Source organism: Streptomyces sp. NPDC029159, assembly GCF_055564055.1.
In genome coordinates this window covers 283246-394449 of the sequence record NZ_JBVHWT010000004.1, presented here as the reverse complement: position 1 = coordinate 394449, position 111204 = coordinate 283246, and the positions used below count along the sequence as shown (strand labels likewise).

The window sequence follows — 111204 nt, the reverse complement described above, 5'->3', positions numbered from 1 at the left end:
AGGCCCCGGCCAACCCCGGACCCCGTCAGACCAAGATTGAGACTCGTCCCTGACAGCAACAATTGTCGGGGCAACCCCCGAAGGTGGGATTGACGACAGTGCTCGACGTCAACTTCTTCGACGAGCTGCGGATCGGCCTCGCCACCGCTGACGACATCCGTCAGTGGTCGCACGGTGAGGTCAAGAAGCCGGAGACCATCAACTACCGCACCCTCAAGCCCGAAAAGGACGGACTCTTCTGCGAGAAGATCTTCGGTCCGACCCGGGACTGGGAGTGCTACTGCGGTAAGTACAAGCGCGTCCGCTTCAAGGGCATCATCTGCGAGCGCTGCGGCGTCGAGGTCACTCGCGCCAAGGTGCGTCGTGAGCGGATGGGCCACATCGAGCTGGCCGCTCCCGTGACCCACATCTGGTACTTCAAGGGCGTGCCGAGCCGGCTGGGCTACCTGCTGGACCTCGCGCCGAAGGACCTGGAGAAGGTCATCTACTTCGCCGCCTACATGATCACCTGGGTGGACGAGGAGCGCCGTACGCGCGACCTGCCCTCGCTGGAGGCGCACGTCTCCGTCGAGCGTCAGCAGATCGAGCAGCGCCGCGACTCCGACCTGGAGGCCCGCGCCAAGAAGCTCGAGACCGACCTGGCCGAGCTGGAGGCCGAGGGCGCCAAGGCCGATGTGCGCCGCAAGGTGCGCGAGGGTGCCGAGCGCGAGATGAAGCAGCTGCGCGACCGTGCGCAGCGCGAGATCGACCGTCTCGACGAGGTCTGGAACCGCTTCAAGAACCTCAAGGTCCAGGACCTGGAGGGCGACGAGCTGCTCTACCGCGAGCTGCGTGACCGCTTCGGCACGTACTTCGACGGGTCCATGGGCGCCGCCTCGCTGCAGAAGCGCCTGGAGACCTTCGACCTCGACGAGGAGGCCGAGCGCCTCCGCGAGATCATCCGTACCGGTAAGGGCCAGAAGAAGACCCGTGCGCTCAAGCGCCTCAAGGTCGTCTCCGCCTTCCTGCAGACCCGCAACAGCCCCAAGGGCATGGTGCTGGACTGCATCCCGGTCATCCCGCCGGACCTGCGTCCGATGGTGCAGCTGGACGGTGGCCGCTTCGCGACCTCCGACCTGAACGACCTGTACCGCCGCGTGATCAACCGCAACAACCGCCTGAAGCGGCTTCTCGACCTCGGCGCGCCCGAGATCATCGTGAACAACGAGAAGCGCATGCTCCAGGAGGCCGTCGACGCGCTCTTCGACAACGGCCGTCGTGGTCGCCCGGTCACGGGCCCCGGCAACCGTCCGCTGAAGTCGCTGTCCGACATGCTCAAGGGCAAGCAGGGCCGCTTCCGTCAGAACCTGCTCGGTAAGCGGGTCGACTACTCGGCGCGTTCCGTCATCGTCGTCGGCCCGCAGCTCAAGCTGCACCAGTGCGGTCTGCCGAAGGCCATGGCGCTGGAGCTCTTCAAGCCGTTCGTGATGAAGCGCCTGGTCGACCTGAACCACGCGCAGAACATCAAGTCGGCGAAGCGGATGGTCGAGCGCGGCCGCACGGTCGTGTACGACGTCCTCGAAGAGGTCATCGCCGAGCACCCGGTGCTGCTGAACCGTGCGCCCACCCTGCACCGCCTCGGCATCCAGGCCTTCGAGCCGCAGCTGGTCGAGGGCAAGGCCATTCAGATTCACCCGCTCGTCTGCACCGCGTTCAACGCGGACTTCGACGGTGACCAGATGGCCGTCCACCTGCCGCTCTCCGCGGAGGCGCAGGCCGAGGCCCGCATCCTGATGCTGTCCTCGAACAACATTCTCAAGCCGGCCGACGGCCGTCCGGTCACCATGCCGACCCAGGACATGGTGCTGGGTCTGTTCTTCCTCACCACCGACGAGGAGGAGCGCAAGGTCATCGGTGAGGGCCGCGCGTTCGGTTCGGTCGCCGAGGCGATCATGGCGTTCGACGCCAAGGAGCTGTCGCTCCAGGCGAAGGTCGACATCCGCTTCCCGATCGGCACGATCCCGCCGCGGGGCTTCGTCCCGCCGGTCGCCGAAGAGGGCGAGCCGGAGTGGCAGCAGGGTGACTCGTTCCGTCTGCGGACGACCCTGGGTCGTGCGCTCTTCAACGAGCTGCTGCCCGAGGACTACCCGTTCGTCGACTACTCGGTGGGCAAGAAGCAGCTCTCCGCGATCGTCAACGACCTCGCCGAGCGCTACCCCAAGGTCATCGTGGCGGCGACGCTCGACAACCTGAAGGCGGCCGGTTTCCACTGGGCGACCCGTTCCGGCGTCACCGTCGCCGTCTCGGACATCGTCGTCCCGGAGGCCAAGAAGGGCATCGTCGCGGGCTACGAGGCCCAGGACGAGAAGGTCCAGAAGCAGTACGAGCGCGGTCTGATCACCAAGGACGAGCGCACTCAGGAACTGATCAACATCTGGACCAAGGCGACCAACGAGGTCGCCGAGGCGATGAACGAGAACTTCCCCAAGACGAACCCCATCTTCATGATGGTTGACTCGGGTGCCCGAGGAAACATGATGCAGATGCGGCAGATCGCCGGTATGCGTGGTCTGGTGTCGAACGCGAAGAACGAGACCATCCCGCGTCCGATCAAGGCATCGTTCCGCGAGGGCCTCTCCGTGCTGGAGTACTTCATCTCCACGCACGGTGCCCGTAAGGGTCTGGCGGACACCGCCCTGCGTACCGCCGACTCGGGTTACCTGACCCGTCGTCTGGTGGACGTCTCGCAGGACGTGATCATCCGCGAGGAGGACTGCGGCACCGAGCGCGGCCTCAAGCTGAAGATCGCGACCCGCAGCGCCGACGGCTCTCTGCGCAAGACGGACGACGTCGAGTCGAGCGTCTACGCCCGGATGCTGGCCGAGGACGTCGTCGTCGACGGCAAGGTCATCGCCTCCGCCAACGTCGACCTCGGCGACGTGCTCATCGACCAGCTGGTCGCGCACGGCGTCGAGGAGGTCAAGACCCGCTCGGTCCTGACCTGTGAGTCGGCGGTCGGCACCTGCGCCTACTGCTACGGCCGTTCGCTGGCCACCGGCAAGCTGGTCGACATCGGTGAGGCGGTCGGCATCATCGCCGCCCAGTCCATCGGTGAGCCCGGCACCCAGCTGACGATGCGTACCTTCCACACCGGTGGTGTGGCCGGTGACGACATCACCCTGGGTCTGCCGCGAGTCGTCGAGCTCTTCGAGGCCCGTACGCCCAAGGGCGTCGCCCCGATCTCGGAGGCGGCCGGCCGCGTCCGTATCGAGGAGACCGAGAAGACCAAGAAGGTTGTCGTCACCCCGGACGACGGCAGCGACGAGACGGCGTACGGCGTCTCCAAGCGTGCCCGTCTGCTGGTGGGCGAGGGCGACCACGTCGAGGTCGGCCAGCCGCTGACCCTGGGTGCCATCAACCCGCACGACGTGCTGCGGATCCTCGGCCAGCGTGCCGTCCAGGTCCACCTCGTCGGCGAGGTCCAGAAGGTCTACAACAGCCAGGGCGTGGCGATCCACGACAAGCACATCGAGATCATCATCCGGCAGATGCTGCGCCGCGTGACGATCATCGAGTCCGGCGACGCGGAGCTGCTGCCGGGCGAGCTGGTGGAGCGCTCGAAGTTCGAGGGCGAGAACCGTCGCGTCGTGGCGGAGGGTGGCCACCCGGCCTCCGGCCGTCCGCAGCTGATGGGTATCACCAAGGCCTCGCTGGCGACGGAGTCCTGGCTGTCGGCCGCCTCCTTCCAGGAGACGACCCGAGTCCTGACGGATGCGGCGATCAACGCCAAGTCCGACAGCCTCATCGGCCTCAAGGAGAACGTCATCATCGGTAAGCTCATCCCGGCCGGTACGGGCCTGTCCCGCTACCGCAACATCCGGGTGGAGCCCACCGAGGAGGCCAAGGCCGCGATGTACTCGGCCGTCGGTTACGACGACATCGACTACTCGCCCTTCGGCACCGGCTCCGGCCAGGCGGTCCCGCTGGAGGACTACGACTACGGCCCGTACAACCAGTAAGGGTCCGGTTCGCACGACGCCGTCAGGGCGGTCATCCCGTAAGGGGTGGCCGCCCTGCGGCGTTGTTGACGGATACGCCGCGGGGCACGGAACTCGCGCTCCCATTGCTGCGTCTGTGATGAGAAGATGGGGAACAACTGTCGAGCGGGGGAGGATCGCGTGGCATTCCAGCCCTGGCAGGGTGGGCAACCCGCTCAGCCGCATCAGACACCGGCGATGCGCGCCTCGCACGCCGACCGTGAGCGTACGGTCGACGTGCTGAAGGCCGGGTTCGCCGAGGGGCGGCTCGCGCAGGGGGAGTACGAGCAGCGGATCGGCCGGGCGTATCAGGCGCAGACCCATGCCGAGCTGCAGATGCTGGTGGCGGATCTGCCGACCGGTCCGGTGGCGCAGTCGCAGTTCGAGCCGCGTCCGGTCCCGGCGACGTTCATGCCGGCCGCGCCGATGCCGATGCCGCAGCAGACCAACAGCTCCGCCACCGCCGCGCTGGTCTGCGGCATCCTGATGCCGGTGACGTGGGGGGTGACCGCGATCCCCGCGGTGATCCTGGGCCACAAGGCGCGCGGGGAGATCCGCCGCACCGGTGAGCGCGGTGAGGGCCAGGCGCTGGCCGGGGTGGTCCTGGGCTGGCTGGGGATCGGCGGCTGGGCGCTCTTCGTCCTGATGATGATGGTGGCGGTCGTCTTCCGCCGTTGATCCATCGTGGTGGTCCGTGCGAAGCGCCCGGGTGACGCGCGGGTGACCTCCGTTCGGCCGTCCGGGTGACAGTCTGTGAGCACTCCGTCCGGTTGCGCCCGGCGTGTCGGCCGCGGGGCATTTGTTTTGACCGGAGTCGGTGAGGTAGGTACGCTCAGACCTTGTGCCTGGGGTGTGCCCTGGCTGCCATGCGTGTCTTCAACCGTATGGCGAGCCACTACCGGCCGCGCCGCAATCTGCGCCCGTTTTCCGCCTCGCGGAGAGTGCTGCAGTGTTCGACACACCCGACCTCGTGGGTCGGAGCGTGTTCCAGGTTAGCTTTACCGTGATCGGCACACAGAAACCGGAGAAGTAGTGCCTACGATCCAGCAGCTGGTCCGTAAGGGCCGGCAGGACAAGGTCGAGAAGAACAAGACGCCCGCACTGGAGGGTTCGCCCCAGCGCCGTGGCGTCTGCACGCGTGTGTTCACGACCACCCCGAAGAAGCCGAACTCGGCCCTGCGTAAGGTCGCGCGTGTGCGTCTGACCAGCGGGATCGAGGTCACCGCTTACATTCCGGGTGAGGGCCACAACCTGCAGGAGCACTCGATCGTGCTCGTGCGCGGTGGCCGTGTGAAGGACCTGCCGGGTGTTCGGTACAAGATCATCCGCGGCTCCCTCGACACGCAGGGCGTCAAGAACCGCAAGCAGGCTCGCAGCCGCTACGGCGCCAAGAAGGAGAAGTAAGAATGCCTCGTAAGGGCCCCGCCCCGAAGCGCCCGGTCATCATCGACCCGGTCTACGGCTCTCCTCTGGTGACCTCCCTCATCAACAAGGTTCTGCTGAACGGCAAGCGCTCCACCGCCGAGCGCATCGTTTACGGCGCCATGGAGGGTCTGCGCGAGAAGACCGGTAACGACCCGGTCATCACGCTCAAGCGCGCGCTCGAGAACATCAAGCCGACCCTTGAGGTCAAGTCCCGCCGCGTCGGTGGCGCGACCTACCAGGTCCCGGTCGAGGTCAAGCCCGGCCGCGCCGCCACCCTCTCGCTCCGCTGGCTCGTGGGCTACTCCCGCGCCCGTCGCGAGAAGACCATGACCGAGCGCCTCATGAACGAACTGCTCGACGCCTCCAACGGCCTCGGCGCTTCGGTCAAGAAGCGTGAGGACACGCACAAGATGGCCGAGTCCAACAAGGCCTTCGCGCACTACCGCTGGTAGTCGCAACCCCCATCGAGACCGAGAGAAGACTGAGCCGATATGGCTACCACTTCGCTTGACCTGGCCAAGGTGCGCAACATCGGCATCATGGCCCACATCGACGCGGGCAAGACGACCACCACCGAGCGGATCCTGTTCTACACCGGTGTCTCGTACAAGATCGGTGAGGTCCACGACGGCGCTGCCACGATGGACTGGATGGAGCAGGAGCAGGAGCGTGGTATCACCATCACCTCCGCTGCCACCACCTGTCACTGGCCGCTCGAAAACGTCGACCACACGATCAACATCATCGACACCCCGGGTCACGTCGACTTCACCGTCGAGGTGGAGCGCTCCCTGCGTGTTCTCGACGGTGCTGTGACCGTGTTCGACGGTGTGGCCGGCGTTGAGCCCCAGTCCGAGACCGTTTGGCGTCAGGCGGACCGCTACGGCGTTCCGCGTATCTGCTTCGTCAACAAGCTCGACCGCACCGGCGCCGACTTCCTGCGCTGCGTCGACATGATCGTGAACCGCCTGGGCGCGGTGCCGATCGTGATGCAGCTGCCGATCGGTGCCGAGGCCGACTTCCAGGGCGTCATCGACCTGGTCCGCATGAAGGCCCTGGTCTACTCGGCCGAGGCGGCCAAGGGCGAGATGTACGACGTCCTCGACATCCCCGCCGACAAGCTGGAGCTCGCCGAGGAGTACCGCGGCAAGCTCATCGAGGCCGTCGCGGAGAACGACGAAGAGGTCATGGAGCTGTTCCTGGAGGGCGAGGAGCCCACCGAGGAGCAGCTGTACGCCGCGATCCGTCGCATCACGATCGCCGCCGGCAAGGCCGAGAACACCACCGTCACCCCGGTGTTCTGCGGTACCGCGTTCAAGAACAAGGGCGTCCAGCCCCTGCTCGACGCCGTGGTCCGTTACCTGCCGTCGCCGCTCGACGTCGAGGCCATCGAGGGCCACGCGGTCAACGACCCGGAGACGGTCGTCGCCCGCAAGCCCTCCGAGGACGAGCCGCTCGCGGCGCTGGCGTTCAAGATCGCCAGCGACCCGCACCTGGGCAAGCTCACCTTCATCCGTGTGTACTCGGGCCGCCTTGTGGCCGGCTCGCAGGTGCAGAACTCGGTGAAGGGCAAGAAGGAACGCATCGGCAAGATCTACCGGATGCACGCGAACAAGCGTGAGGAGATCGAGTCGGTGGGTGCCGGTGACATCGTCGCCGTCATGGGTCTGAAGCAGACCACCACCGGTGAGACCCTCTGCGACGCGGGCAGCCCCGTGATCCTGGAGTCGATGGAGTTCCCGGCCCCGGTCATCCAGGTCGCCATCGAGCCCAAGTCCAAGGGCGACCAGGAGAAGCTGGGTGTCGCCATCCAGCGTCTCGCCGAGGAAGACCCCTCGTTCCAGGTGCACACCGACGAGGAGACCGGCCAGACCATCATCGCGGGTATGGGCGAGCTGCACCTCGACGTGCTGGTCGACCGTATGAAGCGTGAGTTCCGCGTCGAGGCCAACGTCGGCAAGCCGCAGGTCGCGTACCGCGAGACGCTGCGCAAGCCGGTGGAGCGTCTGGACTACACGCACAAGAAGCAGACCGGTGGTTCCGGTCAGTTCGCGAAGGTCCAGATCGCCATCGAGCCGCTCGACGGCGACGGCTACGAGTTCGAGAACAAGGTCACCGGTGGCCGCATCCCGCGGGAGTACATCCCGTCCGTGGACGCGGGCTGCCAGGAGGCCATGGAGTTCGGCGTTCTCGCCGGCTACCCGCTGACCGGCGTCAAGGTCACCCTTCTCGACGGTGCCTTCCACGACGTGGACTCGTCCGAGATGGCGTTCAAGATCGCCGGTTCGATGGCCTTCAAGGAGGCCGCCCGCAAGGCCAGCCCGGCCCTGCTGGAGCCGATGATGAAGGTCGAGGTGACGACGCCCGAGGACTACATGGGTGACGTCATCGGCGACATCAACTCGCGTCGCGGTCAGATCCAGTCCATGGAGGACCGCCACGGCGCCAAGCTCGTCACGGGCCTGGTTCCGCTTTCGGAGATGTTCGGCTACGTCGGAGACCTCCGCAGCAAGACCTCGGGTCGCGCAAGCTACTCGATGCAGTTCGACTCCTACGCCGAGGTTCCCCGGAACGTCGCCGAGGAGATCATCGCGAAGGCCAAGGGCGAGTAGCTCCGTTAGCCGGAACACGCTTTAGGCTTGACACCGTCTGCCGGGGGCAATCCCCGCAATCCGTGAGGATTGCCCCGGCGGTCGGCATCCCAGCAAAGATCACCTGGCGCCGATGAGTAAGGCGTACAGAACCACTTCAGGAGGACCCAGTGGCGAAGGCGAAGTTCGAGCGGACTAAGCCGCACGTCAACATCGGCACCATCGGTCACATTGACCACGGTAAGACGACCCTCACGGCCGCCATTACCAAGGTGCTGCACGACGAGTACCCCGACCTGAACGAGGCCTCGGCCTTCGACCAGATCGACAAGGCTCCCGAGGAGCGTCAGCGCGGTATCACGATCTCGATCGCGCACGTCGAGTACCAGACGGAGAACCGTCACTACGCCCACGTCGACTGCCCCGGTCACGCGGACTACATCAAGAACATGATCACGGGTGCGGCGCAGATGGACGGCGCCATCCTCGTGGTTGCCGCCACCGACGGCCCGATGCCGCAGACCAAGGAGCACGTGCTCCTGGCCCGCCAGGTCGGCGTTCCCTACATCGTTGTCGCCCTGAACAAGGCCGACATGGTGGACGACGAGGAGATCCTGGAGCTCGTCGAGCTCGAGGTCCGTGAGCTCCTCTCCGAGTACGAGTTCCCGGGCGACGACGTCCCGGTCGTCAAGGTCTCGGCGCTGAAGGCGCTCGAGGGCGACGCCGAGTGGGGCAAGTCCGTCGTGGACCTGATGAAGGCCGTCGACGAGGCGATCCCCGCCCCGGACCGTGACGTCGACAAGCCGTTCCTGATGCCGATCGAGGACGTCTTCACCATCACCGGCCGTGGCACCGTTGTCACCGGTCGTATCGAGCGTGGTGTCCTCAAGGTCAACGAGACCGTCGACATCATCGGCATCAAGCAGGACAAGACCACCACCACGGTCACCGGCATCGAGATGTTCCGCAAGCTGCTCGACGAGGGCCAGGCCGGTGAGAACGTCGGTCTGCTGCTCCGCGGCATCAAGCGCGAGGACGTCGAGCGCGGCCAGGTCATCATCAAGCCGGGCTCGGTCACGCCGCACACCTCCTTCGAGGCGCAGGCGTACATCCTGTCGAAGGACGAGGGTGGCCGCCACACCCCGTTCTTCAACAACTACCGCCCGCAGTTCTACTTCCGTACCACGGACGTGACCGGCGTCGTGACCCTCCCCGAGGGCACCGAGATGGTCATGCCGGGCGACAACACCGAGATGAGCGTCGAGCTCATCCAGCCCGTCGCCATGGAGGAGGGCCTGAAGTTCGCCATCCGTGAGGGTGGCCGGACCGTCGGCGCCGGCCAGGTCACCAAGATCAACAAGTAAGTGTTGATCGGGGTAACCCGGTAGCTCCTGCGAGCATTCGAGCCTCGGCTCACGGAAGCGCCCGTACGACTTCGGTCGTGCGGGCGCTTTCCGCTGCCCGGAATCGGGTCGGGCAGTGGGAGCCGGAGTCCGGGGTGGCGGCCGGATGACGCGCCGCTCGCGCGGCGACATGTGTAAGTGATCTCCGGGTGGGATAGCCTCTAAGGCTCGATTGGCCTCGGCCCTCGGCCGTATGGCACACTGTCCAGGTTGCTCGGTTGAGTGCCGATGCTGCGCGCCTCCCGCCGGGGGGACCGGAAGCGAGTCCTAGGTATTCGTCGTCTCTTATCAGAGGCGGAAGTACGGGAATCTTCCGGGAAGCGTCAGCGGGGTGCCTCAGCCAGGCGCTCGGTGGGTGTTCCGCCCCCACGTCTCCTTCTCGAAGGATTTCCGTACGGAAATTTCTCCGGTGGGAGTGCGACACGCCCGACCGCGTGGGTCGGGGGCGGGACGCGTACGCACCGAGTCCCAGAGCGTTACGAGAGACAGGACTACGAAGTAGCCATGGCGGGACAGAAGATCCGCATCCGGCTCAAGGCCTACGACCACGAGGTCATCGACAGCTCGGCGAAGAAGATCGTCGAGACGGTGACCCGCACTGGTGCGTCGGTCGCGGGCCCGGTGCCGCTGCCCACTGAGAAGAACGTGTACTGCGTCATCAAGTCGCCGCACAAGTACAAGGACTCGCGCGAGCACTTCGAGATGCGCACGCACAAGCGCCTGATCGACATCCTCGACCCGACGCCCAAGACCGTTGACTCGCTGATGCGCCTGGACCTTCCGGCCGGCGTTGACATCGAGATCAAGCTCTGAGAGGCGCGGAAGAGATGGCTAAGCAGATCAAGGGCATCCTGGGCGAGAAGCTCGGCATGACCCAGGTCTGGGACGACAACAACCGTGTTGTCCCGGTGACCGTGGTGAAGGCCGGCCCCTGTGTCGTTACCCAGGTGCGCACCAATGACCAGGACGGCTACGACTCCGTCCAGATCGCCTTCGGCGAGATCGACCCGCGCAAGGTGAACAAGCCCCTCAAGGGCCACTTCGCGAAGGCCGACGTCACCCCCCGCCGTCACCTCGTCGAGGTCCGTACCACCGACGCCGGTGAGTACACCCTCGGCCAGGAGCTGACCGCTGAGACCTTCGAGTCCGGCGTCAAGGTGGACGTGACCGGCAAGAGCAAGGGCAAGGGCTTCGCCGGCGTCATGAAGCGTCACGGCTTCCACGGCGGCAAGGCTTCCCACGGTGCCCACCGCGTGCACCGTAAGCCGGGCTCCATCGGTGGCTGCGCCACCCCGGGCCGCGTGTTCAAGGGCATGCGGATGGCCGGTCGTATGGGCAACGAGCGGGTCACCACCCAGAACCTGACCGTCCATGCCGTTGACGCGGAGAAGGGTCTGCTGCTCATCAAGGGCGCAGTTCCTGGTCCGAACGGCGGCCTCGTCCTGGTCCGTACCGCGGCCAAGGGGGCCTGAGGTAACCGATGAGCACCATTGACATCCTTTCGCCGGCAGGCGACAAGGCCGGGACCGTCGAGCTCCCCGCGGAGATCTTCGACGCGAAGGTCAGCGTTCCGCTGATCCACCAGGTCGTTGTCGCACAGCTGGCCGCTGCCCGTCAGGGCACGCACAAGACCAAGACTCGCGGCGAGGTCCGCGGCGGTGGCAAGAAGCCGTACCGCCAGAAGGGCACCGGCCGCGCGCGCCAGGGTTCGACCCGTGCGCCGCAGTTCGCCGGCGGTGGCGTCGTGCACGGTCCCGTGCCGCGCGACTACTCGCAGCGCACGCCCAAGAAGATGAAGGCCGCCGCCCTGCGCGGTGCCCTCACCGACCGGGCGCGCAACAGCCGTATCCACGTCGTCTCCGGCGTGGTCGACGGCGCGATCTCCACCAAGGCCGCCAAGGGTCTCCTCGGCAAGGTCAGCGAGCGGAAGAACCTGCTCCTGGTCGCCGAGCGCTCCGACGAGGCCGCGTGGCTGTCCGCCCGCAACCTGCCCCAGGTGCACATCCTGGAGCCGGGCCAGCTGAACACGTACGACGTGCTCGTCTCCGACGACGTGGTCTTCACCACGGCCGCCCTGGAGTCCTTCGTGTCCGGCCGGAACGCTGAGACCGAAGGGAGCGACGCCTGATGACTGAGGCCGTCGTCACCAGCAAGACCTTCTCGGACCCGCGCGACATTCTTGTCAAGCCGGTGGTCTCCGAGAAGAGCTACGCGCTGCTGGACGAGAACAAGTACACGTTCATCGTCGACCCGCGTGCCAACAAGACCCAGATCAAGCAGGCCGTCGAGGCGGTCTTCTCGGTCAAGGTCTCCGGGGTCAACACGATCAACCGCCAGGGCAAGCGCAAGCGCACCCGCACCGGTTTCGGCAAGCGTGCCGACACCAAGCGCGCCATCGTGACCCTCGCCGAGGGCGACCGTATCGACATCTTCGGCGGTCCGACCGCCTAAGGGCGGTCTGGATCGTCCGGAATCGGACGAGGACTGAGAAATGGGTATCCGCAAGTACAAGCCGACGACCCCGGGCCGTCGTGGCTCCAGCGTCGCCGACTTTGTCGAGATCACGCGGTCCACGCCGGAGAAGTCGCTGGTCCGCCCGCTGCACAGCAAGGGCGGCCGTAACAACGCCGGTCGTGTGACCGTTCGCCACCAGGGCGGTGGCCACAAGCGCGCCTACCGAGTGATCGACTTCCGTCGTCACGACAAGGACGGCGTGCCGGCCAAGGTCGCGCACATCGAGTACGACCCCAACCGCACCGCGCGCATCGCGCTGCTGCACTACGCAGACGGCGAGAAGCGCTACATCATCGCGCCCCGTGGCCTGAGCCAGGGTGACCGGATTGAGAACGGCCCCGGCGCCGACATCAAGCCCGGCAACAACCTGCCGCTGCGCCACATCCCCGTGGGTACGACGATCCACGCGATCGAGCTGCGTCCGGGCGGCGGTGCGAAGTTCGCCCGCTCGGCCGGTGCCTCCGTGCAGCTGCTGGCGCGGGAGGGCTCGATGGCCCACCTGCGTATGCCGTCCGGTGAGATCCGCCTGGTCGACGTCCGCTGCCGCGCCACCGTCGGCGAGGTCGGCAACGCCGAGCAGTCGAACATCAACTGGGGCAAGGCCGGCCGTATGCGCTGGAAGGGCGTCCGCCCGACCGTGCGTGGTGTCGTGATGAACCCCGTCGACCACCCGCACGGTGGTGGTGAGGGCAAGACCTCCGGTGGTCGCCACCCGGTCTCGCCGTGGGGTCAGAAGGAGGGTCGTACGCGTTCGCCGAAGAAGGCTTCGAACAAGTACATCGTCCGCCGCCGCAAGACGAACAAGAAGCGCTAGGAGCGGGTTTAGATGCCGCGTAGTCTCAAGAAGGGGCCCTTCGTCGACGACCACCTCTCCAAGAAGGTGGATGTTCAGAACGAAGCCGGCACCAAGAACGTCATCAAGACCTGGTCCCGCCGCTCCATGATCGTCCCGGCCATGCTCGGCCACACGATCGCGGTGCACGACGGCCGCAAGCACGTCCCGGTGTTCGTCACCGAGTCGATGGTTGGCCACAAGCTCGGCGAGTTTGCGCCGACCCGCACCTTCCGCGGCCACGAGAAGGACGACCGCAAGTCGCGGCGTCGTTGATCGGCGGAGTGCGAAGACTATGACTGACACCGAAGGGACAACCATGGAAGCCAGGGCCCAGGCGCGGTACATCCGCGTCACGCCCATGAAGGCCCGCCGCGTGGTGGACCTTATCCGTGGCATGGATGCCACGGAGGCTCAGGCGGTCCTGCGTTTCGCCCCGCAGGCCGCGAGCGTGCCGGTGGGCAAGGTGCTGGACAGCGCCATTGCCAACGCCGCGCACAACTACGACCACACCGACGCCGACAGCCTCTACATCTCCGAGGCATACGTCGACGAAGGCCCGACCCTGAAGCGGTTCCGTCCGCGTGCCCAGGGCCGCGCCTACCGGATCCGCAAGCGGACCAGCCACATCACCGTGGTCGTCAGCAGCAAGGAAGGAACCCGGTAATGGGCCAGAAGGTAAACCCGCACGGGTTCCGGCTCGGCGTCACGACGGACTTCAAGTCCCGCTGGTACGCCGACAAGCTGTACAAGGACTACGTCAAGGAAGACGTCGCCATTCGTCGCATGATGACGAAGGGCATGGAGCGCGCCGGTATCTCCAAGGTGGAGATCGAGCGCACCCGTGAGCGCGTCCGCGTTGACATCCACACCGCTCGTCCGGGCATCGTCATCGGCCGCCGTGGCGCCGAGGCCGACCGCATCCGCGGCGAACTGGAGAAGCTGACCGGCAAGCAGGTCCAGCTGAACATCCTCGAGGTCAAGAACCCCGAGACCGATGCTCAGCTCGTGGCCCAGGCCGTCGCCGAGCAGCTGTCCTCCCGCGTCTCCTTCCGTCGCGCCATGCGTAAGAGCATGCAGTCGACGATGAAGGCCGGCGCCAAGGGCATCAAGATCCAGTGCGGTGGCCGTCTCGGCGGCGCCGAGATGTCCCGCTCGGAGTTCTACCGCGAGGGCCGTGTGCCCCTGCACACCCTCCGGGCCAACGTCGACTACGGCTTCTTCGAGGCCAAGACCACCTTCGGCCGCATCGGCGTGAAGGTCTGGATCTACAAGGGCGACGTCAAGAACATCGCCGAGGTTCGTGCGGAGAACGCTGCCGCCCGTGCGGGTAACCGCCCGGCGCGTGGTGGCGGCAACGACCGCCCGCGCCGCGGTGGCGAGCGTGGCGGCCGCGGCCGCAAGCCGCAGCAGCAGAACGCCGCTGCCGAGGCCCCCAAGGCCGAGGCCGCTGCCGCTGCTCCGGCGGAGACCCCCGGAACGGAGGCCTGACCGACATGCTGATCCCTCGCAGGGTCAAGCACCGCAAGCAGCACCACCCGAAGCGCAACGGCATGGCCAAGGGTGGCACCGAGCTGGCCTTCGGTGAGTACGGCATCCAGGCCGTCACCCCGGCGTACGTGACGAACCGTCAGATCGAGTCGGCTCGTATCGCCATGACCCGTCACATCAAGCGTGGCGGCAAGGTCTGGATCAACATTTACCCGGACCGCCCGCTCACGAAGAAGCCGGCCGAGACCCGCATGGGTTCCGGTAAGGGTTCTCCGGAGTGGTGGGTCGCGAACGTCAAGCCCGGTCGGGTGATGTTCGAGCTGTCCTTCCCGAACGAAAAGGTTGCCAAGGAGGCGCTGACCCGCGCCGCCCACAAGCTTCCGATGAAGTGCCGCATCGTGCGGCGCGAGGCAGGTGAGTCGTGATGGCGGCCGGTACCAAGGCGACCGAGCTGCGCGAGCTGAACAACGAGGACCTCGTTGCCAAGCTTCGTGAGGCCAAGGAGGAGCTGTTCAACCTCCGCTTCCAGGCGGCGACCGGACAGCTTGAGAACCACGGTCGGCTCAAGTCCGTCCGTAAGGACATCGCCCGGATCTACACCCTGATGCGTGAGCGTGAGCTGGGCATCGAGACGGTGGAGAGCGCCTGATGAGCGAGAAGAATGTGACTGAGACGAACGACCGCGGCTTCCGCAAGACCCGTGAGGGTCTCGTCGTCAGCGACAAGATGGACAAGACCGTCGTCGTCGCCGTCGAGGACCGCGTCAAGCACGCGCTGTACGGCAAGGTCATCCGCCGTACCAACAAGCTCAAGGCGCACGACGAGCAGAACGCCGCGGGTGTCGGCGACCGCGTCCTCCTCATGGAGACCCGGCCGCTGTCCGCCTCGAAGCGCTGGCGCATCGTCGAGATCCTCGAGAAGGCCAAGTAGGCAGTTCCCGTAAGGGAACGCCACGTAATACCGCCTGAGGGTTCCCCCTCAGGTCAGTTCCGCCAGGCTCGGCGGGGCCCCGTTTCACCGCGGGGCCCCGCCGGGAACCGGCAGACGATCAGGAGATAGACGTGATCCAGCAGGAGTCTCGGCTTCGCGTCGCCGACAACACGGGTGCGAAGGAAATTCTCACCATCCGTGTTCTCGGTGGCTCGGGCCGGCGCTACGCGGGCATCGGTGACGTCATTGTCGCCACCGTGAAGGACGCGATCCCCGGTGGCAACGTGAAGAAGGGTGACGTCGTCAAGGCCGTCATCGTTCGCACCGTCAAGGAGCGCCGCCGTCCGGACGGCTCGTACATCCGCTTCGACGAGAACGCGGCCGTCATCCTCAAGAACGATGGCGACCCCCGCGGCACCCGTATCTTCGGCCCCGTGGGCCGTGAGCTGCGCGAGAAGAAGTTCATGAAGATCATCTCGCTCGCGCCGGAGGTGCTGTAACCGATGAAGATCAAGAAGGGCGACCTGGTCCAGGTCATCACCGGTAAGGACAAGGGCAAGCAGGGCAAGGTCATCGCGGCCTTCCCCCGTGAGGACCGTGTCCTGGTCGAGGGTGTCAACCGGGTCAAGAAGCACACCAAGGCCGGCCAGACCGCGCGCGGCTCGCAGACCGGCGGCATCGTCACCACCGAGGCCCCGGTGCACGTGAGCAACGTGCAGCTCGTCGTGGAGAAGGACGGCAAGAAGGTCGTCACCCGCGTCGGCTACCGCTTCGACGACGAAGGCAACAAGATCCGCGTTGCCAAGCGGACCGGTGAGGACATCTGATGACTGCCACCACCAACGCGCCGCGTCTCAAGCAGCGCTACCGCGAAGAGATCGCCGGGAAGCTGAAGGACGAGTTCTCGTACGAGAACGTCATGCAGATCCCCGGCCTGACCAAGATCGTGGTCAACATGGGTGTGGGCGACGCCGCCCGCGACTCCAAGCTGATCGACGGTGCCATCAAGGACCTCACCACGATCACCGGCCAGAAGCCGGCCGTCACCAAGGCCCGGAAGTCCATCGCGCAGTTCAAGCTGCGTGAGGGTCAGCCGATCGGTGCCCACGTCACCCTCCGCGGTGACCGCATGTGGGAGTTCCTGGACCGCCTGCTGTCGCTCGCGCTGCCGCGCATCCGCGACTTCCGTGGTCTGTCGCCGAAGCAGTTCGACGGCCGCGGTAACTACACCTTCGGTCTCACGGAGCAGGTCATGTTCCACGAGATCGACCAGGACAAGATCGACCGTACCCGGGGTATGGACATCACCGTGGTCACCACGGCGACCAACGACGACGAGGGCCGCGCCCTTCTGCGTCACCTCGGCTTCCCGTTCAAGGAGGCGTGAGCGAGATGGCGAAGAAGGCTCTGATCGCGAAGGCTGCTCGCAAGCCCAAGTTCGGTGTGCGCGCCTACACCCGCTGCCAGCGCTGTGGCCGCCCGCACTCCGTGTACCGCAAGTTCGGCCTCTGCCGCGTGTGCCTTCGTGAGATGGCTCACCGTGGCGAGCTGCCGGGCGTGACCAAGAGCTCCTGGTAATCCCCCAGTTGGGATGACCCGGAAGCTCTCGGTAAGCATCCGGTCGGCAGGCGCCCCGCCCCTCGTCCCGTAGGGTAGAAGGGTTGGGCGCCCCGCCGCCCGAGACCGACCGCGGGCAACACACCCGCATAACGTCGCTTACTACGCCGTAGGTCCCCGTGCCGCACCCGTCCCGACTCGGATCGGGGAGAGGGATGGCACATATAGGAAACCCCGGCGAGAGAGGCCGAAGGCCAATTCATGACCATGACTGATCCCATCGCAGACATGCTGACCCGTCTGCGGAACGCGAACTCGGCGTACCACGACACCGTCGTGATGCCGCACAGCAAGATCAAGTCTCACATCGCGGAGATCCTCCAGCAGGAGGGCTACATCACCGGCTGGAAGGTTGAGGACGCCGAGGTCGGCAAGAACCTCATCCTCGAGCTGAAGTTCGGCCCGAACCGCGAGCGCTCGATCGCCGGCATCAAGCGCATTTCGAAGCCGGGCCTGCGGGTCTACGCAAAGTCCACCAACCTGCCGAAGGTCCTCGGCGGCCTGGGCGTGGCGATCATCTCCACGTCCCACGGTCTCCTGACCGGCCAGCAGGCCAGCAAGAAGGGCGTGGGTGGGGAAGTCCTCGCCTACGTCTGGTAATCAGGGAACGGAGGAAGAGCTAATGTCGCGCATTGGCAAGCTGCCCATCCAGGTTCCCGCTGGTGTGGACGTCACCATCGATGGCCGCACGGTCAACGTGAAGGGTCCCAAGGGCTCCCTTTCGCACACCGTCGCCGCGCCCATCGAGGTCGCCAAGGGTGAGGACGGCGTCATCAACGTCTCCCGCCCGAACGACGAGCGTCAGAACAAGGCCCTTCACGGCCTGTCCCGCACGCTGGTGGCGAACATGATCACCGGCGTGACCGCGGGCTACAGCAAGGCGCTCGAAATCAGCGGTGTCGGCTACCGCGTCCAGGCCAAGGGCTCCAACCTGGAGTTCTCCCTGGGCTACAGCCACCCGATCCTCGTCGAGGCGCCCGAAGGTATCTCCTTCAAGGTCGAGTCCCCGACGAAGCTCAGCGTCGAGGGCATCGACAAGCAGAAGGTCGGCGAGGTTGCGGCGAACATCCGCAAGCTGCGCAAGCCTGACCCGTACAAGGCCAAGGGCGTCAAGTACGCCGGCGAGGTCATCCGCCGCAAGGTCGGAAAGGCTGGTAAGTAAGCCATGGCATACGGTGTGAAGATCGCGAAGGGCAACGCCCGCAAGGGTGCCGCCCTCAAGCGGCGCCACATCCGCATCCGTAAGCGGATTTCGGGTACGCCGGAGCGTCCGCGTCTGGTCGTGACGCGCTCCAACCGCGGTATCACCGCCCAGGTCATCGACGACATCGCGGGCCACACGCTCGCGTCGGCGTCGCACCTGGACGCGTCGATCCGTGGTGGCGAGGGCAGCAAGGGCGACCAGGCCAAGCAGGTCGGTTCCCTGGTCGCCGAGCGCGCCAAGGCCGCCGGCGTCGAGGCCGTCGTGTTCGACCGCGGTGGCAACCAGTACGCCGGGCGCATTGCCGCTCTGGCGGACGCCGCCCGCGAAGCCGGGCTGAAGTTCTAAGCCCCGGTTCCGGAGCTAGCGGACGTAACAGAGAGAGGTAAATCCAATGGCTGGACCCCAGCGCCGCGGCAGCGGTGCCGGTGGCGGCGAGCGGCGGGACCGGAAGGGTCGCGACGGTGGCGCCGCCGCCGAGAAGACCGCATACGTTGAGCGCGTTGTCGCGATCAACCGTGTCGCCAAGGTTGTCAAGGGTGGTCGTCGTTTCAGCTTCACCGCGCTGGTCGTGGTGGGCGACGGTGACGGCACCGTAGGTGTCGGTTACGGCAAGGCCAAGGAAGTTCCGGCTGCCATCGCCAAGGGCGTGGAAGAGGCCAAGAAGAACTTCTTCAAGGTCCCCCGTATCCAGGGCACCATCCCGCACCCCATCCAGGGCGAGAAGGCTGCAGGCGTCGTCCTGCTCAAGCCGGCTTCCCCCGGTACCGGTGTGATCGCCGGTGGCCCGGTGCGCGCCGTCCTGGAGTGCGCGGGCATCCACGACGTCCTGAGCAAGTCGCTCGGTTCGTCGAACCCGATCAACATCGTGCACGCCACGGTGACCGCGCTTCAGGGCCTTCAGCGCCCCGAGGAGATCGCGGCCCGTCGTGGCCTGCCGCTGGAGGACGTTGCTCCCGCAGCTCTGCTGCGGGCGCGTGCCGGGGTGACTGCGTAATGCGCATCAAGATCACCCAGACCAAGTCCTACATCGGTAGCAAGCAGAACCACCGCGACACGCTGCGCACGCTCGGCCTCAAGCGGCTGAACGACAGCGTCGTCCGGGAGGCCCGCCCCGAGGTCGTCGGCATGGTGCACACCGTCCGTCACCTCGTGACGGTTGAGGAGGTCGACTGACATGGCGGAGCAGAACCCGCTGAAGGTCCACAACCTCCGTCCTGCCCCGGGCGCCAAGACCGCCAAGACCCGTGTGGGTCGTGGTGAGGCGTCCAAGGGTAAGACCGCTGGTCGTGGTACCAAGGGCACCAAGGCCCGTTACCAGGTTCCGGAGCGCTTCGAGGGCGGGCAGATGCCCCTCCACATGCGCCTCCCGAAGCTGAAGGGCTTCAAGAACCCCGCCCACAAGCAGTTCCAGGTCGTGAACCTGGAGAAGCTGGCCGCGCTCTACCCGCAGGGTGGCGAGGTCACGGTGGCCGATCTGGTCGCCAAGGGCGCGGTGCGCAAGAACGAGCTCGTCAAGGTCCTGGGCCAGGGCGAGATCTCCGTGGCGCTGCAGGTGACGGTTGACTCCGTCTCCGGCTCCGCCAAGGAGAAGATTGCCGCTGCCGGCGGCACCGTCACCGAACTCCTCTGAGTTCGTTGGTTCAACTGACCGGGGATGCCCATCGTTTGGGGCATCCCCGGTTGGTCGTTCCACGGGGGTACGGTCGCCGGTAAGGTGGCCTGCCGGTGCAACTTTTTTCACGGGGGACGCACCGGACCCCCGCCGCACGGCTCCGGCTGTGCGGCGTTTCAGGCCGCTTTTATTCGTCGATCCTCAAGACCGTCACCTCTCGCCCGTCCGGCGGGGGGCGCAGGAGGCACCGTGCTCACCGCGTTCGCCCGAGCGTTCAAGACGCCCGACCTGCGCAAAAAGCTGCTGTTCACGTTGGGCATCGTCGTGCTCTACCGGATCGGTGCCCATGTCCCGATCCCCGGGGTGAATTACGCGAACGTCGAGACCTGCATGAAGCAGGCCGGCGGCAACAGCGGATTGTTCGCCCTGGTGAACATGTTCAGCGGTGGTGCGCTGCTGCAGATCACGATCTTCGCGCTGGGGATCATGCCGTACATCACGGCGAGCATCATCCTTCAGCTGCTGACCGTCGTCATTCCCCGGTTGGAAGCCCTCAAGAAGGAGGGGCAGACCGGTCAGGCGAAGATCACCCAGTACACCCGCTATCTGACCGTCGCGCTGGCGATCCTGCAGGGCACCGGCCTGGTGGCCACGGCCCGCAGCGGCGCCCTCTTCAACGGCTGCCCGGTCGCCAGCGAGATCGTGCCCAGCGACTCGATCTTCACCACCATCACCATGGTCATCACGATGACCGCCGGTACCGCGGTGGTCATGTGGCTCGGTGAGCTGGTCACCGACCGCGGCATCGGCAACGGCATGTCGATCCTGATGTTCATCTCGATCGCCGCCGGTTTCCCGGGCGCCCTCTGGCAGATCAAGACCACCGGCAAGCTCGCCGACGGCTGGATCGAGTTCTTCGCGGTGATCGCCGTCGGCCTCGCGATGGTGGCCCTGGTGGTCTTCGTCGAGCAGGCGCAGCGCCGGATTCCGGTGCAGTACGCGAAGCGCATGATCGGGCGCCGTTCTTACGGCGGTACGTCCACGTACATCCCGCTCAAGGTGAATCAGGCGGGTGTGATTCCCGTCATCTTCGCGTCGTCGTTGCTCTACATTCCGGCCCTGATCGCGCAGTTCAGCGGCTCGGACGCGGAGTGGGCCCGGTGGATTTCCACGAACTTCACCAAGGGAAACCACCCGGTTTACATCGTTACGTACTTCTTGTTGATCGTGTTCTTCGCCTTCTTCTACGTGGCGATCTCGTTCAACCCCGAAGAAGTTGCCGACAACATGAAGAAGTATGGTGGCTTCATCCCGGGCATCCGGGCTGGTCGCCCGACGGCCGAGTACCTCAGCTACGTGCTCAACCGGATCACGTGGCCGGGCTCGCTGTACCTGGGGCTGATCGCACTCGTACCAACAGTGGCGTTGGTGCTGTTCAACGCGAACCAGAACTTCCCGTTCGGCGGGACGAGCATCCTGATCATCGTGGGTGTGGGTCTGGAGACCGTGAAGCAGATCGAGAGCCAGCTTCAGCAGCGCAACTACGAAGGGTTCCTCCGCTGATGCGAATCGTCCTCGTCGGACCCCCGGGAGCCGGTAAGGGTACGCAGGCCGCGTACCTCGCCCGGAACCTTGAGATCCCGCACATCTCCACGGGTGACCTGTTCCGCGCCAACATCAGCCAGGGCACGCCCCTCGGCGTCGAGGCCAAGTCCTACATGGACGCCGGCAACCTCGTCCCGGACTCGGTCACCATCCGGATGGCCGAGGACCGCATGGAGCAGGACGACGCGGCCGGGGGCTTCCTGCTGGACGGGTTCCCGCGCAATCTCGGTCAGGCCGAGGCGCTCGACACCTACCTCAAGGGCAAGGGCATCACGCTGGACGCGGTGCTCGACCTGGAGGTCCCCGAGGACGAGGTCGTCAAGCGGATCGCCGGCCGCCGGATCTGCCGGAAGAACTCCGCGCACGTCTTCCACGCCGAGTACAGCAAGCCGAAGACCGAGGGCGTCTGCGACGTCTGCGGCGGCGAGCTCTACCAGCGCGACGACGACCGCGAGGACACGGTGCGCAAGCGCCTGGAGGTCTACCACTCGGAGACCGAGCCGATCATCGACTACTACAAGGCGCAGGAACTCGTCGTGACGATTCCCGCCCTCGGCAAGGTCGAAGAGGTCACGCAGCGGGCGATGTCCGCTCTCGGACGCGGCGAGTAACCTCCGCGTACGCTTCGATACGGCCGCGGTGCCCTGCCCAGGGCGCCGCGGCCGTATCGTATGGAGGGGCGGGCGCGCCCGCGCGGTGGTCGGCCGTGCGAACGACGCGGTTGTCGGCACAGTCGGTTCAGGAAGGCGTTACCCGCCATGGTGGAGATCAAGACCCCTCAGCAGATCGCCAAGATGCGCGAGGCGGGGCTGGTGGTCGCCGCCATCCATGCCGCGACCCGGGAGGCGGCGGTGCCGGGGGCGACCACCCGCGATCTGGACGAGGTGGCCCGTAAGGTCCTCGCCGAGCACGGCGCGAAGTCGAACTTCCTCGGGTACGGCGGGTTCCCCGCGACGATCTGCACGTCGGTGAACGACGTCGTCGTCCACGGCATCCCGGACGATAAAACGGTGCTGCAGGACGGCGACATCATCTCCATCGACTGCGGCGCGATCATCGACGGCTGGCACGGCGACGCCGCGTACACCGCGTTCGTCGGCTCCGGGCACTCCGCGGAGCTGGTCGAGCTGAGCCGGGTGACCGAGGAGTCCATGTGGGCCGGGGTCGCCGCGGTCGCGAAGGGCAACCGGCTGATCGACATCTCCAAGGCGATCGAGGGGTACATCCGCCGCCAGCCGCGTCCGGCGTGCGGGAAGTACGGCATCGTCGAGGAGTACGGCGGCCACGGCATCGGCTCGGAGATGCACATGGACCCGCATCTGCTGAACTACGTCGACCGCAAGCGCGGCCGCGGTCCGAAGCTGGTGCCCGGGTTCTGCATCGCGATCGAGCCGATGGTCAACCTCGGCACGCACAAGACGCACGTCCTGGACGACGAGTGGACGGTCAAGACGAACGACGGCGGCTGGTCCTCGCACTGGGAACACTCGGTGGCGCTGACCGAGGAGGGGCCGCTGGTGCTGACCGCCGTCGACGGCGGCAAGGCGAAGCTGGCCGAGCTGGGTGTCACGGCGGCGCCGGACCCGCTCGCGGGGGCCTGACGGCGGAGTCCGCCTGGAGCCGGTGCGAAGGAACTGCGACGGTCCGCGGGGCGATGGCGTAAGGATCTCCCCGGGTGGGCAATAATCGTGGATTCGTCTTTTCGTGGGCTCTGACGTAGACTGACGCGTCGGCTCTCGTGCATCCGTGTGCCTGCCCTCAAGGTAGGCGTCATTTTTGACCTGCCGCACGGACACTTCGAGAGTTGATCAAGGTAGCCGATTCGAAAGGCGAAGCGTGGCCAAGAAGCAAGGTGCCATCGAGATCGAGGGCACCGTGATCGAGTCTCTGCCGAACGCAATGTTCAAGGTGGAGCTCCAGAACGGTCACAAGGTCCTCGCGCACATCAGCGGCAAGATGCGGATGCACTACATCCGTATCCTCCCGGATGACCGGGTCGTGGTGGAGCTCTCTCCGTACGACCTGACGCGTGGCCGGATCGTCTACCGCTACAAGTAGATCTTGTCGAAGCCCCGCTCCGTCGGGGTGACGGCACTGACCCGGAGAACCTCACACCCATGAAGGTCAAGCCGAGCGTCAAGAAGATCTGCGACAAGTGCAAGGTGATCCGCCGCCACGGCCGGGTCATGGTCATCTGCGACAACCTGCGCCACAAGCAGCGCCAGGGCTGACGCACGACCACTTGCATTTCGCAGTTTTCGCGCGACGCACGTAATTCGTACATACGCAGACACCCGACCCCCGCGTCTTTCGCGTGGGACGAAACCCCCGGCTCGGAGGCCGGGGCCCGGCTCGTAATTCAGCTGAGTCTTACGGGAACGGTGCTGCGGAAGACCTCCGAATAGCCATCAGGAGCCACATCAATGGCACGCCTCGCAGGCGTTGATCTCCCGCGCGAAAAGCGCGTCGAGGTCGCCCTCACCTATGTCTTCGGCATCGGGCGCACGCTGTCGCAGCAGACCCTCGCCGCCACCGGCGTGGACCCCAACACCCGGGTTCGCGACCTGGCCGAGGAAGACCTGATCAAGATCCGCGAGTACGTGGACAACAACCTCAAGACCGAGGGTGACCTCCGTCGCGAGATCCAGGCCGACATCCGCCGCAAGGTCGAGATCGGCTGCTACCAGGGTCTGCGTCACCGCCGCGGCCTTCCGGTCCACGGCCAGCGCACCAGCACGAACGCCCGTACCCGCAAGGGCCCGCGTCGCGCGATCGCCGGCAAGAAGAAGCCGGGCAAGAAGTAGTCCTCAGCAGGACGCACTGCGGTTCCGTTCCCCCGGGCCGCAGAAGTCAGCGGTCTTCGCTGTAGGACCGACCACCTCCATTAGGAGAATTTCATGCCTCCGAAGGGCCGTACGGCCGGCGCCAAGAAGGTGCGCCGCAAGGAGAAGAAGAACGTCGCCCACGGGCACGCTCACATCAAGAGCACGTTCAACAACACGATCGTTTCGATCACCGACCCGACCGGCAACGTGATTTCCTGGGCCTCGGCCGGTCACGTGGGCTTCAAGGGTTCGCGTAAGTCGACTCCGTTCGCCGCGCAGATGGCTGCCGAGTCGGCCGCCCGTCGCGCGCAGGAGCACGGCATGCGCAAGGTCGACGTGTTCGTCAAGGGTCCCGGCTCCGGCCGTGAGACCGCGATCCGCTCCCTCCAGGCCACCGGCCTCGAGGTGGGTTCGATCCAGGACGTCACCCCGACCCCGCACAACGGCTGCCGCCCTCCCAAGCGCCGCCGCGTCTGACCCACTGAAGTAGGAGACAACTAGACAATGGCGCGTTACACCGGGGCCGACTGCAAGCGTTGCCGTCGGGAGAAGCAGAAGCTCTTCCTCAAGGGGAGCAAGTGCGAGAGCGCGAAGTGCCCGATCGAGATCCGTCCTTACCCCCCGGGTGAGCACGGTCGCGGGCGCACCAAGGACAGCGAGTACCTGCTCCAGCTTCGTGAGAAGCAGAAGTGCAGCCGTATCTACGGTGTCCTTGAGAAGCAGTTCGTGAACTACTACAAGGAAGCGAACCAGAAGACCGGCAAGACCGGTGAGAACCTTCTGCGCATCCTTGAGACCCGCCTCGACAACGTGGTCTACCGGGCCGGCTTCGCCAAGTCCCGCGACCACGCCCGTCAGCTGGTGCGTCACGGACACATCAACGTGAACGGCCGCAAGACCGACATTCCGTCGGCCCGCGTCTCCGTGAACGACATCATCGAGGTCCGCGAGGGCTCCCGGAACCTGACCCCCTTCGAGGTGGCCAAGGCCGAGGCCGGCGAGAAGACCGTTCCGGCGTGGCTGGAAGCGATCCCGTCGAACCTCCGGATCCTCGTGCACAGCATGCCCGAGCGCCAGGTGATCGACACCCAGGTGCAGGAGCAGCTGATCGTTGAGCTCTACTCCAAGTAAGTAGGGCGACGGGCTCGGGCGGCACAGGTTCTTCGGAACCGCGTGCCGCCCGTACCCTTGTCAGCAGAGGGCGTCAAATAGCGGGCGCCCACGACTGAAGGAACACACATGCTTATCGCTCAGCGTCCGTCGCTGACCGAAGAGGTCGTCGACGAGTACCGCTCCCGGTTCGTGATCGAGCCCCTGGAGCCGGGCTTCGGTTACACCCTCGGTAACTCCCTCCGCCGTACGCTCCTCTCCTCGATCCCGGGTGCGGCGGTCACGTCGATCCGTATCGACGGTGTCCTGCACGAGTTCACCACCGTGCCGGGCGTCAAGGAGGACGTCACCGACCTCATCCTCAACATCAAGCAGCTGGTCGTCTCCTCGGAGCACGACGAGCCGGTCGTGATGTACCTGCGCAAGCAGGGCCCGGGTCTGGTCACCGCCGCCGACATCGCGCCCCCGGCCGGTGTCGAGGTCCACAACCCGGACCTGGTCCTGGCGACCCTGAACGCCAAGGGCAAGCTGGAGATGGAGCTGACCGTCGAGCGCGGTCGCGGCTACGTCTCCGCGGTGCAGAACAAGCAGGTCGGCCAGGAGATCGGCCGGATCCCGGTCGACTCGATCTACTCGCCGGTCCTCAAGGTCACCTACAAGGTCGAGGCGACCCGTGTCGAGCAGCGCACCGACTTCGACAAGCTGATCGTCGACGTCGAGACCAAGCAGGCCATGCGCCCGCGCGACGCCATGGCGTCGGCCGGTAAGACCCTGGTCGAGCTGTTCGGTCTCGCCCGCGAGCTGAACATCGACGCCGAGGGCATCGACATGGGCCCGTCCCCGACGGACGCCGCCCTCGCCGCCGACCTGGCGCTGCCGATCGAGGAGCTGGAGCTCACCGTTCGGTCGTACAACTGCCTCAAGCGTGAGGGCATCCACTCGGTGGGCGAGCTGGTGGCCCGCTCCGAGGCGGACCTGCTCGACATCCGCAACTTCGGTGCGAAGTCGATCGACGAGGTCAAGGCCAAGCTCGCGGGCATGGGCCTGGCGCTCAAGGACTCGCCCCCCGGGTTCGACCCGACCGCTGCGGCGGACGCGTTCGGCGCGGACGATGACGCGGATGCGGGCTTTGTGGAGACCGAGCAGTACTAAGAGCTCGGTGCTCGCTGCTGGATTTCGGGTGCGGGTGCGCTGTGCTTGATCGCGCAGTTCCCCGCGCCCCTTCCGGATGCGCCCCTCGCGGGGCTCATCCGGATCTCCGACGGGCATCCGCCCGCTCGGATACTGACCTCGGTACCTGATACGGCCGGGGCAGACACCTAGGAGAAACACCATGCCGAAGCCCACCAAGGGTGCCCGTCTGGGCGGTAGCGCGGCGCACGAGCGTCTCATGCTGCGCAACCTGGCCACCGCGCTCTTCGAGCACGGCCGCATCACGACGACCGAGGCCAAGGCCCGCCGTCTGCGTCCGTACGCCGAGCGTCTCGTGACCAAGGCGAAGAAGGGTGACCTGCACAACCGTCGTCAGGTCATGCAGCTGATCTCGGACAAGAGCATCGTGCACACGCTGTTCACCGAGATCGCCCCGCGGTTCGAGAACCGCCCGGGTGGTTACACCCGCATCACCAAGATCGGTGCGCGCCGTGGCGACAACGCCCCCATGGCCGTCATCGAGCTGGTGGAGGCGCTGACCGTGGCCCAGCAGGCCACCGGTGAGGCCGAGGCCGCCACCAAGCGTGCGGTCAAGGAAGACGCGCTGAAGAAGGACGCCGCCGAGGCGACCGAGGCGCCGGCCGAGGAGTCCAAGGACGCCTGAGGCCGCTGAGTCCCGCGAGCGGGCCCGTTCCCTTCGGGGAGCGGGCCCGTTCCGTTTGCCGTGCTCTGAGAGGATCGACGGGTGAGCGATGAGGTGGAGCCCGGGCGTGTCCGGGTGCGGCTGGATCTTTCGTACGACGGGGCGGAGTTCTCCGGCTGGGCGAAGCAGCGCGAGCGGCGCACCGTCCAGGGTGAGGTGGAGGAAGCGCTGCGGACGGTGACCCGTTCCGGCGAGACGTACGAGCTGACCGTGGCCGGGCGGACGGACGCCGGGGTCCATGCGCGCGGGCAGGTGGCGCATGTGGATCTCCCCGCGGAGCTGTGGGCCGAGCACGGGGACCGGCTGCTGCGGCGGCTGGCGGGGCGGCTGCCGAAGGACGTCCGGGTGTGGCGGGCGGTGGAGGCGCCGTACGGCTTCAACGCGCGGTTCTCGGCGATCTGGCGGCGGTACGCGTACCGGGTCACCGACCATCCCGGGGGCGTGGACCCGCTGCTGCGCGGCCATGTGCTGTGGCACGACTGGGCGCTCGACGTGGACGCGATGAACGTGGCGTCGCAGGCGCTGCTGGGGGAGCACGACTTCGCGGCGTACTGCAAGCGGCGCGAGGGGGCGACGACGATCCGTACGCTCCAGGAGCTGAGCTGGGTGCGGGACGCGGAGGGGATCATCACGGCGACGGTGCGGGCGGACGCGTTCTGCCACAACATGGTGCGGTCGCTGGTCGGTGCGCTGCTGTTCGTCGGGGACGGGCACCGGCCGGTCGACTGGCCGGGCAAGGTGCTGGCCGCGGGCGTGCGGGACTCCGCGGTGCATGTGGTGCGGCCGCACGGGCTGACGCTGGAGGAGGTCGGCTACCCGGCCGACGACCGGCTGATGGCGCGGAATCTTGAGGCCCGCAACCGGCGGACGCTGCCGGGCGCCGGGTGCTGCTGAGCGGCGACGGGGCTCGGCGGTGGGCCGGGCGCCGACCGGAATCCGGGGGCTGACCTGCGACGGGGCCGGGGCCGGAAGGCGCCCGGCCCCGCCTCGTCAGCCCTGCTGTTGCTGTTCCTGGGCGGCCTGCGCGGCCTGGTCCTTGCCGCGCTGGATGATGCGGGCGAAGGCGTAGGACTCGCCGTCGCGGCCGATCTGGAGGGCGGGGGCGGACTTCTCCGTGACGCGCTTGCCGTCGAGGTAGCCGGCGATGGTGAAGTACGCGTACCGGCCGGTGGCGTTGGCGGTCATCCGGCAGGCGGTGCCGCGGCAGAACGCCTCGCCGACGTGGCCGCCGGCGAGCGGGGCGAGGTTGCCCTGGGCCTTCGCCTTGACGCGTTCGGCGGCGGCGGGGGAGTCCAGCGCGGCGATGCCGAGGGTGACCGCGACGCCGTCCTTGGCGTAGGTGGCGCGCAGCAGTGCCTCGCAGCCGTTGTGCTTCAGCAGGGAGCCGAGCGCGCCCTGCGTACCGGCGGTGCAGTCCTTCGTCGCGGACTGCGCGGTGCGCGGGTAGGTGTGCTCGCCGACGACCATGGCCTTGTCGGGGAAGAGGGCGGCCGTGGTGAGGGGGGCGCGGTCCTTCGTACGGTCGGTGATGTAGTCCCGCGGGTTGGGCGGCGGGGGGACCGAGACGTCGGAGAAGGACGGGTGCGGTTCGGGGGCGGTGGAGCCGGAGGCGGCGACGTCCTTGGGCGGCTTGTTGTCGGAGCCGCCGGTGAGGACCATGGCCGTCGCGACGATGCCCGCGACGGCGAGGGCGGCCAGCGCCCCGCCGCCGATCATCAGCCAGCGCTTGCGCCGGGCGCCCGCCTCGCTCTGCTCGGCGAGTGCCTCCCAGTCCGGGGTGGACCCGGACCCCCCTGGGCCGTCGAACGGCCCCCCATGCCCAAAGCTCATGCCGCGCATCCTAACGACCTGGGGAGTCCTCGCGGCCACGGCTCCGGCCCGTAATCCGGTTGGGGATTCCGGGGCCGGGCGGCGACAATCCGGTCCATGGGACATGTGGAGGCCGGGCATCTGGAGTACTACCTGCCGGACGGGAGGGTGCTGCTCGGGGACGTCTCGTTCCGGGTCGGCGAGGGCGCCTCGGTGGCGCTGGTGGGGGCCAACGGCGCGGGCAAGACGACGCTGCTGCGGTTGCTCGCCGGGGAGCTGACGCCGCACGGCGGGTCGGTCACGGTCGGTGGCGGCCTCGGGGTGATGCCGCAGTTCGTGGGATCGGTGCGGGACGAGCGCACCGTGCGTGACCTGCTGGTCTCCGTGGCGCCGCCGCGGCTGCGGACGGCCGCGCGGGCGGTGGACGCGGCCGAGGAGGCCGTGATGACGGTCGACGACGAGGCCGCGCAGATGGCGTACGCGCAGGCGCTCAGCGACTGGGCGGAGGCGCGCGGCTACGAGGCCGAGACGGTCTGGGACATGTGCACCACCGCCGCGCTGGGGATGCCGTACGAGAAGGCGCAGTGGCGGCTGGTGCGGACGCTCTCCGGCGGTGAGCAGAAGCGGCTGGTGCTGGAGTCGCTGCTGCGCGGCACCGACGAGGTGCTGCTGCTGGACGAGCCGGACAACTATCTGGACGTGCCGGGCAAGCGGTGGCTGGAGGAGCAGCTGCGGCAGACGAAGAAGACGGTGCTCTTCGTCAGCCACGACCGGGAGCTGCTGGCGCGCGCCGCCGACAAGATCGTCAGCGTGGAGCCGGGGCCCGCCGGGTCGGACGTCTGGGTGCACGGCGGCGGCTTCGCGACGTTCCACGCGGCGCGCAAGGAGCGGTTCGCGCGCTTCGAGGAGCTGCGGCGGCGCTGGGACGAGAAGCACGAGCAGCTGAAGAAGCTGGTGCGGAATCTGCGGCAGGCGGCGGAGAACAGCCACGACATGGCCTCGCGCTACCACGCGGCGCAGACCCGGCTGCGGAAGTTCGAGGAGGCCGGGCCGCCGCCGGAGCCGCCGCGGGAGCAGGAGATCACCATGCGGCTGCGCGGCGGCCGTACCGGCGTCCGTGCCGTGACCTGCACGGACGTGGAGCTGACCGGGCTGATGAAGCCGTTCTCGCTGGAGGTTTTCTACGGCGAGCGGGTCGCGGTGCTGGGCTCGAACGGCTCCGGCAAGTCGCACTTCCTGCGGCTGCTGGCCCAGGACGCGGAGCGCCCGGTCGTCCACACCGGGCAGGTCAAGCTGGGCGCCCGGGTGGTGCCCGGGTACTTCGCGCAGACCCACGCCCATCCGGAGCTGACCGGCCGCACCCTGCTCGACATCCTCTGGACGGAGCACGCCAAGGACCGCGGCGCCGCGATGAGCGCGCTGCGCCGGTACGAGCTGGAGCGTCAGGCGGAGCAGCGGTTCGAGCGGCTGTCGGGCGGGCAGCAGGCGCGGCTGCAGATCCTGCTGCTGGAGCTGGCGGGCGCGACGGCGCTGCTGCTGGACGAGCCGACCGACAACCTCGACCTGGAGAGCGCCGAGGCGCTCCAGGAGGGCCTGGAGGCGTACAGCGGGACGGTGCTGGCGGTGACGCACGACCGCTGGTTCGCCCGCGCCTTCGACCGCTTCCTGGTCTTCGGCGCGGACGGCGTGGTCCGGGAGACGACGGAGCCGGTGTGGGACGAGGGCCGGGTGGCGCGGGAGCGGTGAGGCGGCCGGCCCGTACGGGTGCGGGGGCGGCCGGTCCGTACGGGCCCGGAGGCGGGGTGGGGGAGAGCCGTAGGGGTGCCGGTGCCAGGCCCCCGGTGATGCCCCGGAGTCGTCCACCGGTTCGAGCAGCGTTTTGACCCGGCCGGGGGCGGGCCGGTATTCTGCCAGTTCGTTATGCGTATTGGCTTGCTCTATCTCACGTGAGGGGCCCTTACGCCGGCCACCGGGCCGATGAACCGGCGGCGGACGATCGGGTTGCGTCACCCGTAGCGCCGCAGTGCCGGTCCGATCGACCGAGGTGCCAGTACAGGACCCCGTCTCCTGAGTCTCCTCCGGGAGGCATGGGTGACCCCATCACTGAAGAAGCGAAGGCTACGACCGTGCGTACGTTCAGCCCCAAGCCCGGCGATGTCCAGCGCCAGTGGCACGTCATTGACGCGCAGGACGTTGTCCTGGGCCGTCTGGCCTCTCAGGCCGCGTCCCTTCTGAGGGGCAAGCACAAGCCGGTGTACGCGCCGCACGTTGACACCGGTGACTTCGTCATCATCGTCAACGCCGACAAGGTGCACCTGTCCGGCAACAAGCGCAGCCAGAAGCTGGCCTACCGCCACTCCGGTTTCCCCGGTGGTCTGCGCTCCGTCCGGTACGACGAGCTGCTCGACAAGAACCCCGAGAAGGCTGTCGAGAAGGCCATCAAGGGCATGCTCCCCAAGAACACCCTCGGCCGTCAGATGCTCTCGAAGCTGAAGGTCTACGCGGGCGCCGAGCACCCGCACGCTGCGCAGCAGCCGGTCCCGTTCGAGATCACCCAGGTCGCGCAGTAAGTCCGGCCACCCCCTAAGACGAAGAGAATCTGAGGAGCATCGTGGCCGAGACCACTCCCGAGAACGTCATCGAGAACGAGGACGTCGTCGAGGAATACACCACCGAGACCGAGGTCGTGGAGGGTGAGTACACCTCCGAGTCCCTCGCCTCCCGCTTCGGCGACCCGCAGCCGGCTGCCGGCCTGGGCCGTCGCAAGAACGCCATCGCCCGCGTCCGGATCGTTCCGGGCACCGGTCAGTGGAAGATCAACGGTCGCACCCTTGAGGGCTACTTCCCCAACAAGGTGCACCAGCAGGAAGTCAACGAGCCCTTCAAGGTGCTCGAGCTCGACAACCGCTACGACGTGGTCGCCCGCATCTCCGGCGGCGGCATCTCCGGCCAGGCCGGTGCGCTGCGCCTGGGCGTCGCCCGTGCGCTGAACGAGGCGGACGTCGAGAACAACCGCGGCACCCTGAAGAAGGCCGGGTTCCTCAAGCGTGACGACCGTGCGGTCGAGCGCAAGAAGGCCGGTCTCAAGAAGGCCCGCAAGGCGCCGCAGTACAGCAAGCGCTAATCGCGCGCGCTGCGCTCGCAGCTCTTTCCCGTACGCCCCGGTGGCACTCTCCGTGCAGCCGGGGCGTTCGGCTATCCGGGACCGGTGCGTTACGCAGGCGTCCGAGGGGCGTATACCTGGACGCAATGCCTGGTTCAAGCTCATCTATGCGGAGGACACCAGTGGGACGACTCTTCGGAACGGACGGGGTGCGCGGTGTCGCCAATGCGGATCTGACGGCGGAGCTGGCGCTCGGTCTGTCGGTCGCTGCGGCGCACGTACTCGCAGAGGAGGAGTCGGGGCACGGCCGCGCCCTGGAGGGACGCCGGCCGGTGGCCGTCGTCGGGCGGGACCCGCGGGCCTCGGGTGAGTTCCTGGAGGCGGCGGTCGTCGCCGGGCTGGCGAGCGCCGGGGTGGATGTGCTGCGGGTGGGCGTGCTGCCGACCCCGGCGGTGGCGTATCTGACCGGGGCGCTCGGCGCGGACCTCGGTGTGATGCTCTCCGCGAGCCACAACCCGATGCCCGACAACGGCATCAAGTTCTTCGCCCGCGGCGGCCACAAGCTCGCCGACGAGCTGGAGGACCGCATCGAGCGGACGTACCGGGCGCACGCCTCCGGTGAGCCGTGGGAGCGGCCGACCGGCGCCGGGGTGGGCCGGGTCACCGTCTACGACGAGGGCTTCGACAACTACGTCGCACACCTCGTCGGGGTGCTGCCCAACCGCCTGGACGGCCTGAAGATCGTCATCGACGGGGCGCACGGCGCGGCGGCGCGGGTCTCGCCGGAAGCCTTCGCGCGCGCCGGTGCGGACGTCGTCACCATCGGCGCGGACCCGGACGGCCTCAACATCAACGACGGCTGCGGCTCGACCCACCTGGGGCTGCTGCGCGCCGCGGTGCTGGAGCACGGCGCCGATCTGGGCGTGGCGCACGACGGCGACGCGGACCGCTGCCTGGCCGTGGACCGCGCGGGCAACGAGATCGACGGCGACCAGATCCTCGCCGTCCTCGCGCTCGGGATGCGGGAGGCGGGGACGCTGCGGAAGAACACCGTCGTCGCCACCGTCATGTCCAACCTCGGCTTCAAGCTGGCGATGGAGCGGGCCGGGATCGACATGGTGGCGACCGCCGTCGGTGACCGGTACGTCCTGGAGGAGATGAAGGGCCAGGGCTTCGCGCTGGGCGGGGAGCAGTCCGGGCACGTCATCGTGCTGGACCACGCGACCACCGGTGATGGCACGCTCACCGGTCTGATGCTGGCCGCGCGGGTCGCCGCGACGGGCCGGAGCCTGGCCGAGCTGGCCGCTGTGATGGAGCGGCTGCCGCAGGTGCTGATCAACGTCCCCGACGTCGACAAGTCGAAGGTCGCCACCTCCCCGGCGCTGACCGCGGCGGTGGCCGAGGCCGAGCAGGAGCTGGGCGCGACCGGCCGGGTGCTGCTGCGGCCGTCCGGTACGGAGCCGCTGGTGCGGGTGATGGTCGAGGCGGCCGACATCGAGCAGGCGCGGTCGGTCGCGGAGCGGCTGGCCGACGCGGTGAAGTCGGCGCTGGGCTGAGCCCGGCCCCCGTACGCACACCGTGCCCCCGGTCGCTCACTGCGGCCGGGGGCACGGGTGTTTCGCGAGGGTGTCAGAGGGCCGGGCCGTAGTCGTGGCACTCGGGGGTGAAGTGCGGGTCGGCCGGGCCGAGGGCGTTGACGACGTTCTGGAGGACGGGGCTGTCGAGGAAGAGGCCGGCGTGGCCGGTCCGGTCGTCGGGGCACTGGTCCTGGAGCGTGATGTCGGTGACGCCGGGGCCGTGCAGGAATCCGTTGGTGTACGGGGTGACGACGGTGTCCTCGCGGGTGGCGATGACGACGTAGCGGACGCCGGGCACGGTGTCGCCGTCCTTCCACAGCTCCTGCTGGAAGGCGGAGCCGGCCTCCTGCTGCTTGAGGCCGGTGAGCCCGGTGAGGTCGAGGAGGTTGTTGGCGAAGCCGAGGGCGTTCATCTGTTTGCCGAGGGTGAGGAGCCCGTCGAGGGTGGTGCCGTGGTTGCTGGGCGCGATGCCGACGAGGGTGCGGATCTTCGCGGCGCCGCCCAGCCGCTTGAGGTAGTAGTGCGGCATCATGCCGCCCTGGGAGTGGCCGACGATGTCGGCCTTGGGCGCGCCGGTGGCGGCGAGGACCTTGTCGACGAAGGCGCCCAGCTGGCGCGCCGAGTCGCCGATGTCGGTGAGGCCGCCGACCCGGCCGGCCGACAGATGGTTCATGCCGTAGTTGAACGCGTAGACGCAGTAGCCCTCGTTGGCGAGGGTGGGGGCGAGGGCGACCCAGTTGGTGCCGGCGTTGGCGAGGGTGCCGTGGGCGAGGACGACCGGGTAGGGGTGGGCCGCGGTCGGCTTGCAGTTCCAGTCGTTGGCGCCCGCGACGGCGCCCGGGCTGAAGAGGTAGTTGTGGACGGCGGTGTCGAGACCGCCGATGGGCAGGGCCGCGGCCTTCGCGGGGGCCTTCGGCGCCGGGGCGGGCGTGGCGTGGGCGGGGGCGGCGAGGGCGAGTCCGGCCACGGTGAGGCAGAGCGCGAGGGCGGCCGCGGCCCGGCGGCGCAGCGGGTGGCGGACGGTTCGGCGGGGGGCGGGTGCGCGGGTCATGGGGGCTCCTGGTGAGAGGGCCGACCGGCTCCGGCGGACGGCGGACTGTCAACGAGGGGGAGCACTCAAGGGCATGCCGCGGCGGGCCGGACGGCGTACGGAGGTGGCGTACGGGGGTGGGTACGGAGCCGGATGCGCCGCCGGTTCACACGGTGCGGGACACGGTCCGGAAAGATCCGTGCGCGGACCGTGTTACCTGACGGTAGGGCGGGTGCGGTGGCGGTGACAAGACGTGGGACGTGGTCAACTGCCGTGTGGGTACGAGGGGTTGAGGGGCCGGATGGCGGGCTCGTGGGCCGGGGGCGGCCTCCCGCAAATCGTCCGTGGACGTACAGACCGGGCAGCGGTTCACCGCGGTAAACCGTCAGCGCAGTGCGGGCCGTCCGTGGGCGCCCGGTCAGAGCTTCCGCAGCGACAGCCGCTGCACCTTGTGGTCGGGGCCCTTGCGCAGCACGAGGTTGGCGCGGCCACGGGTGGGGGCGACGTTCTGCTCCAGGTTGGGCTTGTTGACGGTCCGCCAGATCTTCCGGGCGTACTCCAGCGCCTCCTCCTCGGAGACCTGGGTGTACCTGCGGAAGTACGAGGACGGGTCCTGGAACGCGGTCGCCCGCAGCTTCCGGAAGCGGCCGAGGTACCACTTCTCGATGTCCTCGGTCCGCGCGTCGACGTAGACGGAGAAGTCGAAGAAGTCGGCGAGCCCGAGGCGGGTGCGGCCGTCCTTGCCGGGCAGCGCGGGCTGGAGGACGTTGAGGCCCTCCACGATCAGGATGTCGGGGCGGTGCACGGTGAGCCGCTCGCCGGGCACGATGTCGTAGATCAGATGCGAGTAGACCGGCGCGGTGACCTCGGCGCGGCCGGACTTCACATCGGCGACGAAGCGGGTCAGCGCCCGCCGGTCGAACGACTCGGGGAAACCCTTACGGGACATCAGCCCGCGGCGGTGCAGCTCGGCGTTGGGGTGGAGGAAGCCGTCGGTGGTGACCAGCTCGACGCGCGGATGCTCGGGCCAGCGGGCCAGCAGCGCCTGGAGGAGGCGGGCGGTGGTCGACTTGCCGACCGCGACGCTGCCCGCCACGCCTATGACGAACGGGGTGCCCGGCTGCGCGCCGTGGCCGCCGCCGGCGTCGCCGAGGAAGGTGTTGAGCGCACCGCGCAGATTGCTGGTGGCGCCGACGTAGAGATTGAGCAGCCGGGAGAGCGGGAGGTATACGTCGCGGACCTCGTCGAGGTCGATGACGTCCCCCAGACCGCGCAGCCGCTCGACCTCTTCGGCGGTGAGCGGCAGCGGGGTCTTCTCCCGCAGCGCGCTCCACTCCGTACGCGTCAGATCGACGTACGGGGAGCGCTCGGCGCGGCGTCGTTGCTGCGGATCGGTCGTCGGGGCCACGGGTTCATTGTGCGCGGGCGGGTCGCGGCGGCGCCCCCGGGGTCGGCCGGGGCGCCCGGGTGGCCGGAAGTGGACGTGCGCGGTGGGAACGGTTGGCCGCCCGTCGCCGTCTTCGAGCATGGACCGGGATGCCCGGGACGGCGCAGGCCCGCGGTGGGCCGGGGAGGGGTGGTCGGGATGGGTGGACGGCAGGGCAGGGGAGTGCTGCGGCGGCGCCGGGGCGGGGCGGCGGTGGCGGACCGGGAGCGGTTCACCGCGCACATCCACGCGGAGCTGGCCGAGGAACTGCCGGACGTGGACCTGGATCTGCTGGACCTGGACGAGGGCCTCGACGGGTTCCTGGAGCGGTACGAGTCCCCGGCGTGCACCGACGAGGAGGCCGAGGAGGAGTTCCTGGACACGGTCCGGCAGGCGGCGGAGCGGTCGGAGCGCGGGTACTGAGCCCCGGGCGCCGCCGGCGGGGCGCGCCGGTGGGACGGTCGGCGCGCCCGATGCGACCACGCGGCTGCCGGGCGCGGGGGCTCACAGGACCGGCGCGTACGCTGCCCCCATGTGCGGAATCGTGGGTTATGTGGGCGGACAGAGCGCCCTGGACGTCGTGCTCGCCGGACTGCGCCGACTGGAGTACCGCGGGTACGACTCGGCGGGCGTCGCGGTGCTGGCGGACGGCGGGCTGGCGTCGGCGAAGAAGGCCGGCAAGCTCGCCAATCTGGAGAAGGAGCTGGCGGCGCGGCCGCTGCCGGCCGGGACGACCGGCATCGGGCACACCCGGTGGGCCACCCACGGCGGGCCCACGGATGCCAACGCCCATCCCCATCTGGACAACGCCGGGCGGGTCTCCGTCGTCCACAACGGCATCATCGAGAACTTCGCCGCGCTCCGCGCCGAACTGACCGACCGCGGCCATGAACTGACCTCCGAGACGGACACCGAGGCCGTCGCCCATCTGCTGGCCGAGGCGTACTCGTCCTGCGGCGATCTGGCCGAGGCGATGCGGCAGGTGTGCCGCCGTCTGGAGGGCGCGTTCACCCTCGTCGCGGTGCACGCCGATGCGCCGGACGTGGTCGTCGGCGCGCGCCGCAACTCCCCGCTGGTGGTCGGCGTCGGCGAGGACGAGGCGTTCCTCGCCTCCGACGTGGCGGCGTTCATCGCGCACACCCGTGAGGCGATCGAGCTGGGCCAGGACCAGGTCGTCGAGGTGCGCCGGGACGGGGTGACCGTCACCGACTTCGACGGGGCGCCGGCGCAGGTGCGCGCGTACCACGTCGACTGGGACGCCTCCGCCGCCGAGAAGGACGGCTACGACTACTTCATGCTCAAGGAGATCGCCGAGCAGCCGAAGGCGGTCGCCGACACCCTGCTGGGCCGGGTGGACGAGTCCGGTGTGCTGTCGCTGGACGAGGTGCGGATCCCGCCGGAGGTGCTGCGCGAGGTCGACAAGGTCGTCATCGTCGCCTGCGGGACGGCGTACCACGCGGGCATGATCGCCAAGTACGCGATCGAGCACTGGACGCGGATCCCCTGCGAGACCGAGCTGGCCAGCGAGTTCCGCTACCGCGACCCGATCATGGACCCGCGCACGCTGGTCATCGCGATCAGCCAGTCCGGCGAGACGATGGACACCCTGATGGCGCTGCGGCACGCCCGTGAGCAGGGCGCCAAGGTCCTCGCCATCTGCAACACCAACGGCTCGACCATCCCGCGCGAGTCGGACGCGGTGCTCTACACCCACGCCGGTCCCGAGGTCGCGGTCGCCTCCACCAAGGCGTTCCTGACGCAGCTGGTCGCCTGCTACCTGGTGGCGCTCTACCTCGGTCAGGTCCGCGGGACGAAGTGGGGCGACGAGATCCGGGACGTGGTCCGGGAGCTGGCCGCGATCGGCACGCAGGTCGAGCAGGTGCTCGGCACGATGGAGCCGGTGCGGGAGCTGGCCCGGGGCCTGGCCGACAAGAACACCGTGCTGTTCCTGGGGCGGCACGTCGGCTACCCGGTGGCGCTGGAGGGCGCGCTCAAGCTCAAGGAGCTGGCGTACATGCACGCCGAGGGCTTCGCGGCGGGCGAGCTGAAGCACGGTCCGATCGCGCTGATCGAGCAGGACGTGCCGGTCGTGGTGGTCGTCCCGTCGCCGCGCGGCCGCTCCGTGCTGCACGACAAGATCGTCTCCAACATCCAGGAGATCCGGGCCCGCGGCGCCCGCACCATCGTCATCGCGGAGGAGGGCGACGAGGCGGTGGTGCCCTACGCCGACCACCTCGTCCGGATCCCGCGGACCCCGGTGCTGCTCCAGCCGCTGGTCTCGGCCGTCCCGCTCCAGGTCTTCGCCTGCGAGCTGGCCACCGCCCGCGGCAACGAGGTCGACCAGCCGCGCAACCTCGCCAAGTCGGTGACGGTGGAGTGAGCGGCCGTCAGCGCCGTCCGGCGCGCCCCCGGGGCGGGGTGCGCCGGTGATCATCGGGGTGGGGATCGACGTCGCCGAGATCGACAGGTTCGGGGCGGCGCTGGAGCGTACGCCGGAGCTGGCACGGCGGCTGTTCATCGACGCGGAGCTGGTGTTGCCGAGCGGGGAGCGGCGCGGCACCGCCTCGCTGGCGGCCCGCTTCGCCGCCAAGGAGGCCGTCGCCAAGGCGCTCGGCGCGCCCGGCGGGCTGCACTGGACGGACGCCGAGGTGTACGTGGAGGACAGCGGCCAGCCCCGGCTGCGGGTCCGCGGCACCGTCGCCGCCCGCGCCGCCGAACTGGGCGTCCGCGCCTGGCACGTCTCGCTCAGCCATGACGCGGGCGTGGCGTCGGCGGTGGTGGTGGCGGAGGGGTGAGGCCGCGGGGCGGCCCCGCTCCGTCCCCGTGCCGCCGCGGCGCCCCGGTGTGAGACTGACCCCATGAGGACTGCGTACAGCGTGGCGGACGTGCGGGCGGCGGAGCGGGAGTTGATGGCGCGGCTGCCCGAAGGGGCGCTGATGCAGCGGGCCGCGGCCGGGCTCGCGGCGGTCTGCGTACGGCTGCTGAGCGGGGCGCGCGGGGTGTACGGCTCCCGGGTGGTGCTGCTGGCCGGCAGTGGCGACAACGGCGGTGACGCCCTGTACGCCGGGGCGCGGCTGGCGCGCCGGGGCGCCGCGGTCGGCGCGGTTCTGCTGTCGCCGGAGCGGGCGCACGCCGGGGGGCTCGCGGCGCTGCGGGCGGCCGGCGGCACCGTCGTCGCCGACGCGGAGCGCGCCCTGGCCCGCGCCGATCTGGTGGTCGACGGCATCGTCGGCATCGGCGGGCGCGGCGGACTCCGTCCCCGCGCCGCCCAACTCGCCGCCCTGGCCGCCGCGTCGGCCCCGGTCGTCGCCGTCGACCTGCCGAGCGGGGTGGACGCCGACACCGGCGAGGTGGCGGGCGAGGCGGTCCGGGCCGCTGTCACGGTGACGTTCGGGGCGTACAAACCGGGGCTGCTGATCGATCCGGCGCGGGAGCGGGCCGGGGTGGTGCACCACGTCGACATCGGCCTCGCGCCGGCCGCGGAGCCCGCCGCCGAGGCGCTCCAGCACGCGGAGGTGGCGCGGCTGCTGCCGGTGCCGTCGGCGGAGAGCGACAAGTACCGGCGCGGTGTGGTCGGCGTGGTCGCCGGGTCCGCGCGCTATCCGGGGGCGGCGGTGCTCGCGGTCGCCGGTGCGCTGCGCGGCGGCGCGGGCGCCGTCCGGTACGTCGGACCGGCCGCCGACGCGGTCCTCGCGCGCTTCCCGGAGACGCTGGTGCACCCCGGGCCGCCGCACCGCGCGGGCCGGGTCCAGTCCTGGGTGATCGGCCCCGGCATCGGCGACGAGGCGGACGCCATGGACGATGTGCTCGCCGCCGAGGTGCCGGTCCTGGTGGACGCCGACGGGCTGCGGTTCCTGACGCCGGAGCGGGTCCGGGCCCGGACCGCGGGCACCCTGCTCACCCCGCACGCGGGCGAGGCCGCCGCGCTGCTCGGCACCGACCGCGCCGAGGTGGAGGCCGGGCGGCTGCGGGCGGTCCGTGAGCTGGCCGCCCGCTTCGGCGCGACGGCGCTGCTCAAGGGCTCGACGACGCTGGTGGCGGACGGCACGGGTCCCGTACGGGTCAACCCCACCGGGACGGGCTGGCTGGCGACCGCGGGCAGCGGCGATGTGCTGTCGGGCGTGACCGGATCGCTGCTCGCCGCCGGGCTGGAGCCGCGTGACGCGGCGTCGGCGGGCGCCTATCTGCACGGTCTCGCGGCCCGCTTCGCGGCCGGCCTTGACGGTGCGCCGGTCACCGCGACGCAGGTCGCCGGGCGGCTCGCGGCGGCCTGGCGGGACGTCGGACGGGGCACCTCGCGGCAGACCGGAGCGGCGCGCTGAACGGCCGCCGCGGGCCGGGCCCCGCACCCCGCGCGGCCGCCGTCCCCGGGCCGGTCCGCGCCGGTCGGCCGGGCCCCGCGCGCCCCCTCGGACCGGGCGTACCCGGGGCCCGCCGGGCGGCGCCTGAGACACTGAGGGGGATGAACGAGACAGCGAAGCGGGCCCGTGCCGTCATCGACCTCGCCGCCGTGCGGTCGAATGTGCGAGCGTTGCGCGGCCGCGCACCCGGGGCAGAGCTGATGGCCGTGGTCAAGGCCGACGGTTACGGACACGGCGCGGTGCCCTGCGGGCGCGCCGCCCGCGCGGCCGGTGCGAGCTGGCTGGGCACCGCCCTCCCCGAGGAGGCGTTCGCCCTCCGCGCGGCCGGTGACACCGGGCGGCTGATGTGCTGGCTGTGGACGCCGGGCGGCCCCTGGCGCACCGCCGTCGAGCAGGACATCGACGTCTCCGTCAGCGCGCTGTGGGCGCTGCGCGAGGTGACCGAGGCGGCCCGCGCCGCCGGGCGGCCCGCCCGCGTCCAGCTCAAGGCCGACACCGGCCTGGGCCGCAGCGGCTGCCAGCCCGCCGACTGGCCGGAGCTGACCGCCGCCGCCCGCGACGCCGAACGCGCCGGGCTGCTCACCGTCACCGGCATCTGGTCCCACTTCGCCTGCGCCGACGAGCCGGGCCACCCCTCGATCGCCGCGCAGCTGACCGCGTACCGCACGGCGCTGGCCGTCGCCGACGCCGCGGGGCTGCGCCCGGAGGTCCGCCACATCGCCAACACCCCGGCGCTGCTGACCCTCCCCGAGGCCCACTTCGACCTGGTCCGCGCGGGCATCGGCATCTACGGCATCTCGCCCGCCCCCGAGATCGGCACCGCCCGGGAGCTGGGGCTGCGCCCCGCGATGACACTGGAGGCGTCCCTCGCCTCGGTCAAGACCGTCCCGGCCGGCCACGGCATCTCGTACGGCCACCACTACACGACGGCGGACGAGACCACGCTCGCGCTGGTGCCGCTCGGCTACGCGGACGGCATCCCGCGGCACGCCTCCGGCAGCGCTCCTGTGCTCGTCGCCGGGGCGCGGCGGACGATCGCCGGGCGGGTCGCGATGGACCAGTTCGTCGTCGACCTGGACGGCGACACCGCGCTGCCCGGCGACCGCGCGGTGCTCTTCGGCCCCGGCGACGGCGGCGAGCCGACCGCCGAGGACTGGGCGCAGGCCGCCGGCACCATCGCGTACGAGATCGTCACGCGGATCGGCGGCCGGGTGGCGCGGATCCACCACGACAGCGCGCCGGAGCCCACCGTGCCCGCGGCGGCGGGCAGCCGCGAGGTGGGAGGCACCGGATGACGGACGGCCCGGACGCGGTCGAGGCGGCGGCCGGGGCCGCGGGCGGCTGGGCGAAGGCCGGCCGCCACGCGGGTCTGGCGGGCGCCGCCATCGGCATCGTCGCCGCGGGCGCGGCCGCCGGGGTGGCGATGGAGCGGATGACGGTCGGCCGCGGGATGCGCCGCCGCGCCCGCACCGCGCTGGACGCCGTCGGCCCCTACGGCACGTTGCGCGGCACCCCGGGCACCGCCGTCGCCGCGGACGGCACCCCGCTGTACTACGAGATCGACGAAGCCGGGCGCGGCGCCAAGGACGGGGCCGGCGGCGCCGACCGGGCCGCCGCGCAGCAGGCCGCACAGGTCCGCCGGCGCCTCGCCGGGCCGCGCCGCCGCTCGCCCGCGCCCACCGTCGTCTTCTGCCACGGCTACTGCCTCAACCAGGACTCCTGGCACTTCCAGCGCGCCGCACTGCGCGGCGCGGTCCGCACCGTCCACTGGGACCAGCGCAGCCACGGCCGCTCGGGCCGCTCCCGCGCGGTCGGCGACGGCGGCGAGCCGGTCACCATCGACCTGCTGGGCCGCGATCTGAAGACGGTGCTGGACGCGGCGGCGCCCGAGGGCCCGCTGGTGCTGGTCGGGCACTCGATGGGCGGGATGACGGTGATGGCGCTCGCCGACCAGTACCCGGAGTTCGTGGCCGAGCGGGTCGCGGGCGTGGCGCTGATCGGGACGTCCGCCGGGCGGCTGAGCGAGGTGGCGTTCGGGCTGCCGTCGTTCGGCGTCAAGGCGTTCCACCGGCTCGCGCCCGGTCTGCTGAAGGTGCTGGGCGCGCAGAGCGACGTCGTCGAGCGGGGCCGCCGCGCCACCGCCGACCTCTTCGCCGGGATCATCAAGCGGTACTCCTTCGGCACCCCGCAGGACGTCGACCCGGGCGTCGCCCGCTTCGCCGAGCGGCTCATCGAGGCCACCCCCATCGACGTCGTCGCGGAGTTCTACCCGGCCTTCGCCACCCACGACAAGGCGGCGGCGCTGGTGGCGTACGACACGATCGCGTCGCTGGTGCTCGCCGGGGAAGGCGATCTCATCACCCCGGCCGACCACAGCGAGGCCATCGCCGAACTGCTGCCCGCCGCCCGCCTGCTGAAGGTGGCCGGCGCCGGTCATCTGGTGATGCTGGAGCGCCCGGAGCTGGTCACCGAGGAGCTGGTGACCTTGATCGAGCGGGCCGCGGCGGGCGGTCGCCGGGGGCGCTCGGCCGGAGCCTGACCGGCGCGCCCGTACCATTTGCGGCATGAGTGCCACCGCCACACAGACCCGTGTCACCGTCGAAACGCCCGAGCGGATGCAGGAGTTGGGACGCCGGCTCGCCGCGCTGCTGCGCCCCGGCGATCTGGTGCTGCTCACCGGTGAGCTGGGCGCGGGCAAGACGACGCTCACCCGCGGCCTGGGCGAGGGCCTGGGCGTGCGCGGCGCCGTCACCTCCCCGACCTTCGTGATCGCCCGGGTGCACCCGCCGCTGACCGGCGGCCCCGCGCTGGTCCACGTCGACGCCTACCGCCTCGGCGGCGGGCTCGACGAGATGGAGGACCTGGACCTCGATGTGTCGCTGCCGGAGTCGGTGGTCGTCGTGGAGTGGGGCGACGGCAAGGTCGAGGAGCTGTCCGACGACCGGCTGCACGTGGTGATCGAGCGTGCGGTGGGCGCGGACGCCCCGGTGGACGCCGGGTGGGAGAGCGACGCCGCCGACGTCCGCACGGTGACGGTCACCGGGATCGGCGCCCGCTGGGCGGACGCGGGCGTCGCGGAGCTGACCGCGGACTGACCGGACCGACCGGCGGGCGGGTGGTGCCCGGGGCGACGTGCGCCGAGCTTTTCCGACAGGCCGTCGGTAACGTGTTGCATCCGTGGTACCCGCCGTGGTCACATGGGAGGGGAGAAGAAGTTAGGTCTGCCTAACTTCCCCTCTCGACCGCCGCTTGCCCCAGGAGCCCGGGAGGCGACCATGACCGCTCACGAGCCCGCCGCACCCCCCGCCGACGAGGCGTGCGACGCGCCGCCCACCATGCGCCAGCTCCTCGCGTCCTGCGCCGCCGCCAGCGCCGTCTCCACACCCCCCGACGCCCCGGCCGCCCCCGCCGCACCCCCGGCCGAGCCGGACCTCCCGGCACCGTCCACCACGGAACGGGACGCCGCATAGCCCGTACGGGCGAAGACGGACCGGCAGACGACCGGCCGGGCCGCGAGACGCGACCCGGCCGTCACCGTGCGTGCCCCCGTACGGGCAGCGGGGGGAGAAGCGGGTGCCCGAAGAGGTACGGGCACCCGGAAAAGGTCGGCCGCGGCCGTCAGGCGACCACGACCACCTTGGTGCCGTTGATCGCGAAGTCCCACAGCGCGGCGCCGTCGGCGCGCGACTCACGGATACCGCCGGTGCGCTGCGAGGCGTCCGGGTTGGGGGACGAACCGTCGACCGCCGCACTGAAGCCGATGACGACGCCGTCCACGCTCGCGAACCGCACCACGTGCTCGATGGCGATGCCGTCCGACCCGGTCACGCTCACCGACCGGGAGCTGACCGCGTAGGTGCCCATCGGCGGGGAGACCGTGCTCGGCGCGACGGCGAAGGTGCGCGAGGCGGCGCCGTCCGCGCCGACCAGCCAGACCCGCTTGGCGCCGAGCGCGTAGACGATCCGCTTGCCGGTGCCGGACGCCTCGGGGACCTTCGGCGCCGCCGGACGGTGCTCCTTCTTCCCGGCGCCGGGCTGCGCGGGGTGCTTGCCCGCGCTGTCGCCGCTCTTGTGGTGCGGATGCAGATCGGCCGGGGCGGACGCGGACGCCTGGTAGCCCAGGAAACCGACCCCGACCAGGGCCGCCGCGGTGAGCGCGGTGACGATCGTGCTGCTCCTGGCGGGCATCGCTGTGCCACCTTCCGCTGTGCGCGCTCCCGTGGTGCTCGCCCGCCGGGGCGAGTCGGCTCGCGGTCCGATTGACGTACTGGACGCCGACCGTAGCACCGGAAAGGGCACCGTCCGGCGCGCCGTACGCTTGAGGGCGTGCTGCTCCTAGCCCTAGACACCGCCACGCCCGCCGTCACCGTCGCCCTCCACGACGGTGAGCGGGTTCTCGCCGAGTCCCGCCAGGTCGACGCGCGCCGCCACGGCGAGCTGCTGCTGCCCGCCGTCGACCGGGTGCTGGCCGAGGCGGGCGTGAAGCTCGACGCGGTCACCGACCTGGTGGTCGGCGTCGGCCCCGGCCCCTACACCGGCCTGCGCGTCGGCCTGGTCACCGCCGCCTCCTTCGGCGCCGCGCTCGGCATCCCGGTGCACGGCCTGTGCTCCCTGGACGGCCTCGCCCACGCCGCCGGTCTGGACACCCCCTTCGTCGTGGCGACCGACGCCCGCCGCAAGGAGGTCTACTGGGCCCGCTACGACGCCGACGGCCGCCGCCTGACCGAACCCGCCGTCGACCGCCCCGCCGACATCGCCGAGCAGGTCGCGGACGTCCCCGCGGTCGGCGCCGGCGCGCTCCTGTACGACACGGTCTTCACCGGCGTCCGGCGCGACGGCCCCGAGCACCAGTCCGGCGCCGCGCTGGCCTCCGCCGCCGTCGCCCGGCTGGCCGCCGGCGAGGAGCTGCCGGAGCCCCGGCCGCTCTACCTCCGCCGCCCCGACGCCCAGGTCCCGGCCAACTACAAGGTGGTCACACCCCGGTGAGCACGACCGTCCCCGGCCCGGTGGACGCCCCCGTCCTGCGCGAGATGCGCTGGTGGGACCTGGACGCGGTGCTCGACCTGGAGCGGGCGCTCTTCCCGGAGGACGCCTGGTCGGCCGGGATGTTCTGGTCCGAGCTGGCGTACGCCCGCGGCCCGGCCGCCAACCGCCGCTATCTGGTCGCCGAGAGCGGCGGCCGGATCGTCGGCTACGGCGGTCTCGCCGCCGTCGACGGCACCGGCGACATCCAGACCATCGCCACCGCCCGCGAGTGCTGGGGCAGCGGCCTCGGCTCCCGGCTGCTGACCGCGCTGCTGGGCGCCGCCACCGACTTCGAGTGCCACGAGGTGCTGCTGGAGGTCCGCGTCGACAACCTCCGCGCCCAGCGCCTGTACGAACGCTTCGGCTTCGTCCCGCTCGGCTTCCGCCGCGGCTACTACCAGCCCGGCAACGTCGACGCCCTGGTCATGCGGCGCACCGCCACCGACCCGGACGCCGAGGCCCCGGACCCCGATCCGGACGCGGCCCCGTCCGTCCCCACCGCCCCCGCCCCCGACACCTCCCGTCCCAAGGAATCCGATCACCATGGCTGACTCTCGCGGTGGACCGCTGGTCCTCGGCATCGAGACCTCCTGCGACGAGACCGGTGTCGGCATCGTCCAGGGCCACACCCTGCTCGCCGACGCCGTCGCCTCCAGCGTCGACGAACACGCCCGCTTCGGCGGCGTCGTCCCCGAGGTCGCCTCGCGCGCCCATCTGGAGGCGATGGTCCCCACCATCCAGCGCGCCCTGAAGGACGCCGGTGTCGCGGCGAGCGACCTCGACGGCATCGCCGTCACCGCAGGTCCCGGCCTCGCCGGCGCCCTGCTCGTCGGCGTCTCGGCGGCGAAGGCGTACGCCTACGCGCTCGGCAAGCCGCTCTACGGCGTCAACCACCTCGCCTCCCACATCTGCGTCGACCAGCTGGAGCACGGCGCGCTGCCGGAGCCGACGATGGCGCTGCTGGTCTCCGGCGGCCACTCCTCGCTGCTGCTGGCGCCCGACATCACCTCCGACGTCCGGCCGCTCGGCGCGACCATCGACGACGCGGCGGGCGAGGCGTTCGACAAGGTCGCGCGGGTGCTGCACCTCGGCTTCCCCGGCGGCCCGGTCATCGACCGCCACGCCCGCGAGGGCGACCCGGAGGCGATCCGCTTCCCGCGCGGCCTGACCGGCCCGCGCGACGCCGCGTACGACTTCTCGTTCTCCGGCCTCAAGACCGCCGTGGCCCGCTGGATCGAGGCGAAGCGGGCGGCCGGTGAGGAGGTGCCGGTGGCGGACGTCGCGGCGTCCTTCCAGGAGGCGGTGGTGGACGTGCTGACCCGTAAGGCCGTCCGCGCCTGCAAGGACAACGGCGTCGACCACCTGATGATCGGCGGCGGCGTCGCGGCCAACACCCGGCTGCGGGCGATGGCCGCCCGCCGCTGCGAGGACGCCGGGATCACCCTGCGGGTGCCGCGCCCCAAGCTGTGCACCGACAACGGCGCGATGGTCGCGGCCCTCGGCGCGGAGATGGTCGCCCGCGGCCGCGCCGCCTCCGACTGGGACCTCCCCGCCGACTCGTCCCTCCCGGTGACCGAACCCCACGTCCCCGGCACGCACAGCCACGGCCACGATCACGACCACGTCCACGAGCTGAGCAAGGAGAACCTCTACGGCTGACCGGGCCGGCGGGCCTCCTCGCTACCCTGACAGCGGCGGAACGGCCGGCGGCGCGCGGGGAGGCGGGCATGGACTGGTTCTGGTGGGTGTTCATTTTCTTCATGGCGGGCGGCTTCGCGAAGGTCGCCGACCTCGGGCGCGGTGCGCTGCGCACCCGCCACGAACGCCGTATGGAGCGCCTGGAGACCGACCGCGCGCGCCGCGCCGAACTGGCCGCGGCCCAGGAGCCGCCCAAGCCGGTCTGCGGTTGCACCCACCATCTCGCCAAGCACGACAAGAGCGGGAAGTGCCACGAGCCGGTGGAGCGGCCGGTCGCCTGGGACGCCGACCACCGGCCGGTGCGCTACGAGGCCGGCCCCTGTGCCTGCCAGCAGTACGTCGGCCCGCAGCCGCTCGCCCAGATCTACGCCGAGGACCTCACCGACCGGGCGTGACCTGCGCGTTCGCCGGGTGTCCGAGCAGCATCGCGGGCGCGCCGGCGACCCGGGTGAGGAAGATCGTGCAGGTGTTCCGCCCGCTGAGCTTCAACTTCTTGCGCAGTTCCTCGGGCTCCACCGCCGACCCGCGCTTCTTGATCACCGCGACGCCCACCTCCCGCTCCCGCAGCAGCGCCCGCAGCTTCTTGACGTGGAAGGGGAGCACGTCGGTGATCGCGTAGGCGGTGGCGTACGGCGTCGGGGTCAGGGTGTCCGCGGTGATGTAGGCGATCGTCGGGTCGATGAGCCGCCCGCCGACCTGCCGGGCGACGTCCGCGACGAGATGGGCGCGGATCACCGCGCCGTCCGGTTCGTGGAGCCAGCCGCCGACCGGGCCCGGCTCCGGATCGGGTAGGTCCGCGCCGAGCAGGGAGTCCCCGGCGGGCAGCAGCGTCGCCCGGCGGCCGCCCGGCCGGACCGCCTCGGGCGCCGTACCGGCGGGCCCGAACCACAGCACCGCCTCCTTCACGTCGCCGCCGTCGGAGATCCACTCGGTCTCGGCGTCCGCGGGCAGCGCCTCGTGCGGGACGCCCGGCGCGATCTTCAGCGCCGCGTACGGGGCGGTACGGGCCGCGTCGATCGCCCAGGACAGCGGCGGGGAGTACGCCTCGGGGTCGAAGATCCGGCCGCCGCGCGCCTTGGTGCGCCGGGCCGGGTCGACGAAGACCGCGTCGTAACCGCTGGTGTCGGCCTCGGTGACATCGGCGCAGCGCACCTCGATCAGCTCGGCGAGCCCGAGCGCCTCGGCGTTGGCGCGGGCCGCGGCGCAGGCCAGCGGGTCGCGGTCGACGGCGAGCACCCGGATCCCGGCGCGGGCCAGCGCGAGCGCGTCCCCACCGATGCCCGCGCACAGATCGGCGACGGACCGGACGCCGAGCGCGGCGAGGCGGGCGGCGCGGTGGGTGGCGACGGCGGTACGGGTGGACTGCTCGACGCCGTTGGGCGTGAAGTACATCCGCCGGGCGTCCGCCCCGAACTTGGCCGCGGCGCGCTGGCGCAGCCGCGCCTGCCCCAGCGCGGCGGAGACCAGCTCCGCCGGGTGGTCGCGGCGCAGCCGGGTCGCGGTGGCCAGTTCATCGGCCGGGTCGTGGTCGTGCAGGGCGTCCAGCAGCGCCTGCCCCTCGGGGGTGAGCAGCGCGGCGAAGGAGTCGGGATCGGTCACGGTCCCATCATTCCTCCCGGCGCCGGGGGACGACGGACGGGCCTTACGGGGAGAGGCCGTACGGGAGCCCTTACGGGGAGCTGGGAGCCCGCGCGGCGGGCGCGGCGAGCCCTCGGAGGCGTACGGGCGGCAGGCCCCGAGCCGCCGTCGTCCCTCCCGTACGAGGCCCGGCGGCCCACCCCTGACCTGCCGTGACCCGCCCGGCGTACGGCCGAGGGGGCCGTCGGGTGGGCGGCGCGCCGGGTGGCGTGGGCCGGTCGCCTGACCCTGCCGCGTGGCGGGCGACGGCGCGACGGAGGCCGCTGCCACTATCCGGCGTTATGCAGCTAATCAGACTTTTCTCGCACTCCGGGTGCCCCGGACCGGGCCGCCCGACGGCGCGCCGGACGCGCACCCTGGCCGCCTTCGGCGCCCTGAGTCTGCTCGCCGTCGGCTGCTCCGCCGCCGCGACGCCCTCGCCCCAGGACAACGTCCCCGCCCACGGCCGCCCCGCCGTGGCCCCCGCCGCTCGCGCCCTGCTCACCCAGGCCAAGCTGATCGAACGGGCCCAGGCCCGCCGCGACGCCGTGGCCGCCCGCTGGGGCCTCGACGAGGCGCCGCTGGAGCCGCCCGAGCCGCCCGCCGCCAAACCCCGCATCACCACCGAACCGGTCTTCGCCCGCGGCGACGGCCCGGACCTCCCCGTCGCCATCTCCCGCGTCCCGACCGACCGGAAGATCGTCTTCCTGACGCTGGACGACGGCTACGACAAGGACCCCGAGTTCCGCCGGATGGCGAAGGAGCTGAACGTCCCCTACAGCGCCTTCCTCAGTGACTACCTCGCCAAGGCGGGCAAGGGCTACGGCTTCTTCCGCGGCGTCCAGCAGCTGGGCAACGGCGTGCACAACCACACGCTGCACCACCCCTACCTGCCCGGACTGAGCGACGCCGAGCAGCGCAAGGAGATCTGCGGGCAGCAGGAGAACCTCACCCGCGAGATGGGCCGCACCCCGCGGCTCTTCCGCCCGCCCTACGGGGACTACACCCACGAGACCCTGAAGATCGCCGCGTCCTGCGGGATCTCCGTCGTCCCGCTGTGGGCCGAGGAGTTCTTCCCCGACCACATCGACTACAGCCGCGGCGACGGGAAGCTGCACCCCGGCGACATCATCCTCAGCCACTTCCGGGGCCGCGAGGACTGGCAGGCGACCATGCCCGACCTGCTCCGCAACGTCCTGCGCACCGCCACCGAGCAGGGCTTCGCCGTCGCACGTCTGGAGGACTACGTCTGAGCCGCCGCCCGCCCGGCACGTCCGGGCACCCGCCGAAACCCGCCCCGTACGGGTGGTCAGGGACGGCCGTGGCCGTCAGTTCCCCCGTCCACCGGCGCGCGGGGCGGGCAGCGCACGCCGCCCCGCACGCCGCCGGCCGCGCCGCGCGAAGGCGCCCACCGGCTCCCGGCGGCGCTGCGCCGCATCGCTGATCCGGAGCAGCACGGCGACCATCATCCAGTTCGCCACCAGCGACGATCCGCCCTTGGCGAGGAACGGCAGCGCCTTGCCGGTCAGCGGGATCAGCCCCGTCACCCCGCCGGCGACCACGAAGACCTGGAGTATCAGCGCGCCCGACAGCCCCACGGCGAGCAGCTTGCCGAACGGGTCACGGGCGCTCACTCCGACCCGGAACCCGCGCTGCGCGAGGAGGGTGTAGAGCAGCAGGACGGCCATCACCCCGGCCATCCCCAGCTCCTCGCCGACGGTGGTGAGGATGAAGTCGCTGTTGCCCGCGAACCCGACCAGCTCGGGGTGGCCCTGACCGAGCCCGGTGCCGCCGACGCCGCCGCTGCCGAAGCTGAACAGCGACTCCGCCGACTGCGCGGAGATCAGCCCCGGCGGCCGCTTCTCCGGCGGCAGGAAGATGTCCATCGGGTGCAGCCAGGCCATCACCCGGCCCTTGACGTGCGGCTCCGCCGACCCCACGACCGCCGCGCCGACCGCCGCCATCAGCAGGCCGCAGACCACCCAGCCGGTCCGCTCGGTGGCCATGTAGAGCATGATCACGAAGACGCCGAAGAAGATCAGCGACGTCCCCAGGTCGCGCTCGAAGACCAGCACCAGCAGGCTGATGATCCAGATCGTGAAGATCGGCCCGAGCTGGCGTCCGGGCGGCAGCTGCACGCCCATCACCCGCCGCCCGGTCAACGCCAGCGCATTGCGGTTCACCGTCAGATACCCGGCGAAGAACACCACGATCATCAGCTTCACGAACTCGCCGGGCTGCAGCGACAGCGGCCCGAGCAGGATCCACCGCTTGGCGCCGAACTGGTCCGCGCCGAAGAACGCCGGCGCCATCAGCAGTACGAGCCCGACCGCCATCGTCAGATACACGTAACGCTGGAGCACCCGGTGGTCGCGCAGGAGCAGCAGGATCCCCACGCAGACCGCCACCCCCAGGCCCGTCCACACCAGCTGCCCGGTGGCCGCCTGCGCGGTCTGCAGGCGTGGCAGCCGTTCGTAGGTGATGTCGAGACGGTTCAGCAGGACGAGGCCGATGCCGGTGAGCAGGGTGGCCAGCGGCAGGATCAGCGGGTCGGCGCGCTCGGCGACGCGGCGGACGACCAGATGCGGCACCAGCGCGATCAGCACCATCGCGGCGGTGAACCACCCCATCCCGTCGGGCAGCCGCCCCTCCATCGACAGGCCGGTGTACGCGTAGCCGCCGACGGTGATCGCGACGGCGAAGGCGAGCATGTACGCCTCGGTCCGGCGGCGGTCCGGTGCCTGGGCGAGCGCGGCGAACGTCATCGTGCGCTCGACGTCGCTCTCCTCCCGCGCGGCACGCGCCGCACTCCTCGCTCCTCGCACCTGTCTCCTCCGTCATCCGCGAAGCTGCCCGCCCCGGTGGCCGGCCCGGCAACCTTCAGGGAAGACCGAGGCCCGGGGCGCCGGGTTGCGACGACGGCCCCTGATGTGTCCGATTCGGCACGGTATCCGGCCGGGACGGTGCAGGGTGTGGCTCCGCCGGAGTCTCCACCTGCGGCCCGCCCGTGGCCCGGGCGACCCGTTTCCGGCTCGACTGGCACTCCACTTGACCGAGTGCTAACCGCGTCATAGTGTCGGCGTTGGCACTCTCCGAAGGGGAGTGCTAAGCACGGCGATGGGCTGGTCCGGCACCCGCGACGACGGATCCAACTGCTCGCCACCTCAGACAGTTAACCCCGTGAGATCTCCGAAGGGGGAGGTCGGATCGTGACGACCGCCAGCACCAAGGTTGCCATCAAGCCGCTTGAGGACCGCATTGTGGTCCAGCCGCTCGACGCCGAGCAGACCACGGCCTCTGGCCTGGTCATCCCGGACACTGCCAAGGAGAAGCCCCAGGAGGGCGTCGTCCTGGCCGTCGGTCCGGGTCGCTTCGAGGAGGGCAACCGTCTTCCGCTCGACGTTTCCGTCGGCGACGTCGTGCTCTACAGCAAGTACGGCGGCACCGAGGTGAAGTACAACGGCGAGGAGTACCTCGTCCTCTCGGCTCGCGACGTTCTCGCGATCGTCGAGAAGTAAGTCACCCAGCATTCTGCTGTGATCTGCGCCCCTGGTTCCCGCGTCCAAGCACCGGGGCAGGGGCGCAGTTCGTTGAGAGCACGACGTTAAGGACACGTAACTCATGGCGAAGATCCTGAAGTTCGACGAGGACGCCCGTCGCGCCCTGGAGCGCGGCGTCAACAAGCTGGCCGACACGGTGAAGGTGACGATCGGCCCCAAGGGCCGCAACGTCGTCATCGACAAGAAGTTCGGCGCGCCGACCATCACCAACGACGGCGTCACCATCGCGCGTGAGGTCGAGGTCGACGACCCCTACGAGAACCTCGGCGCCCAGCTGGTGAAGGAGGTGGCGACCAAGACCAACGACATCGCGGGTGACGGCACCACCACCGCCACCGTGCTGGCCCAGGCGCTGGTCCGCGAGGGCCTGCGCAACGTCGCCGCCGGTGCTTCCCCCGCCGCCCTGAAGAAGGGCATCGACGCCGCCGTCAAGGCCGTCTCCGACGACCTGCTGGCGACCGCGCGTCCCATCGAGGACAAGACCGACATCGCCGCCGTCGCGGCCCTGTCCGCCCAGGACAAGCAGGTCGGCGAGCTGATCGCCGAGGCGATGGACAAGGTCGGCAAGGACGGTGTCATCACCGTCGAGGAGTCCAACACCTTCGGTCTGGAGCTGGACTTCACCGAGGGCATGGCCTTCGACAAGGGCTACCTCTCGCCCTACATGGTCACCGACCAGGAGCGGATGGAAGCGGTCCTGGAGGACCCGTACATCCTCATCCACCAGGGCAAGATCGCCTCGATCCAGGACCTGCTCCCGCTGCTGGAGAAGGTCATCCAGGCGGGTGGCTCCAAGCCGCTGCTGATCATCGCCGAGGACGTCGAGGGCGAGGCCCTGTCGACCCTGGTCGTGAACAAGATCCGCGGCACCTTCAACGCCGTCGCCGTCAAGGCGCCCGGCTTCGGTGACCGCCGCAAGGCGATGCTCGGCGACATGGCCACCCTCACCGGTGCCACCGTCATCGCCGAGGAGGTCGGCCTCAAGCTCGACCAGGCCGGTCTGGACGTGCTGGGCACCGCCCGCCGCGTGACCGTCACCAAGGACGACACCACCATCGTCGACGGTGGCGGCAACTCCGAGGACGTCCTCGGCCGCGTCAACCAGATCAAGGCCGAGATCGAGACCACCGACTCGGACTGGGACCGCGAGAAGCTCCAGGAGCGCCTCGCCAAGCTCGCCGGTGGCGTCTGCGTCATCCGCGTGGGTGCGGCCACCGAGGTCGAGCTGAAGGAGAAGAAGCACCGTCTGGAGGACGCCATCTCCGCGACCCGCGCCGCGGTCGAGGAGGGCATCGTCTCCGGTGGTGGCTCCGCGCTCGTCCACGCCGCCAAGGTGCTGGAAGGCGGCCTGGGCAAGGAGGGCGACGAGGCCACCGGTGTCGCCGTCGTCCGCCGCGCCGCCGTCGAGCCGCTGCGCTGGATCGCCGAGAACGCCGGCCTCGAGGGCTACGTCATCACCTCGAAGGTCGCCGAGCAGGACAAGGGCCAGGGCTTCAACGCCGCCACCGGCGAGTACGGCGACCTGGTCAAGGCCGGCGTCATCGACCCGGTGAAGGTCACCCGCTCCGCCCTGGAGAACGCCGCCTCCATCGCCTCGCTGCTCCTCACGACCGAGACCCTGGTCGTCGAGAAGCCCGCCGAGGAGGAGCCCGCCGAGGCCGGCCACGGCCACGGCCACGCCCACTGACCCGGCCCTGAACAGGCCGCGCCGGTAGCGCCGCACGAGGCCCGGTCCCCGCTGGGGGGCCGGGCCTTGCGCTATGCGGCGGACGGAGCGCCGTCCCCGCCGTCGTCCTCGTCCGCCCATTGCCGCAAGCGGGCACCTCGACTCTCCGACACCCGGTGCACCTCGGTGAGCGCGCCGCTCAAGTCGTAGGCCAACAGGTGAATCTCACCGGGCGTCCACGCGCACGAGGCGAGGACGCGCCGCGCCTCCTCGATGAGAACGGCCGCCGCCTCCATCTGCTCCGCCTCCATCCGATCGGCGAGCCGCGAGACGTACCCGGTCCCGGTGCCGCCGATCAGGTAACACGGCCTCCCGTCGGCACCGGCCCACGGCAGCAGGCGCGCACGGTCCAGGGACTCCATCAGGCGGCCACCTCCGCCGCACCACGCAGCAGGTCCGCCCCGGCAACACCGCGCGCCGCCGACCACAGCCTGCGCCGCTGTGCCCGCCGCCCCCGGTGCTCCTGCCGTTCCGAGGACGCGAGGACGTAGGGGCGTACCAAGGGGACGTCTTCGCTTTGCGGCGAGGGGACGGGCGCGAACGCCGGACCTGCGGGCGGCGTGTCTGCGTGGAGCCCGACGGGACGCGGGTGTGTGGCCCGATGGCAGCCCTGGGCGGGCAGTAGTCGGGCCAGCAGCGTTTCGAAGATCGTTCGGATAAAGTGCAGCACTGTCGTCAACCTCCATGGGGTTGAGGGCCACGCCCCCGGGCCGTCCAGCAACGGTCGCGGGGGTCTCGTGTGTGGCGAGTGGGCTGGTGTTTGCCTGACTCCCCGGCTGTGCACCGGTTGTAGTCAATTGGTCACCAAGGTGGCCCAACTTCCCATAGGCTGGCCCGACTTAAGTGGACGTTCTTAGGTCTGTCGCCCGCTGTGGCACTGCGTCGGGACGTCGGAGTGGGAGGTCGCAGCGGTGGACGAGACGCATTTCCCCGGGGTCTTAAGTCCCCTCCAGTGCTTCGGTTCAGACGTGAAACGGGTACGCCTCGGGCGCAAGCTCACGCAGAAGCAGCTGGGCGCGGCCACGGGCTACACCGATGCCTACGTCAGCATGGTCGAGTCCGGGAAGCAGACGCCCAGCATGAAGTTCGCCACGGGATGCGACCTGGCGTTCGGGACGAACGGCCTGTTCGCCGGCATGCTCGTGCGGCTCCTTGAGGGGGATCACCCGAGCTGGTTCATTCCCTACCTCGAAAAGGAGAAGAGGGCGACCAGCACCTGCGACTACTCGGTCACCGGCATCATGGGCCTCTTGCAGACGGAGGCATACGCCCATGCGATCTTCCGCGCCGGGTTCCCTCATGCCCGCGCCGATGTGATCCGGGGCAAGGTCGAAGCCCGTATAAGGCGCCGCGAAGTGATGCAGCGGGAGAATCCGCCGACGCTGTGGGCAGTCCTCCACGAGGCGTGTCTGCGCACGATGGTTGGCGGACCTGCCGTCATGGCGGACCAATTGCAGTATCTGATCGCCTCAGCCGAGCGCCCTGACACCGACATCCAGGTGATCACCTATGCGGCCGGGGCTGCGGCGGCGCACCTTTCGGCCTTCACGCTCCTGATGTTCGAATCCGCCCCTACGATCCTGTACTCGGACTTGCCGCAAGGCGGCAAGATGTACGACAAGGGGATGGTCGTTACGGATGCTGTCCGTCACTACGAGCGATTGCGGGCGCACGCGCTCTCCCCAGACGATTCCCTCGCCCTGGTCAAGGATTTGCACAAGGAGTACACCTCATGACCGCAGGCATCGACCTCGCCGCCGCTACGTGGGTCAAGTCCTCGTACAGCGGCTCCAACGGGGGGCAGTGCGTCGAGGTCTCCCGGACCTTCGCGGTGTCCGGGCTGGTTCCGGTCCGGGATTCCAAGGCCCCGCAAGGCCCCGCGCTGGTCTTCCCGGCCAATGGTTGGTCGTCCTTCCTCTCCGCCGTCAGGGACGGGGAATTGCCAGTCACCTGACGGGCGTTGCGCGCAGTCACCCAGGTGGACGGGCGGTCCCCGGAGGCGGGGCGCGTCGTCGTACCGTCGGGGCTAGATCTCCAGCGAACAGCGAGGAGGGCGTATGACCCCCAGCGGTGACGGTCGTCAGCCGGAGGAGCCCCGAGACTTCCGCCCGCTGCGCCGCCGCGGCGTCCAGCGGCTCGCGCGGGAGCGGTGGGGTGAGGGGCGCTCCATCTGGTCGACGGATGTCGGGGAGCGGGAGCTGGTCGTCGATCAGGTCGGTGTGAGTGAGGAGCCGGCGTCCGTGGCCGTCGCGGAGGTGCTCGGGATCGAGCCGCGCGAGGCGGTGTGCGTGCGCAGTCGCCGGTTCGTCCTCGACGGGAAGCCGGTGCTGCTGGCGGAGAGTCGTCTGCCTGCCGCGCTGGTGGCCGGTTCGGCGATCGTCGAGGAGGACACCGGCCCCGGTGGCGTCTACGCCCGCCTCGCCGAGCTGGGCTCCGGACCCGTGCGCTTCCGGGAGGAGATCCGCAGCCGGATGCCGTCCCGGGACGAGACGGACTGGCTGCGCCTCGGCGTGGGTACGCCCGTGATCGTCATCGTCCGCACCGCCTTCGCGGACGGCGGCCGTCCCGTCGAGGTCAACGAGATGGTCCTGGACTCGTCCGCGTACGTTCTCGAATACGACATCGAGGCGTAGCGGGGGCGGCGAACCGCAAGGGGCGGGGCCCGTCCCTTACGGACCGGACCGGGGCGCGCCTCCGCGCGCCCCGGCCGCGTCCCGGTCGGCCCCGGCCGTCACCCGTTACTTCGGCCCGAACTTCCGCCCTGTGCGTGAGGTCAGGCCGCCGAGCATGCCGCGGGGGGCCAGCTTCGCGGCGCCCATCAGGGCCTTGTAGCGCGGGTCGGGGATGGAGAGTGAGCGGCCGCGGGCCAGGTCCTTCATCGCCGCGTCGACCAGCTTGTCCGCGTCCAGCCACAGCCAGCTGGGGATGTTGTCCGTGCCCATCCCGGCCCGCTGGTGGAACTCCGTCCGGACGAAGCCGGGGCAGAGCGCCAACAGTCGCACCCCGCTGTGCGCCAGGTCCCGCGCCGCGCCCTGCGTGAACTGGACCACCCACGCCTTGCTCGCACCGTAGGTGCCGCGCGGTACGAACGCCGCGACGGAGGCGACGTTGACGACCCCGCCGCGCCGCCGCTCCCGCATCCCGCGCACCGCCGCCGTGGTCAGCCGCAGTACCGCCTCGCAGTGCACCTTCAACATGGCCAGTTCGTCGTCCATCGGCACATCCAGGTACTCACCCTTGTTGCCGAAGCCCGCGTTGTTGACCAGCAGGTCCACCGGGTGCTTCCGGTCGCCGAGCCGCTCCTCGACCGCGGCGATGCCCTCCTCGGTGGCCAGATCGGCGCTCAGCACGCTCGCCTCGATGCCGTGCAGGTCGTGCAGTTCGGTCGCCTGCCGGTGCAGCCGCTTCTCGTCGCGCGCCACCAGGACGAGGTTGTGGCCGTCGTGCGCGAGGCGCCGGGCGAACGCCGCCCCGATGCCCGAGGTCGCTCCCGTGATCAATGCAGTCGTCATGCGGGCACGCTATCCGGCCCGGATGACATGAACGCACCCGTCCGGCCCCCCACCCGACCGGCCTGCGGAGGCCACCCCCGCCCGAGCGGAACCAGGCCGCCGGCAAAGGGGCGTGATCAAAGCCGCAACCCTTATTTCCCTCCTACCCCCAAGTCTCGCTTATGCTGGAGTCATGATCGAGGCTCGCCATCTCCGTGTGCTGCGTGAGGTCGCCCGTACCGGCTCGTTCTCCGCCGCCGCCCGGGAGTTGGGCTGCACCCAGCCGGCCGTCAGTCAGCAGATGAAGGCCCTGGAGCAGTCGGCGGGCACTCCGCTGCTGATCCGTACCGGCCGCGAGATGCGGCTGACTCAGGCGGGCGAGGCGCTGGTGCGCCACGCCGTCGGCATCCTCGCCGGGCTCACCGCCGCCGAGGAGGAGGTCGCCGCCATCGCGGGGCTCCGCGCCGGCCGCGTCCGCCTGGTGTCCTTCCCCTCCGGCAGCTCCACGCTGGTGCCCGCCGCGCTGGCCGCCATGCGCGCCGCCCATCCGCGCACCCGCGTCTCCCTGGACGAGGCCGAGCCGCCCCGCTCGATCGAGATGCTGCGCAACGGCGACTGCGAGATCGCGCTGGCCTTCCGCTACCCGGAGGTGCGCGCGGCCGCCCCGGAAGCCTGTTCCGACTGGGACGACCTGGTCGTCCGCCCGGTCCTCGCCGACCGTCTGGTGGGCCTGGTCCCGGAGGGGCACCGCCTCGCCGCCACCGGCTCCGCCGCCTTCGGCGACCTCGCCGACGAGCCGTGGATCGCGGGCTGCCCCCGCTGCCGTACGCATCTGGTCGAGGTGTGCGAGCGCGCCGGGTTCACCCCGCGGATCGACTTCGCCACCGACGACTACCCGGCCGTGATCGGCCTGGTCGGCGCTGGCCTGGGCGTCGCGGCGCTCCCCGAGCTGACCCTCGCGTCGGTACGCCCCAAGGGGGCGCGGACGGTGCGCCTGGAGCCCGCCGTGCACCGCGAGATCGTCGCCCTCACGCTGCCGGACCTCGCCCGGGTCCCGGCCGTCGGCGCCATGCTCGATCAGCTGGAGTGTGCCGCCGCTCGCTGATCCGGCGGCGTACGGCCCATGTGTCCGCATCGGCGCAGGGCAGCGCGAAGCGTCACCACACCCCTGTCCGAGGTGCGGCCACGCCTGTGGAGGAACGTTTCTGCTGAGCGGATCGGCTGTCCGGTGTCAGCCGCTCTGGGCGCCCGCGGGGCCGACCAGCGTGGTCGCGGGGACCATCCGGTGCCGGGCCCGGCCCATCAGCTCCTCGCGTTCGTCCTCGGTCAGGCCGCCCCAGACCCCGTAGGGCTCGCGGACGGCCAGCGCATGCGCCGCGCATTCGGCCCGTACGGGGCAGCGCATGCAGACCTCCTTCGCCGATGTCTCACGCGCGCTGCGGGCGGCGCCGCGCTCCCCTTCGGGGTGGAAGAACAGCGAACTGTCCACACCGCGGCAGGCTGCCAGCAGCTGCCAGTCCCAGAGGTCTGCGTTCGGGCCCGGGAGGCGGGAGAAATCTGCCATTGCGTATCCCCTCGAAGCGATTGCTGTATCGGGCTCGGTGATGACGACGGTACATCTACTGTCTAAGTAGATGTAAATATGACTCATTGCGAATCTAGCGTCAGATCGCCAGAAAATGAAAGGAAGGGAGCCAAACAGGGCATAAGGTTCATTCGGGGGCGAGTGATCGCCCACGGCGGCACTGTTCGTCGGCGTATCGTCTGCGTATCCGGGCCCTTACGCAGCGTGCCGAATTCGATGCTCGAACCCGTAACTCTTTCGAGTGACCGTCGTTGAGTGTGCGAAAGCGGTTGGCGGAGTTAGTGATCGGGCAGGTGTCCGAGCCCGTCAAGCGCACAGGTGACGATACGTACCAGCCTGGAGGCTCAAGGTGACGCGCAGCAGCTGTGAGAGTGGCGGGGGACAGTCATGACTTCCGTCCTCGTCTGCGACGACTCCCCGCTTGCCCGAGAGGCGCTCCGCCGCGCGGTTGCGACCGTTCCCGGCGTCGAGCGTGTGACGACGGCCGCCAACGGCGAGGAAGTCCTCCGCCGCTGGGGTGCCGATCGCTCGGATCTGATTCTGATGGACGTGCGGATGCCCGGTCTGGGCGGTGTGGAGACGGTGCGCCGGCTGCTGTCCGCCGATCCGGGTGCCCGGATCATCATGCTCACGGTGGCCGAGGATCTCGACGGCGTGGCCCTCGCGGTCGCCGCCGGGGCCCGCGGTTATCTGCACAAGGACGCCTCGCGCGCCGAGCTGCGGGCCACGGTCACCCAGGCGCTCGCGGACCCGACGTGGCGGCTCGCCCCACGGCGGCTGCGGTCGGCCGAGATGGGTGCCGCCCCGACGCTCACCGCCCGCGAGATCCAGGTGCTGGAGGGCATGAGTCACGGCCGTTCCAACGCCGAGATCGGCCGGGAGCTGTTCCTCTCCGAGGACACGGTCAAGACCCACGCCCGGCGGCTGTTCAAAAAGCTCGGCGCCTCGGACCGCGCCCATGCGGTGGCCCTGGGCTTCCGTTGGGGTCTGGTGCGCTGACCTGCGGGTCAACGGGGTCACGGCGGCTCTCTCCGGCAGGAGAGCGAGCGTTGTGGCCCCCTTGTCGCGTGGGTGACGGGCGGTGCGGCGCAGGTCGCGCGCGGGGGAGCGCCGCCGTCCGTACGGCGGGCCGTGCCGGTCTTCGGGGGCCGGGCGTCGCTCGGCGGCGTCCCCCGGAGCGGTCCGAGAGCGGTGTGGGCAACCCTTAGACGTCGAAACGTCACGGGATGCCGCATCCTTGACGTGTGACTCCTCCCCGGCGGAGGCCGGGGCTTCTCACTCGGCCAAGAAGAGACCTCATGACGGACAAGCCTTACCCGATGCCTCACGGCACGGATACACGCTACCGGCGAGGACTCGACGTCGGCATGGGCACAACCCGATCGGGGGAGGCGTGGGACGTGCGTGCTAACGCGGCGGCTCGTAACGGTTCAGTGCACAACGACGAGGGCGGTGCCGAGAGCGGTGCCGCGTCAAGGCACCATGGTCCGATGCGCGATGACGGCAAGCAGGAGATCGGTGATCTCGTTGCACGCGCAGTCGAGGGGGACCAGCGGGCCACGCACGACCTCCTGGCCCATGTGCACCCGCTGGCGCTGCGCTACTGCCGGACCCGTCTCTCCCGGCTCCCGGGGGACGCCCGGCACTTCGTCGAGGACCTGGCGCAGGAGGTCTGTGTCGCGGTGCTCTGCGCGCTGCCGCGCTACCGCGACACCGGGAAGCCGTTCGAGGCGTTCGTCTTCGCCATCGCCGGACACAAGGTCGCCGATCTCCAGCGCGCCGCGATGCGCGGGCCCGGGAGTACGGCGGTGCCGTCCGACGAGATGCCCGAGCAGCCGGACAACTCGCTCGGGCCCGAGGAGCGGGCGCTGCTGAGCAGCGATGCCGCGTGGGCGAAGAAGTTGCTGGCCAACCTGCCGGAGAACCAGCGGGAGCTGGTGTTGCTGCGGGTCGCGGTGGGGCTGACGGCGGAGGAGACCGGGCAGATGCTCGGGATGTCGCCGGGTGCGGTGCGGGTCGCGCAGCACCGGGCGTTGAGCAGGCTGCGGGCGCTGGCCGAGCAGTAGGCCCGTGGTGGCGTGATCCGTGCGCCGATGGCCGGATGTGGCCGTAGGAAGGTACGGGTGATGAGGCCCTCATTCCTCGTGGAATGAGACGCCACTTCAGGCCGTTAGCATGGACGTCCGCGCCGAGGCAAGAGCATTGGGGAAGGTGTCATGAGCGACAACGTCGATGGAGTACCTGAGAAATTTGCGACACTCGGGCTGACCTACGACGACGTGCTGCTGCTGCCGGGCGCATCCGAGGTGCTGCCCAACGCGGTCGACATCTCGTCCCGTATCTCGCGCAACGTCCGGGTGAACATCCCGCTGCTCTCCGCCGCGATGGACAAGGTCACCGAGGCCCGGATGGCCATCGCGATGGCGCGGCAGGGTGGCGTCGGTGTGCTGCACCGCAACCTGTCGGTCGAGGACCAGGTCAACCAGGTCGACCTCGTCAAGCGGTCCGAGTCCGGCATGGTGACCGACCCGATCACCGTGCACCCGGACGCGACGCTCGGTGAGGCCGACGCCCTGTGCGCGAAGTTCCGCATCAGCGGCGTCCCGGTGACCGACGCGGCCGGCAAGCTGCTCGGCATCGTCACCAACCGTGACATGGCCTTCGAGCCCGACCGCAGCCGTCAGGTGCGCGAGGTCATGACGCCGATGCCGCTGGTCACCGGCAAGGTCGGCATCTCCGGTGTCGACGCGATGCAGCTGCTGCGCCGCCACAAGATCGAGAAGCTTCCGCTGGTCGACGACGCGGGTGTCCTCAAGGGCCTGATCACGGTCAAGGACTTCGTCAAGGCCGAGCAGTACCCGAACGCGGCGAAGGACGCCGAGGGCCGTCTCCTCGTCGGTGCCGCCGTCGGCGCGAGCCCCGAGGCGCTGGAGCGGGCGCAGGCGCTGGCCGAGGCGGGCGCGGACTTCCTGATCGTGGACACCTCGCACGGCCACAACAGCAATGCGCTGAACTGGATGGCGAAGATCAAGTCCAGCGTGAACGTCGACGTCATCGGCGGCAACGTCGCGACGCGGGACGGCGCGCAGGCCCTGATCGACGCCGGTGTCGACGGCGTCAAGGTCGGTGTCGGCCCCGGCTCCATCTGCACCACCCGCGTCGTCGCCGGTATCGGCGTCCCGCAGGTCACCGCGATCTACGAGGCGGCGCTCGCCGCCCGCGCGGCCGGCGTCCCGGTCATCGGCGACGGCGGCCTGCAGTACTCCGGCGACATCGGCAAGGCGCTCGCCGCCGGTGCCGACACGGTGATGCTGGGCAGCCTCCTCGCCGGCTGTGAGGAGTCGCCGGGCGAGCTGCTGTTCATCAACGGCAAGCAGTTCAAGTCGTACCGCGGCATGGGCTCCCTCGGGGCGATGCAATCCCGTGGCCAGGGCCGTTCGTTCTCCAAGGACCGTTACTTCCAGGCCGACGTCGCCTCCGACGACAAGCTCGTGCCCGAAGGCATCGAGGGCCAGGTGCCCTACCGCGGCCCGCTGGCCAACGTGCTGCACCAGCTCGTCGGCGGCCTGCGCCAGACGATGGGCTACGTGGGTGCCGCCTCCATCGACGAGATGGAGTCCAAGGGCCGCTTCGTCCGGATCACCTCGGCGGGTCTCAAGGAGAGCCACCCGCACGACATCCAGATGACGGTCGAGGCGCCGAACTACAGCCGTAAGTAGCACCACGCCCGTGAGGGGCGGCACCGGACGCTCCGGAGCCGCCCCTCACACGCGTGTCGGAGATACTGGGACACGCAGACCAAGAGGGAAAGGCCCCACAACGTGACTGAGATCGAGATCGGGCGCGGCAAGCGCGGCCGCCGGGCGTACGCCTTCGACGACATCGCCGTCGTACCGAGTCGCCGCACCCGCGACCCGAAGGAGGTCTCGATCGCCTGGCAGATCGATGCCTACCGCTTCGAGCTGCCGTTCCTGGCGGCCCCGATGGACTCCGTGGTCTCGCCGCAGGCCGCCATCCGCATCGGTGAGCTGGGCGGCCTCGGCGTCCTCAACCTGGAGGGCCTGTGGACCCGCTACGAGGACCCGGAGTCGCTGCTCGCCGAGATCGCCGAGCTGGACGGTGACGCGGCCACCAAGCGGATGCAGGAGATCTACGCCGCGCCGATCAAGGAAGAGCTGATCGGCCGGCGCATCAAGGAGGTGCGCGACTCCGGTGTCGTCACCGCCGCCGCGCTCTCCCCGCAGCGCACCGCGCAGTTCTCGCAGGCCGTGGTGGACGCCGGCGTCGACATCTTCGTGATCCGCGGGACGACGGTCTCCGCCGAGCACGTCTCGTCGGCGGCCGAGCCGCTCAACCTCAAGCAGTTCATCTACGAGCTGGACGTCCCGGTGATCGTCGGCGGCTGCGCCACGTACACCGCGGCGCTGCACCTGATGCGGACCGGCGCGGCCGGTGTGCTGGTCGGCTTCGGCGGCGGCGCGGCGCACACCACCCGTAACGTGCTCGGCATCCAGGTGCCGATGGCGACGGCGGTGGCGGATGTCGCGGCGGCGCGGCGGGACTACATGGACGAGTCCGGCGGCCGGTACGTCCACGTCATCGCCGATGGCGGCGTGGGCTTCTCCGGCGACCTGCCGAAGGCCATCGCCTGCGGTGCGGACGCCGTGATGATGGGCTCCCCGCTGGCCCGTGCGACGGACGCGCCCGGCCGCGGCCACCACTGGGGCATGGAGGCGGTCCACGAGGACGTGCCGCGCGGCAAGCGCGTGGACCTCGGCGCGGTCGGCACCACCGAGGAGGTGCTGCTCGGCCCGTCGAGCAGGCCCGACGGTTCGATGAACTTCTTCGGTGCGCTGCGCCGGGCGATGGCGACGACCGGCTACTCCGAGCTGAAGGAGTTCCAGCGCGTCGAGGTGACGGTCGACCCGTCGTAGTACCCGCAGGCGCCGGCCGTACGGCGGCAGCCGCTCAGGGGCCCGGTCCACCACCACGGTGGGCCGGGCCCCTCGGCGTGTCACAGCCGGTGGGCCGCCCCGGCGGGCGTCGCCCCGCGGGTGTCGAGCAGCAGCTGGGCCTTGACCGACAGGCCCTGGAGGTCGTACGTGCGGTGCGGCTGGAGGAGGACCGTGAGGTCGGCGCCGGCGGCGGACTCGTGGAGGGAGTCGGCGCGGGGGACCGGGCGGTCGAGGACGGTCCAGCGGGGGACGTACGGGTCGTGGTACGCGATGTGGGCGCCCAGCTCCATCAGGCGGGCGGCGATCTCGCGGGCGGGGGCGCCCTCCTGGTCGCCGATGTCGGGCTTGTAGGTGACGCCGATGAGGAGGATGCGGGCGCCGCGGGCGGACTTGCCGTGCTCGTTGAGGAGGGTGGCGCAGCGCCGGGCGACGTAGCCGGGCATCCGGTCGTTGACCTCCTGCGCCAGCTCGACCATGCGCAGCGGGTAGCCGAGGGAACGGCCCTGGTAGGCGAGGTAGTTGGGGTCGACGGGGGCGGCGTGGCCGCCGACGCCGGGGCCGGGGCGGAACGCCTGGAAGCCGAACGGTTTGGTCTCGGCGCAGCGGATGACGTCCCAGAGGTCGACGCCGATGTCGTGGCAGAAGACCGCCATCTCGTTCATCAGGGCGATGTTGAGGTGGCGGTAGTTGGTCTCCAGGAGCCCGGCGGTCTCGGCCTCGCGGGGGCCGCGGGCGCGGACGACCTTGTCGGTGAGGCGGCCGTAGAAGGCGGCGGCGGCTTCGGTGCAGGCGGCGGTGAGGCCGCCGATGACCTTCGGGGTGTTGGCGTAGCCGTGGGTGCGGTTGCCGGGGTCGTGGCGCGGCGGGGAGCAGGCGAGGTGGAAGTCGCGGCCGGCGGTGAGCCCGGAGCCCTCCTCCAGCAGGGGGCGCAGGAAGTCCTCGGTGGTGCCCGGGTAGGCGGCGGATTCGAGGATGACGGTGGTGTGCGGGCGCAGCCGGGCGGCGAGGGTGCGGGCCGCGTCGGCGACGGCGGTGAGGTCGAGGGCGCGGTCGGCGCCGAGCGGGGTGGGGGCGCAGATGACCGCGGTGCGGACCCGGCCGAGGACGGCGGGGTCGTCGGTGGTGCGGAATCCGGCCGCGGTCAGCCGCCGCAGTTCGGTGGTGGTCAGCGGGCCGTCGGGGGCGGTGAGCGGGGTGGCGTGCGGATCGGGGGCGTAGCCGACGGTGGAGACGCCGGCCGCGGTGGCGGCCTGGGCGAGGGGGAGGCCGAGGTGGCCGAGGCCGATGACGGCGAGGTCTGCGGGCATGCTGCTGCGGCCCTTCCCGAGCGATTCCGATTGACGCATAAGTAGACTAAGCCGACATTTCCCGCAGAATGGGAATTGGTGGATCAAGGTGGCGGGGTGTTGCCGCCGGTGGCGGCAGGGGGGAGTGAGGGCAGCCGACGCGGACAGAATCGACCGACGGGGGTGTGGCCCCGATCACAGTGGGAGGCAGTGGTGAAAACAGCGACCCTGGGACCGGTGCAGCGCGCCGAGGCGCTCGCCCGGATGGCGGAACGGGAACTCGACATTCTGGTGGTCGGCGGCGGTGTCGTCGGCGCCGGAACCGTCCTGGACGCGGCGACCCGCGGGCTCGCCACCGGGCTCGTCGAGGCACGGGACTGGGCGGCGGGCACCTCCAGCCGCTCCAGCAAGCTCATCCACGGCGGACTGCGGTATCTGGAGATGCTGGACTTCGCGCTGGTACGGGAGGCGCTGAAGGAGCGCGGGCTGCTGCTGGGGCGGCTGGCCCCGCATCTGGTGAAGCCGGTGCCGTTCCTCTACCCGCTCCAGCACCGCGGCTGGGAGCGCTTCTACGCCGGCTCCGGTGTGGCGCTCTACGACGCGATGTCCCTCTCGTCCGGCCACGGCCGCGGACTCCCCGTCCACCGGCACCTCTCGCACCGGCGGGCGCTGCAGGTCGCGCCCTGTCTGCGCAAGGACGCGCTGGTCGGGGCGTTGCAGTACTACGACGCGCAGATGGACGACGCGCGGTTCGTCGAGACGCTGATCCGCACCGCCGCCTCGTACGGCGCGCAGGTCGCCAACGGCGCGCGGGTGGTGGACTTCCTGCGCGAGGGCGAGCGGGTGGTCGGCGCGCGGGTCGAGGACGTCGAGTCGGGCGGTACGTACGAGATCCGGGCCCGGCAGATCGTCAACGCCACCGGGGTGTGGACCGACGACACCCAGGGGCTGATCAACGAGCGCGGGCAGTTCCACGTCCGCGCCTCCAAGGGCATCCACCTCGTCGTCCCCAAGGACCGCATCCACTCCACGACCGGGCTGATCCTGCGCACCGAGAAGAGCGTGCTCTTCGTCATCCCCTGGGGACGGCACTGGATCATCGGGACGACCGACACCGACTGGGACCTCGACAAGGCGCATCCGGCGGCGTCCAGCGCCGACATCGACTATCTGCTGGAGCATGTGAACTCCGTCCTCGCCACGCCGCTGACCAGGGACGACGTCGAGGGCGTCTATGCGGGGCTGCGGCCGCTGCTGGCCGGGGAGTCGGACGCGACGAGCAAGCTCTCGCGCGAGCACACGGTGGCGCACCCGGTGCCGGGGCTGGTCGTGGTGGCCGGCGGCAAGTACACGACGTACCGGGTGATGGCGAAGGACGCGGTGGACGAGGCGGTGCACGGGCTCGACCAGCGGGTCGCGGAGTGCGTCACCGAGGACGTACCGCTGCTCGGCGCCGAGGGGTACAAGGCGATGTGGAACGCCCGGGCCCGGATCGCGGCCCGCTCCGGGCTGCACGTCGCCCGCGTCGAGCATCTGCTGAACCGTTACGGCTCGCTGACCGAGGAGCTGCTGGAGCTGGTGATCGCCGATCCGACGCTGGGTACGCCGCTGACCGGCGCGGAGGACTACCTCCGGGCCGAGGTGGTCTATGCCGCCACCCACGAGGGCGCCCGCCACCTCGACGACGTACTGACCCGGCGCACCCGCATCTCCATCGAGACCTTCGACCGCGGCACCCGCTGCGCCCGCGAGGCGGCGGAGCTGATGGCTCCGGCGCTGGGCTGGGACGCCGCGCAGGTCGACAAGGAGGTCGCGCACTACGAGAAGCGGGTCGAGGCGGAGCGGGAATCGCAGCGCCAGCCCGACGATCTGACGGCCGATGCGGCACGGCTGGGCGCGCCGGACATCGTCCCGCTGTGAGGGCGTGACGGCCTCGGAGCGGCGGGGACGGACGCGGCGCGGGCGGCGGCCCGGGGTGCGCCCGTCCCCGCCGTGGGCGTACCGGTGCCCGCCCCCGGCTCCGCCTTCGGGCAGAACTCCGCGGTCAGGATCGCGTCGGCGTCCGCCCGGGGGCCGGGGGCGTCGGTGTTGAGGTGGTAGCTGACGAGGTGCCGGCCGTCCGCGGAGGCGGCGGTGCGGGCGTACGAGCCGTGGATGTCGCCGTTGTGGCCCCAGACGGTCACCCCGCAGGGCAGCCGGGTGGCGTAGATGCCGAGGCCGTAGACGCCCTTGGTGGCGTGCTCGTCGCGGAGTGCGGCCAGCTCGTGCGGGGGCAGCAGCCGGCCGCCGAGGAGGGCGGCGAAGAAGCGGTTGAGGTCGTCGAGGGTGGTGATCATCTCCCCGGCGGCCCCCGCCCAGCTGGGGTTCAGCTCGGTGGCGTCGATCTGCCGGTGGCCGGTGCGGAAGTAGGCGCGGCCGTGCGGGCGGGGCAAGGTGGCGCGGGTCCCGGGGAAGCTGGTCCCGGTCAGGCCGGTGGGGTCGAGTATCCGGCGGCGGATCTCTTCGGCGTAGCGGCGGCCGGTGACCGCCTCGACGATCAGGCCGAGGACGACGTAGTTGGTGTTGGAGTAGGCGTAGCGGGCGCCGGGGGCGGCGGCCGGTGGGTGGCGCAGTGCGCGGCGCAGCAGCTCGGCGGGGGTGTGGGTGGCGTAGCGGTGGCCGGCGAAGGCCGGGCCGGTCAGGTGGAGGGCCGGGTCGTCGGTGTAGTTGAACAGGCCGCTGGTGTGGTCGAGGAGCTGGCGGACCGTTACCCGGGAGAGCGGGGCGAGGCCCGTGCGGGACAGGCCCGGCGGCGTCCGGTGGCCGGTCGTCAGGAGCCGGGCCGCGGAACCGTCCAGGGTGAGCCGCCGCTCCGCGGCGAGCTGGAGGATCACCGTGGCGACCAGCGTCTTGGTGAGGCTGCCCGCCCGGAAGCGGTCCTGGCGCTCCATGGGGCGGCGGGTGCGCAGATCGGCGACGCCGGCGGTGGAGAAGCGGGCGGCGGCGGCCTCTCCGTCCCGGGTGACCAGGGAGGCGGCGCCGGGGGCGCCCGCGGCGACCAGGGCGCGCAGTGCGGGCGCCGTGGTGTCGGGCGGCCGTCGCGCGGGGGCCGCGTCCGGTGTGCGGGGCGGCGCCCCGCAGCCGGTGAGCGCCAGGCAGGAGAGGACGAGGAGCGCCGCCAGGAGGGGGCGCGCGGTGGGCGGGCGGCGGCGCGCGGGAGGCGCGGGCGGGCGCCGGAGCACACCCGCGGGGGCGGGGCGCGGCCGTTGCGTCGTCATCGGGGGTCCCGTCCTTCGGGCCGTCATGGCGGGTGCGCGCGGCACTGTACGTCACGGCCCCGGGCCTTCCGCACCCTCGCGGATGAGAGAGAATGAAGGCTCTGCCAGGGTGGGTTGTCCGAGTTGGGCCAGTTTGGCGCCGATGGGAATCGGGGCCGCCAACTCGGCTGGATTGCAGAGGGGATTCAGTGGGCGACGAGGTCGAGATGGACGGCAAGGAGGGCAGGCTGCTCGCCGGCCGGTACCGGCTCGCCGGAGTCCTCGGCCGCGGCGGCATGGGCACCGTCTGGCGGGCGCGCGACGAGGTGCTGGGCCGTACGGTCGCGGTCAAGGAACTGCGCTTCCCCGGCGGTGTCGAGGAGGACGAGAAGCGGCGCCTGATCACCCGCACGCTGCGGGAGGCCAAGGCGATCGCCCGGATCCGCAACAACGGCGCGGTGACGGTCTACGACGTGGTCGACGAGGACGACCGGCCGTGGATCGTCATGGAGCTGGTCGAGGGCCGCTCCCTCGCCGAACTGGTGCGCGACGACGGTCCGCTCACCTGGCGCCGCGCCGGTGAGGTGGGCCTCGCCGTCCTCGACGTGCTGCGCGCCGCGCACCGCGAGGGCATCCTGCACCGCGATGTGAAGCCGTCGAACGTCCTGATGTCGGACGACGGCCGGGTCGTGCTGACCGACTTCGGCATCGCCCAGGTCGAGGGCGACCCGTCGGTGACCTCCACCGGCATGCTCGTCGGCGCCCCCTCGTACATCTCGCCGGAGCGCGCCCGCGGCCACAAGCCGGGCCCGCCCGCCGACCTGTGGTCGCTCGGCGGTCTGCTGTACGCCTGTGTCGAGGGCGTGCCGCCGTACGACAAGGGCTCCGCCATCGCGACGCTGACGGCGGTGATGACCGAGCCGCTGGAGCCGCCGAAGCACGCCGGACCGCTGGCGGACGTCATCTGCGGGCTGCTGGTCAAGGACCCGGACGGGCGGCTGGACGACGCCGGGGCGCGGGTGCTGCTGGAGAAGGTCCTGAGCACGCCGGAGAAGCCCGAGCCGCCGCTGGACGCGACGCGGGCGATGGCGCTGCCGGTGGTGCCCGAGGAGGCGGCGGCGCCGCGCCCGGCGGCCCGGCCGAAGCCCGCACCCAAGCAGGCCAAGCCCCGGCAGCGGAAGCCGAAGCAGGCGCCGGCCGCCGGTGCGGCCGCCGCCGCACCGCAGGCCCCGGCCGCGAAGGCGGCGCCCGCGGCACCGGAGAAGCCGTCCTCCGCCGCGGGCGGCGGGCCCGCCAAGGCCGCGGGCTCCGCCCGGCCGGGCTTCGACAGCGAGGCGGCCAAGGAGCGGATGCGCGGCGCGCTGAAGACGGTACGGGCCGCTGCCGCGTCGGCCGCCTCCTCCGCGGCGTCGGCGGCGTCCGCGGCCCGCTCCGGCTCGGGCGCGGGCTCCGGTGCGTCCGGTGCGGGCGGCGGGCGGGCGCCGCGGGCGTCGGTCACCGATGTGGTGCCGCGCCGCACGCTGATCATCATCGCGGTCGTCGCGGCGCTCGCCGTCGTGGCCGCGATCCTCGGGTTCGCGCTCTCCGGCGGCGACAGCGGCAACGGCGCCGCGGCGGGCCGCGACATCGAGGCGACGGCGGCGCAGACGCACGCCTCGCACGGCGGCGGCGCGCCCGACGGCGGGAAGTCCACCCCGTCCGACCAGGCCCCGACGACGCCCGGCGCCGGTGACGACGGCAAGGACGGCAAGGGCAAGGACGACAAGAAGGACGAGCTGCCCGCCGGGTACGCGAAGGTCACCAACGGCGACTTCCACTTCCGGGTGGCGATGCCCAAGGGCTGGCACCGTACGGGCACCGCGGGGCAGAACTCCGGCGCCATCTTCAGCAAGAACGACGGCTTCCCGCGCATCCAGATCGACTACAACGCCTCGCCCGGCAAGGACGCGGCGGCCGCCTGGCGGCAGGCGGAGCCGGCGGTCAGCAGCTCGACGCCCGGCTACCACCTGATCGGCATCAAGTCCGTGCAGTGGCGGGACTACCCGACGGTCGCCGACTGGTCGTTCACCCGCACCTCGCACGGCCAGAAGGTCCGGGTGCTCAACCGCGGCTTCCGGGCGGACGACGACCACGGCTACGCGATCATGATCACCTGCAAGGCGGACGCCTGGTCGGGCGATGAGTGCAAGAAGCTGCGGGACACGGCGTTCAAGACCTTCGCCATCAAGGACTGATGACGGACCGTCGGCTCGGAGCCGACGGACCGTGAGACGTTCGCCCGGAGCGGGCCGCAACCGCCGCTCCGGGCACGTATCGTGAGATTCACAAGGCTGTTCGGGCCCGCGTGGTGCGGGTCCGGGTGCGGGCGGCCCGGGCGGGCGTCCGCGGGGGATGCGGCGCCGGTGCGGTGGTGGCGCGGCACATACGCAGGGAGGCGTCGTGGAGCGGTACGCGGGGCGGATGCTCGCGGAACGTTACCGCCTGCCGCTGCGGCCCGGCGGTGCGGACGGCGCCACGGTGCTGCGCGCCCTCGACACCTACAGCTCGCAGGAGGTGCTGCTCCGTCAGCTGCCGCTGCCCGAGGTGGTGGAGGCGGAGTTCGCCGACGCGGCGCCGGGCGGTCGGGCCGGGCCCGGGGCGGCGCGGGAGGCGGCACACGATCCGCGGGACCCGGTCGTGCGCCGGGCGTTCCTGGCGGCGACCCGGGCCGCGGAGCTGCCGGACCATCCGCTGCTCGACCAGGTCTTCGACGTCTTCGTGGCGGAGGGCGCGCTGTGGATCGCCGGTGAGCTGATCGCCGCCCGCCCGCTCGCCGCGCTGCTCGCCGAGGGACCGCTGGCACCGCAGCGGGCCGCCGAGATCGGCGCGGACGTCCTCACCGCACTGCGCACCCTGCACGCCCACGGCTGGGTGCACCGCAACATCACCGACCGTACGGTCCTGATCTGCGACGACGGCCGCGCGGTGCTGAGCGGCCTGGCGGCCGGCGCGGCCCAGGAGGCGCTGTGCGGCACGGAGGCGATGCCGCTGCCGGCCCCGGTACCGGCTCCGACGCGGGGGCCGGAGGTGGCGGAGGCCGCGGGGAAGCCGGGCGCCGACGCCACCGAGGACGGCGCCGTCACGGAGTCCGGCGGCCCGGCCCCCGCGGATTCACCCGAGGCCCCTGCCCCTACGGGCCCCGCCCCGGCGCTCCCCGCGATCCCTGCCCCTGCGGGCCCGGCCCCGGCCGACGCCGCCCGTACGGGTTCCGCCTCTGCGGGCCCCGACCCCACGGGTGCCGCTCCCGCCGGTGCCGGGCTCGTCGCCGGGCGGGTGCGGGAGATGCGGCTGGCGCTGATCGGGCCGGTCGTCGAGCGGTGGGCGCCGGAGCAGGCGGCCCCGGCCGGGGCCGGTACCACTTCCGCGGTGGGGACGGGCACCGACCTGTGGGCGCTCGGCTCGCTGCTCTTCCGCTGTGTGCAGGGCCATCCGCCGTACCCGGAGGAGGACGCGGCGGAGCTGGCCCGGATGGTGTGCGCGCACCGCCCGGCACCGGCCGGGGCGTGCGGCCCGCTGCGGCCCGCCGTCGAGGCGCTGCTCGGCCCGGACCCGGCCGCCCGGCCCGCGGTGGGCCCGCTCCTCGCCGTGCTGCGCGAGGTGACCCGCGGTGCGACCGAACCGGAGCTGGACAGCGGGCTCGTCACCCTCCCCGCCCGCGGCGCGGCCGACCCGCGGCGGCTGCCGGAGGTCCGGCGCAGCGGCGAACTGGTCCGCAAGGGACGCCCGGGTCGCGGCGCGGCGCCGAAGCCCGCCCCGGCGCCCAAGCCCGCCCGGGCCCCGAAGCCGTCCGGCCGGAAGGCCCGCGCGGCGGCAGTCGGCCACCACGAACCGCCCGGCCTCGCCGCGCCCGCCCCGGGCCGGCCGCCGAAGCCGCCGCGCGCCCGCGGGCCGCGCCATCTGGGCGTGCTGCTGCTGGCGCTGGTCCTGCTGCTGATGGTCGGTGCCGTGGCGGGCGTCGTGCTGTTCCTGCCGAAGGCCGGCGAGGAGGCCCGCGACCGTAAGGGGACCGGCACCTCGGGCGCGCCGTCCCCCACGGCCACCGTCCCGGACGACGCCCGCGGCGCCCCGCCCGCGGGCAGCCCGCAGACCACCACCCCGGCCGGTCTCGCCACCGGCTTCGCGGTCCGTAAGGACCCGGCCGGTTTCCAGATCGCGGTCCGCGAGGACTGGCGGCGCCGGGGCCGGGACGGGCACGACCGGATCCGCTACACCGGCGGTGACTACGAGCTGATCGTGGTGCCGGGCCGGGACACCGTCGCCGCGTTCGGCGCCGATCCGATGGCCTACCAGCAGGACAAGGAGCCGGAGCTGGCGGCGTACCGCGCCGCCTCCTGGGCGTCCGCGTCCGGGCTGCGGCGGATGGACGTCGGGCGGACGGCGATGGCCGAGGGCGGCTTCAGCTGGAAGGACACCAGTGGCCGTGAGGTCTACGTCCGCAACCTCGCCATGATCCACCAGGGCCGTTACCACCTCGTCCAGGTCATCGGCCCCCAATCCGGCAGCCGCACCGTCGACCGCCTCTACGACCAGGCCACGGGCTCGTACCGCCCCAACTGACGGAAAGCACCGCCTTCTTACGGACCGGCCCTCGCTCCCGGGGGCCGGTCCGTCGCGTGTGCGCGCCCGCCTCCCGAGCCTTGTCGCCCTCGTGCGCCCGGAGCTAGCCTCATATCTGACGGAGCATCAGATCTGGCGGATCGGGCAGCGGGTCCGGCCGGTCCGGGTGAGGGGATTCCGGTGGAACTACCGCGCATCATCAGCGTCGACGACCATGTGATCGAGCCCGCGCACCTCTTCGAGACCTGGCTGCCGCGCCGCTACCGCGAGCGTGGCCCCCGGCCGCACACCGCCGGCATCGGCGAGCTGGCGTACACCGGCGGCAAGTACGTCATCACCATGGACCCCGACGGACCGCCGACCGATTGGTGGCTCTACGAGGACCTGAAGTTCCCGTACAAGCGGAACATCGCCGCCGTCGGCTTCGACCGCGACGAGATGACGCTGGAGGGCATCACCCGCGAGGAGATGCGGCGCGGCTGCTGGGACCCGACGGCGCGGCTGGCGGACATGGACCTCAACCACGTCGAGGCGTCGCTCTGCTTCCCGACCTTCCCGCGCTTCTGCGGCCAGACCTTCGCGGAGGCGCGGGACAAGGAGGTCGCCCTCGCCTGTGTGCGCGCGTACAACGACTGGATGGTCGAGGAGTGGTGCGGCGACAGCGGCGGGCGGCTGATCCCGCTCTGCCTGATCCCGCTCTGGGACATCGACCTCGCCGTCGCCGAGATCCGCCGGAACGCGGCGCGCGGGGTGCGCGCCGTGACGTTCTCCGAGATCCCCACCCATCTCGGGCTGCCGTCGATCCACTCCGGCTACTGGGACCCGTTCTTCGCGGTGTGCGAGGAGACCGGGACCGTCGTCAACATGCACATCGGCTCCAGCTCGCAGATGCCCGCCGCCTCTCCGGACGCCCCGCCCGCCGTCCAGGCGTCGCTCTCCTTCAACAACGCGATGGCGTCGATGATGGACTTCCTCTTCAGCGGCGTGCTCGTCCGCTTCCCGCGGCTGAAACTGGCCTACAGCGAGGGCCAGATGGGGTGGATCCCGTACGCCCTGGAGCGCGCCGACGACGTTTGGGAGGAGCACCGGGCCTGGGGCGGGGTGCGCGAGCTGATCCCCGAGCCGCCGTCCACCTACTACTACCGGCAGATCTTCTGCTGCTTCTTCCGCGACCGGCACGGCGTCGCCTCGCTCGATGCCGTCGGGCGGGACAACGCGACGTTCGAGACCGACTACCCGCACGTCGACTCGACCTTCCCGCACACCAAGGAGGTCGCCCTCGACCATGTGAAGGGGCTCGACGAGGCGACCGTGTACAAGCTGATGCGCGGCAACGCCATCCGCATGCTCGGCCTGGACCTGGACCGGTAGGCCCGGCCGTGGACCTCACGTACACGGACGAGGAGGAGGAGTTCCGCGCCGGACTGCGCCGCTGGCTCACCACGGCGCTCCCGGCGCTCCCGCCGCCCCCCGACCCGCACGACTGGCCGGGCCGCCGCGCCTACGACACCGCCTGGCAGCGGATGCTGTACGACGCCGGGTACGCGGGGCTGCACTGGCCGGCCGACGCGGGCGGGCGGGGTGCCACCCCGACCCAGCATCTGATCTTCCTGGAGGAGACCGAGCTGGCCGGGGCGCCGTACGTCGGGGCGAACTTCGTCGGGCTGCTGCACGCGGGGCCGACTCTCGCCGCCGAGGGGAGTGCGGCGCAGCGCGCCCGCTGGCTGCCGCCGATCCTGCGCGGCGAGGAGATCTGGTGCCAGGGCTTCAGCGAACCGGACGCCGGATCGGACCTGGCCGCGCTGCGCACCCGGGCGGTCCGCGACGGCGACGACTACGTGGTGACCGGCAGCAAGATCTGGACCTCGCACGCCGAGGTCGCCGACTGGTGCGAACTCCTGGTCCGCACCGACCCGGACGCGCCCCGCCACCGCGGCATCACCTGGCTCGCCATGCCGATGGACGCACCCGGCGTGACCGTACGGCCGCTGCGGACGCTCGCCGGGTCCACCGAGTTCGCCGAGGTCTTCCTCGACGAGGTCCGCATCCCGGCGGCGCACCGGGTCGGGGCGGAGAACGACGGCTGGCGGGTCACGATGGTGACGCTCTCCTTCGAGCGCGGCACCGCCTTCGTCGGCGAGGTCGTCGCCTGCCGCCGGGTGCTGGGCGCGGTGGCCCGCACCGCACGGGAGAACGGCCGCTGGGACGACGCGGTGCTGCGGCGGCGGCTGGGACGGCTCGCCGCCGAGTTCACCGCGCTGTGGCGGCTCACCCAGTGGAACGTCGGCGCCGCGGAGCGCGGCGGCGGGGTGCCGGGCGCCGGCGCCTCCGTCTTCAAGCTCCGCTACTCCCACGCCCGTCAGGAGCTGTACGACGCGGCGGCCGAGGTGCTGGGCGCCGGGGCGCTCGACACCGACCACGAGTGGGTCGCCGCCCGCCTCTCCTCCCTCTCGTACACCATCGCGGCCGGGACCTCGCAGATTCAGCAGAACATCGTCGCCGAGCGGATCCTCGGCCTGCCGAAGGGGCGGTGAGAGGGGCCGTGGACTTCCAACTCACCAAGGAACAGGGGGAGTTGCGGGACGGGATGCGGGCGCTGCTGGCCGGGCGGTTCGGTCCGGAGCGGCTGCGCGCGGCCGTCGCACAGCCGGCCCCGGACCGCGCGCTCTGGCGCGAGCTGGGCGCGGCCGGACTCTTCGCGCTGCGGCTGCCGGAGGCGGACGGCGGCGTCGGGCTCGGACTGCCCGAGGCGGTATTGCTCTTCGAGGAGACCGGCCGGGCGCTGCTCCCCGGCCCGCTGCTCGCCTGCCATCTGCTGGCCGGACGGCTCGACGGCGTCGCCACCGGGGAGCGCCTCGTCGGCCTGACCCAGGCGCCGGGCGGGCCGGGGCTGTGGGAACACCCGGACGACTGCGCGGAGCTGGTGGTGCTGCCGGACGGCGCGGACGGGCCCGTACGGGTGTGCCGGCCCGCCGCCGCGGCGGATGCCCCGCGCCCGTCCTCCGTCGATCCGCTGACGCCGCTGGCCCGGGTGCCCGCGGGCGCCGGGCGGGCGCTGCCGGGGCCCGCGGTGGACGTGCGCCGGATGCGCCGGGAGGCGGCGCTGCTCACCGCCGCACAGCAGCTCGGCAGCGCGGCGCGCACGGTTGAGAAAGCCGTGGCGTACGCCCGCGTCCGCGAGCAGTTCGGGGCGCCGATCGGCGCGTTCCAGGCGGTGAAGCACCTGTGCGCCGGAATGCTGGTACGGGCCGAGACGGCGCGCGCCGCGGTGTACGCGGCGGCGGTCACCGAGAGCGAGGACGAGACCTGCGCGGCGAAGCTGCTCGCCGACGACGCGGCGGTACGTAACGCCCGCGACTGTCTGCAAGTGCACGGTGGCATGGGATTCACCTGGGAGGCGGAGATCCATCTCCACCTCAAGCGCGCATGGTGGCGCGCGGAGTGCTGGGGCGGCGCACGGGAGACGGAGGAACGCCTGGCGGCCGGCCTGCTGACCGGATGATGTCCGGAGCAGACGCAAGGCATGTCAGCTTCTTGCAGCCGATGCGCGAAATGTCGGTTCCGGTACGCAGATTCGGTCACGGAGCGTCGATATCGGATGGTGTCCTGAGCGTGACTCGTCACACGGGGGAGTTGGCGGTCCGCTCGGGTACGCTCGCTCGGGTGCGAGTGGTTCTGTGGCGCAATGATCACGGTGCCGTCGGTGAGACGGCTCCGGGATACGGAGTGCGCCGCCCTCGCAGTGGACGCGGAAGTCGGTTTCCGCGTGTTCGACTCCCCGAAAAAGTGCGTCGCACAGTATGCAACACGCATACTCCCTTGCGCTGGAATATGCCCGAAGCGCTTGTTGCCGTGACGGAACGTCAACCATGCTGGGAGTCGGTGAGGTCACGCACCGTGACCTCGTGGAGGCGCAAGGCGAAGTTTCCGCCGGTTCGGATGGTGTGAGCGGTGCAGGTGCTTCAGGTGCAGTTGGAGGTACGCCCCGACCCCGCTGAGGTGGGGCGGGCCCGGCGGTGGGCCAGGTCGCGGCTGGCCGGGTCGGGGATAGGCGTCGACGAGTCGCTGTCCGAGACGTTGATCCTGCTGATCTCGGAGCTGGTCACCAACGCCGTGGTCCACACGGGCACCGGCGCCGTGCTGCGCATGTCCTTCTCCGGCTCCGGCGCCGTGGTGGGGACGGTGCGGGTGGAGGTCGCCGATGCCAGTGCCCGGCCGCCGCGCCCCCGGCACGCCGACGGCGAGGACACCCACGGCCGGGGCCTGGAGCTGGTCGACGGCCTCGCCGACCGCTGGGGCTGGCAGCCCGAGGGTGCCGGTAAGCGCATCTGGTGCGAGGTGGACCGCGCACAGCCGCTGCCGTTCGCCCCGCAGGGCCAGGACGCCTCGTACACCCCCGGCTCCGCGGCGTCCGCCGCGTACCGCATCACGCACCACGCCGTCTGACCGCCGGGCCGCCCACGGGGCGTGGCCCGGGCGGCGGGCGGCGGTGCGCCGTTCCGGCCTGCGCCGTTCCGGCCTGCACTGTTCCGGCCTGCGCCGGGCCGGTCAGAGCAGCGCGACGGGGGCCACGGGGGCGCCCGTGCCGCCGGTGAAGGGTTCGGCGACGGCGGACAGCAGGAAGGTGTGGCGGCCCAGCTCCGCGCAGGTCGCCGACAGCTCCTCCAGATTCCAGTTCTGGCCCTGGAGCATGCCCATCTCCACGAGGTGCAGCGCATGCACCGCCATCCACAGCCCCTCGATCTCCGGCGGGAAGATCTCGAACGTCAGGGTGTCGTTGGCGACCGCCGCCACGTCCCGCTCGTGGAACCACCGCGGCGTACGCACCGACAGCCCCGGCGACGGGAACGCGTACGCCGCCCGCTCACCCGCCAGATAGCGCCGCAGCTGCCCGGTGCGCACCAGCACCACATCGCCCGCCCGCACCCGGGTCTTCGCCAACTCCTCGGCCGCGTCCAGGTCTTCGGGGGTGACGGCGTGGCCGTCGGGCAGCCGGTCGGTGCCGTGGGCGCGGGCCACGTCCAGCAGGACGCCGCGGGAGACGACGGGCGGCAGCTTCTCGGTGCCGAGGGCGGTGGCCCCGGCGTGGGCGGTGACGGCACCGGCGGGGCGTCCGTTGTAGAGCCGCCCGGAGTGTGAGACATGCGTCAGGCCGTCCCAGTGGGTGCCGGCCTGGAGCCCCATGGTGACCACGTCGTCCGAGGTGGCGACGGTGTCCGGGCCGAACAGCTCCTGGTTGACGGCGGTCATGGTGTGCAGCGGGTTGATCCGGCCGGGGATCGCGCCGGTCTGGACGCCGTCGTGGCGCAGCGGCAGTGCGAGCGGGACGCGGTGGCCGCCGCGGACCTCCGCGGCGGCCGCCCGGACGGTCTCCCCGGTGATCAGGTTGAGGGTGCCGATCTCGTCGTCCGGCCCCCAGCGGCCCCAGTTGTTCACCTGGCGGGCGAGGTCGTGGAATTCCTGCGGCAGCGGCACGGGGCCCTCCCGGGCGGGTTCGGCCCGGGGGCTTGTGTTCGTCCCGGGACTGCTCAAAAATCTAACGATCCGTCAGAAACTTGGGGAGGGGCACGGCATGGGCAACTTCTTGGCCGGCAAGGTGATCGCCGTCACGGGGGCGGGGCGCGGCATCGGCCGGGCGGTCGCCCTCGCCTGCGCCGCCCACGGCGCCCGCGTCGTCGTCAACGACTACGGCGTCTCCATCGAGGGCGGCGAGCCGAGCAGCGAGGTGGCGGCGGCGGTCGTGCAGGAGATCACCGCGGCGGGCGGCGAGGCGGTCGCGGTCGCCGACGACGTCGCGACGATGGCCGGCGGACAGCGGATCGTCGACACCGCGCTGGAGCGCTACGGGCGGATCGACGGCGTGGTCTGCGTCGCCGGCATCCTGCGCGAGCGGATGCTCTTCAACATGACCGAGGAGGAGTGGGACCCGGTGGTCGCCACCCACCTCAAGGGCACCTTCACCCTCTTCCGCGCCGCCTCCGCCGTCATGCGCAAGCAGCGCTCCGGCACCCTCATCGGCTTCACCAGCGGCAACCACCAGGGCAGCGTGGCGCAGGCCAACTACGCCTCGGCGAAGGGCGGCATCATCTCGCTGGTGCGCAGCGCCGCGCTGGGACTGCACAAGTACGGCGTGACCGCCAACGCGGTGGCGCCCGTCGCACGCACCCGGATGTCGGCGAACGTGCCCATGGAGCTGACGGAGATCGGCGAGCCCGAGGACGTCGCCGCGTTCGTCGTCTACCTGCTCAGCGACCGGGCCCGGGAGGAGAAGATCACCGGGCAGGTCTACACCGTCGCCGGCCCCAAGATCGCCGTCTGGGCCCAGCCCCGCGAGGTGCGCGCCGCCTACAGCGCCGACGGCTGGACCCCGGAGAAACTGGCCGACTCCCTGCCGGCGACGGTCGGTACGGACCCGATGCCGATGCTGGCGCAACTGGAGGCGATGGCGGCCGCGGCGGCCAAGGGGGAGCGGCCCAACAGCTGAGGCCGGTACGGGTGCGGGGCGGCGCGCGGGACAGGACGGACGGGGCGGCGCGCCCGCCGCCCCGCGGCCGTGCCGCCCACCCTGCCCGTCCCGCCCGTCTCCCGCCCCGGTCCGGGCGGCCGATCCACGGAGGTTGTGATGAGAGGCGTCATCTTCGACGGTGAGAAGCCCCGGGTCGTCGACGACCTGGAGGTGCGCGACCCCGGGCCCGGTGAGGTGCTGGTCGCCGTCCGGGCGGCCGGACTGTGCCACAGCGACCTCTCGGTCATCGACGGCACGATCCCCTTCCCGGCGCCGCTGGTGCTCGGGCACGAGGGCGCCGGGGTGGTCGAGGCGGTCGGCCCGGGCGTCGGCCATGTCGAGCCGGGGGACCAGGTGGCGCTGTCCACGCTGGCCAACTGCGGGGCGTGCGCGGAGTGCGACCGGGGGCGGCCGACGATGTGCCGCAAGGCGATCGGGATGCCCGGCACACCGTTCCGGTGGCGGGGCGCGCCGCTGTACCAGTTCGCGTCGAACTCGGCGTTCGCGGAGCGCACCGTCGTCAAGGCGGTCCAGGCGGTGAAGATCTCCCCGCACATCCCGGCGGCGTCCGCGGCGCTCATCGGCTGCTCGGTGCTGACCGGCGTCGGCGCGGTGCTCAACCGCGCCAAGGTGGACCGCGGCGACTCGGTGGTGGTCATCGGCGCGGGCGGCGTCGGCCTCAACGTCCTCCAGGGCGCCCGGCTCGCCGGCGCCTCGGCGATCGTCGCGGTGGACGCCAATCCGGCGAAGGAGGCGAGGGCCCGGCAGTTCGGCGCCACGCACTTCATCGACGCCTCCGCGGTGCCCGACAGCGTCAAGGCGGTGAAGGAGGTGCTGCCGACCGGCGCCGACCACGCCTTCGAGTGCGTGGGCTCCACCCGCCTCATCCGGCAGGCGGTGGACCTGCTCGACCGGCACGGCCAGGCGGTGCTGCTGGGCGTCCCGCCCGCCACCGCCGAGGCGTCGTTCCTGGTGTCGTCGATGTATCTCGACAAGGCGATCCTGGGCTGCCGCTACGGCTCCGCCCGCCCGCAGCGCGACATCGCCCTCTACGCCCGCCTCTACCGCGAGGGCCGCCTCCTCCTCGACGAGCTGGTCAGCGCGGTCCACCCGGTGGAGGAGTTCGCCCGGGCGGCGGACGACGCCCACCACGGGCGGGTGGCGCGCGGGGTGCTGGTCTTCCCGGAGTGAGGCGCGCGGCGGGGGCGCGGGCCACCCGGGTCCGCGCCCCCGCGCTCACGCCTCCCGGAAGGTCCCGAAGGCCCCGCGGTGGAAGAGGAGCGGGCCACCGGCCGCCGCCGTCGCGTCCGTCCCCAGGGCCTCGACCCGGCCGACGACGACGAGGTGGTCGCCGCCGGTGTGCACCGCGTGGACGGTGCAGTCGATCCAGGCGGGTACGGCGTCGAGGCGCGGCGCGCCGGTCACCGGCGCGGGCGTGTGCCGCACCCCGGCGAACTTGTCGGCCCCGCTGACCGCGAACGCCCGGCACAGCGCGCCCTGCCCGGCGCCCAGCACGTTGACGCAGAAGACCCCGGCGCGGGCGATCCGCGGCCAGGTCGTCGACGTACGGGCGACCATGAACGTCACCAGCGGCGGGTCCAGGGAGAGCGAGGCGAAGGACTGGCAGGCGAAACCGGCCGGTCCGGCGCCGCCCTCCGCCGGGGCGGGCGCGGTGATCACGGTGACGCCGCTGGCGAAGTGCCCCAGGGCGGCGCGGAAGGCGGCCGGATCGCACGGCGCGCGCTCGCCGTCGCGGACCGCCCGCAGCGGTCTACGGGGTGCGGTGGCCGGCGCGTGCGCCGCGGTCGTGGCGCCGGTCGAACGCAGATAGCGGACGGCCGCGGCCGCCATTCCCGCATGTCCCATCATGACTTCATTGAAACTGACGCATCGTCAGATGTGAAGCGTTCCGGTGCGCCATGAGGTGCTGTGGAAAAGGGAGTTGACCCTCACGGGTGGTTTGACGGACCCGGGGCGGCGAACGCCGGGCAATTTCGGACGACGGCCCGCGACGGCCTGATTTGCTGCCCACCGTGCGGGTAGCGTCCACCCCGGCCGCGACCGTGACCGAGTAACGGGGGAGGGTTCCGGTACATGGCCGATGTGATGCCGTCATCTTCCGCGTCCGCCGCATCACCGACCTTCGACGACGTCTTCTGCGGGCTGCTGCCGCGCCTCTACCGGCGCGCCGTGATGCTGGCGGGCTCGCGCCACTCCGCGGAGGACGTGGTGCACGAGACCTACCTCAAGCTCGCGCAGCGCCCCCAGCGTTTCCTCGCCCATCCGGAGCCGTACGCCTATGCGTTCACCACCGCGCTCAACATCGCCCGCGACGCGTACCGCAGGAACGGCCGGCAGGTGCCGGTCGACGCCGTCGAGGGGTTCGGGGAGGAGGCCGCACCGGCGGACTCCGCGGGGTGGGACGGCGGTCTGGAGCGCCGCCACGCCGAGCTGGAGGCGGTGCGGATGCTGGGCATGCTCACCCACCGGCAGGCGGGCGTCGTCATCCTCGTCGACCTCGACGGCTACACCCTCGACCAGGCCGCCAAGATCTTGAAGGTGCACCGCGGAACGGCCGCCCGGCACCGGGCCCGCGCCCTGGACAGGCTCCGCGCCCACCTCGTTGAATCGGCCCGGGGACGGGCGGGGAGGTGAACGGCACGGTGGACACGGGACGCCCGCACGACAACGCGGCCGCCCACGGGGGCGGACCGGGCGGCGGCGGGCCGGGCCGCACGGGCGGGCCGGACGGCGGCGGTGGGGACGAGGACGCGGTGGCGCTGCTGCGGGAGCGGTTGCGCCGCGCCGACGAGGCGATCGGGGTGCCCCCGGGGCTGTGGGCGCGCGTGCGGGAGACGCCGTCCGAGCGCCGCACCGCCCCGCTCGCACGGCGCCGCCGGCCGTATGCCACGGCGTTCGTGGTCGCCGCGGCGGTGGCGGCGGTGGCGCTGGGCGTGTGGTGGGCGGTGCGCCCCGGTGCCGCGCCGCCGCGTCCGGCCGCACCCCCGACCGTCCCGGTGGCGGTCTACAACACCGAGCCGGTCTGCCGCGGCAGCCACACGCTGGAGTGCGCACTGCGGCTGGCCAAGGACCCGTACCGGCGCTACGCCGACCGCGACAACGCCGCCGGGCGGGTCTGGCACGGCGACGTCCTGGCGGCCCGCTGTGTGGTCACCGACGGCGTCATGGTCCGCGACGAGCAGGGCCTGACCTCCACCCGCTGGTACCGCGTCGGCACGGCGCGGGGTGTGGCGGGCTGGCTGCCCGGGGTGCGGACCCGCAACACCCGCGAGGTGCCGGTGTGCACCGCGCGTGAGAGCAAGCTGTGACACGGCTCACCCAGGGCGGTGTCATACGGATCGGGAGGCCCGGCCGTATGAGGGGTGCCGGGTCCGCACTGCACGGGAGAGCAGCGATGAAGGTACGAGCCATGTTCAACGGAGCCGTCGGCGCCGGGGTCCTCACCGTCGGACTGCTGGGCGCGGCGGGCGCGGTCACGGCGTCGGCGGACGGCGACGACGCACCGGCCGCGGTGGACCGGGTGGTTCCGGTCCAGCCGGGACCCCCGGGGGACGGGCCGCCGGGCCCCGCCGTGCCGCGGGTCCCGGCCCAGCGCACCCGGTAGGGCGCGTCAGCGACCCCGGTAGACGGGGGTGCGGCGGTCCACGAACGCGGCGACGCCCTCCTGGGCGTCCGCCGTGGTCAGGGTCAGCTCCTGGGCGGTGGCCTCGGCGGCGAACGCCGCACCGCGGTCGCCGTCCAGGGAGGCGTTGACCAGCTGTTTGGTGAAGGCGAGCGCCCTGGTGGGGGCGGCGGCCAGCCGGTCGGCCCACTCCCGGGCGCGCTGCGGCAGCTCGTCGTCGGGGACCACCCGGTTGACCAGGCCCAGCCGCGCGGCGTCCGCGGCGGGCAGCGCATCGCCGAAGAACATCAGCTCCTTCGCCCGCTGCGGTCCGATCAGCCGCGGCAGCAGATAGGCGCCGCCGCCGTCCGGCACCAGACCGCGGCGGACGAACACCTCGATGAACCGCGCCGATTCGGCGGCGAGCACCAGATCGCAGGCGAACGCCAGATGCGCGCCGAGCCCGGCGGCGGTGCCGTTGACGGCCGCGAGCACCGGCTTCTCGCAGTCCAGCACCGCCCCGACGAGCCGCTGCGCCCCGCCCCGGATCAGCCGCGCCACATCCCCGGCCACCCGCTCCCCGGACCCGCCCGCGCGGGGGGCCCGCAGGTCCGCCCCGGCACAGAACCCCTTGCCCCGCGCGGTGATCAGCACGGCCCGCACGGTCGGGTCGGCGGAGGCTTCCGCGAGCCGGTCGATGACGCGTTCGCGCTGGTCGGGGGTGAGGGCGTTATGGGCTTCGGGCCGGTTGAGGGTGAGCGTGGCGACGCCGTTGTCAGTGGTGTGCAGTATCAAGGAATCCGAGGCACCGGCCGCCGCGGTGGACGCGTCGGCGGCGTAGGGGGAATCGGAGGAGAAGGGGGCGGAGGTCATGGGGGCGTGGCTCCTGGGTGCGTGGGTGCGGTGGCTGCCGGCGCTGCTCCGGTGGAGGCCGGGTGCGAGAGGCGGCGGTACGGGGGCGGGCCGGGCGTGCGGTACGCGGCCCGGCCGCGACGGGCACGGGCCGGTGCGGTGCGGACGTGGGCCGGTGCGGGGCCGGTCAGTGGCAGACGGCGAGCGCGTCCAGCGCCACCGCGCCCTGCCCGCGGGGGAGCACCACCAGCGGGTTGATGTCCAGCTCGGCGAGGCCGTCGTCGAGTTCGAGCGCCATCCGCTGGACCCGCAGCACCACCTCCACCAGCGCATCGACGTCCGCCGGCGGCGCGCCCCTGACCCCCTCCAGCAGGGCGTGGCCGCGCAGTTCGCCGAGCATCGCGCGGGCCTGCTCCTCCCCGAAGGGCGGCACACCGACCGCGACGTCCTGGAGCACCTCCACCAGCACCCCGCCGAGCCCGACGGTCACCGTCGGCCCGAAGAGGCTGTCGCGGGTGACGCCCACGACCATCTCGACACCCCGCTCGATCATCTGGCAGACCAGCACCCCGTCCAGCGGCACGCCTTCGCAGCGGGCGATCTCGGTCAGCTCGCGATAGGCGTCGCGGACCTGGCTGGCGGAGGTCAGCCCCACCTTGACCAGGCCCAGTTCGCTCTTGTGCGCCAGCTGCGGCCCGGACGCCTTCATGACGACGGGGTAGCCGACCAGACTCGCCGCCCGCACCGCCGCCGCGGCGCTGGTCACCAGCTGCTCGCGCGGTACGCGGATGCCGTACGCCCGCAGCAGTTGCTTCGCCGCGTGCTCGCTGAGCCGGGTGCCCGGGCGCAGCAGGGCGCGGGCCTTGCGGGCGGACGGCGAGAGGGCGCGCGGGGCGTCGTCGAAGGGGGAGCGGTAGCCGGCCGTGAAGCGGTGGTGGCCGAGGTAGGCGCGGACGGCGGTGACGCAGTTGCCGAAGGTGCGGAAGGTCGCCACCCGCGAGGAGCCCAGCAGCGTGGAGCGGTACGCCTCCTCGGTGCCGACGGGCGAGCCCCACACCACGCACACCAGCTTGTCGGTGCGCTCGGCGGCGGCCACGAGGTCCCGGGCGAGCTTGTCGCTCATCGGCGGGAACGGCCCGGTGATCGGGCAGATCAGCACGCCGATGGACGGGTCGTCGAGGATCGCGTCGATGATCTTCGGGCCGCGCTCGTCACCGACCGGGTGGCCGCCGTTGTCGATCGGGTTGGCGACGTTCAGGTAGTCGGGTATCCACCGGTGCAGTTCGGTCTGCTTGGCGTCGGAGAGGACGGGCAGCCGCAGCCCCGCGGCGGTCGCCAGGTCCGCGAAGTGGGCGCCGGTGCCCCCGGAGATCGAATAGACCGCGACGCCTTCGGCGAGCGGCTCACGGGCCCGGGCCAGCAGCGCCGCGGTGTCCTGGAGTTCGTCCAGCCCGTCCACCCGGATGACGCCGAACTGCCGCATCGCCGCGTCGATGACGCCGTCCGCCCCGGTGAGTTTGCCGGTGTGGGAGGCGGCGGTGCGGGCGCCGGTCTCCGTACGGCCGACCTTCACGGCGACGACGGGTACGCCCGCGCGGGCGGCGTGGTCGGCGGCGAGGAGGAAGCTGCGGCCGTCCTTCAGCCCTTCCACATACGCGGCGATGGCGCCGACCTCGGGACGGGAGGCGAAATAGGAGAGGAAGTCGGCGGTCTCCAGATCGGCCTCGTTGCCGGTCGGGGCCCAGTGCGAAAGGCGGATGCCCAGTTCCTGGAGGGCGAAGACCGGGCGGCCCTGGTGGCCTGACTGGGTGATCAGGGCGATGGCCGGTCCGTCGAGGTCGTCGCGGAACGACTCGAAGGCGTTGAGGTTGGTGTTCGGCCCGAGCAGCCGGACGCCGGAGCGCCGGACGGCGTCCGCGAGGCGTTCCTGGGCGGCGGCGCCGTCCGCACCGGTCTCGGCGAAGCCGGAGGCGAACGCCACCGCGAACTTCACTCCGGCCGCGGGGAGTTGTTCGATGACCGGCACCGGGTCGGCGACGAGCAGCACCGCGAGGTCCACCGGTTCGGGGAGGTCGGCGACGGTCGGATGGCAGGTGCGGTCGAAGACGGTGCGCCGTCCGGGGTTCACCGGGTGCAGCCGGGCGCCGACGCGGTCGGCCCAGGCGATCAGCTGCCGGGTGATGCCGGTGTTGGGGCGGCCTTCGCTGTCGGACGCGCCGACGACCGCCACCGACGCGGGCCGGAAGAAGCGGTCCAGGTCGGGTACGGCCGCGGACAGCGGGCGGCCGCTGACGTCGAGGTCGGCCGCGGGTCCGGGGCGTCCGTCGCCGGTCGGGGCGACCGTGCGGTGTGCGGTGTGGGGTGGTTGCTCCCCGCAGGCCACGACGCGGGCCGGGCGGGAGTGAGTGCTGAGGGTGCCGTGAGTCGATCCAAGCATCGCAGTCGCCCGCTCCTCTGTGACGGCGGCTCTCCGTGCTGACGCGCGGTCAGGTTACTGGAGCTGACGGTCTGTCAGGAATGGGGCTGCACGGGAAAGGTTCCGATGGCCGGGTGCCGTATGGCCGAAGGGGTAACTCCCGCCTCGTTCCGGCCTCTTGCGCGTCCGTGTCCGGATCGGCTGAACTGGCCGGGCCCGTAACTGACGTAGCGTCAGGTACGGCCAGGGCTCTTCGAAGGAGGGTGCGCGCGATGCAGACGATCTGGCTCGGCGGGGCCGAATGGCTCGCCGTGCTCCGTATCGGCCTCGGCCTGTGGTGGCTGGAGAGCTGGCGGCACAAGGACAAGAAGGCGTGGTGCGCGCGCGGCACCGGCATCGCCTGGGCCGCGGACGTCGCCGCCAAGCACCGCTGGCGTGCGGTGCGGCGGGGGTTCGACGCGGTGGTGCGGCCGTACCCGAAGACGATGGCGTACGTCGTCGTGTACGCGGAACTCGCCCTCGGGCTCGGGCTGGTGCTCGGCTTCCTCACACCGGTCGCGCTGGTCGGCGGGGCGCTGCTCAACCTTCTCTACCTGGTCCTGATGATCCACGACTGGGCGGAGCAGGGGCAGAACGGCATGATGGCGCTGATCTCGCTGGTCGGCCTCTTCGCGCTGTGCGGCCAGGCGTGGTCGCTGGACGCGGCGCTGGGACTGTTCCGGTGACGGGCGGGGCGGCGGACGGGAGGCGCGCGGCCCGCTTCGATCTGCCGGAGACCGATGCGTTCACCCGCCCGTACTGGGAGGCGGCCGCGGCCGGGCGGCTGCTGCTGCGCCGGTGCCGGGCCGAGGGGTGCGGCGCGGTGCACCACTATCCGCGCGAGTTCTGCCCGCACTGCTGGAGCGAGGAGGTGGAGTGGGAGCGGGCGAGCGGCCGCGCCATGCTCTACACCTGGTCGGTGGTGCACCGTAACGATCTGCCGCCGTTCGGCGAGCGCGTCCCGTACGTCGCCGCCGTGGTGGAGCTGGCCGAGGGGCCCCGGATGATGACCCAGGTCGTCGACTGTCCCGCGGCCGGGCTGCGGATCGGGATGGCGCTGCGGGTCGCGTTCCGGAACATCGGGTCGGGGGAGGGGGCGTCCGGGGAGGGGACGGACGTGGTCATTCCGGTGTTCCGGCCGGCGGCGGGCGCCGAGAGCTGAGGCGCCTGCCCCGCCGACCGGCCCGGCCCGCCGCCCTCCTCGGCATGGCAAAACTCGGTGGAGCGGCGCCGCGGGCCCGGGCATCCTGTGGCGATGCAGATCCAGATCCGAGAAGCCACCGCCGCCGACTGGCCCGCCATCTGGGCGTTCTTCCGTCCGATCGTCGCCGCCGGCGAGACGTACACCTACCCGCGCGACATCGACGAGGCGAGCGCACGGGAGCTGTGGCTGCTGCGTCCGCCGGGGCGGACCGTCGTCGCCGTGGACGAGGCGGGCACGGTCCTCGGCTCGGCGAAGATGAACCCCAACCACATGGGCGCCGCCGACCACATCGCCGGCGCCAGCTTCATGGTGGACCCCGGCCGCGGCGGCCGGGGCGTCGGACGGGCCCTGGGCGAGCACGTCCTGGCGTGGGCGCGCGCCGAGGGGTACCGCGCGATGCAGTTCAACGCGGTGGTGGAGACCAACACCGGCGCCGTGGCCCTGTGGCGCTCGCTCGGCTTCCGGATCCTGGCCACCCTCCCGGCGGGCTTCCGCCACCCGACCAAGGGCTATGTGGGCCTGCACATCATGTTCCGGGAGCTGTGACGGCGCATCCAGCGGTTCCGCTTGTCAGGCTTCCTCGTCAGGGGCCCGGCCGCTCTTCGTCCCGGCGCCGCCGACCCTGGTCGGCGTGGCGTCCGGGGCGAACGCGTGGCGGAAGGTGAAGGCGTGCGGCGTGGCACCGTGGCCGTGGAGGTGCTCCAGCCGGGCAACACCGTCCCGCCAGGTGGGTATCGCGCCGTCGGGGACCCACCAGAAGACATGACCCGGGTGTTCCGACCGCTCGAACCAGTCGTGGCGCCTGTTCAGCGCCGCACGGTGCAGGCCGGTGTAGAGGGCGTCGAAGGCGGGGCGCAGGTCGGTCCAGAGCGAGAGGGTCGCGGCCAGGGCGATGGTCTCCACCGTACGGCCCTTGCCGTACCAGGCCGGTACGGCGAACTCGCCCCAGGCACCCCAGTCCAGGTCGAAGTGTGAGCCCTGGCCGCCGGGCGCCGCTTCGGCTCGGGCGAGATAGCCGGGGTGTTGGCCGATCGTCCGGTAGACGGCGTCGGCGCCGTCGTGGAACTCGCGGGTGAGAGGTGCGGGGTCGGCGAGGGGCGACTTCAGGACGCCGAAGGTGTACAGCGTAAGATGCGGCATGCGTCTCTCCCTGGTCGGGGCTGCCTGGTGGGGGCACGGTTCGGTGGCTCATGCAGAGGTCCGTGGGGCGTGGCCGGCTCATCCCGTCGCGGACGGCCCGGCCTGGAGGGACCCCGGTGCGGCCGTGGGCGGCCACCGAGGACGAGGTGAAGGTAGCCGCCTCCGCGCGCCTTGTCGACGTTGCGTTTTCCCTGCTCAAGTGCCCTCCTGACAGGGCACGTTGCGGGAATCGGGGTGGCGGCGCCGCCTGCCGCCGTGGACGTCCGCGTCGCCCGGACGGCGCCCTCGGGGGCTGCGCTCCCGCGCCCCGTTGCGGCAGACTGCCGCCATGCCGATCGTCGACGTAGCGCCCGGAATCTCCCTCGCCCACGAGTGCTTCGGCGACCCCGATGACGCCCCGGTGCTGCTCGTGATGGGCCTCGGCTCGCAGATGATCTCCTGGCACGAGGACCTCTGCCGGGCGCTCGCGGACCGCGGCCGCTATGTGATCCGGTTCGACAACCGCGACTGCGGGCGGTCGACCATTTTCGACGACCACCCCGTCGACATGGCCCGGTTCATCGAAACCGTCAAGGCGGGAGAGCTCGCCGCCGCCCTCGCGATGGTGCCGTACCGGCTCACCGACATGGCCGACGACGGGTTCGCGCTGCTCACCGCGTTGGGCATCGAGCGGGCCCATGTCGTCGGCGCCTCGCTGGGCGGCATGGTCGCCCAGCGGATGGCGCTGATGCGGCCGGAGCGGGTGCTGAGCCTGACGTCGATGATGTCCACGACCGGCGAGCCGGAGTACGGCCGCTCCACCCCCGAGGCCCGGGCGACGCTGTTCAGCCCGCGCCCCGACGACCGGGAGGGATACATCGCGGCGGCCGAGCGCGAGCTGGTGTGGGCCTCCAAGCGGTACGGCGACGCCGCGGAGCTGCGGCAGCTGGCCGCCGAGAGCTATGACCGCGGCCACCACCCCGGCGGCGTCGCCCGGCAGATGGGCGCGATGGTCCTCGACGGCTCCCGCGCGGACGCGCTCCGCGGGCTGCGGGTGCCGACGCTGGTGATCCACGGTCTGGACGACACGCTGGTCGACCCCAGCGGCGGCCGCCGCACCGCGGAGCTGGTGCCCGGCGCCGAGCTGCTGCTCGTACCCGACATGGGCCACGACCGGCCGCGCCCGCTCTGGCCCGTCCTCGTCGACGCGATGGCCCGCCACACGGCCTGAGCCCGCCCGGCTACGGCCAGAGCAGCTCCCGCCGCCAGGTGCCGCCGTCCTTGCGGTAGATCAGGCGTACGTGGCGCCGCCGGGCGTCGCCCTGGAAGAACTCGGCGGTGTCCGCGCGCAGTGTGTAGCGGGTCCAGTCGGGCACCGGGGCGTCCGGTTCGCGGACGGCGCGGTCCCAGGCGGCGTCGGCGGCGCGGTCCAGTTCGGCGGCCGAGCGAAGCACCTCGCTCTGCCGCCCGACCAGCGCCGCGGCCAGCGAACCGGTGGACCGCTGGTGCAGTGCCGCGGCGCTCTCCCCGGGCCCGGCCTCGGTGGCCGTCCCCTCGATCCGGACCTGACGGCCGACCGCCGCCCAGTAGAAGAGCAGCGCGGCGCGGGGCCGGGCCGCCAGTTCGCGCCCCTTGCGGCTGCCCCGGTGGGAGCCGAAGTGCCAGCCCCGCTCGTCGGCGTCGTGCAGCATCACGATGCGTACGGAGGGGGCCCCGGCGGCGTTCGCGGTGGCCAGCGTCATGGTGTGCGGCTCGGGCTGCCCGGCCTCGGCGGCCTCGCGCAGCCAGCGGCGGAAGAGCGGCAGCGGCGCGTCCGGCGCCTGCGAGGCGTCGAACGACGGCAGCGGATGGTCCCAGACCCGCAGTCCGCGCAGCAGTTCGCGGAAGGCGCGGTCCTCGTCGTGCGGAGCGTCGGGGGACGGCGCGGGCGCCTCGGCGGCGTCCCGGCCCGGGTTCGTGGAGTCTTCGGCCATGGCGGGCAGGGTACGGGGGCCCGGCGCCGGGGCGGGGCGGCCGGGAGGGCGCGGCGGGATGGGTTCGGTGGCGGCGGCCGGGCGCGTGGGCCGTGCCGGGCGGGGGCACTCGCGCCGGGACGGGGCCGGTCGGTTCACCGCGGGCCGCGGTATCGCCCGCGCCCCGACCGCCCCACGCCCCACCGCTCGAAAAACCCTTGGCGCCGCCGCCCGTTGCCCGTCTACCGTCCTCGTATGCATTTCCTCCAGCTCTACGGCTGATCAGGCAGGGCGCTTGCGCCCGCCCCGCCCCGTTCCCCGGTCGACCGGCTCCTGCGCCGGTCCGTGCCGCGCCGTTCCCGTGCCCGTACCACGGCCGGGACCACGGCCGTCTCGTAGCGCCCGGAACCGCAGACGTCCGAGGGCGTCCGGGACCACGGCCGCTCCGTCGCACCCGGGGACGCGGGCCCCGTCCGCGTGCCGTCATGGCGTCCCGTTTTCACGGCAGCCCGCTCACGGCACCCCGTTTTCGTAGATCGAGCAGAGGAGTGTCATGCCTGACACCACCACCCCGCGCCCGCACACCCCTTCCCGTACCTCGGCGCTGGTGCCGCCGGGGGCCGATGCGCCGCTCCGGGGGCGGGCGCATGTGGCGATGATCGGGACGCCGATGGTCAGCCATGTGCTGCCCGGCCTGGAGATCATCCGTGAGTTGGTGGCGCGCGGGCACCGCGTCACCTACGCCAACTCCGATCACGCCGCCGAGCTGATCCGCGCCACCGGCGCCGAACTCGTCCGCCACACCTCGGTGCTGCCGGTGGCCACCAACATCTGGCCGGACGACCCGATCGCCGCCGCCTCCCTCTTCCTCGACGAGGCCGTCGAGGTCCTCCCGCAGCTGCGGCCCTTTTACGACGCCGACCCCGCGGACCTCTACCTCCACGACGTCGCCGCGTTCGCGGGCCGGGCGCTGGCCGAGGCGCAGGGCCGGGAGATCATCCAGCTGTCGCCGACCTTCGTCGGCTGGGAGGGGGCCGAGGAGGAGATGGGCGCCGCGTCCGCCGCGCTGCCGGGCGCCGAGGAGTACACGGCACGGTTCGCGGCGTGGCTTGCGGAGTCCGGTGCGACCACCTTGGACGTGTCGGAGTTCAGCGGTTGGCCCCGGCGGGCGCTGGCGACGATCCCGCGGGCCATGCAGCCGCACGCCGACCGGGTCGACCCCGACCGGATCACCTTCGTCGGCCCCTGCTCGCGGGAGCGGGCGGAGCGGGAGAGCTGGCAGCGCCCGGCCGGTGCCGAGAAGGTGCTGCTGATCTCGCTGGGCAGCGCGTACACGCGGCAGCCGGAGTTCTACCGGCGGTGCCTCGCGGCGTTCGGGGAGCTGCCCGGGTGGCATGTGGTGCTCCAGATCGGCCGGTACGTCGACCCGGCGGAGCTGGGCGAGGTGCCCGGGAACATCGAAGTCCGCTCGTGGGTACCGCAGTTGGCGATCCTGGAGCAGGCGGACCTGTTCGTCACCCACGCCGGGATGGGCAGCTGCTCGGAGGCGCTGCTGTGCGGGGTGCCGATGATCGCGGTGCCGCAGGGCGCCGAGCAGCCCATGAACGCCGACCGCCTCGTCGAACTGGGCGTCGCCCGCCGCCTCGACACCGCCGACGCGACGGCCGACGCGCTGCGCACGGCGGCGCGGGAGCTGCTGGCCGACCAGGGGGTGGCGTCCCGCGTGGCCCGACTCCGTGCCGACACCCGCGCGGAGGGCGGCGCCCCGCGCGCCGCCGATCTGATCGAGGAGCGGCTGGAGCGGATCCTGGCCGCCGAGGGCTGAGGTCGGGGGGAGGGCGCCGGGCCTCGGAATCGGCGCCCTCCCCGCGGCGGTCAAGCGGCCCCCAGTACCACCGTCCCCGACGAACAGAACCACCCTCCGGTGCCGGAGACGGCCGCCAGCCGTGGCGGGCGCCGGCCGCCGGCGCCGTCGGGCCGGTGGACCTGGCGGCCCTCGCCTGCCGTGCCGCGGAGTTGGCGTACCGCCTCGACCAGCAGGAACAGCCCGCGCATCCCGGGGTGGCAGGCCGACAGGCCGCCGCCGTCGGTGTTGACGGGCAGCGCGCCGTCCCGCAGCAGCCGCCCCCCTTCGACGAACGCGCCGCCCTCCCCCTTCGCGCAGAAGCCCAGGTCCTCCAGCGTCACCAGGGTCATGTAGGTGAAGGCGTCGTAGAGCTGGGCGATCTCGATCTCGTCGGGGCGGACACCGGCGCGCGCGAAGGCGAGGCGGCCGGAGACCGCGGCGGGGGAGACGGTGAAGTCCGCCCACTCCGACATCGTGGTGTGGGAGACGGCGGTACCGGAGCCGAGCACCCACACCGGCGGCACGGTGAGATCCGGTACGAGGTCCTCGGCGACGAGCAGGACGGCGCAGCCGCCGTCCGAGCGGATGCAGCAGTGCAGTTTGGTGAACGGGTCGGCGATCACCGGCCCGGCCAGCACCTCGTCGACGGTGACCGGCTCCCGGTACAGCGCGTCCGGGTTGGTGGCCGCGTTGGCCCGCGCCTGGACGGCGACCTCGGCCAGCTGCTCCGGCGTCGTCCCGTACTGGTGCATATGGCGGCGGGCGGCCATGGCGTACTTGGCGATCAGGGTGTGCCCGTAGGGGACCTCGAACTGGAGGGGGCCGCGGGAGCCGAACGAGAGGTTGGCGGTACGGCGCCGGGCCTTGAGGTCGGCGCGGGCGGTGGAGCCGTAGACCAGCAGGACCGCGCGGGCGTGGCCGGCGGCGATGGCGTCGGCGGCGTGGGCGGCCATCACCTCCCAGGTGGAGCCGCCCACCGAGGTCGAATCCACCCAGGTGGGACGGAGCCCCAGATACTCCGCGACCTCGACCGGGGCGAGCGTGCCGAGCCCGGCCGAGGCGAATCCGTCGATGTCCTCGCGCGCGAGGCCGCAGTCGGCCAGCGCCCGGCGCGCGGCCTGGGCGTGCAGTGCGTACGGAGTGGCGTCGTCCACCCGCCCGCAGTCGGACAGGGCGACTCCGGCGACGGCGACCTTGCGCTTCCCGTAGGGGTTCCCTGACGGCGTCATGAATCTGACGGTACATCAGATACGAGATCCCGGGCAGGGCCCCGTAGGGGGCGGGGTCACCCGGAGTGCGGCGTCCAATTCCCCTCCACCGGGGCGCCCTTGGCGCTCGTCGGCAGTTGGCGACAGGCCCTAGGAAAGTCCGCACCCCGTCCTTACCATGACGAGCCGTCAGATTCCGCGAGGGCCGGCCCGCCGGTGCGCGGGGGCCGCGCCGGGCCGCAGCCCGGGAGCCCGCCGCCGTACGGAGGGGCGTTGCCGCACGGCCGGGAGGAGCCCGCCGATGGACGCCGCGACCACCGAGGAACAGGAAGAGTTCCGCCGCACCCTCCGCGCCCACCTGCGCGGCGGCCCCCACCCGGACGGGGAACCGGGCGAGGACGGCGACGAGGGCCGCGGGCCGGAGACCTCCGGGGACGAGTGGCGGCGGCTCGCGGCACGCGCGGGGCTGGCCGGGGCCGGGCTCCCCGCCGCGTACGGCGGAGGCGGGGGCGGGCCCGTCGCGCTCGCGGTGGCCGGTGAGGAGACGGGCCGGACGCTGCGGCCGTCGCCGCTGTTCGCCACCGCCGTGCTCACCGCGCCGCTGCTCCTCGCCCTCGGCACCGGGCGGCAGCGCGACGCCCTGCTGCCGCGCTGCGCCGCCGGGGAGCTGACCTGCGCCACGGTCGTCCCCGCGGGCCGGCTGGGCACCGCGCTCGCGCTCACCGGCCCGAACGGCGGCGACTGGGCGGGCGGCGGCCGGGCCGGCGGCCTCCAGGCACGCAAGGTGCCCGGCGGCCCCGGACGGGCACCGGAGGACGGCGGTCGGTGGCTGCTCTACGGCGAGGCGGCGCGGGTCCCCGACGGACACACCGCCGGACTCCTGCTGGTCGCCGCGCACACCGGCGGCTTCGCCCGCAGCCGCACCCGCCTCTTCCTGGTGACCGCCGGGGCGCCGGGGCTGCGCCGGATCGCGCTGCCCACGGCGCCCGGCGAACGGCCCTGCGCCCGCCTCGAACTCCGTCAGGTCGAGGCGGAGCTGCTCGGTTCGGAGGAAGCCGGTCCGGCGGACGGGCGGACGCCGGAGACGGCCGCGCTCGCCGCCGTCGGGGCGGCCGCCGCCGCGGTGCTGGCGGCGGAGGCGGCCGGTGCGGCCGATGCGGTGCTGTGCCGCGCCGCCGCCCGGGTACGGGACGGGGGCGCCCCGGCGGGCGACGGGGCGCGCGTCGCGGAGCTGCACGCCGCCGTGCGGGCGGTCCGCGCCGCGGCGTACGGTGCCGCCGGTTCCGCGGAGCCGGGCGCCGGTGCGCTGGCGCTGGCCCAGGCGCTGCAGACGCAGCGGGCGGTGGCGGCGCAGGTCGCGCCGCCCGGGGACGACGGGGCGGCGTACGCGCGGCGGGCGGCAGGCGACGAGCTGCTGCTGGGGCCCGTGCACCGGCTGCGGGAGCGGGCGGCGGAGGAGGCGGGGCTGTTCGCCACCGGGGAGCGTGTGCGGAGCGGGCCGCCCGAGGGGAGCGCGGCGGCCGTGGCGGGCATCAGGTGAGCGGGGCGCGGGGTTTGGCGGGGCGGACGCCCGCGAACCGGGCGTGCGCGCGCACCGCGCCGTAGGCCGTCGCCGGGCGGGACGCCCCGGGCTTCCGGCCGCCGTACGTCGCCCGTAGGGCACGGAGCGGGCGGCGGACCGGGCTCGTCCGGCCGGAGCGGTGCCGGTCGCGGACGGTGCGGGGCAAGGGGGGAACGGCGCCGGGCGGGGGCCCGGCGGCGGGGACATGGGTGGGGGGATCGGCGGACCCGGGACGGGTCTGCGTTGGGGGTGGCGCCGTGGGGGCGCGGCGGGCCGGTGCGGCACTCCCGGCGGCTGCGTCGGCGCCGGGGGGTGATCCGTACGGGCGTCCGCGGGCGGGCCCGGGGAGCGGGGCCGGCCGGTGGGCGGCTGCCCGGTTTACTTCGTGGGCTTCTTTCCGGTGACGCCGAAATGCACCAACAGCGCGAGATTCGGCTTCAGTTCGGCCTGTTTGACGCCCCAGCTCTGGAATCCCTTCTGATGTCCGGCGACGGCCGCCAGCATGGCCACGATCGAACCGGCCATGGCTGCCGCGCTCACCTCCTTGTCGACCTTGTTGCGGCTCTGCAGCTCCTCGATGGATTCCGTGAGCGAGTTCGTCACGGCATTGAGGATCTTCATGCGGATCTTGTAGAACCGCTTGTCGCCCTCGGCGGCGCCCAGATCGACGACGCGCAGAATCGCGTCGTGGCGGCGCCAGAACGACAGGAAGCCGTCCACCAGCTCCTCCGCCGCCGCCCAGCCGGACTTTCCGACCCAGGAACGCCCGGCGACGAGATCGGTGAGTTCCGCGCCCTCTTTCGCCATCCCATCGGCGATTTCGAGGACGGCGCCCTCCACGTCGGGGAAGTACTGATAGAACGTAGCGGGTGAAGTGCCCGCTTTTCGGGCCACGTCAATGACCTTCACATCCCGGTACGGGGATGAACTGAGCATTTCACTGAGGCAGTCGAGAAGCTTCTGCCGCGTCGCCTGCCCGCGGCGGCCGGCAACTCTGCCGTCGACGGTTCGCACTTGTCCTGTCATGCCGTCAGCTTACCGAGGGGGGATCGGAGCGCGATTTGGCTGCCTGCAAATGGGGATGGGGGAGTTCGGGATATTCGGTCCCGGTTGATTCCGGCGCGGCATGATGCCACGGATCCACGGAAGCCGCCGCCCCGGAGTGCGGATGGTGCGGGCGGTTCCCGTGCGGGGGCCCGGCGGCCTCCGGAGGCGACGATTGACCCGAACCGGTGAATCCTCTTATCAACAGCCTGTGGACAAGTTCGGTGGACAACCGCAGGGTAAGTCCCGTTCCCCGACGCGCGGTTGAGTGGACCCGCCTCCGCTGGTGACGCACACGTTCGAATTCCTGTCGGGCGACGGCCACCGAACACCGCTAGCGTGCACCTATGACGGCGATGACGGCATTCCCGGAGGGCACGCCCTGCTGGGTGGAGGCGATGCTCCCCGATCTCGACGCCGGAAAGCGTTTCTACGGGGAGCTCTTCGGCTGGACCTTCGATGAAGGCGCCGAAGAATTCGGCGGCTATACCGTCGCCTTCCGCGACGGCCGGAAAGCCGCCGCGCTCATGCCGCAGCCCGACCCGTCGATGCCTGTTTCCTGGGGCATTTCCTTCGCCACCCCCGACGCCGCCCGCACCGAGCAGACCGTCATCCGCTCCGGCGGCCGGATCGTGTGCCCCCCGATGCCCGTCGGCGACCTCGGGACGCTGCTGGTCGCCGCCGACCCGGGCGGCGCGGTCTTCAGCGCCTGGCAGGCCGGGACGCACCGCGGCTTCGAGATCTCCGGCGAGCCCGGCGGCTACGTCTGGACGGGCCTGGGCACCCGCCTCCCGCACACCGCCGACGCCTTCTACGCCAAGGTCTTCGGCTTCGTCGGCGTCCCGCGCAGCCCGATGGCCGGGCCCGGCGTCCTGCCGTGGCGGCTGCCCGGCGGGGACCGCGAGATCGGCTGCCGCGTCGCCATCGGCCCCGGCCGGCCCGGCGCCGAAGCCGTACCCGCCCACTTCACCGTCTGCTTCCTGGCGGACGAGGTGGACGAGGCGGTACGCACCGCCACCGCCCTCGGCGGAACCGTCGTGGGCGGTCCGCACTCCTCCTCCGGGGGCCCGTTCGCGGTCCTCCGTGACAATCAGGGCGCCACGTTCGGTGTGATGGCCCCGAAACAGCCCGCGAGACCGCAGAATTGACGGGTACGGCATGAGCAGCACGGCAGAGGGAACGGCAGGGCCGCCCGGCGGGACCGGAGACGGGCCGGGGCGGGCGACGACGGGGAACGCATGACCAGCAGGGATCGGCGGCGCGAGGGCGCCACGCGGACGGCGCCACGACCGACGGTGCGGCGACCGGCACCGGCCACGGCCCGGCCGGCGGGCGGCGCCGTGCGCCCCCGGAACCGCCGCCCCGCCCGGGGCGTCCCCCGGGCCCGCCGCCCCGGCGCGCGGAGACCGGCGGCCCACCCGTCACGGAGCGTCGCCCCCCTCTGAAAGGGCGGCGCGCGGAGACCGGCACGCACCGTCTGTTTCCGGACACCGCACCCGCGGCCCCGCACCCGGCGCGACCGACCGGAACGGGCAGGCCGCGGAGGGCGCCGCCGCCCGGCCCACGCCGCCCCGGCGGCCCGTACGGGAGCGGCCGGCGGCCGGTGGGTGACCCCTTTGGGTGGACGTATCGGCGCACGTCAGACAAGGATTGCTCACGTTGGGTGACGGTGTTGCCGCGTAGTGCGGGGGCGGCCCGGCGCGAGCGCGCGAAGGCCCCGGGTTCGCCACCGGGGCCTTCGCCAGGAAGAATCAGCCCGCATACGGCCGTTCAGGCCAGCGGTGAGACGCTGCACGGGGCAGTGGCTCTCGGCGGCGCGGTGCTTTGGAGAGTCTCTTTTACGCCCCACGGGGAGGTGGCAGGCAAGTGGTGGAGCAGCTGACGCAGCTGACGCAGCACGATCCCCGGCGGATCGGCCCGTTCGAGGTGCTCGGCCGTCTCGGGGCCGGCGGCATGGGACTGGTCTATCTGGCGCGCTCGGCGTCCGGCCGGCGCGTGGCGATCAAGACGGTGCGCACGGAGCTGGCCGAGGACCAGCTGTTCCGGGTCCGCTTCACGCGCGAGGTCGAGGCGGCCCGCGCGGTGTCCGGCTTCTACACCGCGGCGGTGGTCGACGCCGACCCGCGCGCCGCGGTGCCGTGGCTGGCGACCGCGTACGTACCGGCGCCCTCCCTGGAGGAGATCGTCAACGAGTGCGGACCGCTGCCCGCCCAGGCGGTGCGCTGGCTGGCGGCGGGTATCGCCGAGGCGCTGCAGTCCATCCACGGCGCCGGACTCGTCCACCGCGACCTGAAGCCCTCCAACGTCCTCGTCGTCGAGGACGGCCCCCGGGTCATCGACTTCGGCATCGCGTCCGGTGTCTCCAACACCCGCCTGACCATGACCAACGTCGCCGTCGGCACGCCCGCCTACATGTCGCCCGAGCAGGCCCGCGACTCCCGCAGCGTCACCGGCGCCAGCGACGTCTTCTCCCTCGGCTCCACCCTCGTCTTCGCCGCCACCGGGCACGCACCGTTCCACGGCGCCAACCCCGTCGAGACGGTCTTCATGCTGCTGCGCGAGGGCCCCGACATCACCGGGCTGCCGGACGAGCTGCGGCCCCTGATGGAGTCCTGTATGCAGATGGAGGCGGCCCACCGGCCGTCCCCCGCCGACCTCCAGTCACAGCTCGCCCCGCACCTCTTCGGCTCCGGTACGGACGACAGCGGCACCGCCTCCGCCTGGCTGCCGCCCGGTGCGGTCGCCCTCATCGAGGGGCGCCGCGGCGGCCGCTCCGGACGCGCCGCCGACCGCGCCCCGGCCCGCCCGCCGGAGCCCCCGCGGCCCCCGCAGGACGCGCCTCCGCGCCCGGTGGCCGCGCCCCCGGCGGCCGCCCCCGCCACCGGCTGGCCGGGCCGGATCGGCGCCGGACCGGGCGCCCACCGCGGCGCCGACCCGCGCACCGGCGCCGGACCGCTGCCGCCGTCCGCCCCGGGCCCCGACCCCGCCCCGTCCCGCGTCGCCCCGCCCCCGGACGCCCCCGCCCCCGAGGCGGACGGCCACGGCGGGCCCGTACGGCTGGGCGCGTCGGCCGCCCCGATAGGGCCGGGCCCACGTGCGGCCGACGCCCGCGAGACGCCGCGCGGCCACGCCCCGGCGACGGACTGGGTGCGGCCCCCGGCCGGTGCGTCCGGGGTGCCCGCGCAGGCGGGCCGCCCCGCGCTGCCGGACGGCGCCCCGGCCCGTCCCGAGCAGCCGCCGGCGCCCGCCGAGCCGCCCGGCGGGGAGCCCCGCTGGCGCCCCTGGCGGTTCCGGATGTCGAACGACGTCTGGGGCACCCCCGCCGTCGCCGGGGACCTGCTGTACGTCACCTCCTTCGAGGTGCACGCCCTGGACGTGGCCAGCGGGCGGCGGAAGTTCAAGACCCGTGACGTGGCCTGGGCGATGGCGGTCGCCGACGGCCGTATCCACGCCTCCGACGGCCCCACGCTCTACGCGCTGGACGCCGTCGACGGCGGCGAGCGCTGGCGGCTGAACACCGACGGCTGGGTCTACGCCCTCGCCGCGGAGCACGGCACGGTCGTCACCAGCACCCGGGGCGGCGGCGTCCAGGCGTGGGAGGCGGCCACCGGTGAGCTGCGGTGGGAGATCCGCGGCGCCCAGACCGACTTCGAGACCGCCGAGGCGGCCCCGGTGCTCCACGACGGCACGGTCTTCGTCGTCGCCGACGGCCGCCTCAAGGCACTGGACGCCCGGACCGGCGCCGAACGCTGGGCCTGCCCGGTCGGGGACGCCACGGCCTGCGGCGGCGTCCCGGTGCGGCTGCTGCCCGCCCCGGACGGCATGGTGTACGTCGTCGCGGGCGCGCGGGCGCTCGCCGTGGACATCGCCCGCGGCGAGGTGCGCTGGCACTTCGAGGCGCCCGCGGTCTTCGTCAGCCCGCCGGCCTTCGCCCCGGGCCCGGCCGTCACCGGGGGCGGCGTCTATCTGGTCGACTACCTCGGCACGGTCTACGCGCTGGACGCGGCCGACGGCCGGGACCGCTGGCGGATCGCGACCGAGCCCCGGCAGTCCGCCGAGCCGGTGCTGGTCGCCCACGGCGCCATCCATCTGGGCAGCGGCAAGGCGCTCTACACCCTCGACGCCGTCACCGGCACCCCGCGCTGGCGGTTCCAGGCGGGCGGTGAGGTGATCGGTGCCCCGGTCGTCGCCGAGGGCCGCGTCCACTTCGGCGCCGCCGACCACTGCCTCTACACGCTCGACGCGATGGGCGGCCAGCTCCGCTGGAAACTGGCGACCGGCGGCGAGATCACCGGTACGCCCGTGGCGTCCGGCGGCGTGGTCTACGCCTGCAGCAAGGACCGCTGCGTGTACGCGCTGGACGCGGCCCGCGGGACGGGCCAGGCACGGCGGGCCTGAGCCGGACGGAAGACGACTGCGCCCCGGGGCCGGAGGGTCCCGGGGCGCCGCTGTATCTGCCGGGGGCTACGGGGCGCCGTTCCCGCCGTCCCGGCGGCCGCCCTCCGGCGCACCGGGCCCGCCGGGCGCCGCGTTCTCGTCGCGTCCGCCCGGTTCCTCGGGGCGGACGGCGCGCTGCTGCACCGTCTCGTCCAGGGGACCGGCCGCCCCGTCCGGTGTGCCCGTACCGCGGTCGCCGGGCCGTACAGGCGGGATTGGCACGGTCGCGTCGGGGGAACCGCCCCAGGAGGGCTCGGGGGCGGGGTGCTCGGGCGGACCGGTGCCGTGCGCGGGGGCGCCTTCCGCGGCATGGGCGCCCGTGGGGGCGTGCGGCTCCTCGGCGCCCGCCTGCGGGGTGCCGCCGGGGTGCCGGCGCAGCTCCGCGGCCCACCGCACCGGCGGTGTGGGCGGCTGCGGCGGGCCGCCGCTCTCCGGCGCCGGGCCGGGTGGCGGCGGGGGCGGCCGCCACTCCTGGGCGGGCGGGCGCCCGGGGTCCCACGGGACGGACCCCGGCGCGGGCCGGGCGCCGTGCGCCCCCGGCTCCGTCCCGTACGCCCGCTCGTCGTAGGGCGTGGCGCCGCGCGGTTCGCGGGCTTCCGGCTCGTCGTAGGGCGCGTCGTACCGCCCCCGGGCATGGCGGCCCCGCGGGACGTGGCGGCCGTGCATCACCAGGGCGGCGAGGAGCAGCAGGAGGCCGCCGCCGAACGCGACCGCCACCCCGTCACCCAGCCCGCCCCGGGGACCGGCGGTGAGACTGCCCGCCGCCTGGCCCTGCCGGACCATCCACAGGACGGTGAAACCGAGCACCACCAGACCGGCCAGGGCCACCGGTGCGCGGCTGCGCAGCGCGACGCCGACCAGTGTGAGCAGGGCGGCGACGACCATCGGCAGGAAGACGGAGCCGAGCAGTTCCGCGGAGGCGCGGCTGAGACCGGCGAAGAGGTCCTCGATGCGGACATCACGGGCGGGACGGCCGTCGTACCAGGGACGGAAGGGGCTCCATACGGCGGCCGTCGCTCCGAGGAGGGCGATCAGGGAGCCGAATACGTTGCGCACCACCGGCGTCGCCTCGTTTCCGCGTCGTCCTGATGTCCTCGGTCCCGACGCTACGCCTGCCCGCCCGGGGACGCGCGGCAGATACGGCGGCCTTCGCGGACGGCGCCCGCCTGTCACCGCCCCTTGCTAGGGTGCCGTGCACGCGTCAAAGCCCGGCGGCCACCGGGCGGCGCGGCCTGGAATTCCGGCGGAATCATGTGTGTCACGGGGGACGGACAGCGTTATGCAGCAGCGCACACGTACGCGCGCACGGGCCGCGGTCGCGGCAGCACTGGTGGCGGTCACCGCCGCCACGGTGAGCGGCTGCGGGGCGCTCAACCCGTTCGGCTACGCCCGCCCCACGCTCCCCGCCACCTCCTCCCCGAGCCCGGGCGCCGGGGAGACCCCCACGTACGGCGCGGAGCCCACCGACGCCTACTCGCCCGCGTACTCCCCGTCCCCGACGATGGCGACGTACGACCCCGACGGCCGCTCCGACGTGCACGGCAGCGGCTGCGACTTCTCCAACTCGCTGCACGAGTTCACCTACCGGGTCAGCGTCACCAACACCTCCCTGTCGGACACCTTCTCGTACGACATGGAGATCGACTGGATGAAGGCGCGTCCGGCGGACGGGACGAGCTACGGGCGGCACACCCGCAGCATCACGGTGGCGCCCGGTGCCACCGAGACGTACACCGCCCGCTACACCGTCAACCAGTCGTCGTTCGGCCGCTTCTGGTTCACCTGCCAGGTGACGCGGGCGGAGAAGTCCCGGATGTGACCGCTCGCCCCGGGGTGCGCGCACGGGCCGCGAACAGCTCGGCCTGCCGCTCCGGGGGCAGATTGCCCAGCGCGATCAGGTGCGGCGCCTGGGCCAGCGCCCGCTCCCGGCTCGCCTCGTGGGCGGCCCACAGCGCGCGTACGGTGCCCTGGACGGCGTCGGTGGGCTGCGCGGCGAGCACCGCGGCGCGGCGCAGCGCGGTCGCCGCCGCCTCACCGGGGGCGGTCAACTCCGAGACCAGGCCGGTGCGGTGGGCGCGGGCGGCGTCCAGCCGTTCCGCGGTGCCCATCAGGCACATCCGGGCGGCCTCCCCGTAGGGCATCCGCTGCGCCATGAGGATCGCCTCGTAGGCGCTGACCATCCCGTAGGTGGTGTGCGGGTCGAAGAAGGTGGAGTTCTCCGAGGCGATGATGAACTCCGCCTCACCCAAGAGGTAGCAGGCGCCGCCGCACGCCATCCCGTCGACCGCGGCGATCACCGGTTTCCACAGGTCGTTGGCCTTCGGCCCGATGTACAGCAGGGGGTCGTCGAGGGAGTACGGCGACGGCGGCTGCGGGACGGTGACGTCGCGGTCGATGCCGGTGCAGAAGGCCCGGCCGCCCGCCCCGGTGACGACCGCGGCGCGTACGGACGCGTCGAAGCGGAACGCCCGCCACAGGTCGGCGAGTTCGGCGGCGGCCGCCAGATCCAGGGCGTTGAGCCGGGCGGGCCGGTCGAGGGTGACCAGCGCGACGCCGTCGCTGATCTCGGCACGGATGCTCACGGCCGCTCCAGGGCCCAGCGGGGCACCGTCACGCCCCCGGGCAGGGCGCAGAAGACGGCCCGTACGGGGGCGCCGATGCGCAGCCGCGCCGGGTCGACGGAGTCCAGGCGGGCGTCGGCGTCCGCGACGACGTTGCCGACGAGCCGGATACGGGGCGCGTCGGCCAGCTCCACGACGACGGCGTTGTACGGCGCCTGCGCCGCGTAAGCGGGCAGCAGTGGCGGGTGCGGGACGACGAACGACCAGATGTGGCCGCGGCCGGGCGTCGCCCGCCAGTGGCTGTCGAAGGACTGGCAGTGCGGACAGCAGGGCCGTGGCGGGAAGCGCGGAGCGGTGCACTCCGTGCAGGTCTGGACGCGCAGTTCGCCGCGGGCCGCGTACTCCCAGAACGGCGCGCCGTCCTCGTCGGGAACGGGAACCAGCAGGTCATCGACGGTGTCGGCCGGATTGTCAGTGGGCTGTGTCACGCTCTGTGACATGACCTTACGCGCACGCATCTCCCGATCAACTCCTCAGCAGCAGGGCCGAGGTGGGGACGCCCTCGCCCGCGGTGACCAGACAGGTGGCGGCGCCCGGGACCTGCGCGGTGCTGGTGCCGCGCAGCTGCTTGACGCCTTCGGTGATGAGGTTGAAGCCGTGGACGTACGCCTCGGAGAGGCCGCCGCCCGCGGTGTTGAGCGGCAGCCGCCCGCCGGTCTCCAGCGCGCCGCCCTCGGTGAAGGCCGCGCCCTCGCCGCGCCCGCAGAAGCCGTAGCCCTCCAGGGACAGCGGGATCAGCGGGGTGAAGGCGTCATAGATCTGCGCCACGTCGACGTCCTGCGGGCCCAGGTCGGCGTTCTTCCACAGCTGACGGGCGGCGGTCCAGGCAGGGCCACTGAGCGGGTCGTCGTTCCAGTAGTTGACCATCCCGTGGTGCTGGGCGGGCAGCCCCTGGGCCGCGGAGTGGACGTACACGGGCCGCCGGCGGCAGTCGCGGGCGCGCTCCGCGGAGACCACGACACAGGCCAGCGCGCCGTCCGTCTCCAGGCAGTTGTCGAAGAGGCAGAGCGGTTCACTGATCCAGCGGGCGGTCATGTACATCTCGCGGGTCAGCGGCCGGTCGTACATCATCGCGGCCGGGTTCTGGTTGGCGCGGTTGCGGCAGGCGAGGGCGACGTTGAAGAAGTGATCGCGGGTGGCGCCGTATTCGTGCATGTAGCGGCGGGCCAGCATGCCGATCTCGTCGGCGGGCCGCAGCAGCCCGAAGGGCCGGGTCCACTGCCCCGGGGTGGGGAGCTGGACCTGCGTGTTCTTCCACGGGCGGGGCCCGGAGCCGCGTTTGCGGGACCGCCAGGCGACGCCGACGTGCGCCTGTCCGGTGGCGATGGCGGCGGCCAGATGGGCCACGGTCGCACAGGACCCGCCGCCGCCGTAGCCGACCTTGGAGAAGTGGGTGACGTCCCCGGCGCCGATGGCCTTGGCGATCTCGACCTCGTCGGTCTCCTCCATCGTGTAGGAGGCGAAGGCGTCCACCTCCGCGGGGGCGATCCCGGCGTCGTCGAGTGCGGCGAGGATCGCCCGGCAGGCAAGCGTCTTCTCGGATTCCTCCAGCCTCTTGGCGAACGGAGTCTGCCCGATGCCGGCTATCGCCGTAGCGTCCTTGAGGGTCGCCCCCATGGTCACCTCCGTGGTCGGCCGTCCGTACTGACAGCCGAGGAGGCTACCGCTAATCTGACGGACAGTCAGCTCTTTCGCGGGAGGCGGTTCTCGATGCCCGACGACCTGGAAACGCGAGCGGATCTGCGGTACGGCTCCCTGCCCCGCCTGGTGCGCGAGGCCGCCGAGCGGTACGGCCCGCGCGAGGCCGTCGTCGGGGGCCGCACCCGCCTCACCTACGCCGAGCTGGGCGAACGCGTCGAGCGGACCGCCGCCGCCTGCCTCGCCGCCGGAATCGCCCCCGGCGACCGCGTCGCTGTCTGGGCCCCCAACACCCCCGACTGGATCGTCTCCGCGCTCGGCGCCGTCACCGCCGGCGCCGTCCTGGTGCCGGTCAACACCCGCTTCAAGGGCGCCGAGGCCGCCGACATCCTGCGCCGCACCCGCGCCAGGCTCCTCTTCGTCACCGGCACCTTCCTCGGCACCTCCTACGTCGCCGCACTGCGCCGCGCCACCCGGGAGGGCCCCGGCGACGGACCGCTGCCCGGCCTGCCGGACCTGGAGCGGGTGGTGGTCCTCGCCGACGACGCCCCGGCCGACTTCGACAGCCGTCCGGCCTTCCTCGCCGCCGGTGCCGCCGTCCCGTCCGACGCGGTCCGTGAGCGCGCCGACGCCGTCCGCCCCGACGACCCCTCCGACATCCTCTTCACCTCCGGCACCACCGGACTGCCCAAGGGCGCGGTGCTCAGCCACGCCCAGACGCTCCGCGCCTACGACACCTGGAGCGACCTCGCCGGTCTCACGGAGGGCGACCGCTACCTCATCGTCAACCCCTTCTTCCACACCTTCGGCTACAAGGCCGGGATCGTCGCCTGTCTGCTGCGCGGCGCCACGATGGTGCCGCAGCCGGTCTTCGACGCCGAGGCCACCCTCGCCCGCATCGCCGCCGAACGGATCTCCGTCCTGCCGGGCCCGCCCACCCTCCACCAGCAGATCCTGGAACACCCTGCCCGGGCCCGGCACGACCTCTCGGCGCTGCGGCTGGTGGTCACCGGCGCCGCCGTCGTCCCGCTGGAGCTGGTCGAACGCCTCCGCGGCGAGCTGGGCGTCGCCACCGTCCTGACGGCGTACGGCCTGTCGGAGGCGGGCGGCCTCGTCACGATGTGCCGCCGCGGCGATCCGCCCGGGACCGTCGCCGCGACCAGCGGCCGGGCCGTCCCCGGCACCGAGGTCCGCATCGCCGACACCGCCGACCGCCCCCTGCCGACCGGCACCCCCGGGGAGGTACAGGTCCGCGGGTACCAGGTCATGTCCGGCTACTTCGAGGACCCGGCCGCCACCGCGCGCACCCGCACCGCCGACGGCTGGCTGCGCACCGGCGACATCGGCGTCCTCGACGCGTACGGCAACCTCCGTATCACCGACCGCCTCAAGGACATGTTCATCGTGGGCGGCTTCAACGCCTATCCGGCCGAGATCGAGCAACTCCTCGGCCGCCACCCGGACATCGCCGAGATAGCCGTCGTCGGGATACCCGACGCCCGGCTGGGCGAGGTCGGCAAGGCGTACGCAGTCCGCCGCTCCGGCGCGAGCCTGACCGCCGACGACCTCATCGCCTGGTCACGCCGCGAGATGGCCAACTACAAGGTGCCCCGCCAGGTCGAGTTCGTCACGGAACTGCCGCGCAACGCGAGCGGGAAGGTGCTGAAGACGCGGCTGAGGACGGGCGCGGAGGGAGGCTGATCCGGCGGGTGCCGTGGTCCGCCGGGGCGTGGGCGCGGGGCGTGCCTGTCCGGGACCCGTGCCCGGCACGGAGCGTGCCCGAGTCGGAGCGCGCCGACCACCCGGACCGGAGTGCTCCAGGGCTGGGCGCGCGGGATCCCAGCCCACGGGCCCCCGGGCCCGCCCGGCTCCCGGTCCGGAGCGCGCCGAGCTCCCGGGCCCGTGGGACCCCCGAGCTGTACGCGTACGGCTCCGCGCCCCGCCCCGCCCCGCAGGCCCCGCGTCCGCGCTACCCCGCGTCCGGCGCCCAGTCCGGTCGGCGGCCGCTCAGGGCCACGACGCGGTCCAGCAGCGTCGCGTCGTCCGGTACGGGGACGGCCGGGCCGAACATGCCGCCGCGGGCCGGGTTCTCGGCGGCGGGCGCGAGCAGCGCGTACGACACCCCGAGGCTCGCGGTGTCGGGTGCGTAGGGCTGTCCGGTGGCGCGGGCCAGGTCCCAGCCGTGCAGGACGAGTTCGTTGAGCGCGATCCGCCCGGCGAGGGCGGCGGGCAGGGTGATGCCACCGGCCTCCGTCTCGCCCTCCCAGGCGGCCGGGCGGTGCCAGGCCGCGGCCAGCGCGTCGAGGTTGGCGGCCAGCTCGTCGCGCCACCCGGGTGCGACGTCGGGCAGGGTGCTGCCCGGTGGCGTGCCCGTCGCCGGGCCCAGTTCCTTGGTCGCGGTGTTCCGGAGCGCCGCGGTCAGGCCCACGAGATGCCCCAGCAGATTCCGTACCGCGTACTCCGTGCACGGTGTCGGCGCGGCCAGCTGCTCGTCGCGGGTGCGGGCGGCGAGATGGGCGATCAGCGCGGTCTGCGCGCCGAAGTCGATGGTCTCCGTCATGTCGGCGTTCCTTCCGTCGTCACCGGGTGCGGCCGGTACCCCGGCCCGGCCCTCAGTGAAACGGCCCCGGGCCCCGCGCCCCGGCCGCCACACCGAGCCGCCCACCGCGGGACGACGGCCATCCGGCCACCGGGACGAGCGGACCCGGCCCGCCGCGCGCCGCCGCGCCGGACACCCGCCTCCCGCCGGCCACCACGCCTCCGGACGCCCGCCTACCCGCCGGCCGCCCCGTCCGCGTACCGCTCCCGCAGCGCCGTCTTGAGGACCTTGGAGAGGGGCCCGCCCCGGGGCAGCGCATCCGTGATCTCCAGCTGTTCCGGGAGCTTCTGCGTCATCAGGCCCGCCGCGCGCAGATGCGCGGTCAGCGCGGCCAGGGTGGGCGGCGCCGCGGTGGGGGCGAGGGTGACGACGGCGCACACCCGCTCACCGCGGGAGCGGTCCGGCAGCCCGATCACCGCCGCCTCGGCGACCCCCGGATACGTCCGTACCAGCTCCTCGACCTCCTGCGCCGAGATGTTCTCGCCCTTGCGGATGATGATGTCCTTGAGACGCCCGGTGAGCACGAGGTGCCCGTCGGGCCGCAGATGGCCGAGATCGCCGGTGCGGAAGTACCCGTCCGCGTCGAACGCCGCGGCGGTCAGCGCCGGATCGGTGTACCGCCGGAAGAGCATCGGCCCCTTGACCCTCACCTCGCCGCTCTCACCGGTCGCGGCTGCGGCGCCGTCCGGCCGGACGATCCGCACCGTCGCGCCCGCGACGGGCCGCCCCACCGTCCGCGCCAGTTGCTCGTCCCCGTCGTACGGCGTGCCCATCGTGATCATGGGGCACTCCGTCATCCCGTAGCCGTGCACCAGCGCGCACCCCAGCTCCGCGACGGTCTCGGCATACAGCTCCGGGGGCAGCGGCGCCCCGCCGCCGGAGAGCAGCCGCAGCGAGGGCAGCAGCGGACCGGCGTCCGGCCGCTCCTGCCGACGGTGCCGGGACGCATCGAGAAACGCCTGGTAGAACGCGGTGCTGCCGCCCGCCATGGTCACGCCGTACCGCCGGTAGACGGCCGCCGCCGCATCCGGCCGGAAGGCGTCCAGCACCACGGCGGGGAAGCCGCCGGCCAGCATCGCGACGAGGTAGTCCGGACCTGCGATATGGGCGTACGGGAACGCGATCGAGCCGATGTCGTCCGCCGCCATCCCCAGCGCCGTGGCCAGCCCGAACCCTCCGGCGATCAGCGTCGCGTCCGTGTGCTCGACGCCCTTGGGCGCGGCGGTCGTCCCGGACGTGTAGTAGATCCAGGCGGTGGCCGCCGGAACCCCCGAAAGCGGCGGCGCCGGGGGAGGGGGCAGCACCCCGGGGTCCCCGGTCGGCAGCCCGAACTCCCGGCCGGGATCGCCGCCCGGCGCCCCGGCCCCGTGCCCCGGCCCGCCGGGGTCTCCCTCCCCGGTGGCCACGGTCAGCACCCGCACCCCCTCCCCGGCCACCGCGCGCGCCCGCGCCGTGAAGTCGGTGCCGCGCCACACCCCGGGGACGAGGACGAACTCGGCGGCCGATTCGGCGAGGATGAAGCCGACCTCCCGCTCCCGCAGCAGATGGAGCACCGGGATCTGCACCGCCCCGAGCCGGGCCAGCGCGAGCGAGGCGAGCACCGTGCCGATCCGTGTCGGCAGCTGCCAGGCCACCCGCGTACCGGCCCGGACGCCCTGCTCCCACAGCCCGGCGGCCACCCGCAGGGCCGCGTCCCGCGCCTGCGCGAAGGTGATCCGCCGCCCCGCGGCGTCGAAGAACATGGGCGCGCCGGGGGAGGCTCCCGCGCGGTACTCGACCAGTTCCCAGAGCGTCTGCACACGACCGGACTCGAACACGGCGCCTCCTGGCCACGGGGACGGTGCGGGGCGCCAAGAGTAGAACTGATGGATCGTCAGGTCCAGGTCGGTGAGGCCCGGCAAGGCCCCGGACGTCCCCCGGGAACGGCCGCGGCCGGCGCCCGCAGGTCCCTTACGGGTGCGGGGCCGGCCGCCGGATGGATGCCGTAGGGGCGTGGCCCTACGGGACGAGCGGGATGTTGCTGTCGGCCGCGGTGAAGGTGCCGGGCGCGACCGGGATGTTGCTGTCCGCCGGGGCCACCGGAATGTTGCTGTCCTTCGGGGCCACCGGGATGTTGCTGTCCGCCGGAGCGAACGGGATGTTGCTGTCCAGGGTCCTGGGCGGCGACGGAATGTTGCTGTCGGCCAGAGCGGGGGAGGCCGCGATGCCGAGCGCGGTGGCGCCGAAGGCGGCCGTGACCAGGGTGCGCGTGATGCGGTTCATGCCAGCTCCAAAGTGTGGGGGATCCGTCGGGGAAACGTTCCCTTGTGTGAACCGTGCCTGACCACACGACGGTAGCCCGTTGTCAGCCAGATGTTCGACAAAATCCTAGGAAGTTGCCTAAAAAACACGCGAGTTGAAGACGCATCGGAGGAGTAGGAGACTCCGCCTCCGCTCCTGCAAGCCGCCACTTCGGCCGTTGCACCCGCATTGACGCTCACGTCGGCCGGCCGGAACGGGCCTGCTCCGCCCCGCTCTTCGGCATGGCCGGAAGCCGTCGGACCGTACGGGTGCGGCCGGTTTCGATGGCTCCCCTGATTACGTCATCGAAACCGGCCGCCACGATCCCCCGATCGTGCCCGGCGCACGGTGGCGCCGGGCGCCCGGAACGGTCGGCCCCTCCCCAGGTGCCGCCCGTCCGGACGTCTTGTCCCCCCTCGGGCCTTGCGGCCCGCGGACCTCGCGGTCCACGAGCCCCGGAAGGCCCCGGACCTGACGGGCCTCGGCCCGGGGGCGATCCGTACGGGTGATCCGTACGGGCCGTCCCCACGGGCGAGCCCTACGGGATACGAGCCGACAGGCCCGTATCCCGCCCCCCTTGCTGCCGCACCGCCGGTCCGCAGCGGTGCGGTTCCCCCCCCGTCAGCGGCAGCCGGGCCATCCCCCGGCCTGACCGCCACCGACGTTCCGGGCCCTCCCCTGAGCCCGGCCCCCCTGGTCCGTTCCGCCGGCGCCCCGATCCCCCCGGGGCCCGCGGGCCGGACCTTCCCCCCCCCTGATGCCGTACGGCGGCGCGTACGCCCGGCTTTCCCCCGTCGGGAGTACGCCGTGCCGCCGTACTTCGGCATCTGCGGACCGGGGTTCCCTCAGGGCGTGCCGTAAGGGATCCGGTCCTCGGCGGGTGCGCCGTGGGCGTCGCGTCCGGTGGACGGTACGACGCGACACCTACGGCGCCTCACCGTGGCTCAGTGCTTCGGCTCGGCGATCGGACGGTGGCTGTCCTTCGTCTCGATGCCGCCGTCGGCCGCAGCCGGGCGGTCGGTCGCCGTCGCGGCGTCGATGATCGGACGGTGGCTGTCCCGGGTCTGGACGGTCTCGGCCGCGTCCCTCGCCTGGAGGGGACGGTGGCTGTCCATGGGCAGGATCGGTCGATGGCTGTCCATCGGACGGA

Annotated in this window: 113 protein-coding genes and 1 pseudogene (1 of these 114 only partly in view); 87 read left to right on the top strand and 27 right to left on the bottom strand. The window is 72.1% G+C overall.

All coding sequences use genetic code 11. The annotated features are described in order from the left end of the window. The first annotated feature begins 98 nt into the window (after positions 1-98). The 38 genes from ACZ4U4_RS11425 to truA all read left to right on the top strand — a co-directional run bounded on the left by ACZ4U4_RS11425 (position 99) and on the right by truA (position 27924). Entirely contained in the window at positions 99-3998 is a 3900-nt protein-coding gene (locus tag ACZ4U4_RS11425; RefSeq protein WP_467872111.1) for a DNA-directed RNA polymerase subunit beta', read from the top strand. A gap of 216 nt (positions 3999-4214) precedes the next feature. Next, complete coding sequence (locus ACZ4U4_RS11420; RefSeq protein WP_467871735.1) at positions 4215-4694, top strand: DUF1707 and DUF4190 domain-containing protein; 480 nt, start codon at positions 4215-4217, stop codon at positions 4692-4694. A 354-nt stretch (positions 4695-5048) separates the two neighbouring features. Next, the gene (gene rpsL, locus ACZ4U4_RS11415; protein ID WP_003948652.1) at positions 5049-5420 is read left to right on the top strand and encodes a 30S ribosomal protein S12; all 372 of its coding nucleotides are present in this window, start codon (positions 5049-5051) and stop codon (positions 5418-5420) included. A gap of 2 nt (positions 5421-5422) precedes the next feature. Further along, positions 5423-5893: a 30S ribosomal protein S7 gene (gene rpsG / locus ACZ4U4_RS11410; protein ID WP_004571813.1), complete on the top strand. Its 471-nt coding sequence runs from the start codon at positions 5423-5425 to the stop codon at positions 5891-5893. A 39-nt stretch (positions 5894-5932) separates the two neighbouring features. Next, entirely contained in the window at positions 5933-8053 is a 2121-nt protein-coding gene (gene fusA, locus ACZ4U4_RS11405; RefSeq protein WP_467871731.1) for an elongation factor G, read from the top strand. 149 nt (positions 8054-8202) lie between these two features. Continuing rightward, entirely contained in the window at positions 8203-9396 is a 1194-nt protein-coding gene (tuf, locus tag ACZ4U4_RS11400) for an elongation factor Tu (protein WP_393683619.1), read from the top strand. Positions 9397-9939: 543 nt separating this feature from the next. Further along, on the top strand, positions 9940-10248 hold the full coding sequence (gene rpsJ / locus ACZ4U4_RS11395; RefSeq protein ID WP_003948644.1) for a 30S ribosomal protein S10: 309 nt from the start codon (positions 9940-9942) through the stop codon (positions 10246-10248). 14 nt (positions 10249-10262) lie between these two features. Continuing rightward, on the top strand, positions 10263-10907 hold the full coding sequence (gene rplC / locus ACZ4U4_RS11390; RefSeq protein ID WP_030283457.1) for a 50S ribosomal protein L3: 645 nt from the start codon (positions 10263-10265) through the stop codon (positions 10905-10907). An 8-nt stretch (positions 10908-10915) separates the two neighbouring features. Then, a complete protein-coding gene (gene rplD, locus ACZ4U4_RS11385; RefSeq protein WP_345088329.1) occupies positions 10916-11563 on the top strand; it encodes a 50S ribosomal protein L4 in 648 nt (215 codons plus the stop codon). Beyond that, complete coding sequence (gene rplW, locus ACZ4U4_RS11380) at positions 11563-11886, top strand: 50S ribosomal protein L23 (RefSeq protein WP_030283453.1); 324 nt, start codon at positions 11563-11565, stop codon at positions 11884-11886. Before rplD ends, rplW begins: the two co-directional genes overlap by 1 nt. A gap of 40 nt (positions 11887-11926) precedes the next feature. Further along, positions 11927-12763 (top strand): 50S ribosomal protein L2, encoded by an 837-nt coding sequence (gene rplB, locus ACZ4U4_RS11375; protein WP_030283452.1) that lies wholly within the window; start codon positions 11927-11929, stop codon positions 12761-12763. A 12-nt stretch (positions 12764-12775) separates the two neighbouring features. Continuing rightward, positions 12776-13057, top strand: coding sequence for a 30S ribosomal protein S19 (gene rpsS / locus ACZ4U4_RS11370; RefSeq protein WP_014054167.1), 282 nt, complete (start codon positions 12776-12778; stop codon positions 13055-13057). Between the two features lie 43 nt (positions 13058-13100). Further along, positions 13101-13448, top strand: a complete 348-nt coding sequence (rplV, locus tag ACZ4U4_RS11365; RefSeq protein WP_019329637.1) for a 50S ribosomal protein L22 — start codon at positions 13101-13103, stop codon at positions 13446-13448. Then, a complete protein-coding gene (gene rpsC, locus ACZ4U4_RS11360) occupies positions 13448-14272 on the top strand; it encodes a 30S ribosomal protein S3 (RefSeq protein WP_399089215.1) in 825 nt (274 codons plus the stop codon). The genes rplV and rpsC overlap by 1 nt, the downstream gene beginning before the upstream one ends. Before the next feature lie 5 nt (positions 14273-14277). Continuing rightward, a complete protein-coding gene (rplP, locus tag ACZ4U4_RS11355) occupies positions 14278-14697 on the top strand; it encodes a 50S ribosomal protein L16 (protein ID WP_004571829.1) in 420 nt (139 codons plus the stop codon). Beyond that, entirely contained in the window at positions 14697-14921 is a 225-nt protein-coding gene (gene rpmC / locus ACZ4U4_RS11350; protein ID WP_030283449.1) for a 50S ribosomal protein L29, read from the top strand. Before rplP ends, rpmC begins: the two co-directional genes overlap by 1 nt. Continuing rightward, positions 14921-15202 (top strand): 30S ribosomal protein S17, encoded by a 282-nt coding sequence (rpsQ, locus tag ACZ4U4_RS11345; RefSeq protein WP_030283447.1) that lies wholly within the window; start codon positions 14921-14923, stop codon positions 15200-15202. Before rpmC ends, rpsQ begins: the two co-directional genes overlap by 1 nt. A 131-nt stretch (positions 15203-15333) precedes the next feature. Further along, positions 15334-15702, top strand: coding sequence for a 50S ribosomal protein L14 (gene rplN, locus ACZ4U4_RS11340; RefSeq protein ID WP_003974257.1), 369 nt, complete (start codon positions 15334-15336; stop codon positions 15700-15702). Between the two features lie 3 nt (positions 15703-15705). Then, complete coding sequence (gene rplX, locus ACZ4U4_RS11335; protein WP_018847498.1) at positions 15706-16029, top strand: 50S ribosomal protein L24; 324 nt, start codon at positions 15706-15708, stop codon at positions 16027-16029. Further along, complete coding sequence (gene rplE, locus ACZ4U4_RS11330; RefSeq protein WP_143940040.1) at positions 16029-16589, top strand: 50S ribosomal protein L5; 561 nt, start codon at positions 16029-16031, stop codon at positions 16587-16589. Before rplX ends, rplE begins: the two co-directional genes overlap by 1 nt. A 5-nt stretch (positions 16590-16594) precedes the next feature. Further along, positions 16595-16780 (top strand): type Z 30S ribosomal protein S14, encoded by a 186-nt coding sequence (locus ACZ4U4_RS11325; RefSeq protein WP_003956452.1) that lies wholly within the window; start codon positions 16595-16597, stop codon positions 16778-16780. 240 nt (positions 16781-17020) lie between these two features. Beyond that, a complete protein-coding gene (gene rpsH, locus ACZ4U4_RS11320) occupies positions 17021-17419 on the top strand; it encodes a 30S ribosomal protein S8 (RefSeq protein WP_004571835.1) in 399 nt (132 codons plus the stop codon). A gap of 22 nt (positions 17420-17441) precedes the next feature. Continuing rightward, positions 17442-17981 (top strand): 50S ribosomal protein L6, encoded by a 540-nt coding sequence (rplF, locus tag ACZ4U4_RS11315; RefSeq protein WP_030283443.1) that lies wholly within the window; start codon positions 17442-17444, stop codon positions 17979-17981. Positions 17982-17984: 3 nt separating this feature from the next. Next, positions 17985-18368, top strand: a complete 384-nt coding sequence (gene rplR, locus ACZ4U4_RS11310; protein WP_030283441.1) for a 50S ribosomal protein L18 — start codon at positions 17985-17987, stop codon at positions 18366-18368. Positions 18369-18414: 46 nt separating this feature from the next. After that, positions 18415-19017 carry a 30S ribosomal protein S5 gene (gene rpsE / locus ACZ4U4_RS11305; RefSeq protein WP_006604888.1) on the top strand — a complete coding sequence of 201 codons (603 nt, stop codon included), beginning with the start codon at positions 18415-18417 and terminating at the stop codon, positions 19015-19017. Beyond that, positions 19017-19196, top strand: coding sequence for a 50S ribosomal protein L30 (rpmD, locus tag ACZ4U4_RS11300; protein WP_030283440.1), 180 nt, complete (start codon positions 19017-19019; stop codon positions 19194-19196). The genes rpsE and rpmD overlap by 1 nt, the downstream gene beginning before the upstream one ends. Position 19197: 1 nt before the next feature. Beyond that, positions 19198-19653: a 50S ribosomal protein L15 gene (gene rplO / locus ACZ4U4_RS11295; protein WP_030283439.1), complete on the top strand. Its 456-nt coding sequence runs from the start codon at positions 19198-19200 to the stop codon at positions 19651-19653. Between the two features lie 231 nt (positions 19654-19884). Then, entirely contained in the window at positions 19885-21198 is a 1314-nt protein-coding gene (secY, locus tag ACZ4U4_RS11290) for a preprotein translocase subunit SecY (protein ID WP_391643518.1), read from the top strand. Further along, on the top strand, positions 21198-21851 hold the full coding sequence (locus ACZ4U4_RS11285) for an adenylate kinase (protein ID WP_467871716.1): 654 nt from the start codon (positions 21198-21200) through the stop codon (positions 21849-21851). Before secY ends, ACZ4U4_RS11285 begins: the two co-directional genes overlap by 1 nt. Before the next feature lie 147 nt (positions 21852-21998). Then, positions 21999-22841: a type I methionyl aminopeptidase gene (map, locus tag ACZ4U4_RS11280; RefSeq protein ID WP_467871713.1), complete on the top strand. Its 843-nt coding sequence runs from the start codon at positions 21999-22001 to the stop codon at positions 22839-22841. 235 nt (positions 22842-23076) lie between these two features. Further along, a complete protein-coding gene (gene infA, locus ACZ4U4_RS11275; protein WP_003956442.1) occupies positions 23077-23298 on the top strand; it encodes a translation initiation factor IF-1 in 222 nt (73 codons plus the stop codon). A gap of 59 nt (positions 23299-23357) precedes the next feature. Next, entirely contained in the window at positions 23358-23471 is a 114-nt protein-coding gene (gene rpmJ / locus ACZ4U4_RS11270; protein ID WP_003956441.1) for a 50S ribosomal protein L36, read from the top strand. Between the two features lie 192 nt (positions 23472-23663). Beyond that, positions 23664-24044 carry a 30S ribosomal protein S13 gene (gene rpsM, locus ACZ4U4_RS11265; RefSeq protein ID WP_467871711.1) on the top strand — a complete coding sequence of 127 codons (381 nt, stop codon included), beginning with the start codon at positions 23664-23666 and terminating at the stop codon, positions 24042-24044. Positions 24045-24137: 93 nt separating this feature from the next. Continuing rightward, complete coding sequence (gene rpsK, locus ACZ4U4_RS11260; RefSeq protein WP_004571845.1) at positions 24138-24542, top strand: 30S ribosomal protein S11; 405 nt, start codon at positions 24138-24140, stop codon at positions 24540-24542. Positions 24543-24569: 27 nt separating this feature from the next. Beyond that, positions 24570-25196 carry a 30S ribosomal protein S4 gene (gene rpsD / locus ACZ4U4_RS11255; protein WP_399089241.1) on the top strand — a complete coding sequence of 209 codons (627 nt, stop codon included), beginning with the start codon at positions 24570-24572 and terminating at the stop codon, positions 25194-25196. Positions 25197-25304: 108 nt separating this feature from the next. Continuing rightward, positions 25305-26327, top strand: coding sequence for a DNA-directed RNA polymerase subunit alpha (locus ACZ4U4_RS11250; RefSeq protein ID WP_143940049.1), 1023 nt, complete (start codon positions 25305-25307; stop codon positions 26325-26327). Positions 26328-26508: 181 nt separating this feature from the next. After that, entirely contained in the window at positions 26509-26991 is a 483-nt protein-coding gene (rplQ, locus tag ACZ4U4_RS11245) for a 50S ribosomal protein L17 (protein WP_345088301.1), read from the top strand. 81 nt (positions 26992-27072) lie between these two features. After that, positions 27073-27924 carry a tRNA pseudouridine(38-40) synthase TruA gene (gene truA / locus ACZ4U4_RS11240; RefSeq protein ID WP_467871707.1) on the top strand — a complete coding sequence of 284 codons (852 nt, stop codon included), beginning with the start codon at positions 27073-27075 and terminating at the stop codon, positions 27922-27924. Between the two features lie 96 nt (positions 27925-28020). On the opposite strand, the gene ACZ4U4_RS11235 is transcribed toward truA, so the two are convergent. Continuing rightward, positions 28021-28860 carry a hypothetical protein gene (locus tag ACZ4U4_RS11235; protein ID WP_467871705.1) on the bottom strand — a complete coding sequence of 280 codons (840 nt, stop codon included), beginning with the start codon at positions 28858-28860 and terminating at the stop codon, positions 28021-28023. 96 nt (positions 28861-28956) lie between these two features. On the opposite strand from ACZ4U4_RS11235, the gene ACZ4U4_RS11230 reads away from it, so the two are divergent. The 4 genes from ACZ4U4_RS11230 (at position 28957) to glmM (ending at position 33498) form a co-directional block, all read left to right on the top strand. Then, on the top strand, positions 28957-30585 hold the full coding sequence (locus ACZ4U4_RS11230; protein WP_467871703.1) for an ABC-F family ATP-binding cassette domain-containing protein: 1629 nt from the start codon (positions 28957-28959) through the stop codon (positions 30583-30585). A 380-nt stretch (positions 30586-30965) separates the two neighbouring features. Next, the gene (rplM, locus tag ACZ4U4_RS11225) at positions 30966-31409 is read left to right on the top strand and encodes a 50S ribosomal protein L13 (RefSeq protein ID WP_030283422.1); all 444 of its coding nucleotides are present in this window, start codon (positions 30966-30968) and stop codon (positions 31407-31409) included. A gap of 41 nt (positions 31410-31450) precedes the next feature. After that, the gene (rpsI, locus tag ACZ4U4_RS11220) at positions 31451-31963 is read left to right on the top strand and encodes a 30S ribosomal protein S9 (protein ID WP_030283420.1); all 513 of its coding nucleotides are present in this window, start codon (positions 31451-31453) and stop codon (positions 31961-31963) included. A gap of 161 nt (positions 31964-32124) precedes the next feature. Then, positions 32125-33498: a phosphoglucosamine mutase gene (gene glmM / locus ACZ4U4_RS11215; protein ID WP_467871699.1), complete on the top strand. Its 1374-nt coding sequence runs from the start codon at positions 32125-32127 to the stop codon at positions 33496-33498. A 73-nt stretch (positions 33499-33571) separates the two neighbouring features. Here glmM and ACZ4U4_RS11210 read toward each other — a convergent pair whose 3' ends face one another. Both ACZ4U4_RS11210 and coaA read right to left on the bottom strand, forming a co-directional pair. Continuing rightward, a complete protein-coding gene (locus ACZ4U4_RS11210; protein ID WP_467871696.1) occupies positions 33572-34570 on the bottom strand; it encodes an esterase/lipase family protein in 999 nt (332 codons plus the stop codon). 397 nt (positions 34571-34967) lie between these two features. Next, positions 34968-35957, bottom strand: coding sequence for a type I pantothenate kinase (gene coaA, locus ACZ4U4_RS11205; protein WP_467871693.1), 990 nt, complete (start codon positions 35955-35957; stop codon positions 34968-34970). A 177-nt stretch (positions 35958-36134) separates the two neighbouring features. On the opposite strand from coaA, the gene ACZ4U4_RS11200 reads away from it, so the two are divergent. The 8 genes from ACZ4U4_RS11200 to ACZ4U4_RS11165 all read left to right on the top strand — a co-directional run bounded on the left by ACZ4U4_RS11200 (position 36135) and on the right by ACZ4U4_RS11165 (position 43806). Then, positions 36135-36398 carry a hypothetical protein gene (locus ACZ4U4_RS11200; RefSeq protein WP_467871690.1) on the top strand — a complete coding sequence of 88 codons (264 nt, stop codon included), beginning with the start codon at positions 36135-36137 and terminating at the stop codon, positions 36396-36398. Positions 36399-36507: 109 nt separating this feature from the next. Then, positions 36508-38355, top strand: coding sequence for a glutamine--fructose-6-phosphate transaminase (isomerizing) (gene glmS / locus ACZ4U4_RS11195; protein ID WP_467871688.1), 1848 nt, complete (start codon positions 36508-36510; stop codon positions 38353-38355). Positions 38356-38401: 46 nt separating this feature from the next. Beyond that, on the top strand, positions 38402-38770 hold the full coding sequence (locus ACZ4U4_RS11190) for a holo-ACP synthase (RefSeq protein ID WP_030287430.1): 369 nt from the start codon (positions 38402-38404) through the stop codon (positions 38768-38770). Between the two features lie 63 nt (positions 38771-38833). Further along, positions 38834-40297 carry an NAD(P)H-hydrate dehydratase gene (locus ACZ4U4_RS11185; protein WP_467871685.1) on the top strand — a complete coding sequence of 488 codons (1464 nt, stop codon included), beginning with the start codon at positions 38834-38836 and terminating at the stop codon, positions 40295-40297. Between the two features lie 140 nt (positions 40298-40437). Continuing rightward, a complete protein-coding gene (gene alr, locus ACZ4U4_RS11180) occupies positions 40438-41631 on the top strand; it encodes an alanine racemase (RefSeq protein ID WP_467871682.1) in 1194 nt (397 codons plus the stop codon). Beyond that, positions 41628-42875, top strand: coding sequence for an alpha/beta fold hydrolase (locus tag ACZ4U4_RS11175; protein ID WP_467871680.1), 1248 nt, complete (start codon positions 41628-41630; stop codon positions 42873-42875). The genes alr and ACZ4U4_RS11175 overlap by 4 nt, the downstream gene beginning before the upstream one ends. Positions 42876-42900: 25 nt before the next feature. Continuing rightward, positions 42901-43431 (top strand): tRNA (adenosine(37)-N6)-threonylcarbamoyltransferase complex ATPase subunit type 1 TsaE, encoded by a 531-nt coding sequence (gene tsaE, locus ACZ4U4_RS11170; protein WP_467871677.1) that lies wholly within the window; start codon positions 42901-42903, stop codon positions 43429-43431. Positions 43432-43611: 180 nt separating this feature from the next. After that, on the top strand, positions 43612-43806 hold the full coding sequence (locus ACZ4U4_RS11165; protein ID WP_467871675.1) for a hypothetical protein: 195 nt from the start codon (positions 43612-43614) through the stop codon (positions 43804-43806). Positions 43807-43954: 148 nt separating this feature from the next. Here the strand turns inward: ACZ4U4_RS11165 and ACZ4U4_RS11160 are convergent, their stop codons facing one another. Then, positions 43955-44524, bottom strand: a complete 570-nt coding sequence (locus ACZ4U4_RS11160; RefSeq protein ID WP_467871673.1) for a hypothetical protein — start codon at positions 44522-44524, stop codon at positions 43955-43957. 138 nt (positions 44525-44662) lie between these two features. Here ACZ4U4_RS11160 and tsaB point away from each other — a divergent pair, with 138 nt between their 5' ends. The 4 genes from tsaB to ACZ4U4_RS11140 all read left to right on the top strand — a co-directional run bounded on the left by tsaB (position 44663) and on the right by ACZ4U4_RS11140 (position 47454). Further along, entirely contained in the window at positions 44663-45322 is a 660-nt protein-coding gene (gene tsaB, locus ACZ4U4_RS11155; protein WP_467871670.1) for a tRNA (adenosine(37)-N6)-threonylcarbamoyltransferase complex dimerization subunit type 1 TsaB, read from the top strand. Positions 45323-45366: 44 nt separating this feature from the next. Then, entirely contained in the window at positions 45367-45912 is a 546-nt protein-coding gene (gene rimI, locus ACZ4U4_RS11150) for a ribosomal protein S18-alanine N-acetyltransferase (RefSeq protein WP_467872107.1), read from the top strand. After that, positions 45905-47020, top strand: a complete 1116-nt coding sequence (tsaD, locus tag ACZ4U4_RS11145) for a tRNA (adenosine(37)-N6)-threonylcarbamoyltransferase complex transferase subunit TsaD (protein ID WP_467871667.1) — start codon at positions 45905-45907, stop codon at positions 47018-47020. Before rimI ends, tsaD begins: the two co-directional genes overlap by 8 nt. 68 nt (positions 47021-47088) lie before the next feature. Next, complete coding sequence (locus tag ACZ4U4_RS11140) at positions 47089-47454, top strand: hypothetical protein (RefSeq protein ID WP_467871664.1); 366 nt, start codon at positions 47089-47091, stop codon at positions 47452-47454. Here ACZ4U4_RS11140 and ACZ4U4_RS11135 read toward each other — a convergent pair. Further along, positions 47438-48658 carry a THUMP-like domain-containing protein gene (locus ACZ4U4_RS11135; RefSeq protein ID WP_467871661.1) on the bottom strand — a complete coding sequence of 407 codons (1221 nt, stop codon included), beginning with the start codon at positions 48656-48658 and terminating at the stop codon, positions 47438-47440. The two genes, ACZ4U4_RS11140 and ACZ4U4_RS11135, sit on opposite strands and share 17 nt — an antisense overlap. 320 nt (positions 48659-48978) lie before the next feature. Between ACZ4U4_RS11135 and ACZ4U4_RS11130 the strand changes: the two genes are divergently transcribed. After that, on the top strand, positions 48979-49929 hold the full coding sequence (locus ACZ4U4_RS11130; RefSeq protein WP_467871659.1) for a polysaccharide deacetylase family protein: 951 nt from the start codon (positions 48979-48981) through the stop codon (positions 49927-49929). A gap of 75 nt (positions 49930-50004) precedes the next feature. On the opposite strand, the gene ACZ4U4_RS11125 is transcribed toward ACZ4U4_RS11130, so the two are convergent. After that, entirely contained in the window at positions 50005-51441 is a 1437-nt protein-coding gene (locus ACZ4U4_RS11125; protein ID WP_467872104.1) for an FtsW/RodA/SpoVE family cell cycle protein, read from the bottom strand. Between the two features lie 444 nt (positions 51442-51885). On the opposite strand from ACZ4U4_RS11125, the gene groES reads away from it, so the two are divergent. Together groES and groL are read left to right on the top strand one after the other, a co-directional pair. Beyond that, positions 51886-52194, top strand: a complete 309-nt coding sequence (gene groES, locus ACZ4U4_RS11120; protein WP_030287454.1) for a co-chaperone GroES — start codon at positions 51886-51888, stop codon at positions 52192-52194. Between the two features lie 103 nt (positions 52195-52297). Continuing rightward, positions 52298-53923: a chaperonin GroEL gene (gene groL, locus ACZ4U4_RS11115; RefSeq protein ID WP_467871656.1), complete on the top strand. Its 1626-nt coding sequence runs from the start codon at positions 52298-52300 to the stop codon at positions 53921-53923. 71 nt (positions 53924-53994) lie between these two features. Here the strand turns inward: groL and ACZ4U4_RS11110 are convergent, their stop codons facing one another. After that, complete coding sequence (locus ACZ4U4_RS11110; RefSeq protein WP_467871654.1) at positions 53995-54324, bottom strand: hypothetical protein; 330 nt, start codon at positions 54322-54324, stop codon at positions 53995-53997. Positions 54325-54873: 549 nt separating this feature from the next. Here ACZ4U4_RS11110 and ACZ4U4_RS11105 point away from each other — a divergent pair. From ACZ4U4_RS11105 to ACZ4U4_RS11095, 3 genes and pseudogenes are all read left to right on the top strand, one after another. Beyond that, a complete protein-coding gene (locus tag ACZ4U4_RS11105; RefSeq protein WP_467871651.1) occupies positions 54874-55698 on the top strand; it encodes a helix-turn-helix domain-containing protein in 825 nt (274 codons plus the stop codon). Further along, complete coding sequence (locus ACZ4U4_RS11100; RefSeq protein ID WP_467871648.1) at positions 55695-55916, top strand: DUF397 domain-containing protein; 222 nt, start codon at positions 55695-55697, stop codon at positions 55914-55916. The genes ACZ4U4_RS11105 and ACZ4U4_RS11100 overlap by 4 nt, the downstream gene beginning before the upstream one ends. Before the next feature lie 142 nt (positions 55917-56058). Continuing rightward, a pseudogene (locus ACZ4U4_RS11095) lies at positions 56059-56595 on the top strand (GntR family transcriptional regulator); the annotation flags it as partial. A 105-nt stretch (positions 56596-56700) separates the two neighbouring features. Here ACZ4U4_RS11095 and ACZ4U4_RS11090 read toward each other — a convergent pair. Further along, the gene (locus ACZ4U4_RS11090; protein ID WP_467871646.1) at positions 56701-57474 is read right to left on the bottom strand and encodes an SDR family NAD(P)-dependent oxidoreductase; all 774 of its coding nucleotides are present in this window, start codon (positions 57472-57474) and stop codon (positions 56701-56703) included. Between the two features lie 172 nt (positions 57475-57646). Between ACZ4U4_RS11090 and ACZ4U4_RS11085 the strand changes: the two genes are divergently transcribed. Then, complete coding sequence (locus tag ACZ4U4_RS11085) at positions 57647-58558, top strand: LysR family transcriptional regulator (RefSeq protein ID WP_030287463.1); 912 nt, start codon at positions 57647-57649, stop codon at positions 58556-58558. A 126-nt stretch (positions 58559-58684) separates the two neighbouring features. On the opposite strand, the gene ACZ4U4_RS11080 is transcribed toward ACZ4U4_RS11085, so the two are convergent. After that, on the bottom strand, positions 58685-59017 hold the full coding sequence (locus tag ACZ4U4_RS11080) for a WhiB family transcriptional regulator (protein ID WP_030287465.1): 333 nt from the start codon (positions 59015-59017) through the stop codon (positions 58685-58687). 408 nt (positions 59018-59425) lie between these two features. Between ACZ4U4_RS11080 and ACZ4U4_RS11075 the strand changes: the two genes are divergently transcribed. From ACZ4U4_RS11075 to ACZ4U4_RS11060, 4 genes are all read left to right on the top strand, one after another. After that, entirely contained in the window at positions 59426-60037 is a 612-nt protein-coding gene (locus ACZ4U4_RS11075; RefSeq protein ID WP_003948568.1) for a response regulator transcription factor, read from the top strand. A gap of 491 nt (positions 60038-60528) precedes the next feature. Beyond that, positions 60529-61104: a sigma-70 family RNA polymerase sigma factor gene (locus ACZ4U4_RS11070; RefSeq protein ID WP_391643486.1), complete on the top strand. Its 576-nt coding sequence runs from the start codon at positions 60529-60531 to the stop codon at positions 61102-61104. 150 nt (positions 61105-61254) lie between these two features. Further along, positions 61255-62757, top strand: a complete 1503-nt coding sequence (gene guaB, locus ACZ4U4_RS11065) for an IMP dehydrogenase (RefSeq protein WP_467871642.1) — start codon at positions 61255-61257, stop codon at positions 62755-62757. A 102-nt stretch (positions 62758-62859) separates the two neighbouring features. Beyond that, a complete protein-coding gene (locus ACZ4U4_RS11060; RefSeq protein ID WP_467871639.1) occupies positions 62860-63972 on the top strand; it encodes a GuaB3 family IMP dehydrogenase-related protein in 1113 nt (370 codons plus the stop codon). An 80-nt stretch (positions 63973-64052) separates the two neighbouring features. Here the strand turns inward: ACZ4U4_RS11060 and ACZ4U4_RS11055 are convergent, their stop codons facing one another. Then, positions 64053-65300, bottom strand: a complete 1248-nt coding sequence (locus ACZ4U4_RS11055; protein WP_467871637.1) for a nucleotide sugar dehydrogenase — start codon at positions 65298-65300, stop codon at positions 64053-64055. Between the two features lie 192 nt (positions 65301-65492). On the opposite strand from ACZ4U4_RS11055, the gene ACZ4U4_RS11050 reads away from it, so the two are divergent. Then, positions 65493-67199 carry a glycerol-3-phosphate dehydrogenase/oxidase gene (locus ACZ4U4_RS11050; RefSeq protein WP_467871634.1) on the top strand — a complete coding sequence of 569 codons (1707 nt, stop codon included), beginning with the start codon at positions 65493-65495 and terminating at the stop codon, positions 67197-67199. On the opposite strand, the gene ACZ4U4_RS11045 is transcribed toward ACZ4U4_RS11050, so the two are convergent. Continuing rightward, entirely contained in the window at positions 67097-68536 is a 1440-nt protein-coding gene (locus ACZ4U4_RS11045; protein WP_467871632.1) for a serine hydrolase domain-containing protein, read from the bottom strand. The genes ACZ4U4_RS11050 and ACZ4U4_RS11045 overlap by 103 nt on opposite strands. Positions 68537-68724: 188 nt before the next feature. Here ACZ4U4_RS11045 and ACZ4U4_RS11040 point away from each other — a divergent pair, with 188 nt between their 5' ends. The 6 genes from ACZ4U4_RS11040 to ACZ4U4_RS11015 all read left to right on the top strand — a co-directional run bounded on the left by ACZ4U4_RS11040 (position 68725) and on the right by ACZ4U4_RS11015 (position 77557). Then, positions 68725-70749 carry a serine/threonine-protein kinase gene (locus ACZ4U4_RS11040; protein WP_467871630.1) on the top strand — a complete coding sequence of 675 codons (2025 nt, stop codon included), beginning with the start codon at positions 68725-68727 and terminating at the stop codon, positions 70747-70749. 205 nt (positions 70750-70954) lie between these two features. Further along, a complete protein-coding gene (locus tag ACZ4U4_RS11035) occupies positions 70955-73111 on the top strand; it encodes a protein kinase (RefSeq protein ID WP_467871628.1) in 2157 nt (718 codons plus the stop codon). Between the two features lie 174 nt (positions 73112-73285). Beyond that, a complete protein-coding gene (locus tag ACZ4U4_RS11030) occupies positions 73286-74482 on the top strand; it encodes an amidohydrolase family protein (RefSeq protein ID WP_467872101.1) in 1197 nt (398 codons plus the stop codon). Positions 74483-74490: 8 nt separating this feature from the next. Continuing rightward, positions 74491-75645 (top strand): acyl-CoA dehydrogenase family protein, encoded by a 1155-nt coding sequence (locus ACZ4U4_RS11025; protein ID WP_467871625.1) that lies wholly within the window; start codon positions 74491-74493, stop codon positions 75643-75645. Positions 75646-75653: 8 nt separating this feature from the next. Beyond that, positions 75654-76613 (top strand): acyl-CoA dehydrogenase family protein, encoded by a 960-nt coding sequence (locus ACZ4U4_RS11020; RefSeq protein ID WP_467871623.1) that lies wholly within the window; start codon positions 75654-75656, stop codon positions 76611-76613. Between the two features lie 449 nt (positions 76614-77062). After that, positions 77063-77557, top strand: coding sequence for an ATP-binding protein (locus ACZ4U4_RS11015; RefSeq protein WP_467871620.1), 495 nt, complete (start codon positions 77063-77065; stop codon positions 77555-77557). Positions 77558-77659: 102 nt separating this feature from the next. Here ACZ4U4_RS11015 and ACZ4U4_RS11010 read toward each other — a convergent pair whose 3' ends face one another. After that, positions 77660-78586 carry a cyclase family protein gene (locus ACZ4U4_RS11010; RefSeq protein ID WP_467871618.1) on the bottom strand — a complete coding sequence of 309 codons (927 nt, stop codon included), beginning with the start codon at positions 78584-78586 and terminating at the stop codon, positions 77660-77662. A 97-nt stretch (positions 78587-78683) separates the two neighbouring features. Between ACZ4U4_RS11010 and ACZ4U4_RS11005 the strand changes: the two genes are divergently transcribed. Together ACZ4U4_RS11005 and ACZ4U4_RS11000 are read left to right on the top strand one after the other, a co-directional pair. After that, positions 78684-79595 (top strand): SDR family oxidoreductase, encoded by a 912-nt coding sequence (locus ACZ4U4_RS11005; protein ID WP_467871615.1) that lies wholly within the window; start codon positions 78684-78686, stop codon positions 79593-79595. Between the two features lie 138 nt (positions 79596-79733). Further along, complete coding sequence (locus ACZ4U4_RS11000; RefSeq protein ID WP_467871612.1) at positions 79734-80807, top strand: alcohol dehydrogenase catalytic domain-containing protein; 1074 nt, start codon at positions 79734-79736, stop codon at positions 80805-80807. A 45-nt stretch (positions 80808-80852) separates the two neighbouring features. Here ACZ4U4_RS11000 and ACZ4U4_RS10995 read toward each other — a convergent pair whose 3' ends face one another. Next, positions 80853-81485, bottom strand: a complete 633-nt coding sequence (locus ACZ4U4_RS10995) for a flavin reductase family protein (RefSeq protein WP_467871610.1) — start codon at positions 81483-81485, stop codon at positions 80853-80855. A gap of 225 nt (positions 81486-81710) precedes the next feature. On the opposite strand from ACZ4U4_RS10995, the gene ACZ4U4_RS10990 reads away from it, so the two are divergent. The 3 genes from ACZ4U4_RS10990 to ACZ4U4_RS10980 all read left to right on the top strand — a co-directional run bounded on the left by ACZ4U4_RS10990 (position 81711) and on the right by ACZ4U4_RS10980 (position 83241). Next, the gene (locus tag ACZ4U4_RS10990) at positions 81711-82271 is read left to right on the top strand and encodes an RNA polymerase sigma factor (RefSeq protein ID WP_467871607.1); all 561 of its coding nucleotides are present in this window, start codon (positions 81711-81713) and stop codon (positions 82269-82271) included. Between the two features lie 8 nt (positions 82272-82279). Beyond that, complete coding sequence (locus ACZ4U4_RS10985; RefSeq protein WP_467871604.1) at positions 82280-82945, top strand: hypothetical protein; 666 nt, start codon at positions 82280-82282, stop codon at positions 82943-82945. 101 nt (positions 82946-83046) lie between these two features. Further along, positions 83047-83241 (top strand): hypothetical protein, encoded by a 195-nt coding sequence (locus tag ACZ4U4_RS10980; protein ID WP_467871602.1) that lies wholly within the window; start codon positions 83047-83049, stop codon positions 83239-83241. A gap of 6 nt (positions 83242-83247) precedes the next feature. Here the strand turns inward: ACZ4U4_RS10980 and ACZ4U4_RS10975 are convergent, their stop codons facing one another. Next, the gene (locus ACZ4U4_RS10975; RefSeq protein WP_467872098.1) at positions 83248-84033 is read right to left on the bottom strand and encodes an enoyl-CoA hydratase/isomerase family protein; all 786 of its coding nucleotides are present in this window, start codon (positions 84031-84033) and stop codon (positions 83248-83250) included. Between the two features lie 244 nt (positions 84034-84277). Next, positions 84278-86527 (bottom strand): acetate--CoA ligase family protein, encoded by a 2250-nt coding sequence (locus tag ACZ4U4_RS10970; RefSeq protein WP_467871599.1) that lies wholly within the window; start codon positions 86525-86527, stop codon positions 84278-84280. 251 nt (positions 86528-86778) lie between these two features. On the opposite strand from ACZ4U4_RS10970, the gene ACZ4U4_RS10965 reads away from it, so the two are divergent. From ACZ4U4_RS10965 to ACZ4U4_RS10955, 3 genes are all read left to right on the top strand, one after another. Beyond that, positions 86779-87231: a DoxX family protein gene (locus ACZ4U4_RS10965; RefSeq protein ID WP_467871597.1), complete on the top strand. Its 453-nt coding sequence runs from the start codon at positions 86779-86781 to the stop codon at positions 87229-87231. After that, positions 87228-87707: a Zn-ribbon domain-containing OB-fold protein gene (locus tag ACZ4U4_RS10960; protein ID WP_467871594.1), complete on the top strand. Its 480-nt coding sequence runs from the start codon at positions 87228-87230 to the stop codon at positions 87705-87707. Before ACZ4U4_RS10965 ends, ACZ4U4_RS10960 begins: the two co-directional genes overlap by 4 nt. Positions 87708-87800: 93 nt before the next feature. Beyond that, positions 87801-88295 (top strand): GNAT family N-acetyltransferase, encoded by a 495-nt coding sequence (locus ACZ4U4_RS10955; RefSeq protein ID WP_467871591.1) that lies wholly within the window; start codon positions 87801-87803, stop codon positions 88293-88295. 24 nt (positions 88296-88319) lie between these two features. Here ACZ4U4_RS10955 and ACZ4U4_RS10950 read toward each other — a convergent pair whose 3' ends face one another. Next, entirely contained in the window at positions 88320-88889 is a 570-nt protein-coding gene (locus ACZ4U4_RS10950) for a DUF3291 domain-containing protein (protein ID WP_467871589.1), read from the bottom strand. A 328-nt stretch (positions 88890-89217) separates the two neighbouring features. On the opposite strand from ACZ4U4_RS10950, the gene ACZ4U4_RS10945 reads away from it, so the two are divergent. Beyond that, positions 89218-90099, top strand: coding sequence for an alpha/beta fold hydrolase (locus ACZ4U4_RS10945; RefSeq protein WP_467871586.1), 882 nt, complete (start codon positions 89218-89220; stop codon positions 90097-90099). A 10-nt stretch (positions 90100-90109) separates the two neighbouring features. Here ACZ4U4_RS10945 and ACZ4U4_RS10940 read toward each other — a convergent pair whose 3' ends face one another. Further along, positions 90110-90841, bottom strand: a complete 732-nt coding sequence (locus ACZ4U4_RS10940) for a pyridoxine/pyridoxamine 5'-phosphate oxidase (protein WP_467871584.1) — start codon at positions 90839-90841, stop codon at positions 90110-90112. Positions 90842-91475: 634 nt separating this feature from the next. Between ACZ4U4_RS10940 and ACZ4U4_RS10935 the strand changes: the two genes are divergently transcribed. Next, positions 91476-92645, top strand: coding sequence for a macrolide family glycosyltransferase (locus ACZ4U4_RS10935; RefSeq protein ID WP_467872096.1), 1170 nt, complete (start codon positions 91476-91478; stop codon positions 92643-92645). 50 nt (positions 92646-92695) lie between these two features. Here ACZ4U4_RS10935 and ACZ4U4_RS10930 read toward each other — a convergent pair whose 3' ends face one another. Further along, complete coding sequence (locus ACZ4U4_RS10930) at positions 92696-93895, bottom strand: thiolase C-terminal domain-containing protein (RefSeq protein ID WP_467871582.1); 1200 nt, start codon at positions 93893-93895, stop codon at positions 92696-92698. Between the two features lie 280 nt (positions 93896-94175). On the opposite strand from ACZ4U4_RS10930, the gene ACZ4U4_RS10925 reads away from it, so the two are divergent. Next, on the top strand, positions 94176-95414 hold the full coding sequence (locus ACZ4U4_RS10925; protein ID WP_467871580.1) for an acyl-CoA dehydrogenase family protein: 1239 nt from the start codon (positions 94176-94178) through the stop codon (positions 95412-95414). 399 nt (positions 95415-95813) lie between these two features. On the opposite strand, the gene ACZ4U4_RS10920 is transcribed toward ACZ4U4_RS10925, so the two are convergent. Then, complete coding sequence (locus ACZ4U4_RS10920; RefSeq protein ID WP_467871577.1) at positions 95814-96461, bottom strand: TetR family transcriptional regulator; 648 nt, start codon at positions 96459-96461, stop codon at positions 95814-95816. A 365-nt stretch (positions 96462-96826) separates the two neighbouring features. On the opposite strand from ACZ4U4_RS10920, the gene ACZ4U4_RS10915 reads away from it, so the two are divergent. Together ACZ4U4_RS10915 and afsK are read left to right on the top strand one after the other, a co-directional pair. Beyond that, complete coding sequence (locus tag ACZ4U4_RS10915) at positions 96827-97627, top strand: VOC family protein (protein ID WP_467871574.1); 801 nt, start codon at positions 96827-96829, stop codon at positions 97625-97627. Between the two features lie 718 nt (positions 97628-98345). Then, entirely contained in the window at positions 98346-100877 is a 2532-nt protein-coding gene (gene afsK, locus ACZ4U4_RS10910) for a protein serine/threonine kinase AfsK (protein WP_467871571.1), read from the top strand. A gap of 66 nt (positions 100878-100943) precedes the next feature. Here afsK and ACZ4U4_RS10905 read toward each other — a convergent pair whose 3' ends face one another. Continuing rightward, positions 100944-101975, bottom strand: coding sequence for a hypothetical protein (locus ACZ4U4_RS10905; protein ID WP_467871569.1), 1032 nt, complete (start codon positions 101973-101975; stop codon positions 100944-100946). A gap of 220 nt (positions 101976-102195) precedes the next feature. Here ACZ4U4_RS10905 and ACZ4U4_RS10900 point away from each other — a divergent pair, with 220 nt between their 5' ends. Next, the gene (locus ACZ4U4_RS10900) at positions 102196-102735 is read left to right on the top strand and encodes a hypothetical protein (protein WP_467871566.1); all 540 of its coding nucleotides are present in this window, start codon (positions 102196-102198) and stop codon (positions 102733-102735) included. Here the strand turns inward: ACZ4U4_RS10900 and ACZ4U4_RS10895 are convergent. The 3 genes from ACZ4U4_RS10895 to ACZ4U4_RS10885 are packed head-to-tail and all read right to left on the bottom strand — an operon-like array spanning position 102695 to position 105154. Continuing rightward, positions 102695-103498 carry an enoyl-CoA hydratase/isomerase family protein gene (locus tag ACZ4U4_RS10895; protein WP_467871563.1) on the bottom strand — a complete coding sequence of 268 codons (804 nt, stop codon included), beginning with the start codon at positions 103496-103498 and terminating at the stop codon, positions 102695-102697. The genes ACZ4U4_RS10900 and ACZ4U4_RS10895 overlap by 41 nt on opposite strands. After that, the gene (locus ACZ4U4_RS10890) at positions 103495-103977 is read right to left on the bottom strand and encodes a Zn-ribbon domain-containing OB-fold protein (protein ID WP_467872093.1); all 483 of its coding nucleotides are present in this window, start codon (positions 103975-103977) and stop codon (positions 103495-103497) included. The genes ACZ4U4_RS10895 and ACZ4U4_RS10890 overlap by 4 nt, the downstream gene beginning before the upstream one ends. 25 nt (positions 103978-104002) lie before the next feature. Further along, entirely contained in the window at positions 104003-105154 is a 1152-nt protein-coding gene (locus ACZ4U4_RS10885) for a lipid-transfer protein (RefSeq protein WP_467871561.1), read from the bottom strand. Positions 105155-105247: 93 nt separating this feature from the next. Here ACZ4U4_RS10885 and ACZ4U4_RS10880 point away from each other — a divergent pair, with 93 nt between their 5' ends. Continuing rightward, entirely contained in the window at positions 105248-106876 is a 1629-nt protein-coding gene (locus ACZ4U4_RS10880; protein WP_467871558.1) for a FadD3 family acyl-CoA ligase, read from the top strand. 268 nt (positions 106877-107144) lie between these two features. Here the strand turns inward: ACZ4U4_RS10880 and ACZ4U4_RS10875 are convergent, their stop codons facing one another. From ACZ4U4_RS10875 to ACZ4U4_RS10860, 4 genes are all read right to left on the bottom strand, one after another. Further along, positions 107145-107735 (bottom strand): TIGR03086 family metal-binding protein, encoded by a 591-nt coding sequence (locus ACZ4U4_RS10875; RefSeq protein ID WP_467871555.1) that lies wholly within the window; start codon positions 107733-107735, stop codon positions 107145-107147. Between the two features lie 212 nt (positions 107736-107947). After that, the gene (locus tag ACZ4U4_RS10870) at positions 107948-109591 is read right to left on the bottom strand and encodes a class I adenylate-forming enzyme family protein (protein ID WP_467871552.1); all 1644 of its coding nucleotides are present in this window, start codon (positions 109589-109591) and stop codon (positions 107948-107950) included. A 181-nt stretch (positions 109592-109772) separates the two neighbouring features. Further along, a complete protein-coding gene (locus ACZ4U4_RS10865; RefSeq protein WP_467871550.1) occupies positions 109773-110036 on the bottom strand; it encodes a hypothetical protein in 264 nt (87 codons plus the stop codon). A 962-nt stretch (positions 110037-110998) separates the two neighbouring features. Beyond that, positions 110999-111204, bottom strand: partial view of a laminin G gene (locus tag ACZ4U4_RS10860; protein WP_467871548.1) — the 3' portion only. 70 nt of this gene lie beyond the right edge of the window; the window shows 206 of its 276 coding nt (coding positions 71-276); its start codon lies beyond the right edge, outside the window; the stop codon is at positions 110999-111001.

Bases quoted from the DNA above. Each gene is read 5' to 3' on its own strand.
- rplX (WP_018847498.1), top strand. From the start codon at position 15,706: ATGAAGATCAAGAAGGGCGACCTGGTCCAGGTCATCACCGGTAAGGAC.
- rplD (WP_345088329.1), top strand. From the start codon at position 10,916: ATGAGCACCATTGACATCCTTTCGCCGGCAGGCGACAAGGCCGGGACC.
- ACZ4U4_RS11070 (WP_391643486.1), top strand. From the start codon at position 60,529: ATGCGCGATGACGGCAAGCAGGAGATCGGTGATCTCGTTGCACGCGCA.
- map (WP_467871713.1), top strand. From the start codon at position 21,999: ATGGTGGAGATCAAGACCCCTCAGCAGATCGCCAAGATGCGCGAGGCG.
- ACZ4U4_RS10935 (WP_467872096.1), top strand. From the start codon at position 91,476: ATGATCGGGACGCCGATGGTCAGCCATGTGCTGCCCGGCCTGGAGATC.
- ACZ4U4_RS11045 (WP_467871632.1), bottom strand. From the start codon at position 68,536: ATGACGACGCAACGGCCGCGCCCCGCCCCCGCGGGTGTGCTCCGGCGC.
- ACZ4U4_RS10965 (WP_467871597.1), top strand. From the start codon at position 86,779: ATGCAGACGATCTGGCTCGGCGGGGCCGAATGGCTCGCCGTGCTCCGT.
- ACZ4U4_RS10900 (WP_467871566.1), top strand. From the start codon at position 102,196: ATGCAGCAGCGCACACGTACGCGCGCACGGGCCGCGGTCGCGGCAGCA.
- ACZ4U4_RS11000 (WP_467871612.1), top strand. From the start codon at position 79,734: ATGAGAGGCGTCATCTTCGACGGTGAGAAGCCCCGGGTCGTCGACGAC.
- rplC (WP_030283457.1), top strand. From the start codon at position 10,263: ATGGCTAAGCAGATCAAGGGCATCCTGGGCGAGAAGCTCGGCATGACC.
- rpsG (WP_004571813.1), top strand. From the start codon at position 5,423: ATGCCTCGTAAGGGCCCCGCCCCGAAGCGCCCGGTCATCATCGACCCG.
- guaB (WP_467871642.1), top strand. From the start codon at position 61,255: ATGAGCGACAACGTCGATGGAGTACCTGAGAAATTTGCGACACTCGGG.
- rpsQ (WP_030283447.1), top strand. From the start codon at position 14,921: ATGAGCGAGAAGAATGTGACTGAGACGAACGACCGCGGCTTCCGCAAG.
- rpsK (WP_004571845.1), top strand. From the start codon at position 24,138: ATGCCTCCGAAGGGCCGTACGGCCGGCGCCAAGAAGGTGCGCCGCAAG.
- rplQ (WP_345088301.1), top strand. From the start codon at position 26,509: ATGCCGAAGCCCACCAAGGGTGCCCGTCTGGGCGGTAGCGCGGCGCAC.
- rpsD (WP_399089241.1), top strand. From the start codon at position 24,570: ATGGCGCGTTACACCGGGGCCGACTGCAAGCGTTGCCGTCGGGAGAAG.
- ACZ4U4_RS10925 (WP_467871580.1), top strand. From the start codon at position 94,176: ATGGACGCCGCGACCACCGAGGAACAGGAAGAGTTCCGCCGCACCCTC.
- ACZ4U4_RS10930 (WP_467871582.1), bottom strand. From the start codon at position 93,895: ATGACGCCGTCAGGGAACCCCTACGGGAAGCGCAAGGTCGCCGTCGCC.
- ACZ4U4_RS11250 (WP_143940049.1), top strand. From the start codon at position 25,305: ATGCTTATCGCTCAGCGTCCGTCGCTGACCGAAGAGGTCGTCGACGAG.
- ACZ4U4_RS11085 (WP_030287463.1), top strand. From the start codon at position 57,647: ATGATCGAGGCTCGCCATCTCCGTGTGCTGCGTGAGGTCGCCCGTACC.
- ACZ4U4_RS11325 (WP_003956452.1), top strand. From the start codon at position 16,595: ATGGCGAAGAAGGCTCTGATCGCGAAGGCTGCTCGCAAGCCCAAGTTC.
- ACZ4U4_RS11130 (WP_467871659.1), top strand. From the start codon at position 48,979: ATGCAGCTAATCAGACTTTTCTCGCACTCCGGGTGCCCCGGACCGGGC.
- ACZ4U4_RS10885 (WP_467871561.1), bottom strand. From the start codon at position 105,154: ATGGGGGCGACCCTCAAGGACGCTACGGCGATAGCCGGCATCGGGCAG.
- ACZ4U4_RS11420 (WP_467871735.1), top strand. From the start codon at position 4,215: ATGCGCGCCTCGCACGCCGACCGTGAGCGTACGGTCGACGTGCTGAAG.
- rplP (WP_004571829.1), top strand. From the start codon at position 14,278: ATGCTGATCCCTCGCAGGGTCAAGCACCGCAAGCAGCACCACCCGAAG.
- rpsE (WP_006604888.1), top strand. From the start codon at position 18,415: ATGGCTGGACCCCAGCGCCGCGGCAGCGGTGCCGGTGGCGGCGAGCGG.
- glmS (WP_467871688.1), top strand. From the start codon at position 36,508: ATGTGCGGAATCGTGGGTTATGTGGGCGGACAGAGCGCCCTGGACGTC.
- rplR (WP_030283441.1), top strand. From the start codon at position 17,985: ATGGCATACGGTGTGAAGATCGCGAAGGGCAACGCCCGCAAGGGTGCC.
- ACZ4U4_RS10995 (WP_467871610.1), bottom strand. From the start codon at position 81,485: ATGATGGGACATGCGGGAATGGCGGCCGCGGCCGTCCGCTATCTGCGT.
- rpsC (WP_399089215.1), top strand. From the start codon at position 13,448: ATGGGCCAGAAGGTAAACCCGCACGGGTTCCGGCTCGGCGTCACGACG.
- rpsH (WP_004571835.1), top strand. From the start codon at position 17,021: ATGACCATGACTGATCCCATCGCAGACATGCTGACCCGTCTGCGGAAC.
- ACZ4U4_RS10945 (WP_467871586.1), top strand. From the start codon at position 89,218: ATGCCGATCGTCGACGTAGCGCCCGGAATCTCCCTCGCCCACGAGTGC.
- fusA (WP_467871731.1), top strand. From the start codon at position 5,933: ATGGCTACCACTTCGCTTGACCTGGCCAAGGTGCGCAACATCGGCATC.
- ACZ4U4_RS10970 (WP_467871599.1), bottom strand. From the start codon at position 86,527: ATGCTTGGATCGACTCACGGCACCCTCAGCACTCACTCCCGCCCGGCC.
- ACZ4U4_RS11285 (WP_467871716.1), top strand. From the start codon at position 21,198: ATGCGAATCGTCCTCGTCGGACCCCCGGGAGCCGGTAAGGGTACGCAG.
- ACZ4U4_RS11165 (WP_467871675.1), top strand. From the start codon at position 43,612: ATGACCGCTCACGAGCCCGCCGCACCCCCCGCCGACGAGGCGTGCGAC.
- ACZ4U4_RS10880 (WP_467871558.1), top strand. From the start codon at position 105,248: ATGCCCGACGACCTGGAAACGCGAGCGGATCTGCGGTACGGCTCCCTG.
- ACZ4U4_RS10980 (WP_467871602.1), top strand. From the start codon at position 83,047: ATGTTCAACGGAGCCGTCGGCGCCGGGGTCCTCACCGTCGGACTGCTG.
- ACZ4U4_RS11235 (WP_467871705.1), bottom strand. From the start codon at position 28,860: ATGAGCTTTGGGCATGGGGGGCCGTTCGACGGCCCAGGGGGGTCCGGG.
- rpsS (WP_014054167.1), top strand. From the start codon at position 12,776: ATGCCGCGTAGTCTCAAGAAGGGGCCCTTCGTCGACGACCACCTCTCC.
- ACZ4U4_RS11125 (WP_467872104.1), bottom strand. From the start codon at position 51,441: ATGACGTTCGCCGCGCTCGCCCAGGCACCGGACCGCCGCCGGACCGAG.
- ACZ4U4_RS11175 (WP_467871680.1), top strand. From the start codon at position 41,628: ATGACGGACGGCCCGGACGCGGTCGAGGCGGCGGCCGGGGCCGCGGGC.
- ACZ4U4_RS11005 (WP_467871615.1), top strand. From the start codon at position 78,684: ATGGGCAACTTCTTGGCCGGCAAGGTGATCGCCGTCACGGGGGCGGGG.
- ACZ4U4_RS10940 (WP_467871584.1), bottom strand. From the start codon at position 90,841: ATGGCCGAAGACTCCACGAACCCGGGCCGGGACGCCGCCGAGGCGCCC.
- ACZ4U4_RS10865 (WP_467871550.1), bottom strand. From the start codon at position 110,036: ATGAACCGCATCACGCGCACCCTGGTCACGGCCGCCTTCGGCGCCACC.
- tsaD (WP_467871667.1), top strand. From the start codon at position 45,905: ATGGCTGACTCTCGCGGTGGACCGCTGGTCCTCGGCATCGAGACCTCC.
- rplB (WP_030283452.1), top strand. From the start codon at position 11,927: ATGGGTATCCGCAAGTACAAGCCGACGACCCCGGGCCGTCGTGGCTCC.
- rpmC (WP_030283449.1), top strand. From the start codon at position 14,697: ATGGCGGCCGGTACCAAGGCGACCGAGCTGCGCGAGCTGAACAACGAG.
- rplO (WP_030283439.1), top strand. From the start codon at position 19,198: ATGGCGGAGCAGAACCCGCTGAAGGTCCACAACCTCCGTCCTGCCCCG.
- ACZ4U4_RS11055 (WP_467871637.1), bottom strand. From the start codon at position 65,300: ATGCCCGCAGACCTCGCCGTCATCGGCCTCGGCCACCTCGGCCTCCCC.
- ACZ4U4_RS11080 (WP_030287465.1), bottom strand. From the start codon at position 59,017: ATGGCAGATTTCTCCCGCCTCCCGGGCCCGAACGCAGACCTCTGGGAC.
- ACZ4U4_RS10875 (WP_467871555.1), bottom strand. From the start codon at position 107,735: ATGACGGAGACCATCGACTTCGGCGCGCAGACCGCGCTGATCGCCCAT.
- rplV (WP_019329637.1), top strand. From the start codon at position 13,101: ATGGAAGCCAGGGCCCAGGCGCGGTACATCCGCGTCACGCCCATGAAG.
- rpsM (WP_467871711.1), top strand. From the start codon at position 23,664: ATGGCACGCCTCGCAGGCGTTGATCTCCCGCGCGAAAAGCGCGTCGAG.
- alr (WP_467871682.1), top strand. From the start codon at position 40,438: ATGAACGAGACAGCGAAGCGGGCCCGTGCCGTCATCGACCTCGCCGCC.
- rimI (WP_467872107.1), top strand. From the start codon at position 45,367: ATGCGCTGGTGGGACCTGGACGCGGTGCTCGACCTGGAGCGGGCGCTC.
- ACZ4U4_RS10955 (WP_467871591.1), top strand. From the start codon at position 87,801: ATGCAGATCCAGATCCGAGAAGCCACCGCCGCCGACTGGCCCGCCATC.
- groL (WP_467871656.1), top strand. From the start codon at position 52,298: ATGGCGAAGATCCTGAAGTTCGACGAGGACGCCCGTCGCGCCCTGGAG.
- ACZ4U4_RS11100 (WP_467871648.1), top strand. From the start codon at position 55,695: ATGACCGCAGGCATCGACCTCGCCGCCGCTACGTGGGTCAAGTCCTCG.
- ACZ4U4_RS11185 (WP_467871685.1), top strand. From the start codon at position 38,834: ATGAGGACTGCGTACAGCGTGGCGGACGTGCGGGCGGCGGAGCGGGAG.
- ACZ4U4_RS10915 (WP_467871574.1), top strand. From the start codon at position 96,827: ATGACGGCGATGACGGCATTCCCGGAGGGCACGCCCTGCTGGGTGGAG.
- ACZ4U4_RS11075 (WP_003948568.1), top strand. From the start codon at position 59,426: ATGACTTCCGTCCTCGTCTGCGACGACTCCCCGCTTGCCCGAGAGGCG.
- rplE (WP_143940040.1), top strand. From the start codon at position 16,029: ATGACTGCCACCACCAACGCGCCGCGTCTCAAGCAGCGCTACCGCGAA.
- tsaE (WP_467871677.1), top strand. From the start codon at position 42,901: ATGAGTGCCACCGCCACACAGACCCGTGTCACCGTCGAAACGCCCGAG.
- rpmD (WP_030283440.1), top strand. From the start codon at position 19,017: ATGCGCATCAAGATCACCCAGACCAAGTCCTACATCGGTAGCAAGCAG.
- ACZ4U4_RS11140 (WP_467871664.1), top strand. From the start codon at position 47,089: ATGGACTGGTTCTGGTGGGTGTTCATTTTCTTCATGGCGGGCGGCTTC.
- ACZ4U4_RS10920 (WP_467871577.1), bottom strand. From the start codon at position 96,461: ATGACAGGACAAGTGCGAACCGTCGACGGCAGAGTTGCCGGCCGCCGC.
- ACZ4U4_RS11160 (WP_467871673.1), bottom strand. From the start codon at position 44,524: ATGCCCGCCAGGAGCAGCACGATCGTCACCGCGCTCACCGCGGCGGCC.
- rplW (WP_030283453.1), top strand. From the start codon at position 11,563: ATGACTGAGGCCGTCGTCACCAGCAAGACCTTCTCGGACCCGCGCGAC.
- ACZ4U4_RS11200 (WP_467871690.1), top strand. From the start codon at position 36,135: ATGGGTGGACGGCAGGGCAGGGGAGTGCTGCGGCGGCGCCGGGGCGGG.
- ACZ4U4_RS10890 (WP_467872093.1), bottom strand. From the start codon at position 103,977: ATGTCACAGAGCGTGACACAGCCCACTGACAATCCGGCCGACACCGTC.
- rpsJ (WP_003948644.1), top strand. From the start codon at position 9,940: ATGGCGGGACAGAAGATCCGCATCCGGCTCAAGGCCTACGACCACGAG.
- ACZ4U4_RS11230 (WP_467871703.1), top strand. From the start codon at position 28,957: ATGGGACATGTGGAGGCCGGGCATCTGGAGTACTACCTGCCGGACGGG.
- ACZ4U4_RS11210 (WP_467871696.1), bottom strand. From the start codon at position 34,570: ATGACCCGCGCACCCGCCCCCCGCCGAACCGTCCGCCACCCGCTGCGC.
- ACZ4U4_RS11110 (WP_467871654.1), bottom strand. From the start codon at position 54,324: ATGGAGTCCCTGGACCGTGCGCGCCTGCTGCCGTGGGCCGGTGCCGAC.
- ACZ4U4_RS10950 (WP_467871589.1), bottom strand. From the start codon at position 88,889: ATGCCGCATCTTACGCTGTACACCTTCGGCGTCCTGAAGTCGCCCCTC.
- rplF (WP_030283443.1), top strand. From the start codon at position 17,442: ATGTCGCGCATTGGCAAGCTGCCCATCCAGGTTCCCGCTGGTGTGGAC.
- ACZ4U4_RS11090 (WP_467871646.1), bottom strand. From the start codon at position 57,474: ATGACGACTGCATTGATCACGGGAGCGACCTCGGGCATCGGGGCGGCG.
- ACZ4U4_RS10990 (WP_467871607.1), top strand. From the start codon at position 81,711: ATGGCCGATGTGATGCCGTCATCTTCCGCGTCCGCCGCATCACCGACC.
- rpmJ (WP_003956441.1), top strand. From the start codon at position 23,358: ATGAAGGTCAAGCCGAGCGTCAAGAAGATCTGCGACAAGTGCAAGGTG.